Origin of the sequence: Cupriavidus taiwanensis (genome assembly GCF_900249755.1) — a bacterium.
In the GTDB taxonomy this organism is placed as follows: domain Bacteria; phylum Pseudomonadota; class Gammaproteobacteria; order Burkholderiales; family Burkholderiaceae; genus Cupriavidus; species Cupriavidus taiwanensis_D.
This window is the reverse complement of the sequence record NZ_LT976854.1, coordinates 2,139,876-2,223,108: the sequence shown is the minus strand read 5'-3', so window position 1 is coordinate 2,223,108 and position 83,233 is coordinate 2,139,876. Positions and strand designations below refer to the sequence as shown.

Genomic DNA, 83,233 nt, shown 5'->3' with positions numbered 1-83,233 from the left:
TGCCGTGGCTGCTTCGCTGCGGAAGGCCTGACTTCGTTGAGGCTCCCTGCCCTCACCCCCGGCCCCTCTCCCGCAGGCGGGAGAGGGGAGCAAACCAGTGGTAGTGGTCGCGGGGCGCCGGCACGGCACTGGCGCTGGCGCGGACACACCCGGGCGCCAAGCGAGCGCAGCGACGCGTTCCGTGCCAGAGCCCCCGACCTGAGATACTCCCTGCGCAGCAGCCGTAGGCGTCCCCGCGATAAGGCCGGCAGCAGGCTGCCTACGCCCTAGTTTGGGATCGTTCAATAGTCGGTTATCGAAGGCGTTGTCCCTAACTCACATAGCGTTAGCAGGGTCGAACGGGCACCCAAGCCAAACGGAAATCACCACCGCTGGAACCACCAACGCCGTGGAATTGATTGCCAGCCGCACAGGCGACGCGTTTTTTGGTTACTTTTTGTCGCTCGGACAAAAAGTGACCCGCCCAGCAGGGCGGAACCAGGCGGTTCAAGAGCCGACAGCATGTCACCAACAGCGACGGAACAAGACCATCAACAAGCCTTAGCCCCCCGCATCAACCCCTCCCCCACCTCCTCCATCGCCGCCACCTTCCCCACCACATGCCTGACCACATGGTCACAAAAAACCTGCCTCCCATCCGCCAGAAACAACGCATGATCCATGCACCCATGCCGCTGCACGGTGACATGCGCCAGCGGCGCCAGCGCTTCCAGCTCTCTGCCAAAGCGCAGCTGCGCCTCATCCAGCCCCATATCCTCTGACCCGTACAGCATGTCGATCTGCACCCCACGCTCGTTCAGGCTGCGCATCGCGGCCCGCGCGTAGGCCGTGGCCGAGGCCAGGTCTTCGCCGCCGCGCAGCCGGGTCAGCCGGTACGCCGCGCGCTCGGTGGCATGCCGGTACGCGTGGCGCGCCATGGCCGCGGCGAGGGGGCCGATGCGCACGTCTCCCTGCAGCACCCGTTGCCAGTTGCCGCCACGGCGCGCGGCGGCCAGCCAGCCCTGCCACGATCGCGCGCCCTTGCCCGCGCTGCGGTCGTCGGCGCGGTCCCAGCGGAACTTCACCAGGTTGGCCAGCACCAGGCCGTTCACGCCGGGGTTGGACAGCGCGGCGTGCAGGCTCAGGAAGGCGCCGGAGCACACCCCGGCCAGCACGATGCAGCGGCAACCGCGTGCGCGCATCCAGTCGACCGCGGCGCTCACGTCGGCGCGCGGCCCGGGCGAGTAGATCTCGGGAATGCTCATGCTGCGCGGTGCGCGCGGGCTGTCGCCCAGCGCCGCCACGTCGAGCCGCAGCGAAACCACGCCCAGCCGTGCCAGCCGGCGCGCCAGCGTGACGAACATGCGGCCATCGCCGACATGGTGGTTGCCGCCGGTATTCGGGAAGATCACCGCGACCGGCGCGGGCGCCGCGTCGCGCGGCATGCACAGGATGCCGAACTGGCGCCGCGCATCGAGCCAGACCGACTCCTCGACCACGCCATCGACGGCCACGCGCAGCGATGCCGCGCGCACTGCCCCGTGCAGGTGCCGAAGCGCCGCCGGCAGCGCGGCCGATGCCGGCGCCAGCCACTGCACCAGTTGCCGCCAGGCCTGCGCCGGCACCCCGGCAAACTCGGCCGATTGCATCATCTCGCCGTACTCGGGAAACGCGGCCGTATCGACTTTTGCGCCGCCGTCGGTGTAGTACTGCGCCAGCGCGCCCGCCGCGGAGGCGGTGCCGGGCCAGGGGTCGAGCACCAGCACGCGCGGTGCGGGGCAGTTCGTGCCGCGGTCCAGGCGCAGCGCCTCCAGGTCGCGCACGGTGTCGGCGGTGAAGCGGAAGGCCAGCACGTCGAGCGCGCCCGCCGGTGCCGGTGACGGGGTTTCGGACGGCCCGACGCTGTTGAGCCAGTTCAGATGCAGTGCACGCAGCTCGCGCAGGTAGGCGCGGCCATTGACCACCGGCGCCAGCAGCACCAGTGCGGCAACGCGGCCCTGCCATGCCGGGTGCGAGCGCATCGCCTCGGCGGCCTGCACCGCGAGGCTGGCGCCGGCGCGCAGCCCGCACAGCACGATGCGCTCGACTCCCGCGAGCGCGCGCAGCTGCGCCGCCGCGGCGACGATGCTCGCGGCCGCGCGCCCGACGAAATGCGGCGCATCGCAGGCCCCGGCAGAGTCGCCGGTGCAGGGATAGTCAAAGCGCAGCACCGGCATGCCGGCCGCGGCGAGGTCGTCGGCGAGATGCCGCCATGCCCGGTGCGACCACATGGCCTCGTGGCCAAGCGGCGCGCACAGGACTACCCCGGTCTTTCCATGTGCCTCGTGCAGCCAGCCGGCACAGCCTTCGAACATAAGCCGCCTCATGTCGCCTCCTGGCGAGCGGATGGTCAGCCGCCGAGCCGGTGGAACAGGACCCGCATCTGCACGCAGAAACGGGTACGCTCACCCGTTTCCGCGTCCCCCTTATTCTCTTTTTTCTTCACGGTGCAGCGCCTGCCCGATGCGCCGCGAGATCGGCGTGGTCGCCGGCATCCCGAGGTACGGGTTGACGCTGCTGAACTCGGCACGGTTGCTGCGCTTGGCGATCACGCAGTTGAGAATGCCGCCCAGCAGGCGCGCATCGGCCCGCTGCAGGCGCTTGAGCGTTTCATCGACCTGGCCGGGCAGGGTCGCGTCGGCACGCAGCACCACCAGGGTCGAGCCGGCCAGGTTCGCGACCAGGCTGGCATCGGCCACCGCCAGCACCGGCGGAGTGTCGATCAGCACCAGGTCGAAGCGCGCGGCGCACTGGCGCAGCGCTTCGGCCATGCCGGGGCGCATCAGCAGTTCCGACGGGTTCGACGGCGGCAAGCCCGCCGGCAGGATCGACAAGCCGTTGACCACCGTGGGCCGCACCGCGGCCGACAGCGGCACGTGGCCGGTCAGCAGCTCGGCCAGGCCCGATTCGGCGGGCTGGTCGAACCAGCTGGCGACGCGGCCGCGGCGCAGGTCGGCGTCGATCAGCAGCACGCGCTGGCCGGCTTCGGCGAACAGCACGGCCAGGTTCACCGACGCAAAGGTCTTGCCCGCGCCGGGCGCCGGGCTGGTGACGGCGATGACATGGTCCGGCGCGCTGCGCAGGGCAAAATGCACCGCCGCGCGGATATTGCGCAGCCCTTCCACCGCCAGCGAGTGCGGCGCGTTGCGCGCCAGCAGGAACTGGTCGTGCAGGCCCAGCCGCAGCATCCGGTCGGCGCTGTCATCCTCCAGCGCGGCCACGTCGATCACCGCGCTCGACGGCCGCGGCCGCTCCAGGCGCGCCGACGGCGGCGCGGCATAGCCCGCGGCCACGCCCAGCAGCGCCTTGGCCGAGACCATGCGCTCGAGCGCCGCCTGTTCGCGGCTGAAGGCGATGTCGCCGAGCATGGTGATGCCCAGCTTGTCTTCCGCGTCATTGGCGGTGGCCACGGTGGGCCGCACGCGCTGGCGCAGCGTCAGCGCCCCGGCCGCCAGCAGCATGCCGAGCACGCCGCCGCCCGCGGCCGGCGGCCACGGTCCCATGCCGACCGGCACGGTGGGCGTGAGCGCGTTGTCGACGATGCGCACCTGCCCGGTGCGGTCGAGCTGCGCCAGCGACAGCTGCTCGACCTTGTTGCGCAAGGTCATGTACATGTCCTCGGCCACCTTGACGTCGCGCGTCAGCGCCACCGATTCGCGTTCCGATGCCGACAGGTTCTGCATGCGTGCGTCCATCTCCTGGCGCTCGCGCGTGAGCTGCTGGATCTGGCTGTCGACCGTGCGGACCTCGTTGGCTTCGGTGGTGAAGCGCTGCAGCAGCTTGGTGCGCTCCAGGCGCAGCAGCGCGATCTGGCGCTGGTATTCCATGCTGCCGTTCAAATAGGATTGCACGTCCTGGCTCGGCGCCAGCGAACCCGAGCGCGAGCGGTAGCGCGTCAGCGCGCTCTCGGCGCGCTCCAGCTCGGCCTTCACGCGCGGCAGTTCGCCCGACAGGAAGGCCAGCGTCGCGGCGGCGTCGTCCTGGCGCTGCTCGGCCTGGCCCTTGATATAGGAATCGGCAATGCCGTTGACCAGCGCGGCCGCGGTGGCGGGGTCGCGGTTCTGCCAGCTGATGCGCAGCGTGGTAGCGTCGCTCGATTCGCCCTCGACGCGCAATTCGCGCGTGACGGCATCGACGGTCAGCGTCAGGTCGCGCCGCGTCACCAGGAAGCGCGTACCCGGGCGCGCCTCGATCCGCCCCACCAGCATCGAGATGCCGCTGGCCTCGGCGACCTGGCCCGCGCGGCCCTCGACCTGCGCGTCCGGCCCGCTCAGCCGGAAGCCGTTGTCGGGCAGGATCTCCAGCGTCAGCGGCACGTTGAGCAGCCGCGCCGGAACGTTCAGGCGCTCCACCGCCACGCGCTCGCCGCCCCACGCATAGCCCAGCTCGGCCGGCCACGGCCCGCGCAGCTTGCCGGGCTCGGCGAAGTGGTTGACCACGCTGCCCAGCAGCGGCGCGCGCAGCGGCTGGATCTCGATATCCAGGTGCAGGCGCTCGACCACCGGGCCGACCACGGCACGGCTCTTGAGCATGCCCAGGTCCAGCTGCGGCGCGGCCGCGCGGCCGGCGCTGTCGCGCGTCTGCAGCTGCACCAGCGCCTTGGCGCGGTACAGGTCAGGGGTGGACAGCCACGCCATCCAGGCGATGGCGGCGCCGGTCAGCCCGGCGGCAAGGATCCAGCCTGCGTGGTCCAGCAGCACGCGCGCGTTCGCGCCGCTGCGCGGCGACACCTGGTCGGGTACCGGTACGGCTCCGGCAAATGACATTCTGCTCACGACATCTCTCCCCGCCAAACGCTGCCTCACGCCAATCACGCAGCAACCGGTGCCTGCCCGCCGCGCCTGCCGGCGCACGGGCCCACGCACTGGCCGCCGACCCCCTACTTGCGCCCGTAGTTGTCTTCGAACCTCACGATGTCGTCTTCGCCCAGATACGCGCCCGACTGCACCTCGATGATCTCCAGCGGCGTCTTGCCCGGGTTCTCTAGCCGGTGCAGCGTGCCGATGGGGATGTAGGTCGACTGGTTCTCCGAAAGAATGCTGATGCTGTCGCCGCAGGTCACGCGCGCGGTGCCGCGCACCACCACCCAGTGCTCGGCGCGGTGGTAGTGCATCTGCAGCGACAGGCTGGCGCCCGGTTCGACCACGATGCGCTTGACCTGGAAACGGTCGCCGCGGTCGATCGAGTCATAGCAGCCCCAGGGCCTGCGCACCTTGCGGTGGTTCACCACTTCATTGCCATGCTCGGAACGGATGCGCTGGACGATGTTCTTCACGTCCTGCACGTGGGCCTTGTCGACCACCAGCACCGCATCGGCGGTCTCCACCACCACCACGTCCTGCACCCCGACGCACGCGATCAGGCGGCCTTCGGAATGCGCCAGGCACGAGCTGGCGCCGTCGAACAGCACGCGCCCGCGCCCGGCATTGCCGCTGGCGTCCTTGGGCGCGATATCCCAGATCGCCGCCCACGAGCCCACGTCGGACCAGCCGGCATCGAGCGGCACCAGCATGCCGGCGATATCGGGCAGGGTCTCGAGCTTCTCCATCACGGCATAGTCGATCGAATCGGACGGACAGGCGTGGAACGCCTCCTTGCCCAGGCACAGCACCTCGCCGGCGCAGGCGGCGTGCTCGCTCGCCGCATAGGCGGCGCGGCATTGCCGTGCCATCTCGGGCTGCAGCTCGGCCACCGCGCGCAGCCACACCGAGGCGCGCACCACGAAGATGCCGCTGTTCCACCAGAACTCGCCGGACTCGACATAGTGCTTGGCCAGTTCCAGGTGCGGCTTCTCGACGAAGCGGTCCAGCATGAAGGCGCCGCGGTCGGCGCCGCCCGCCGCGCGGATGTAGCCGAAGCCGGTTTCCGGCGCCACCGGCTTCACGCCCAGCGTGACGATGGCACCCAGGTCCGCATGCTGGATCGCGGTGGCGATGGCCTCGCGGAAGGACGCGACGTCGGCCACGCTGTGGTCGGCCGGCGTGACCACCAGCACCGCATCGCCGCCCTCGCCCGCGGCGGCGAGCGCATGCAGCGCGGCCACCGTCAGCGCCGGCGCGGTATTGCGCCCGCACGGCTCGGACAGCACGCGCGCGGGCTTGCCGGCGCGCTTCATCATGTCGGTGATCATGAAGCGGTGCTCTTCGCCGCAAACCACGATCTGCGCCGCCTCCATGCCGTCCGGGCGGCCCGCCAGCGCGGCCACGCCGGCGAGGCGGTTGGCGGTGGCTTCGAGCAGCGTGTCTTCGGCAATCAGGTTCAGCAGCTGCTTCGGGAACTGTTCGCGCGACAGCGGCCACAGGCGCGTACCGGCGCCGCCGGCAAGGATCACGGGCTGCACCACCGGCAACGCCGCGCCATGCACCGCGCTGTCGCCCAGCCCCTGCAGGGCCGCATGGATTTCGCCGTTGACCGGCGGCGGCGTCTGGTTTTCTTCCCGGGTGCGAATTCGCATCATGCCTCCTGAAGTGTCGCCTGTTCCAAGCGTCCCGCGCATGCGGCGCGTCCGGCCCGGCGCTGCGCAGCCGCGGCCTCGCAGAAACGGGTACGCCCGGCAGCGGTCCCTGACCGCCATGACGGGGATGCCAGCCAGTCTAGGCAGCCGGCCTGGCGCAATCTGTTCGATTCCGCACACGCTACTTGCGCCGCCGCGGCAGGCCGCCCGCGATCGCGCGCGCTCTGTTGGAGAACGCACCGATGGCGGCGCCCGGCGGCGTTGCAATACAGTGGGCCGTGCAGGCGCAGCGCTTGCCATCGCGGCCCGGCGGCATGCACGCACGGCGGAGGAACGACATGGAGCGGGCGGTAGCAACCAGGGCAGCAAGCACGGCAAGCGCGGCCGCCGACCGCGGCTATCACTACACGCGCCAGTCGCCCTGCCACGTGGCCAGGCCGGTGCAGCGCTGGCTGCACGACGAAGCCGCGGTCTGGCAGGAGACCAATTGCTACATGGACCTGTGGATCGAGCTGCTGTACGGCTGGGGGCTGGAGCCGCGCGCGGCGCTGGCCTTCACCGTGACGCAGGACTACGAGGGCGACCATTTCACCTTCTTCAAGTATCCGCAGGCGGACCTCGAGCTGCTGTACGGCACGGTGGTGCAGGAGATGGCGGTCTACGACACGCTGCAGGCGCATCTGCTCGAACAGGTCGGGCGCGGCCATACCGTGCTGGTGGAGATGGACAGCTACTACCTGCCCGACACGCGCGCCACCGCCTACCGCCAGGCGCATGTGAAGACCACCGTCGCGATCGACCGGATCGACCCCGCTGCGCAGCGGCTGTCCTACTATCACAGCCTCGGCTACCACACCGCCGAAGCGCAGGACTACCGCGGCCTGTTGCGCCTCGCGCCCGAACTGCGCGACGGCAACATCCTGTTCCCGTACGCCGAATGCGCCAAGCGCGTGCGCGCGCCGTTGCGCGGCGTGGCCGCGGCCGACGCCGCCGCGGCGCTGATGCGCCACCACCTGGGACGGCGCCCCGCGCTGAACCCGGTCACGCGCTGGCGCGCCGACTTCGACGAACATGTCGCGGTGATCCTGGCACGCGGCGACGCCTACTTCCATCACTACGGCTTCAACCTGCCGCGCCAGTTGGGGGCGAACTTCGAGATGCTGCATCACTGCCTCGCTTGGTTCGGCGAGCATGGTTACGATGTGCCCGCACGCGTGGCGCAGGCGGCCAACCGCATGGCTGCGGAAAGCAAGGTGCTGCAGTTCCGCCTGGCCCGGGCCATGGCACGCAGCCGACCGGACCGCTGTAGCGAGTGCCTGGACACGATGGAGTGCGCTTATGAAACGGTCATCGCCGGCCTGCTGTCGGCGTTCGGCGCCGACCCCGCGCAGCGGGCATACGCCTGACGCCAACGGCAAGCGCCGCCAGCGCCGCCAGCGTTGCCGACGCTGGCCACACCACGGGCGCACGGCCGCTGCCGTGCCGCGCGCCCGGGGCGCTTCAGGCGTGGGCCAGCGCGGGCAACAGGCGGTCGTACTCGCGCTTGACCAGCTTGTAGCATTCGCAGGAATGCTTCTCGAGCCCGCAATGATCGAGGATGGTGATATGGCCGCGGCTGTGGTGGATCAGCCCCAGGTTTTCCAGCTTGCCGGCCGCTTCGGTGACGCCCTCGCGGCGCACGCCCAGCATGTTGGCGATGACCTGCTGGGTGATGACCAGCTCGTTGGAATTCATGCGGTCGCGCGCCAGCAGCAGCCAGCGGCACAGTTGCTTGTTCAGCGAGTGATGGCGGTTGCAGGCCGCGGTCTGCGCAATTTGCGTCAGCACCGCCTGCACATACAGCAGCGTGACCCGCTGCAGCGTCGGCAGGTAGGACAGCTCGGCGCGCAGCGCGCGCGCGGGAATGCGGTAGGCAAAACCCGGGCTGCGCACTTCGACGCGGCTGGGCATGGTGTCGCCGCCGGTCACCACCGGAATGCCGACCAGGCCTTCGTTGCCGACCGCGGCAAACTCCACCGTGGCGCCGTCTTCGAGCAGCGACAGCAGCGACACCACCGAAGTGGTCGGGAAATACACATGCACGATGCGCTGGCTGGTGTCAGTCAGCAATTCGCCGGCACGCAGCCGGACCAGTTCAAAGTGGCGCGACAGCGTTTCCCATTCCTGCCGCGGCAAGGCATTGAGCAGATGATTGACATGCAGGTCCGACCGTTGCGTGATCATGCTGATTCTCCCCGTTGACCCGGGACCGGCACTGGGCCGCCGCTCGCGCACTGGTTGCGTGGTGCAAGGCCCGGCTGTACCGCTCCACCCGTGACTGACGCTTACCGACTTGTTGACACCGCGTATGACTGACAGATGACGGGCCGCAGGCCGCTTTCCGTCCCGCCGCGCAAGCCCTGCGGTGCGCTGTGTGCCTGCCGCGTCGGTTGACTGTATTAAGTGCTATGGCGCACTGAAGCGACAGTAGGCAGACGGCTGGTACTCGTTCATCCTTTGGTTGGTTGGTAGCAGGCCGGCGCGGCGCCGCGCCCGTCCTTGCGGCTGGCGGCAACGGCAAGTGCCGGCCCGCGGCAAGCCCGCGGACCGCGTGCCGCGGCAGGCGGCCAGGCGAGGCATGGCAAGGGGGCAGCGCGCCGCGAGCGGCGCTTGCGTCCTACGCGCCGTAGCTGGCGGGGCGCTCGGCGTTGATGGCGTAGATCTCGCCCGAAGGGATGGGACCGGTGGCGGCGTCGGGGCCGCTCTCATGCATCAGGCGGATGCGCCGCGTTTCACCGGGCCCGAGGTGGAACCAGTCCTGTTCCGGCAGATAGGCGTGGTCCTCGATATGCACCCAGCGCGCAAAGCGGCGCGTGCCGATGCGCAGCCACCACTGGCCCTGCACGCATTCGACGCTGCCCTGCAGCTCGGGTGCCGCCAGCGCGCCGGCGCCGCGGTCGGGCAGGTAGACCGCCTGGCTCAGCGGCACGCCGCCGCTGTCGCCTTCGGCATGCAGCGTGGCCAGCACCACGTCGTGGGCGGGCGGGCCGAAGCGGTAGGCATAGGTGAAATCGAAGAAATGGTCGAGCATCGCCGCCGCCGCGATCCGGCAGGATTCGCGCGGGCGCAGCGCCAGCTCCTGCCGCGCCTGCGCCGCCACCGCCTCGCCGTCGCGCAGGCAGCGCAGCGTCAGCAGCACCGTGCGCGGCTGCGCGGTTTCGTTGATGACATGCACATGCAGGCCATTGAGGCCCTCGTCGGTCAGCAGCACCTGCACCGGCTGCGACACCGCGCGCAAGGCATGCCAGGCCGACTTGGGTCGGCCGCACGCATCGACGATGCCCCAGCCGGCACCGGGCAGCAGGTCCTGCAGCTGCCACACCAGGGCGCCCGCGCAGGTGGAACCCACGCGCCGCCACTCGCTGAAGACGTCCGTCATGACCTCGGCCACCACCGCGCGCGACAGCGCCAGGTAGCGCGCCGGGCGCTCATAGCGCAGGCGCGGCGGGTCGACCTGGTACAGCGCGCGCAGGTAGAAGTCGCGGATATCCTCGAAGTCCCACGCCGCGCCGGCATCGCGTGGCACGCGCGCCTTCCAGCGCGGGTCGTGCAGCGGCTGGGTCAGGCCGTGTTCGCGCAGCGTGCGCGCGCACGGCACGTTGGCAAAGGCCAGGCACTCGGCGGCAAAGCGCACGCGGGCCAGGCGCGCGTCCGCGAGCGGGCGCTGGTAGGCGCCCACGCCGTAGTAATGGGTGATGCCGGTATCGGGCTGGAACGGCCACGCGCCTTCGCTGGGCGAGTTGCGCACGTACACCGCATCGGCACGGTGCCTGGCCACCAGCCCGGGGATCAGCTCGTCGAACAGCGGCTGGCGCCAGTCGCCGCGCGGCGTGCCCAGCATCGCCGCCTGCTGCTCGGCTTCGCTGCCGCCGCACAGCACCGCGATGGCCGGATGCGCGCGCGTGGACTGCAGCCACTGGCCGACTTCGCGCGCGGCATCGTCCATCAGGCCGCGCGCGGCGTGCGGGTCCGCGCCATAGTCGAAATTGGCGAACATGAAGTCCTGCCACACCATCAGGCCGAGCGCGTCGCAGCAGCGGTAGAAGGCCTCGCCGGGGTAGCAGGTGACGCCGCTGACGCGCACCATGTTCATGCCCGCGCCGCGCGCCAGCCGCAGCCAGCGCGCCACGGCCTCGTCGCTGTCGGCCAGTCCTGGCAGGTCATGGCTGGACACGCAGGCACCGCGGCAGAAGATGCGCTCGCCATTGATGCGCAGCGCAAAGGCGCCGGGCTCGCCGTCGCGGTCTTCCTCCACGGTGCGAAAGCCGACCTGCGCGCAATGCAGCGCCTGCGTGCCGAGGTGCGCCTCGACGCGGTACAGGACCGGATCGCCGTGCGTGTGCGGCCACCAGCGGCGCGCGTGCGGCACGCGCAGCGTGCCGGCCAGCACATGCGTGCCCGTGCGCGCGAGGCTGCCCCAGACTTCGTCGTCGCCCTGCGCGGCCAGCCAGCGCGCCTGTGCCGGCGCTGGTCCCGGGAAGTGCAGCGTCAGCGTGATGATGCCGTCGGTGCCGTCGGTACCGTCGAGCTGCGTGCTGACCTCGGCGCGCACGCCGTGCAGCGGATCGGCGCTGGCCGGATCCAGCAGCTCGATGCTGCGCCACGGTCCGACCGCATGGACCGGCGGGCACCAGCCCGGCATGTGGCCGAGCAGCGTGGTGCGCACCGCGCGCAGCGCGGGAGGCACGATCATGCGCGGCTTCCAGCGGACCTGCCCGCGCTGCCCGCGCAGCCACGGATGCAGCGCGCGAAAGCACAGGTGCAGCGTGTTGTCTCCGGCCAGCTGCACCGCCACCTGGTGGGCCGCGAACATATGGCGCGTGGTGAGCACCAGCACCCCGTTGAGCCACACTTCGGCCAGCGTCGCCAGGCCATTGCAGCGCAGCGTGCGCGCGCCGCTGCCGGCAAAGCGCACGCGGTACCAGTAGTCATGCCGGTGCAGCGGCGGCGGCGCGCTGTCGTCCCAGCGGCCCGCCGCGCGCATGGCCGCGGCCACCGTGCCGGGCACGGGCGCGGGCAGCCAAGCCGCATCGGGCGCCAGCTCCGCCGGCGTCTGCACAGCGCCCGCGAGCGTTTCCAGCCAGCGCCAGTCGCCTGCCAGCTCGCATGGGCCAACGGCCACGCCCGGGGCGATCGCCGGGCAGGATGCGGTAGTTGTCGTCGCGGCAGGCGTGCCCGCGGACTGGCCTTGCGCCAGTTGCGCCGCGTCGCGCGCGCTCATGCCACGCTCGCGCCGAAGTGCGAGGCCAGCGCCGGCACCGTGCCGTGGTAGGCCTGCTCGAGCTGGTCCAGGCAGTCCTGGCAGGGATCGGACTTGCGGCTGATCACCGCGCGCATCAGCCGGAACTGCATCACCATGGCTTCGGAGGCCATGGTGTAGCAGGCCTCGCCGATGCTGTCGGGCAGCGAGTGCCCGTGCAGCACCAGCCAGCGCAGGTAGCGGCCGAGCAGTTCGAAGTTGACGCCCAGCTGGCGCAAGACGCTGGTCGCATAGACCTGGAAGTTGGGCTCGCCGCGCGCCATCAGGTGTTCGAGATGGCCGGGGAACGCCATGCGGAACACGCTGATCGGGTTCTGCTGCGGACGGCGCGACAGGTGGTGGCGCAGCAGCTCCAGCGAAGTCCGCATCAGCGCGGCATCGGTCAGCGCGGCAAAGCGCCGCCGCGCCACCGACGCGTGCGGGAACGCCGCGACGTCACCGTAGCCTACCGTCGCCGGGCGGAAGATGGCGGCATAGTCGTCGCCGCTGGCGGTGTGGTAGCCGTCGCCGTGGAAATAGCCCACCGCGGCCGCCTCGGGCACCAGCACGTCGATGCCGATGCACGAGCGCATATGCTGGCGGCGGTAGGTGCCGGCCGGCTGCGGCAGCTGGTAGCTGTCGACTTCGAGCAGCACCACGTTGCCGCGCGCGGTCTGGGTGGCAACATGCGCCTCGAGCCGGTCGTACATCGACAGCTCGTGCGTGACGATGCCGTACAGGCGCTCCAGGTCGTTGGCGGGGAATGCCGAGAGCGTGAACTGGTCGCCCTCGAAGTCCTGCGCCACGGTGAACGGCAGTGCGGCAATGGGCTCGAGATCCCACCCCTGCAGCAGCTCGACCCACAGGTCGATCTGCTGGTTCGCATGGGACCAGACCGGATTGCCGCCATGCCAGGTGGAGCGGCCTGCGCGCACCCTGGCCCTGCCGTCGCCGTACATTTACTCTCCCCACAGCGTGTCGCGGACGGTTTGGGGCCAGCGTGCCGGATCCAAGCCGTGGTGGCGCAGCAGCGCCAGCGCCATGCGCTCGACGCCGATGCCGACGCAGCCCGTGTGCGCGATGGCGCCGTCCGCGGTGCGCAGGCCCCACATGTTGCCGAAGTGGTCCATGTGGTAGTTGAAGCTCATGCACGCCGAGGGCGGCGCGCCGTCGTTGATCGGGATCAGCAGCTCGAACTTGAGCCTGAGCTCGCGCTGGCTTTCGGCCACGAGCTTGCCGGCGCGCCCGAAGAACGGATCGTTGGCAACGTCGGTCTGCACCGGCAGCAGCAGCGCCTCGGCCAGCTCCGGCACGCGCGCGAGCCACTGCTCGCGGAACGCCGCGATGCGCTGCGGCGTGCCCAGGCAGACATACTCGCGCTGGCGGAACAGCTGCATGCGGGTCGGCTCCAGCGAAGACTCGTGGCGGAAGCAGTACGACATCACGTTGACCACCTTGCCGCCCTCGGGCAGCGGGCCGCGCCGCGCGATCACCGGGTAGACCGGATAGCACGCCGCCGGGGTCAGCACCACGCCGGTCGGCTGCTGCTGGTCGGTCCAGTCGTCCTTGTCCTCCAGGCGCGCCAGCAGGCGGCGGTGGCCCTTGTCGTCGCCGCAGAAGCTGTGCACGGTGCCGGCCAGCTGCGGAAAGCTCTTCATGTAGCCGCTGGCCTCGAAATCGGCCTGGCCCATGGCCGGCGGGAAGTGCAGCGTCTCGGCGCCGAGCCCGTGCCCCAGCCGCGTCATGACGGTGTTCATGCCCTCGCAGATCGATTCGAAGGTGGTGTTGCGGCCATAGAGGCCGGGCACGCCGGTCGGGATCATCAGGCCCTCGGCCACCAGTTGCTCGAGGAAGGTGGGGCCGGATGGGCCCGGCGCCGGCTTGCCGTCCGGCGCGGCGGCACTGGCGTCGGCCGCGGCGCCGCCCAGGGCGCCGGCGTCGGTCAGGGTATGGAGGTCCATGCGATCTCCCTCAGGAACGGTCGGCCAGCAACAGATTGGCCGTGTTGGTCAGGATGCGGTCGTTGTTGATCATCAGCGGCGCCGACCACAGGTCGCGCAAGTGGCGGCCCAGGCTGAATGGCGTGCCTTGCTTGTAGCCCGCCATGCCGCACACCAGCATGGCTTGCTGCACCGCGTCCAGCGCCAGCGTGGACACCGCGGTCTTGAGCCCGTTCATGCCCGCGGCCAGCGCGAATGCGCCGGACACCGACGGCTCGGCATGGCGGCGGCGCTGTTGCGCCAGCGCCAGCTCCAGCCGTCCTTCGATCAGCTGCAGCAGGCTGACCGCTTCGGCCACGCGCGCCGCCGACGGCGGCAGCGAGCCGGGCCGCGCCCGTGCCTGCCCCTGGAAGTAAGTCTTGGCGCGCGCCACCGCATCGCTGCAGATGCCGAGCCACAGCGCACTCCACAAAATGTGCGACACCGGCGTCATGGTGGCGTCGGCGATCTCGCCGAACGGCACCGGCAGCACCTGTGCCAGCGCACCCGTGGCTTCGAGCCGGAAGCCATTGCTGCAGGTGCCGCGCATGCCCAGCGTGTCCCACGCGTTCAGGCTTTGCAGCGTGTAGTCCGGCTTCAGCGCGCACACCAGGACCTGGTCCGAGGGCGCGGCATCGGCATGGCGGCGCGACGTGATCAGGATGCCGTCGGCATGCGCACCGTACGAAATAGTCGGCGCCATCTTGAGCAGGTGAAAGCGCTCGCCGTCGACGTTGAGCGCGCAGCCGCTGCTGCGCAGCGCGCCGCCGATGGCCTCTTCGGACGTCGCCGAAGCCAGCAGCAATTGCTCGGCGGCGATGCGTGCGAGCAGGGCCTGGTGCCACGGGCTGCCGGTACCGTGTTCGAGCACGCAGGCCACCTGGATCTGGTGCATGGCGTAGATCATCCCGGTCGACGCGCACGCGGCGCCGAGCACGCGGCAGATTGCCGCCACCGTGGCCAGCGAGGCACCGGCGCCGCCCTGCGCTGCCGGCACCATGGCGCCGACCAGGCCAAGCTCGCGCAGGCTGTCGAAGGCTTCCTGCGGGAAGCGCGCGTCGCGATCGACCGCGTCGGCATGCGCCTGCGCGACCGCGGCGGCGGCCTGGGCGGCGGCGAGCAGCGCCTCGGCGCTGACCCGCACGGCGTCCGGGTCCGCGCTGGAATGCGCCAGTGCCACCCGGGCCGCGGGGGTCATGCTGCCTCCTGCTGCTGCCGGATCTGTTCGACCGCGGTGGCCAGGGAATCGACGCTGCGGAACAGCTGGCGCGTCAGCATCTGGTCCGGGATCTCGATGTCGAAAGCATTCTCGAGCGCGAGCATCACGTGCACGGTGGCCAGCGACGACAAGCCGGCGGCATACAGGTCATCGCTGTCTGCCAGGTCGGCGAGCGGCACATCGAGCCGGGCAACATCGCCCAGGATGCTGCGGATGGTTGCTTTCATGGAACACCTCCGGTTTTATGGGTGCGGCCTATTGCACGCTTAACGGGCTGCGGCTTCGGTACGTTTGCGCACCAATCCGTGCGCCCCCGGGCACCACCGCAGCTGCCCTTGCAATTGCCTCAGTACGCACTGGCGCCGGTCCACCCGTGCAGCGCGGTGCGCAGGATGATCTGCAGGTCGAGCTGGAACGACCAGTGCTGGATGTAGTAGATGTCGAACTCGATACGCCGGCGCATTTTCTCGACGGTATCGGTCTGGCCGCGCAGGCCGTTGATCTGGGCCCAGCCGGTGATGCCCGGCTTCACGCGGTGGCGCAGCATGTAGCGGTCGATCAGCTCCTTGTAGAGCTCGTTGTGCTCCATGGCATGGGGGCGCGGGCCCACCACCGACATCTCGCCGCGCAGCACATTGAAGAACTGGGGCAGTTCGTCCAGGCTGGTGCGGCGCAGGAAAGCGCCCACCCGGGTCACGCGCGCATCGCCGCGTACCGCCTGCGTCACGCCCGCATCGGCGTGCAGGCGCATGGTGCGGAACTTGAAGACATCGAACGGGCGCCCGTCCATGCCCAGCCGCCGCTGGCGGAACAGCACCGGCCCGGGCGACGACAGCTTCACCAGCGCCGCCACCACCAGCAGCACCGGCGCCAGGCCGATCAGCGCGGCGAGCGCGAAGGCGCGGTCGAAGCTGGCCTTGAGCAGGCCGGTGATGCCCGACACCGGCGGGCTGTTCAGGTCGATCACGGGCAGGCCGAGGAACTCGCTGAAGCGGTGGCCCAGCAGCTCCACCGACATCACGTCGGGGATCCAGCGGATATCGATCAGCTCGTTGCGGAACTGCCGCACCACGTCGTACAGGTCGCGGCACGCCACCATCGGCAGCGTCAGCCAGATCTCCCTGACGGCCTGGCTGCGCACGAACAGGTTGACCTCCTCCATGGTGCGCAGCGAGACCACGCCGTCCGGCACCGCGATCGGCTCTTCATGGTAGATGCCGACCACGCGGTAGCCGGCGGCGCGGATCTGGTCGACGCGCAGGTACATCTCGCGGCCCAGCGGCCCGTAGCCGAAGATCACCACGCGCTTGGCGTTGATGCCCTGCTCGCGCACATTGCCCAGCATGCGGAACATGACCGCACGCACCCCCGCCAGCGCCAGCAGGCCGGAACCGAACCAGCCCAGCGACCAGACCCGCGACACCGCGGCGATCTGGTGCATCAGGAACGCCGTCATCAGCCCGACGATAAACACCGTGGCCCAGGCCGCGAGCAGGCGCAGCACCAGCGCCGCGCGGCTGCGCCCGCGCCACGACTCATAGATGCCAAACGCAGGGAACACCGCCAGCACCCCGACCGAGCACAGCGCCGCCAGAAAGCCGTGGACCGGCGCGGCGCCGCGGATGCCCTCCGGAAAGTACAGCGCACCGATCATCACCGCGCAGACACCGACCAGCACCGCGTCGGCCAGCCGGTACAACAGGTGCAGTGCCGTGTGTCGCTCTGCCGCAAAGGTCGAACTGGATGCCATGGCCGCCCACCGCGAATGCAATTCTCGATGGAGCGATGGTTGCCGAGCCGCCCTCTAGTGTCTGTTGGCGGGCGCACACAGGGGGCGGCGGGATCAGCCTGGCGCGGTCGCTCTCGGCACGCGCTGCGGGCGCGCGACGGCGTGGCCCCTGGCGTACCCGGGCACGCGCGAGAGCATGGCCCATTCGCCGCGCTGGAAGGTGCGCTCGCGCCCGGACAGCAGCATGGCAAGTTGCTGGATCAGCGCGTGCGAGGCGCCCACGGTGCCGGTCATCGGCATCACCAGCGCCGTGGCCAGCACCACGCTGGTCAGCACCATCGCCAGCGGCCCGTGCGGCGTGGTGCGCCGCAGGATGAACGGCAGGCTCACGCACAGGCCTACCGCCAGCCCGCCCGCTACCTCCGACACCGAGTGCGCATGCAGCGCCAGCCGCGACACCCCAACCAGCAGCGCCAGGCCCACGCCCGCGCCCGCCGCCAGCCAGCCCAGGCGCCGCCACGCGGCCGGCACCGCCAGGTACAGCAGCACCGGCAGCACCGACGCCGCCATCATCGCGTGGCCAGAGAAGCCGGTGAAGTCCAGCGCCGCGCTGCCGATGCCCCAGCCCAGGAACGCGAGCTTGGACGCCAGCACCAGCAGCGCGGCCGCGGCGAACGCCAGCACCCAGTGGCGCGCGCTGCCAGGCGCGCCGCGCCAGTACAGCCACAGCGACAGGAACGCGGCGCAAGGCAGCAGGTACGCGGATTCGCCGAACAGGGAAACGAGATGCCAGTGGCTCATGGGCGTGCGAGAGAGATGTGAGGGGTGGGAGTCAGGGCCTGGTGGCGCAGCGTACCACCGCGCCGCGCGCGGCGGCATCGCCCGCCTGGGCGGATCGTCAGGGCGCCGCATGCGCGCGCATCGCGGCCCCGGTCTGCGCCGGTCAGGGTGCAGACAGGTTGAGAGTGCATGACTGCATTGGCCTTCTGGTGGATAGAGAGTCTTTGCGCAATTCGATATGTTCAATCGGGATCGCTGCCCATGCATCACCGGGCAGCGTTTTCAAAGCCCGCATGGTCCCCCGGTCGGCGGGCTTCTTTTTTGCCGGCCGGGCACGCGTCGACGGAACGGTGGCGGCAAGGGCGAGGCCATGCGGCGCACCATGCAACCTGCACACTGAAGCCCGAACGCCGGGGCCCGCACGCCAAGCCCGGCACAGCAGGGCCACAAACGCACAGCGGCACCGGGCGCTCGCGCCGGGTGCCGCTGCACAACCGCTGCGCGCGCCTGCAGGTTCAGGTCACCAGTGACGGCGGCACACGGTGCCGATGCTGCGCGATGATCAGCGCCTTGAGGCTCTCCACGCGCAGCAAGGCCTCGCGCTCGCCGGCCGCGCGCGCGGCATCGGCGGCGGCCAGCTCGCAATCGAACTGGCGCCCGTGCAGTTCTCCCCGGTACAGCAGCGGCTCATCGCTGCCGGCGGCGCCATCCGCGCCGCAACCTTCGTCGCGATGGGCGGCGAGCCTGATCTCGAAGCAGCACGCCCACTTTCCCCGGCCCTCGCGCACCGCAAAGCCGCGCACGACGAGGAACTCCAGTCCGGCCTCCATACGACCCCCTTCTCCCCGGGACGGCCAGCCTGCAAATGAGGGCCAGCTTCTGCCTCCGGGCGAATCAAGCATAGGCCATTCGCAACCTTGCGCCCCTCATCCGGTGGTTGTAGGACGGGTCGCACAAAGGAGGGAGGGCGCGGACGCACGGGCACCGCCCAGCGACAGCGCCATGCGCGGGAAACACTGGCCGCCGGCCCACACCAGCGCGGTCGCCGCGCAGACCAGGTCCACCGCCGCGGGCAACGCCAGGCAGCCGCTGGCGCCGAGCAGAGCGGCATGCAGGATCAGCGCGGGATCGAGACGATCCGACAACACCAGCCAGCGCCGCGGCGCCAGGCGCGCGTGCAGCTGGTCCAGCCAGGCGCGGGGATCGCCTTCCAGGCCGCTGCAATCGATCACCGCGATATCCGCGGGATCGGGTGGCAATTGCGGGGCGCGGTGCGCGCCGGCCTGCGCCGCGGCGTGCGCAGGCGTTTGGTCGAGGACGGTCGGAGGGTCCTGCGTCGCGGCCTGCGCCGTCGCAGCGCTTGCCGCGGCAGGCGCTGAGGCTTGCAGCCATTGCGGCGTGCGGCAGGTGATCGGCCCGGGCAGGTCGAGCGTGTGCAGGCGCCGGGCCAGGACCCGGCTCATCATTTCATTGCTGGCGATCAGGTAGGTCGACATGGACGCGTTCCGGCGGCAACCCGGGCGGCCCTGGCAGTGGCCGCGCGGTCGGGTCCGGGCGGCGCTGCGGGCCCGGCGGGGCAGGCATCGCGCCAGCGCCAAGCCGCCGGCGTCGGTCTGTGCGCATGCCTTTCCTCAGAAGGTAGCAAGCCGCTGCCCTACTCGCCTCATGCTTTTGGCGGAGTGCCGCGCAGCAGAAGGATGAGGCGCCGCGCACCGTGGTGCCAGCGCCCGCATCGTTGCCAACCCGGTCAGCTCAGGCCGCCTGGCCCACCGGCGCCGGCACACGCGCCGGCGGCGCTACCGGGTCCGGCCCGGCCCAGTTCAGCGTGGCGCCCTTCTGCAGGGCCACGTAGACCGCTTCGCCCTTGTTGCGCACATGCAGGCGCTGGTACAGCGTGCAGGCATGCGTCTTGGCCGTGGCGATCGAGATGTTCAGCATGCGGCTGACGGTCTTGATCGGATAGCCCCTGGCGAGCAGTGCCAGGACCTCGTACTGGCGCTCGGTGATATTCAGCAGGTGCGAGCCGGCCGATGGCGTTTCGTACGCGTTGGCGTGCGCGGCGAACTGGCGCTGCGCGAGCGGGGCCGCGCTGTCGTGGCCGGCATCGTCCACGCCGGGACGCAGCGCCACCACCCGCGCAGCGCCGGCGGCCGTGACCGGCGCCGGATGGACCGCGGAGGCATCCGTGGCCGCGTGAGGCTGCGGCATCGGCTGGTTCCATGCCGGGAAGCATTCGCCGCCGGCCAGCACCAGCCGCACCGCCGCGTCCAGCGCATCCGCGCTGCAGTGTTTGGACACGCAGCCGCGCACCGGCTCGGGCAGCCCGGCCTCGGGCAGCGCGGGCAATGCCTGCTCGCTGAGCACCAGTACCCGCTGTGGCCGCAGCCGCTGGCACAGTTGCTCCAGCATGGACCAGCCGCTGGCCGGGTCGGCCGGCAGTCCGTAGACCATCAGGTCGGCATCGTTGAGCCAGAGGTCGGAATCGATGGGTGCCAGCGGATCGATGTCCAGCAGGTCCCCCTCGAGGTGTGCCTGGGCCAGCAGGTGGCGCAGACCCAGGCGCAGGAGGGGGTGAGGCTCGATCAAGAGGATGGTGGCCATGGCCGCTCTCTTATTATTGCGGCAAGCACGGACCCCGCGAAAATCCGTGATTGCTTGTCGGATGTGCCCCGCTATCCTGCGGTTGCACCTCCATACGATCCGCCAGGGCTCCGGGGCCGCCGTGCAGCCTACCCGTCTGGCTGCAGGTCGTTGCTTGTCCTGGAGATACCGGATCGCCCCGGTGTGCGTCTGAAACGCTTATGTTGCAAGAGCCTTAGATTCGGCTGAAATCTGATCTAAGTATTTATAACTCCTGAACTGCAGCATATGAAACACGCCCGGCGAATGCAAGGTCGTGGTGCGCTGCAGCGGGTAATCCCCAAAGGGGGCGCTCTGCGACGTCGCTGGCGCGGCTGACGCCGGTGCCTGGAGCATATGGGCCGAACCGGTAGCGGCGGGGCTGTGCATCCCACGCCATCGCGCATAAAATTATCGGCATTGCATTTTGCTATGCATTTCGGGCCGGACGATTTCTGCCTCGGTCCGGGTGCCTTATAAATCAATAAGTTAGCGATACTGCGCAATGCTTCCTGCCGCGCCCTCCGTCAGCCTGACCCGCAGCGAGTTCGCCGCCGTGCGCGCCTATGTCCAGGGCATGCCGGCCGCCATGGTGGTGCCCCGCTACCTGCCCGATGACACGGACGACGACGATGCCGGGGCGGAATCGGCGCTGCGCATCCTGCTGGCCTTGCGTGACCGCATGGTCCAGCTCGCGCACCTGCACGGGCGCGCTGATCTGGCGGATCTGCTGCTGGCCGGCCCGGGGCGCTCGAATCGGGGGATGGATCGCCGGGTGGATGCGCTCGGTGAACTGGAGCGGCTCGGCACCGCGGCGCCACAGCCCCAGCACAGCGTGGAGTTGTGGTTTGCCCCTGCACTGGCGCGGCGCCTACGGCACGCCGAGATTGTGACGCTTAAAGCTCTTTTAGATCTGGCCAACCGGCGTGGTACTGCGTGGTGGCGGTCGGTGCCGCGCATTGGCGCCCTCGCCGGCACCGCCATCAACCGCTGGCTCGGCGAGCATCGCACTGTCTTCAAGGACCCGGACGGCGCGCCGCTGCTTCACGCGCACGTCGGCAACCGCGCGCCGCTGCAGCCGGCTGCGCTGAGCCCGGCGCTGCGCCAGCCGTTGCCGCTCGAGTGGCTGCGCGAGGCGCCGGTCAATGCCGACGGCCACACCTGCCCCTACAGCCAGGGCGTGACCGTGGTCAAGGCGTGGCTGCGCGCTGCCGCCGGCAGCCGGGGCAGCACCCTTGCCGCGTATCGCAAGGAGGCGGAGCGCTTATTGTTGTGGGCGGCGCTGGAGCGGGGCAAGGGGCTGTTGCAGCTGAACCTGGACGACCGCCACGCCTACCTCGCCTTCCTCGCCAGCCCGGAACCTGCCAGCCGCTGGTGCGGGCCCCGCGCGCCGCGGCACCAGGCCGCGTGGCGGCCACTGACCGGCCCGCTGAGCCCGGCCAGCCAGCGTCACAGCCTGCGCGTGCTGGCTGCCCTGTTCCGGTGGCTGCACGATAACGGCTACCCTTGCGCGGCGCGCTGGCCGGCTCAGAGCGGCGCCGACATGGCAACGACGCTGGCAGCGCCAGCGACCGCCCCGTCCGGCGCTCCGCTGCCGCCCGACAGCGTTGCCGCCTTCCTGTCATGGCTGGCGGCGCAGGCCGAAGCCGGCGACGGGCAGCGCTACCGCGCCGCGTACGCCGCCATCCTGCTGTTGCGCGAGCAAGGGTTCAGCTTGAACCAGTTGTCATCCGCGACATTGCGGTCGCTGTCATCACATGGACCCGCAGGCGTCAGGGGTGCCGGGCCGGGCAACCTCGACAATGATCCGGAAGCGCCCCGCCCCGGGAGCGCCCTTGCGCCAGAGACACGGCTTGCGCTGGCGCGCCACTGGCAGGACCGCCAGCTGCAATGGGACAGCCCGGGTATGGAAGACGCCTGCCTGATCGGGCCGGCGGCGACGCCGCCCACCGGCCGTGCCCGCCGCAAGCGCGCGGCCGAGCCTCTGGGCGGGTATTCGGTGCGCGGCCTGCATGCCTTGCTTGCCGCCACGCTGGAGCGCTACCGCGAGCGCTGCGACCCGGCATTCGCGGCACGTTCGCCTCGCGATCTGATGGCGTGAAAACAATGGGGGGCAGTGTTGCCACTGCCCCCCGGATATTTGCTCCGCCCAGTTCGGTGCCCGCATCACCGCGAAGCCGAAGCGGTGCCCGTTTCGTTTCAGAGCAAGGTCTTGTCGAGTCCGAAGCGCGACTTCAGGGCTTCAACCAGGGCCTCGCGCGCACTGCGGTCGGTCAGTTGCACGTCCAGCATCACGCGTCCGGAGTCCCATTCCTTGATGGTGCCCAGCAGCTGGCCGCTGTCGGTGCGGATCTTGTATTGGCGGCTGATCTCCTTGACCTTGCGCGCCTTGCCTTCCTGCGCCTGCTTGCGAATCGCCTCGACTTCGCGGCTCGACAGCCCGTCGTGGATGATCCGCGCCGCCAGCTCCCGGGTACGCTCCTCGCCCGCCAGCTTGAAGTACAGCGTCAGTTCGTAGCCGGCGGCAATGCCGATCGCGCTCGGGCATTCACGCATCACGCCCAGCACCGATTCCGGCAGGCGCAGCAGCGCGAGGGTCTTGTTGACCGTGCCCGCGGAGATGCCGGTCAGTTCGCAGATCTCTTCTTCCTTCTGGACCTTGCCTTCGTCAAGCAGCTGGCGCCAGGCAATGGCATTGTCGAGCGCGGACTGGTCCGAGCGCTGCTCGTTCAGCATGAACGACAACCGGTAGAAATCCAGGTCGCTCAGGTCGTTCTCGACAAAACATTCCATTTCGAGCTTGCCGGCAGATGCCAGAGCTCGCTTGCGGTAATGGCCGTCGATCAGGATGTAATGGCCGGGGCGCGCCGGGTCCGGCGCCGCCAGGCCAGGCGTCTTCTGCCCGTGGGTGGCGATCGACGCGGCGCGTTCCTGCACCACCGCGGGGTCATAGAGGCGGCGCGCATTCAGCGGGTTGTCATGCAACTGCGCCAGCGGAATCCGGATCAACTGCCGGCCCGCGCCGACGTCGTCGAGACTTTCAGCGCTGAAACCGGGGGACGTTTCGGCAGCCCCCCTGCCCTGCAGCAAGCCGTTGGGATGCTGGGAAATGGCCGCTTCCGCGCGCGCGAAGCGGTCCATCGTATCGTTTCGGCTCTTCTCGGCCGCCATGCCGGCGAGCATGCCAGCCTTCAGGCTTTTCAATTTGGTAGCCATGCCTATTGCTCAATCAAAGACAACACTTCATCGACCATCATGTCGACTTCCTGCACCGCCTCGCGCGCGCCGGCCACGCCATGCACGGTGCAGCCGATCGCCTGGCATTCGCGGAACGCCGAACGCGACCCGATCATCGAATTCAGCAACGGGACGTCTCCATCGTCGCCAAGAATTTCAATTGCCTGGCGCGCAATCGACACCCTACGCTGGACCATATTGGCCATCACCCGGATCAGCAGGGATTCGTTCTGTACCTGGGCATGCTGGGCAAGCGTTTTGGCAGCTACTGCGGCCCACAGGTCCGGCGGCGAAGGCACGACCGGAATGATCGCAAGGTCGGAAATCAGCAACGCACTGGAGGGCGCTGCCGAATGGACGGCTGGCGGGCAGTCGACCACGATGTAGTCATAATCCTGGACAAATTTGCGGACCTCACGGTGCATCGCGCCGCCGGACGGCGCGAGGCCGATCACCGAGGCCGGGAACGGCCGCTCATCGCTGGCCTGGGCCGCCCACCGGGTCGCAGTGCCTTGTTCGTCCATGTCGACCAGCATGGAGCGCGCACCGCGCAGGCCCAGCGTGCCGGCAAGGTGCATGCTGACCGTGGTCTTGCCGCAACCGCCTTTCTGGTTAAAGACCGTAATGATTTTGGCTGGCACGCGACCTCTCTTTCAGCGCTGAAAGCGCGGTTGATTCTTAAGGCGCAACTGTAGCCAAAACCAGGTGACGTATCAACCGTTTTCCAATTTAACAAAAATTGTGTTTCCACTCGGCGAGTGCAGGACCGGCGCTTCGCGTGGCAAAAGCGCGCAAGACAGTAAAATTGCTTGAAAAGCAGGCCGCAATGTGCCTAAAGTATCTATAGTGCGCATTACGCCGCACATGACACCGTAATCCAAAGTGGTTATGATGCCGCTACAGTCGAGTCAAGTCGTGTCACCTCGTCGGCTTCCGTTCGGTATCTACGAGAACTCAACGTGCTTGAACGGTTGTTTGCGTTGTGTACAAGAACTTGCTTCGAAAAGGAAATTCCTATGGCAACCGGTACGGTCAAGTGGTTCAACGAGACCAAGGGCTTTGGCTTCATTACCCCGGACGACGGTGGTGCAGACCTGTTCGCGCACTTCTCCGAAATCCAGGGCTCGGGCTTCAAGACCCTGAAGGACGGGCAGCGCGTGACGTTTGAAGTCAAGCAAGGCCCGAAGGGCCTGCAGGCTTCGGCGATCAAGCCGGCCTGATCCAGCCTCGGCTGATCCCTCGCCCGCCGCGATGCAGTGGCGACGGGCAACAAAAAAGGCAAGCGTTTCACGCTTGCCTTTTTTGCATTCAGGGCCGGGCGCCCGCGCCGCGGTTCAGCCCAGCTTGCGCACGCTGGTGCGTGACGGCTGCAGGATCAGCGCCTTGGAAGAATCCGCGTCCACCTTGGCACCGGGGTAGACCACCAGCACGTCTTTGAGGGCCTTGCGGAACAGCGCCCGGAACTTGCGTTCGCTTTCGGTTTCCGTGCCGAACTGCATCTGCAGCGCTTCCCAGGGGATTTCGGTACGGCGCTGAATCGTAAAGAACCGGTACGTCAGCCACGAATACACGTCGAGCGCGAACGGCGACTGCTTGAGCGCCTTCAGCGCGCGCATGTCCACCGGCACGGGCCGGTTGACCAGCTCGTTGAAGAACGGCTCGGACAGCACCACGAAGCTCTCGAACATCGAGCCCTGGCCCGGCTGCATCGGATCCCACCAGGTCGACAGCTGATCGGCCAGCAGGTAGCCCACGCGATCGATCGACAGCGGTTCGTGGTTGGGATTCTGGTTCTGGCTTGGCGTCGACTTGTTCTGCACGATGGCGATGGTCGCCGAGAACAGGCGGATCATCTGCTGGCGTACCAGCGTCATGGTGCCGCGCTTGCCCCCGGTGGCCATCGGGATGCCGAGGTTGTACATGAACTCGGACAGCGAGTTGCCAAGCGAAATGCGCCGGTCTTCCACCGTGCCGGTAAACTCGCCGCGCTTTTTCTTCGCCATGATCTCCTTGCCGATCCAGGCCAGCATCAGGCGCGGATAGGAGCCGTATGGATACCCCAGCGACACCGTCTCCGATACCAGCTTCTGGCGGCCGTTGGCGGCGCGTTCGGAGCGTTGCTGCGTGAAATAGCCTGGCTGGATCATCAGCGAAATATTGCCGCTGGTGCGGGTCCAGACCGGCGGCGCGCCCTTGGGCGCGCGATAGGGCAGCGTGACCTGGACGCTGGCGCGGCTGAGGAAGCCGACTTCGCCGCTCTGCCAGGCGTCTTCGCGCTCCATCGCCTGCGCCTCGTCGAACAGGCGCTGGAATTTCTCGGACGGAACCAGGTTGTTCTCGTTGCCGGGAACAATGATGCGGGAGGGTTCGGCGTCCAGGTCGAGGACGCTTCGATCCCCCGTGGCGGCCGGGGAGCGTTTGATGGGCATAGTGGCTGGCTTCGGATTACCCGCCTTTGTACTCGAAGCCGCAAAGCTTGTCACGCAGAAACGGGTACACAAGCGACTGCACTGCTTGCGGGGTTTTTTGCCGGCCGGGAGGATCTGATGGCTGGTCGCAGGGTGGCGGACGGTGGGCAACCCGGCAGGGTTGTCCACGGTTCGCAACCCTTCAGCTACCAGTAAACGATACCGATACGGGTTAACTACTTGTAAACCGTATACGTGAAGCCAAGCCCGTTGATTCCTAAGGGAAAAGGACCCCCCGGCGAACCCGATTCTGCGGCGATCCGTACCCGATTCAGCGAAGGGGCGAACCCGTATCTGCGACCACCCGAACCCGTATCTGCGGCCGGCGCGAACCGGATTCTGCGGGGATAACCTGGGCCACCCACAGGCTTTTCCACAGGCCGCAGGCCGCCTGGCGTACCCGATTCTGCGAAATCCCTGCCTGCCTGGCGTGCCGGCGCGCAGGTACCGGCCCCAAACCGGTGGATAACCGCGCCGCCAGCCGGTTATCCACGCAGAAACTGGTTCGCTGCCGGGCTGCACAACGGGTCCACCAGGCTGTGCCGCGTACCCGTTTCTGCGAAAACCCCCGCCAAAGCGTACCTGTTTCTGCGCCGCCCTCAGATTCGCTTCGTTAGTTGCGTCGGCGTACCCGTTTCTGCGGCGTACCCAATTCTGCGAACGAAACCGGCGAGCCCGCCGGGCGCCAGACCGTACCCGTTTCTGCGTGACCGAGTGAGGATCCGCGCGCGCCCAGCGTACCCGTTTCTGCGTTGGATTCTTCGCGATATGGGGCGGTCCTCGCGCTAAGTATCCATTGTACACGCGTACTAGCGGAAAAGCTAGTACTTACACCCACCGTATACGTCGTCATGCCGGGCCTGGCGCTTCCGTACCCGTTTCTGCGTCGCTACGGCAAAGCAATGTGGCGCCCAACGCCGCACCCCTGCTCAGGCAATCTTGATGCGTACCCGATTCTGCGAGCGCGGCGGCCAGGCCACCGCCGCCAGGGCGTACCCGATTCTGCGAAGGCGCGGCGGGGGCCGGCGGCAAGGCTGAATTCCGCGGCGCAGCATGGTGCGTACCCGTTTCTGCGCTGGGGGGCCAGAGCCGCCGGTGTGGACAGGTGTGGCCGGCGCGGGCTGAAAAAGCGATACAACCGTGCGGAAAAAAATTTGTGGCGTACCCGTTTCTGCGGGTAGGAACGTGGCTTCAAACCAGCAAAGCGCGCCATGCGTACCCGTTTCTGCGAGGCGCATGTTGGTACGCGGGACCGTCAGTGAGCGGACGCGTACCCGTTTCTGCGCGCCGTAGCCAAGCCTCCGCAGTTCTGCAGAGCAACATGCCGTACCCGTTTCTGCGAAACGGGTTGTCAGGGCGAAGCGCTACCGATCCGGCTGGCTGCGGCGAGGGGAGGGAGAGAAAAGGCGGGAAAAAGCCGGAAGAAAGGCGGGAGAAAAAAGGGTGGCCCCGCAAGTCCTTGCCGCGAGCTGGCGGCAGAAAACAAAAAACCCCGCCAGGGCGGGGTTTTACGCTGTGCGGCGCACGCGAGGTGCGCCGGGCGGTCAACGCTTACAGCGGGGTGATGTTCGCGGCCTGCAGGCCCTTCGGGCCATTCTTGACTTCGAACTGCACGCGCTGGTTTTCCTGCAGCGACTTGAAGCCGTCGGCGCGGATTTCCGAGAAATGGGCGAAGAGGTCGTCACCACCCGCGTCCGGCTTGATGAAGCCGAAGCCCTTGGCGTCGTTGAACCACTTGACGATACCGGTTTGCATGATTTGCTTTCCAGATAAAGGACAAAAAAGATCGCATGACGAAAACGTCATCCGACACGGGGAACTCAAGGAAAGGACACCATGGACAACCGAAGTACCAGACGGTGGCTAACGAATGAACTGTTGCCTCGTCGCTTGAATCTAGGCGGGTTTATACGGGGGATTGCCGCCATCGTCAAGATGGGGCCGGTCCCTAGCCGCGCGGGTCTGCGGGCTGGCCCGCGGCGTGCGCGTCATGGGATCATCACGCCTTTTGCATGTCGCTTATTCGTGTACGCCGTGCCGGCGCCAGCGCGGGCGGGACCACAGTGCGTTTGCCGCGCAGCCGGCGCCGCGCCAGCCGCCGCGCACACGATAAGACACCAGGAGACCCTACATGTCGATGCCGGATCCCGCTTCCAAGCCGGGTACATCCAACCCCGCAGCGCCCCAGGCCGCGCCGTCGCTGCTCGAGCGCGTATTCAGGCTGCGCGAGCACCACACCGATGTCCGTACCGAGATCCTGGCCGGCATCACCACGTTCCTGACGATGGCGTACATCATCTTCGTCAACCCCTCGATCCTCGGCGATGCCGGCATGCCCAAGGACGCGGTGTTCGTCGCCACCTGCGTGGCCGCGGCGATCGGCACGCTGATCATGGGCTTCTACGCCAACTATCCGATTGCGATGGCGCCCGGCATGGGGCTGAACGCGTATTTCGCCTACACCGTGGTCAAGGGCATGGGCTTCCCGTGGGAAGCGGCGCTCGGCGCCGTCTTCATCTCCGGCTGCCTGTTCCTGCTGGTGACGCTGTTCCGCGTGCGCGAGATGATCGTCAATGGCATCCCGCATTCGATCCGCGTGGCCATCACCGCGGGCATCGGCCTGTTCCTGGCCATCGTCGCGCTGAAGAACGCCGGCATCGTTGCCGCGAGCCCGGCCACGCTGGTGACCATCGGTGACCTGCACCAGCCTTCGGCGGTGCTGGCGATCATCGGCTTCTTCGTGATCGTGGCGCTGGACCACCTGCGCGTGAAGGGTGCGATCCTGATCGGCATCCTGCTGACCACGCTGCTGAGCTTCGCCTTTGCCGGCAACACCTTCCACGGTGTCTTTTCCGCGCCGCCCTCGCTCGACCCGACGCTGTTCAAGCTCGATATCACCGCGGCCCTGTCGATCGGCATCATCAACGTGGTGCTGGTGTTCTTCCTGGTGGAACTGTTCGACGCGACCGGCACGCTGATGGGCGTGGCCAATCGCGCAGGCCTGCTCAAGGCCGGCAAGATGGACCGCCTGAACAAGGCGCTGATGGCCGACAGCACTGCGATCATGGCGGGCTCGTTCCTGGGCACCTCGTCCACCACCGCGTATATCGAAAGCGCCTCGGGCGTGCAGGCAGGCGGACGTACCGGGCTGACCGCGGTGACGGTGGCCGTGCTGTTTCTCGCGGCGCTGTTCATCGCGCCGCTGGCGGGCACGGTGCCCGCGTATGCGACCGCGCCGGCGCTGCTGTATGTGTCGTGCCTGATGTTGCGCGAGCTGCTGGAAATCGACTGGAACGACGTGACCGAAGTGGTGCCCGCGGTGATGACCGCGCTGGGCATGCCCTTCACGTATTCCGTCGCCAACGGCGTGGCGTTCGGCTTCATCAGCTATGCGGCGCTCAAGCTGCTGACCGGGCGCGCACGCAGCGTGCCGGTGATGGTGTGGATCATTGCCGCCGTGTTCGTCTTCAAGTTCTACTATCTCCCGGGACACTGACCGCCGCGGGCTGGATCACGTCGAGTCCCGACAGGGCGGCCGAGGGCCGCCTTTTTTATCGCCGTTGACAGCAGCCATCGCCGTTCGCACAACGCTGATGCGTACCCGTTTCTGCGCGCGGCGGATCCTGTCCGGCGCCGTGGCGCGTACCCGATTCTGCGTGCCAGGCCCGGTCCGCGAATCCATCGGTTTCCGGGTTGCAGCGCACGTCTGTCCCTGCCGCGGTGGGGTGTCGGAGCGTACCCGATTCTGCGTAGTATGGTTTCGCCACAGGCACGTGCGCGCGTGCTGCGGCATGCCGCTGCCGGCGCTCTCGCATGTGTGCGCGAGGGCTCATACCAAAGGATGAGATTGGCTGTAAGTCACCCACTCGGGGCTGGACAAACCGCCGCAAATGCACTGAACTATAGGCGTGGCAAAGAGGGGCGCGGCAAGCGCCCCTTCTTGACTCCGGGGTATGCGGCAGGATGCCCGGAGCCAGGCCGAAAGCGCGTCGGCGCAATGCGCCAGGACGGCAGTGCTTTCGGAACAGAGACCGTCAATATCGATGACGGCGCCGTCCACAAACCGGGAGCGTGCGGACAACATGCGCGCCACGCAGACAAGAAAATTCCAAGACTGAAAAAGTGGTAAACGTAGACGTGCAGTGCCGGGGGATGTTGTTCAACGGGGATAATCATGACCGCAGGAGAGATCCGGCGACCCGTCATCGGGCCTGTCAGGGAGTCCAGTAACCGATCCATCCGATCCATGCATCCGGCCTGGGCTGCCGTGGGGGAAGCCGCAGGCGAAGTGCCCGCCAAACGGGCCGTGAGCGAGGGGGTCGCCGCGGAAGTTGACGCGCTGCTTGCGCAAGACAGCGAACTCAGTGACAGCGCGCGTGCGGTCATATCCAACCTGTTGCGTCGCCACCGGCTGCTCGAAGGGGAGCTCGCGCGCCAGCGCACGCTGCTGCAGGAATGGATCCTGAGCCAGCTCACCTACAAGGCGCTCTACTATCAATACTCCGGCCAGTCGCCGCAGGCGCCGCGCGTGGAGTTGATGCGCGAGAAGGAGGCCATGCGGCGGCGCATCCGCGAGCAGCTCCAGCCAGGTGCGGACTACCTTGCCGCACCTGACGAGTCCACCCGCAGTCTGTCCAGCTCGTGACACCGACGTCGACCGCGGGCACATGCCCGCAGCCAGTTCAGCCCCACCGTCCGCCACGGACGCGCGCCGCTGCGGCGGCCACGGGAGCCGGCACCAAGAACAAGCCTAACGTCCGGGAGATCGTGATGGACCGACTGTGCAAGGCGTCACGCACTGCACAGCTCGTGGTCGTGTCGCGTCATGAAGATTTTGGTTTTGATCCGTCCGTGATCGGCACGGAATGGGAGATCCGCCGCGTGGCGCAGGTCCGCGACGCCGAGCGCGCGGTGCGTGCCTGCCCGCCCACGGCGGGCGTGATCGACCTGCAGTCCGACTACAGCGAAGCCGAGTTCGCGCAGCTGGAGCAGGCGCTGCAGTACCTGCATGTCACGTGGGTGGCGATCACCTCCGATGCAATGCTCGTCAACGAGCGCGTCCGGCGGATGATCCGCGACTACTGCGTGGACTACGTGCGCCTGCCGTTCTCGATGCCGGAACTGCTGTACACGCTGCGGCATGCGCGCGGCATGGCGTCGCTGCACGGCACGCGACCGCAGGAAAGCGCGTCGCGCGGCACCATGATCGGCGAATGCGCCGCGATGCGCGCGATGTTCCGCTCGCTCGCCAAGGTGGCGCACAACGAGGCGCCGGTGTTTATCTCGGGCGAGTCCGGCACCGGCAAGGAACTGGCCGCGCAGGCGATCCACGATGCCTCGAGCCGGCGCAAGGGCCCGTTCATTGCCATCAACTGCGGCGCCATTCCCTCGCATCTGGTGCAGTCAGAGCTGTTCGGCTATGAAAAGGGTGCATTTACCGGGGCCAACCAGCGCAAGATCGGCTGGATCGAACAGGCGCAGGGCGGCACGCTGTTCCTCGACGAAATCGGCGACCTGCCGCTCGAAAGCCAGGTGGCACTGCTGCGCTTCCTGCAGCAGGGCATGATCACGCGGCTGGGCGGGCATCAGTCGATCCCGCTGAACCTGCGCATCATCTCGGCCACGCACGTGGACCTGGTGGCGGCGCAGGCCGACGGGCGCTTCCGCTCGGACCTGTTCCACCGGCTGTGCGTGCTGACGCTGACCATCCCGGCGCTGCGCGAGCGCGGCGAGGACATCCTGCTGCTGGCCAATGCGGTGCTGGCCGAGCACGGCCACGAGGCGCACCGCCGCATCCGCGGGTTCTCCGCGTGCGCGACGCAGGCGATGATGCAATACGCCTGGCCGGGCAACGTGCGCGAACTGATCAACCGCGTGCGCCGCGCCATCGTGATGACCGACAACCGCAAGATCACCGCCGAAGACCTGCAGCTGCACGGCGGCTCGGAACTGCCGCGCAAGACCCTCGATGCGATCCGCGAAGAGGCCGAGCGCGAAGCGATCCGCACCGTGATGGCGAGCCACGGCTTTCACGTGGTGCCGGCCGCGCGCGAGCTCAATGTCTCGCGCGTGACCCTGTACCGGCTCATGCACAAGCACAACATCCGTGTGGAGAGCCACGCCTCGGCAGGGGAATAAGCGCAAGCCAACGGCGCCAGCGGCGCCATCGGCGCTAGCGGGAAAGGGGAACCGGCGACGTCCGCTCGCCGGTTCCGCCTTTCCCCGTGCCGGCCGGCACGTCAGCGCACCACCCGCGGGGGCCGCGAGGCCCCCGTCCCGCCCGCCAACCCGCCGCCGCCCGCCTGCGCGGGCGCGGTGGCGAGGTTCATGCTGATCTTGCCGCGCGTGCGCCGCGGCGGCTCGCAGGTGTCCTGCCGATGCCACGGCGCGATGTCGCGGCGGCGCTGGCTGTCGCGCGCATGCCGCGTGGGCGGCGCCTGCGCTTCGCTGCCCGACGTGTCCGGATCCAGCTGCAGTTCTCCCCAGGCCCAGCCGAAGCCGCGCACATAGATGTCGTTGCTGACCGCAGCGTGGCTGTTCGGCTCGGCGGCTGCGGGGCGGTCGAACCACGCGTAGCTGGCCGCGATCGCGCTGCCCGAGCAGACCGCCAGCGCCGTGGCGAGCATTGCGGCTTTCATGGTCGGCATCTCCCTGTGGAAAAAAAGTGCCCGCCGGGGGACGGAACACTAATCCGCGCGGTCACGCTGGCTCGCGTGCCCCCTTGTTGTATGGGCCCCTCAGGCGCGCCGCTTGCCCGCATGGCGCCGGCATGCCGGACTGGCCTGCGCCGGTCTGCGGGTCGCCACGCAAGCCGTGCCGTGCACACTGCCCGCGAGCTGTGCGCGCGCGCGCGGATAAGGCAGCAGTGGCGCCGACACCAGGTCGAGCTCTGACGGCGGCGGGCCGGCCAGGCGGTATGCGCGCCGGCGCGCCGTCATGCGGGAAGGCGGGTGACGCATGTGGTTGTTCTCCAGCGCGCAATGACGGGTTTGACGGAACCGGCGCAGGCACGCACGCGTGCGCCCTGGCGAAGCCAGAGCGACAAGTGTGCCAAGGGCCGCAAACGCTTGTGCCGCGCGGCTTTACGGGTCGTTTCGCAGCGCCTGGCCGCCGCCGTGCGGCTGTGCCGGACCAATCGGTTTCGTCACTGCAACGCGGTGCGCACATGCCGCGGCGGCGCAGACATGGCGCTGGCGCCTGCTTGCGCGCATCGGCCGGCGATTTGCCGCTCCCGCCGCACGTGGTGTAGCGGCCCCCAGCCGGTTGCACGGTTGAAACTGGCCTTACATCAGTCCTGCACGCGAGTAACCGCGGTGCATCGTGCCAACCAGATCACGGTGTGGCCACGCAGAAACGGGTACGCGCGCGCCGCGGCGGGGGGCGGTCAGCGAGGCTGTCCCGCGCTTCCCGAGGGATTGGCCGGGCTGGACGGCGTAGCAGCCGGGGCTGCCGAGGGCAGGACGCCCGATGCGGTGCCGGAGATGGGCTTGGGGCCGGGCTGGCTGCGCTCGCAGCCGCCACAGCCGAGTACGGCGATGATCGCCAGCACGGCCGCCGGACGTGCGTGGAGGTTGCAGGTCACGGGTGCCTCCTTGCGCCGGCGCGGGGGCAACGGATGCGCCGGCAGGTATGCCTGGTCTTACTGTAGCAGGTCGCCTGCGGCGCGCCGCGCCCCGGCCCGCCTTGGGCAAGCCGCGCAATGCGCAGTAAGATGAACGCAGCGCCCGCCGCGCGGGCAGGCGCCTTCCACCCGCGTGGTCCGCGCGCCGGATTGCGCCAGCACCAGGCCGTGACAGACAAGACCGAACCCTCCTCCTCATCCGGCGCCGAAGACGTGCCGTCGCCGCGGCGGCACCGCCCCCACTGGCTGCCGGACCGCCATACCGGCGCGCGCACGCTGCGCGTGGTGAGCGCCGCCGTCACCTCGTGGTTCGCGCACCGCGCCGCCAGCAAGGGCGCCGCGCTGTCGTTCTACATGCTGTTCTCGCTGGCGCCCATCCTGGTGCTGGTGATCTCGATCGCCGGCCTGTTCTTCGGCGCCGAGGCGGCACGCGGCGAAATCTTCGCGCAGCTCCAAGGCCTGGTCGGCGAGCAGGGCGCCGCCGCCATCGAGGGCATCCTGGCCGCCACGCACCGCGCCGGCGGCAGCGGCATGGCGGCGCTGATCGCGACCGGCATCCTGTTCGTCGGCGCCACCAGCGCCTTCGCCGAACTGAAAAGCAGCCTGGACGACATCTGGCATGTGCCGGTGCCGGCCAGCGCCGGCTGGCGCCAGTTGCTGCGCACGCGTCTGCTGTCGTTCAGCCTGGTGCTGGTGCTGGCCTTCATGCTGCTGGTGTCGCTGATCGTCAATGCGGCGCTGGCGGTGGTCGAGCGCGTCTGGGGCCAGCTGTGGACGCAGTCGTGGTTTGCGCCGGTGGCCGAAGTGATTTCCACGCTGTTCTCGTTCGCGGTGGTGACCGCGCTGTTCGCGGTGATCTTCAAGATGCTGCCCAACGCGCGCATCGCGTGGCGCGATGTCACCATGGGCGCGGTCATCACCGCGCTGCTGTTCTCGATCGGCAAGCGGCTGATCGGGCTGTACCTGGGCAACAGCGCCGTGGCCTCATCGTATGGCGCGGCGGGGTCGGTGGTCGCGCTGATGCTGTGGGTGTATTACTCGGCACAGATCTTCTTCTTTGGCGCCGAGCTGACGCGCCAGTACGCGCTGCAGTTCGGCAGCCTGCGCGGCAAGCCGGCGGACAAGCTGGCCGAGTAGCGGCGGTGCAGGGGGTGCGGGGGAGCGGGCAGGCGCAACGCAAATCCCGTTGCGGCGCCCAAACCGGTAAAATACCGCCCCATTCCCTTCGCGTGCCCGCGGGGCCCGGCCCTGCGGCCGCCCGCGGCGCTGCCGGCCCTGGTTCCGGCCACCGCCGGGCCATCCCATCATTTCCCAGTCAAACTCCGCTGCCGTGAGCTCGCTCGTTCCTGAAATTGCGCGTCGTCGCACCTTCGCCATCATCTCCCACCCCGACGCGGGCAAGACCACCCTGACCGAAAAGCTGCTGTGGTTCGGCGGCGCAATCCAGGTCGCGGGCGAAGTGCGGGCGCGCAAGGCCGACCGCCATGCCACCTCGGACTGGATGGAGCTGGAAAAGCAGCGCGGCATCTCGGTGACGTCGTCGGTGATGCAGTTCCCTTATCGCCGCGAAAGCGCCGACGGCAAGGCGCAGGAGAACATCGTCAACCTGCTCGACACCCCGGGCCACGAGGACTTCTCCGAAGACACCTACCGCACGCTGACCGCGGTGGACTCGGCGGTGATGGTGATCGACTCGGTCAACGGCGTGGAAGCGCAGACCATCAAGCTGCTCAACGTCTGCCGGCTGCGCGACACCCCCATCCTGACCTTCATCAACAAGCTCGACCGCGAAGGCCGCTCGCCGATCGAACTGCTCGATGAAATCGAGGACGTGCTGCAGATCCAGTGCGCGCCAATGACGTGGCCGATCGGCATGGGCAAGGCCTTCCGTGGCGTGTACCACCTGATCGACGACAAGGTGCAGCTGTTCGACCCGCACGGCGACAAGGGCACGGCCGCGATCCTGGACGGCCTGGACAACCCGGAGCTGGACCGCATCCTGGGCAGCCAGGCCGAAGATCTGCGCATCGAGATCGAGCTGGTGCGCGGGGCTTCGCATACTTTCGACAAAGAGGCCTTCCTCAACGGCAAGCAGACGCCGGTGTACTTTGGCTCGGCGATCAACAACTTCGGCGTGCAGTCGCTGCTGGACGCGCTGTGCGAACTGTCGCCGCCGCCGCTGGCGCGCAATACGGATTCGCGCGTGGTCGAGCCGCAGGAGCCGAAGTTCACCGGCTTCGTGTTCAAGATCCAGGCCAATATGGACCCCCGCCACCGCGACCGCATTGCCTTCGTGCGCGTGTGCTCGGGCCGCTTCGAGCGCGGCATGAAGCTGCTGCATGTCTCCGCGGGCAAGACCGTGGCGATCAACAACGCCATCACCTTCATGGCGCAGGACCGCAACACCACCGAAGAGGCCTACGCCGGCGACATCATCGGCGTGCCCAACCACGGCACCATCCGCCTGGGCGATGTCTTCACCGAAGGCGAGCCGCTCAAGTTCACCGGCATCCCGTCGTTCGCACCGGAGTTTTTCCGCCGCGCGCGGCTGAACAACCCGCTCAAGGTCAAGCAGCTGCAGAAGGGCCTGCAGCAGCTGGCGGAGGAGGGCGCCACGCAGATGTTCCGGCCGCTGGCGTCCAACGACCTGGTGCTCGGTGCCGTCGGTATCCTGCAGTTCGACGTGGTGGCGCACCGGCTGGAGCACGAGTACGGCGTCGACGCCATCTTCGAATCGCATGAATGCGCGACCGCGCGCTGGCTCAAGGGCGCGCCGGCGGAGATCGAGAAGCTGATCGCCAAGGCCGGGCATAACGTCGCGCTGGACGGCGCCGGCGACCATGTGTACCTGGCGCCGAGCATGGTGAATCTGCGGCTGACGCAGGAGCGGTTCCCGGAGCTGCAGTTCCTGGAGACGCGAGAGATCGTTTGATCGCGTACTCAGGCTGGAAAGCAAAACGGCTCGCAGTTGCGAGCCGTTTTGCATTTCTGCGGGTTTGCTCCCCCCGTCAGCCTGGTTTTGCCTCAATACGCCAGCGACGCCTGGATATAAAACGTCCGCGGCATCCCCACATACTTGCCCGCATTGTTGTCCGTCGAGCGCGTGAAATAGCGCTTGTCGAACACGTTCTTCACGCCCACCGCCAGCTTCAGGTTCTGCGCGGCCTTGCCGAAGTCATAGCCCAAGCGCAGGTTCATCAGCGCATAGCCCGGGATATCGCCCAGCGCGCCATTGGCGCTTTCCGCGGTCTGGTAGGTGGTGGAATTGCTCGGGTCGCCCGGCGAATGCTGCTTCGACTGCGCAAACCCGTCGACATTGAACGACCAGCGGTTGCGCGCGTAGCGCATGCCCACCGTGGCCACATGGCGCGAATAAAACGGCAGGTCGCGGCCGGCGAAGTTGCCCTGGTTGTAGGTGGCTTCGGTGTAGGTGTAGGTGGCGTAGGCGGACAGGCCCATCAGCGCCTTGTCGAGCGCGCCGAAGTCATAGCGCAGCGACGATTCCACGCCGCGGTGGGTGGTGGCGCCGAGGTTGGTCCAAGCATCCGGTGCGCCGCCGGTGCCGCCGCGCAGCTGCAGCTCGTCGTCGAAATCGATGTTGAACAGCGTCAGCTCGCCGCCCCAGCCGTTGGCGTTGAAGTGCGTGCCGATCTCGTAGGTCTTGGCCTTTTCCGGCGTCAGGCCATTGGTGGTCTGCGCGATCTGGAAATACTGCAGCGGGCCGAACGACACGCCGGCGTTGGCGAACAGCTTCCACTGGTCGCTGACGTGGTACATCAACGCCAGCGACGGCAGCGGCTCGTTGGAAGACACGTCGCGGCGCACGCCGCTGAAATTGTCGGTCACGTACGAGCGGATGAACTCGTAGCGCAGCCCGGGCGTGATGGTCCAGTTGCCGACGTTGATGGTGTCGTCGATATAGACCGCATTGGCGGTGGTGCCGCCGGTGCGCCACTGGTAGACCGGCGAGGGCAGGGTGGTCGCATCGATCGAACCCGGCACGTAGTACGCGGTGCGCGAGGCCTGCTCGTCGCTGGCTTCGCGCAGGAAGCGGTAGCCCGCGCTGACCTCGTGGCTCATGCTCTCGCCGCGGAACAGCTGCGAGTAGCGCGGCTCGATCGCGAAGGTGTGATAGTTGCGCGGCGCCGCGGTCAGGCGGCGCCTGCCAGCCTGCGCGCCGGTGCCTTCCTGCTCGATATTGCTGCCGCGGAAGCTGTCGGTGTAGTACGTCAGCACCTCGAACTTGCGGTCGGCGTCGTTGTGGCTGTATTTCAGGCTGAAGTCGTGGCGTCGTCCGCTGAAATTGTCGAAGGGCCGCACCGACTGGAACGGGTCGGCGGCGTACTGGCCCGGCGTCAGCCCGCCAGGCATGCCGGCGGTGCCTTCGTAGTAGTGGAACGCCGCGCTCAGCGAGTCGGTCTTGGAGATCCGGTAGGCGCCCTTGAGCAGCAGGTCGTCGATATTGACGTGGTCGTTGCTGGCACGATAGCCGTTGCCGTGGATGCCCGAGTACAGCAGCGCGCCGCCCAGCCCCTGCTCGTTGGTGCCGCCGATGAACGCGGTCGGGTTGGTCTTGACGTTGCCGCCGTGGCTGTAGATGTCGGTCGAAACCGAGGCATCGGCGGCGAAGGCCTGCGGGATCGGCCGCGTCACGAAGTTGATGATGCCGCCGACGTTCTGCGGGCCGTAACGCACCGAGCCCGCGCCGCGCACCACGTCGATGGTCTCGAGGTTGCCCAGCGACAGTGGCGCCATCGACAGCTGCGGCTGGCCATAGGGCGCCACCGCCAGCGGGATGCCGTCCATCAGGATGGTCGAGCGCGGCGACAGCCGCGAGGCCAGCCCGCGCACGCCGACGTTCAGCGAGACATCGCTGCCGCCGGTGCCGTTGTTCTCCTGCACCTGCACCCCCGGGATGCGGCGCAGCACCTCCCGCACATTGTTGGCGCCGGCTTCGGCGAAGGTTTCGCGGTCGACGATGGTCCGCGCGCCCGGATGCTCCAGCACCTTGGCCTCGTTAGCGTTTTCCAGCCAGTTGCCGACCACGGTGACCGTGTTCAGCGTGGCCTCGGGATTGGCGGAAGCCGGTTCGGCGGCGTGGGCCGGGATGGCGGCGAGATGGGCAAACAGCAGGGCGGCGCCGATGGCACCCCCGGTCAGGCGGAAAGCGGGCTGCAAGGTGAGATTCCTGGGAGACGGGGCGCGTCCCGTGCGCCGGAAGCGGTGGTCCGGCCGGTCGCGCCAATGGGCGGCGATTATAAATGCGAGTGATTCTCAAAGGCGAGAAGCCGGGCATTGCGCCGCAGGCGCGTGTCGCGTCAGTGCATCATTGTGCGGACAACAAGGCAGGATTCGCGCCCCATCCCGCACATTTTGCCAATGGCGTGTGCAGTCGTCGGCATCTGCATGCAGCAATTAAGCGCACGCTTTAGAATCTTGCCTTTGCGCCGGGCGAACCCGCTCCCCGTGCGCAACCCTCCGCCCCCTTCCTGCCGCATCCATGTCTTCCCCTGCCACCGTTCCGGCCGCCGAGCCGGACAGCGTTTTCCGTGATTCCGTCTTTCGCCGCTACTGGTTCGCGCGGCTGTGCACCACTATCGGCTACCAGATCTTTACCGTGGCGGTGGGCTGGCAGATGTACGACCTGACGCGCGACCCGCTGATGCTGGGCATGGTCGGGCTGGTGCAGTTCCTGCCGTCGGTGGCGCTGATCCTGATGTCCGGACACGTGGCGGACCGCTTCGACCGGCGCCGCATCGTGCGCACCTGCCAGGCGATCGAGGCGCTGCTGGCCGCAGGCATGGCCGCGGCCAGCCTGGGCGGCTGGATCGACAGCCACCACATCTTTGTCTTCGTCGCGCTGATCGGCGCCACGCGCGCGTTCGAAAACCCGACGCTGCAGGCCCTGCTGCCCAGTGTGGTCACGCCGCGCCAGCTGCCGCGCGCGGTGGCGCTGGCCAGCTCGGCGGCACAGGCCGCCATCATCATCGGCCCGGCCATCGGCGGTTTCGCCTATGTGGCGGGGCCGGGGGTGGTGTACACGCTGAGCGCGACGCTGTTCGCCATTGCGGCGCTGCTGGTTGGCGGCATCACGCTGCGCCAGGCGGCGCAGCGGCTGACCGCGCCGGTCAGCGTGCGCACCGTCTTTGCCGGGTTTGCCTATATCCGCGGCCGTCCGGTGCTGCTGGGCGCGATCTCGCTGGATATGGTCGCGGTGCTGCTGGGCGGCGCCGCCGCGCTGTTGCCGATCTATGCGCGCGACATCCTGCATACCGGCCCGTGGGGGCTGGGACTGCTGCGCTCGTCGCCGGCGATCGGCGCGCTGGCGATGGCGCTGTGGCTGGCGCGCCATCCGCTGAACCGGCGCGCCGGACGCGTCATGTTCGCCGCGGTGGCGGTGTTCGGCGTCGCCACGGTGGTGTTCGGGGTCTCGACGTGGCTGCCGCTGTCGATGGCGGCGCTGGTGGTGCTGGGCGCTTCGGACATGATCAGCGTGGTGGTGCGCTCGACGCTGGTCCAGCTGGATACGCCCGACGACATGCGCGGACGCGTCGGCGCCGTCAATTCGGTGTTTATCGGTGCGTCCAACCAGCTGGGCGAGTTCGAGTCCGGCGTCACCGCCGCGCTGTTCGGCCCGGTGGGCGCGGTGATCCTGGGCGGGGTCGGCACGCTGCTGGTGGTGGCGGTGTGGATGCGGCTGTTCCCCGCGCTGGCGGCGCGCGACAAGCTGCATGAACAGCCCGCCTGAATCGGGCACAACGCAGGCATGCCAGGTGCAAACCCGGCACGACGATGGCCGAACCGTACCCGTTTCTGCGTGTTCGGCGGGTGCGCTGACGGCGGTATAGTGATGCCTCGCGCGCCAACTTTCGTCGCTGAAAGTCGTGCGGCGCATCCCTGTCCGCCATCCACCACGCCCCGCGTCCGATGACCTTGCCGACCGATCCGCTCCAGCGCCACGCGGTGTTTGCCGCGCTCAGCGGCTCGCGCGCCTCGCTGGAGCGTGCCGCGGCGCTCGGCGACGGCCTGGGCGTGGCGCTGTGGCGCAACCGGAACGACAGCACCGGCTACGCCCGGCCCGGCCACCACACCATGTCGGTCTACCTGCAGGGCGGCCACGCCACGTTCCGGCGCGACCAGCCCGGCAACACCGGTGCCCCGGGCAGGCTGTGCCTGTTGCCGGCCGACCATGAGTCGCGCTGGCATGTCGGCGGCCCGCAGCGCTTCCTGCATCTGTACTTTCGCCCCGAAACGCTGGCCTGGCACTGCGTGCGCCTGCTCGACCGCGAGCCGCGCGCGGTCGCCTTGCGCGACCTGACCTTTGCCGACGATCCGCACTTGCATGGCCTGAGCCAGCGGCTGGCCGCGCTCGACTGGCAGTCGCCCGAAGCCCGCATGGCCGGCAATGCGCTGGCGCACGAGGCACTCAGCCACCTGGTGCTGACCCACGCCGGCCGTGCCGCCCCGACCGACTGGCGCGGCGGCTTGTCGGCGCAGGCGCGGCGGACCGTGCGCGACTGGATCGACAGCCATCCCGAAAGCAACCCGACGCTGGGCGAACTGGCGGCCCTGGCGGGGCTGTCGGAATTCCACTTCGCGCGCATGTTCCGGGTGTCGTTCGGCATGCCGCCGCATGCATGGGTGCTGCACACCCGCCTGCAACGGGCACAGCAACTGCTATCAGATCCGCGCCGCCCGCTGCATGAAGTCGCCGCCCTTGCCGGGTTTGCTTCGGCCAGCCACCTCAGCCGCCGTTTCCAGGCCGTATTCGGCGTCACCCCAGGCGCCTGGCGCGCGGGCGCGTAGCCGCTGCGGGCGTCGGCGCGCGCTCCGCCGCCAGCCGTTGTGGCGTAAGGGCTGGCGCCTACAGCGGCCAGATCCGGCGCCAGCTTGCGGGAACCCGCTCCCGCCTCGTTGGTCCCCTCTATGTGCCGTGTTTCCGGCTTTGTCGGTGATCGTCTGACATCGTGCATTCAAATTTCACGAATTTGTCAAACGACATCGCCGGCCCGGTGTCTCCGCGAAGTCCGTCCGGAAACCCGCCGCGGCACGCAGAAACGGGTACGCATCACCGCCCAAGGCCAGCACCGTCGACAACCCTGACAACAACCGCAAACGGAGCCGCTCCCATGGATCTCAATTTCATCGATGCCAACCAGCTCGAGGCGGGCTGGGCCTACCTGGTCCGGTTCGCCATCAACCAGGGCATGAACTGCCTGGCGGCCATCCTGATCCTGATCATCGGCTGGTGGCTGTCGGGCCGCGTCGCCACCGCGGCGCGCGGCGCGCTCGGCCGCACCCATGTCGACGCGACCATGCGCCCGCTGCTGGCCAACGCGCTGCAGTGGATGGTGCGGGTGCTGACCATCGTGCTGGTGCTGTCGCAGTTCGGCGTCCAGACCGCCAGCATCATCGCCATGCTGGGCGCGGCGGGCCTGGCGATCGGGCTGGCGCTGCAGGGCACGCTGCAGAACATTGCCGCCGGCATCATGCTGGTGCTGCTGCGCCCGTTCCGCGTGGGCCAGTACATCGATGCGCAGGGCGTGGCCGGCACCGTGCGCGAGACCGGGCTCTTCATGACCGAGCTGACCACCTTCGACGGCGTCTGCCTGCGCGTGCCCAACGGCAAGCTGTGGGGCAGCGCCATCACCAACTACAGCGAGAACGCGACGCGGCGCGCCGACATCGAGGCTACGGTGACCTTCGACAGCGACGTGCAGCGCAGCCTGGAAGCGCTGCGCGCGATGCTGGCGCGCGAGCCGCGGCTGCTGGCCGAGCCCGCGCCCGAAACCATGGTGGTCAACTACACGCAGCAGGGCATCACGCTGAACGTGCGCTACTGGACCTCGAACGACGATTACTGGAACGTGCGCTTCGCCTTCTACGAGCGCATCAAGCAGGTGCTGGAACAGGCCGGCAGCAAGCTAGCGGTGCCGATCCAGGAGCTGCACGTGCCGGGGGCATCTTCGGTGCCCGGCGTGGTGAAGGTGGCCGACAGCGCGCCGGCGGCCGCGCCGCGGCCGGCCGCAGCGTCGCCGCGCCAGCCGGTGCGCCAGCCGGGCTAGCTGCTTGCGGGCACGGTCGCTGCGGTGTGGCCGCTGCGCTCGTTGCGCCCGCCGTCGACCTCGCCTTCATCCGAAAACAGCGTGCAGGCTCCGCTTTCGGCCGTACTGACCTGGCAGCGGAAGGTCGCGAACAGGTCGCGGCCGACGCCGTGCCGATTCGCGCTCAGGTCCGGGCGCGCCGGCGCGCGCGCCTGCCATTCGTCGTCGGGCACCAGCACGTCGAGCGTGCCCGTGGTCGCATCGACGCGCATCATGTCGCCGCTGCGCACGCGCGCGATCGCGCCGCCGCGCAGCGCTTCCGGGCAGACGTGGATCGCGGCCGGCACCTTGCCCGATGCGCCCGACATGCGCCCGTCGGTCACCAGCGCGACATGGAAGCCGCGGTCCTGCAGCACCGTCAGCGTGGGCGTGAGCTTGTGCAGTTCCGGCATGCCGCACGACGCCGGGCCCTGCCAGGGCAGCACCGCAATGAAGTCGCGCTCGAGCTCGCCGCGCTTGAACGCGTGCAGCACATCGTCCTGATGCTCGAACACGATCGCCGGCGCCTGCACCACCCGGTGCTCGGGCTTGACCGCGGAGGTCTTGATCACCGCGCGGCCGAGCCTGCCGTCGAGCAGCTTGATGCCGCCGTCCGGGGCAAAGGGCGCGTCGGGGCCGCGCACGATGCTGTCATCGAGCGGCGCGGCCGGGCCATCGATCCAAGTCAGCTTGCCGTCGCGCAGCACCGGCTCGCGCGTGTAGTCCTGCAGGCCGCGGCCAACGATGGTGGTGACGTCGTCATGCACCAGCCCCAGCGCCAGCAGCCCGCGGATCACCACTGCCAGCCCGCCGGCGGCCTGGAACTGGTTCACGTCGGCCTTGCCGTTCGGGTACACGCGCGCCAGCAGCGGCACCACTGCCGAGAGCTCGTCGAAATCGTCCCAGCTCAGCACGATGCCGGCGACGCGCGCCATCGCGATCAGGTGCAGCGTATGGTTGGTGGAGCCGCCGGTGGCCAGCAGCCCGACGATGCCGTTGACGAAGGCGCGCTCGTCCAGCACCTCGGCCACGGGCGTATAGCGCTCGCCGCCGTGCACCAGCTTCAGCGCCTGGCGCGCGGCCTCGCGCGTGAGCGCTTCGCGCAGCGGCGTGTTGGGGTTGACGAAGGCCGTGCCCGGCAAATGCAGGCCCATCATTTCCATCAGCATCTGGTTGGAATTGGCGGTGCCGTAGAAGGTGCAGGTGCCGGGGCCGTGGTAGGAACGGGTTTCGGCCTCGAGCAGCTCCTTGCGGCCGATCTTGCCTTCGGCGTAGAGCTGCCGCGTGTGTGCTTTCTCGTCGTTGCTGATGCCGGTGGTCATCGGCCCGCCGGGCACGAACACCGCGGGCAGGTGGCCGAACGAGAGCGCGCCCATCACCAGGCCGGGCACGATCTTGTCGCACACGCCCAGGTACAGCGCAGCATCGAACATCTGGTGCGACAGCGCCACCGCCGCGGCCAGCGCGATCACGTCGCGCGAGAACAGCGACAGGTCCATGCCGTCCTGGCCCTGCGTGACGCCATCGCACATCGCCGGCGTGCCGCCGGCAAACTGCGCGGTGCCGCCGGCTTCCAGCGCGGCTTCCTTGATCCATTGCGGGAACGCCGCCAGCGGCTGGTGCGCCGACAGCATGTCGTTGTAGGCCGAGACGATCGCCAGGTTGGGCCGCTCGTCGGCCTTGAGCCGGATCTTGGCGGCGTCAGGCATGGCGGCCACCGCGTGCGCCAGGTTGGTACAGGAAAGCTGCGCGCGTTCGACCTTGTGCCCGGCCATGGCGCGGGTGCGGTCGAGATACGCCTGGCGCGAGGCGCTGCTGCGGGAGACGATGCGGGCGGTGACCCGCTCGAGCACTGGATGACGTGGCATGGGGTTCTCCTGCGGGGGAGCTTTCAGCCTAGCGCACTTTGCCGGGCGCTGCACGCCGCGGGCCACGCAGAAACGGGTACGCTTGCCTCGCCAAGCCGTGGCGAGTCACGTAAACTGGCCGCAACACGGCCGGCCATCGCGCTGGCCGCGACAACTCGAATCCTCAAGGAGCGCAGGGTGAGCATGCCTGATTTCGACATGGTGCTGTTCGGCGGCACTGGCGACCTGGCGCGGCGCAAGCTGCTGCCGTCCCTGTTCGATGCGCACCACGCGGGCCTGCTGCATCCGGCCGCACGCATCCTCGCCACCGGCAGCCAGCCGCTGTCGACCGCTGACTACGTCGCCTCGCTGGAACACTCGGTGCGGCCCGCGCTGGCGCATGCGCCGCCCGAGTCATGGGATAAGTTCTGCGCCCGCATCTTCTACGTGCAGGCCGACGCACGCGTGCCGGCGCATTTCGATGCGCTGGCCGCGCAACTGCTGTCGCGCAAGCCCGAGGTGGTGGTGTGCTATCTCGCCACCGCGCCGCACCTGTTCGTGTCGATCTGCGAGCAGCTGGCGCGTACCGGCCTGAACACGCGCCACGCGCCCAACGTCCGCATCGTGCTGGAAAAACCGCTGGGCCATGACCTGGAATCGAACGAGGCGATCAACTCCGCGGTGGCCAAGTTCTTCGCCGAAGAGCAGATCTACCGCATCGACCATTACCTCGGCAAGGAGTCGGTGCAGAACCTGATGGCGATCCGCTTCGGCAACGCGCTGTTCGAGCCGCTGTGGCGGCGCGAGTGGGTGCAGGACGTGCAGATCACCATCGCTGAAGAGCTCGGCGTGGAAACGCGCGGCGATTTCTACGACCGCACCGGCGCGCTGCGCGACATGGTGCAGAACCACCTGCTGCAGCTGCTGTGCATGGTGGCGATGGAGCCTCCGGCCAGCCTCAGCGAAGACGCGATCCGCGACGAGAAGATCAAGATCCTGAAGGCGCTCAAGCCGATCACGCCGCAGGACGTGGCCGAGAAGACCGTGCGCGGCCAGTACCGCTCCGGTGCCATCGGGGGCAAGCCGGTGCCCGGCTACCTGGAAGAGGAAGGTATCGCGGCAGACAGCCGTACCGAGACCTTCGTCGCGATCAAGGCCGAGATCGCCAACTGGCGCTGGGAAGGGGTGCCGTTCTACCTGCGCACCGGCAAGCGCATGCAGTCGCGCGTGGCCGAGATCGTGATCCACTTCCGCGATGTCCCGCATGCGATCTTCCCGCGGCCGCTGACGCTGTCGCCGCAGAACCGGCTGGTGATCCAGCTGCAGCCCGAAGAGAGCATCCGCCTGTACTGCCTGGTCAAGCAGCCCGGCGATACGCTGGAGCTGACGCCCACCTCGCTCGACCTGGACTTCGCCAACTCGTTCAAGGTGCGCCGCGCCGGCGCCTACGAACGCCTGCTGCTTGACGTGATCCGCGGCCGGCTGGGCCTGTTCGTGCGCCGCGACGAACAGGTGCAGGCGTGGCGCTGGGTCGAACCCATCATCGACACCTGGGAAGCCAGCACGGTCCCGCCCAAGCCCTATACCGCCGGCACCTGGGGGCCGGCGGCGTCGTCGGCGCTGATGTCGCGCGACGGCGGCCTGTGGCACGAGGAAGCCTGAGCCATCGGCTCGCACCATTGCAAAGGAAGCCGCCATGCGCCTGTTCGAACATCCCACGCCGATGGACCAGGCCGAGGCCCTGGCGATCTCGATCGGCAATGCGCTGGACCTTGCCGTGCGCGTCAAGGGCTGGGCCGTGCTGGCGGTCTCGGGCGGGCGCTCGCCGGTGGCCATGTTCGAACGGCTGCGCCACCGGCATGTGCGCTGGGACGCGGTAACCATCACGCTGGTCGACGAACGCGTGGTGCCGCCCGACCACGCCGACAGCAACGCCGCGCTGGTGCGCGCGCACCTGCTGCGCGAGGCCGCGGCAAGCGCCGCCTTCGTGCCGCTGATTGCCGATGCGCAGGACGCCGCGGCGCCGGCGCAGGCGGTGGCGCGCGCCAACGCCGCGTTCCGCCAGCCCGACGTGGTGGTGCTGGGCATGGGCGAGGACGGCCATACCGCCTCGCTGTTCCCGGATGCGCCCGAACTGCACAGCGCGCTGAGCGAGCCGCAGCCGGGCTACGTCATCACCCATCCGTCGGTGGCGCCGCATGCCCGCATCACGCTGAACCTGGCCGCGCTGCTGGCAGCCGAGCGCGTATTCCTGTCCGTCGCCGGCGCGGCCAAGGCCGCGGTGCTGGAGCGCGCGCTGCAGGGCCCCACGCCGTCGTTGCCGGTGAGCCTGGTGCTGTCGCGGCACCGGCACGGGTTTGACGTGTTCAAGACCTGAGCGCCGCGCGCGGCGCCAACTTTTCGAGAGGAACGCTACCCACTGCCATGGCCACTACCGCATCCTTCTCCGCTGACTTCCCCCGCCTGCTCGGCGATGTAGGCGGCACCAACGTGCGCTTTGCGCTGGAAACCGCGCCCATGCGGATCGGGCCCGTCACGGCGCTGAAGGTGGTGGATTTCCCGTCGCTGGAGGCGGCGCTGCGCCAGTACCTCGACGGCCTGGCCGGCTCGGGCCAGCCCGCGCCGCGCCACGCCGCGATCGGCCTGGCCAATCCGGTGACCGGCGACCAGGTCCGGCTGACCAACCACAACTGGACCTTCTCGATCGACGGCATGCGGCGTGCGCTGGGGCTGCAGACGCTGGTGGCGATCAATGACTTCACCGCGCTGGCGCTGGCCCTGCCGCACCTGCCCGCCGGTGGCCTGGTGCAGGTGCGCGCCGGCACTGCCGTGCGCACCGCGCCGCTGGCGCTGGTCGGCCCCGGCACCGGCCTGGGCGTCTCCGGACTGGTGCCGGCGCCGGGCGGACTGGCCGTGGCGCTGGCCGGCGAAGGCGGCCATATCGAGCTGATGCCGGACACTGACGACGAATGGATCGCCTGGCGCGCGGCCCATCGCAACGTCGGCCGCGTCTCGGCCGAGCGCCTGCTGAGCGGCAGCGGCCTGTCGCATATCCATGCCGCGCTGGCCGCAGAAATGGGTACGCTTCTGCTCGCGCCGCTGCAGCCGGCGCAGGTCACCGCGGGCGCCTTCGAGCACAACGACCCGCTGTGCCAGCGCGCCATGGCGGTGTTCTTCGGGCTGCTGGGCTCGGTCGCGGCCGATGTCGCGCTGGTGCTTGGCGCGCGCGGCGGAGTCTACCTGGGCGGCGGCATCCTGCCGCGCTTCGTGCCGGCGCTGCAGGCCTCGGTGTTCGCCGAGCGCTTCGTCGCCAAGGGCCGCATGCGCGGCTGGCTCGAGGCGGTGCCGGTCCATGTCATCACCGCCAGCCATCCGGCGCTGCCGGGGCTGGCGCAAGCGCTGGCCGAGCGCCTGGGCGGCACGGCGGGGAACGGTTAACTATGCGCGTGCTGCTGGTCGAAGACGACGCCATGATCGGCGAGAGCGTCAAGCTGGCGCTGCGCCAGGAAGGCTTTGCCGTCGATTGGGTGCGCGACGGCGATGCAGGCCTGGCCGCGGCTACCACCGCGGCGGACGGCCAGGCGTGCTACGACCTGATTCTGCTCGACCTGGGGCTGCCGCGCCGCCCCGGCCTGGAGGTGCTGCGCGCGCTGCGTGCGCGCGGCGTGCCCACGCCGGTGCTGATCCTGACCGCGCGCGACGCGGTCGCCGACCGCGTCGCCGGGCTCAATGCCGGCGCCGACGACTACCTGGTCAAGCCGTTCGACCTGCAGGAGCTGGCCGCGCGCATGCACGCGCTGGCGCGCCGCGCCGCCGGTCGCGCCGAACCGCTCGTCACCTACGGCGACATCGTGCTCAATCCCGCCACGCGCGAAGCCACCTGCCGCGGCGAGCCGGTGCGGCTGTCGGCGCGCGAGTTCGCGCTGCTGTCCGCGCTGATGGCACGCCCCGGGAAGGTGTGGTCGGTGCCGCAGCTGCAGGAGCGGTTGTACGGCTGGGACGACGAAGTCGGCAGCAATACCGTCGAGGTCTATATCCATGCGCTGCGCAAGAAGTTCGGCGCGGCGCTGATCCGCAATATCCGCGGCGTCGGCTACGTGGTGCCGCGCCTTGACGGCGAAGCGGCCGCGGATGGCAAGGGGGAGGCGGGCTGATGCGCTCGATCCAGCGAACGCTGCTGGGCTGGCTGGCGGCCGGCCTGGTGGCCGGCATCGCCATCGCCACCGCGCTGATCTACGGGCAGGCGCGGCAGGAAGCCAATGCGCTGTTCGACTACCAGATGAAGCAGATGGCCGCGGCGCTGCCGAGCCAGTTCCCCGCCCCCGTCGCGCCGCCCTTCGTCGGCGCGCCCGGCGACCTCGCGCATGCCGAAGAGGACGTGGTGATCCATATCTGGGACGGCTCCGGGCGCAGTCTCTACTTGTCGCATTCGCACCCGGCGCTGCCGGCGCGCGCCGAGCTGGGGTTCTCCAACGTGACCACGCAGCAGGGCGAGTGGCGCCTGTACAGCATGCAGCTGGGGCCCACCGTGGTGCAGATCGCGCAGCCGATGAGCGCGCGCCGCACGCTGGCCGCGCGCATGGCGCTGCGCACCGTGGCGCCGCTGCTGCTGTTGCTGCCGCTGCTGGGCTGGCTGGTGTGGATGGCGGTGGGCCGCGGCCTGCGGCCGCTGCGCGAGATTGCCACCGAGGTGCGCGCGCGCGATGCCAACACGCTCGCACCGCTGGCGGTGCGCCCCATGCCCGACGAAATCGCGCCGCTGAGCGCCGCGCTGAACCAGCTGCTGGGGCGGCTCTCGCATGCCATTGACACCCAGCGCGCCTTCGTCGCCGATGCCGCGCACGCGCTGCGCACGCCGCTGACGGCACTGCAGCTGCAGGCCCAGCTGGTCGAGCGCGCCGAAGACGGCGCCGCGCGCGATGAAGCGATCGGCAAGCTGCGCCAGGGGCTGGAGCGGCTGACCCACCTCGTCACCCAGTTGCTGACGCTGGCGCGCCAGGAACCCGGCGCGGCCGTGCCCCCGCACGAACCGGTGGAACTGCATCAGCTCGCCGCCGGCGTGGTCGCCGACATGGCGCAGGCCGCGCTCGATCGCGACATCGACCTGGGACTGGACGGCAGCGCCGACGCCGCGCCCGCCGTGGTACGCGGCGACGCCGATGCCTTGCGCATCCTGCTGACCAACCTGCTCGACAACGCGCTCGCGTACATCCCTGCCGGCGGGCGCATCGACGTGGCGGTGCGGCGCGGCGCCAACGGGCGTAGCGTGGAACTGGTGGTCAGCGACAACGGACCGGGCATCCCTGCCGAAGAACGCGCGCGCGTGTTCGACCGTTTCTATCGCGTGGCCGACGCGCCGACCGGCGGCAGCGGGCTCGGGCTCGCCATCGTCGCCGAGATTGCGCAGTCGCATGGCGCGCGGGTGGTGCTGGAGGATGCTGGGCCGGGGTTGCGGGTCAGGGTGGTGTTTCCGGGTTAGCCGATGCAGATCCGCGGCGGCGCCCGGCTTGCCAAAGACGACAGCGACCACAGTGGCGCGACGCAGAAACGGGTACGCGGTATCTGCTCCGACCGAAAGCGCGATGCGCCAGTGGCGTATACCGTTCCGGTAAATCAAGCGCTATCGCGCTGACCGGCGACGCCGGCGCCACCTCTTTGGCAACGCCGTGCATCACGCAGAAACGGGTACGCTTTTGCCGCCCAGGCCGTTTGGCGCCATGCCGGCGCGACGCCATGCGTATCATGCGTGTTCCTCCCTCACTGGTGAAAAGACAGCATGCGCGCGATCGGCAATTTCCTCTGGTTCATCCTTGGCGGCGTGGTGATGGGCCTGGCCTGGTGGCTGGCAGGGCTGCTGGCCTTTATCTCCATCATCGGTATTCCGTGGGGCAAGGCCTGCTTCGTGATCGGCAGCTTCACCTTCTTTCCGTTCGGCAAGCAGGCCGTCAGCCGGCGTGAGCTGACCGGGCGCGACGATGTCGGCACCGGCGCGCTCGGGCTGGTGGGCAATGTACTGTGGTTCGTCTTTGCCGGCGTGTGGCTGGCCATCGGCCATGTCATGGCGGCGTTGGCCAACTTCGTGACCATCATCGGCATTCCGTTCGCGATCCAGCACCTGAAGCTGGCCGGCATTGCGCTGGCGCCGATCGGCCAGACCGTGGTCAGCAACGAGGTGGCCGACGCCGCCCGCCGCGACGGCGCCCGCGCGCAGGTGGACAACCTGCGCCGCTGAGCGGCCCGGGCGTCGGCATCGTCGACGTCTTGCGCGTCCTGTTGGCCGCGAAGATCTCTGCATTGCGCCTGGCGATCACGGCGCTCGCCTGCCGGTACAGCGGCTGGCACCTGCCGCCGCCCGCGGCTGCCGATGTCGGCGCGGCGGCGCGGCCCTTCGCCTATGCTTCGCCACAGGCACACTGTTCCGCGCCAGCACCATGCCCATGCTGCCCTCCGATGCCGCGCCTCGCGCGCCCTGGCTGCCAACCCCAGGCAGCTGGCAATACCACCTGATGCTGGGCGCGGCCGGCATGCTGGTGCTGGGCCCGCTGGGCGGCGTCGCCGCGGCGTACATGAACTTCTCGCTGGGGTTCTTTGTCGGCGGGCAGGTGCTGGCGGGCATCCTGGGCTCGGTGGTGACGGCCGGCTACGGCGCATCGGGCCGCCACGGCGCCAACTACATCCAGACCGCGGCGGCGTCGGTGGCGGGCATGGGTGGCATGGCGGTGGTGCTGCAGGCGATGGCGTGGCTGGGCATGGCGCAGCCGCCGCTGTGGCAGCTGGTGCTGTACCTGCTGTGCATCGGCATGTTCGGGGTGGGCGTGGGCATGCTGTACACGCCGTTGCTGGTGGACCGCATGCAGCTGACCTTTCCGTCGGGGCTGGCGGTGGCCAACATCCTGCGCGCGCTGACCGATCCGGTGCTGCTGCGGCGCTCGGTGGCGCGGCTTGGCGGCGGCATGGCGCTGGGGCTGGCGAGCGGGCTGGGGGCCGGGCGCGTGCCGTGGCTGGCGGCGCTGGACCTGTCCGCGGCCACCTTCGGCGCGGGCATGATCGTCGGTGCGCGCGTGGGCGTCGCGGCGCTGGTGGGCGGGCTGGCCGGCTGGGCCATGACCCCATGGTTCGTCGACGCCGGCTGGCTCGCGCCGGGCGACCCGTACCGCAAGGCGACGTTCCTGGTGGCGCTGGGCATGATCATGGGGGCGGCCGTGGTCGACCTGGCGCAGTTGCTGGCACAGGCCTGCCGGCGCTGGCAGGCGCGGCGCCAGCCGCAACCGGCCGCGCCGCGGCGCGGGCCGGGCATGGGCTGGGTGGCGGCCTGGGCGCTGTTGTGGGGCGCGGCGACGGTGGCGGCGGGGATGATGTGGTTCGGGCAGCCGCTGGTATTCCAGCTGATTGCCGTGCTGCTGGCGCTGGTGTTCGCGCTGGTCAACGGCATTTCGGTCGGCATGGTCGACCAGAACCCGATTTCTTCGGCGTTCGTGCTGTCGGTGATCCTGATGGCGGCCGCCGGCCTGCGTGCGCCGCAGGTCGGCCTGATCGCGGCCACGGTGCTGCTGGTGGCCACGGCCGAAGCCAGCGACATGCAGCAGGACCGCTCCACCGGCTGGCGCCTGGGCAGCGACCGCATGGTGCAGTTCGGCTACCAGGTGGCGGGCATCGTGGTCGGCGCGCTGGTCGCGGTGGCGATGGCGCGGCTGTTCCTGCAGGCCTACCCGGTGCTGGCGCTGGACCAGACCAGCCTGCCGTCCGACCAGCAGCCGGCGCGCTGGACCTCGGCGATGACCTACAAGATCGTCGGCGTGCTCCATGGGCTGTCGCAGGACCGTGCCGGCCAGTACCTGGCGGTGGCGGCGGGGCTGGCGATCGGGCTGGCCACGGCGCTGCTGCGCCGTGCCATCCTGGGCCATCCCGCCTGGCAGCGCTTCGCGCGATCCGGCCGGGGCGGCCAGGCCGCGGATTTCATGCTGGACGCGGTGATCCTGCCCTCGCCCTATGCGTCGTCGTTCGGCGGCTTCGTCAACCTGGCGGCGGCGGCATGGATGGCCGCGGGGGGCGTGCTGGCCAGCGCGGGGGCAGCGGTTGGCGCCTCCGGCCGCCGGCAAGGCTTGCCGCGGGACATGAACACCGCGTCGCTGCTCGGCGGGGGCCTGATCGCTGGCGATGCGCTGGCGGCGCTGGGCATCGGCATGGCCGGCCTGCTGGCCGTCACCTGAGGGCGCGATGCGGCCGATTGTCAAATTTTGCTGACGCTTCTGTCCAAGATCCAATGGATTGTCAAATCTTGCGACCGGCGTACCATAGGCGGCCAGACTGACGTAGTGGCTTGACCCGGAGAATCACCATGGCCCTAGACCAAGAATCCTTTGCCCTGCTGCGCGCCTCGGTGCAGCGTTTCATCGACGAACGCCTGAAGCCCGCCGAAGACACGCTGGAGGAAACCGACGACGTGCCCGCCGATATCGTCGCCGACATGAAGGAGATGGGGCTGTTCGGCATCTCCATCCCCGAGAACTACGGCGGCATCGGCCTGTCGATGTCGCAGGAATGCGATGTGGTCTATGACCTCGGCCATACCGCGTTCGCCTTCCGCTCGGTGTTCGGCACCAATGTCGGCATCGGTTCGCAGGGCATCCTGATGGACGGCACCGAGGAACAGAAGCAGCAGTACCTGCCGCGCATCGCCAGCGGCGAGATGATCATCTCGTTCGCGCTGACCGAGCCGAACGCCGGCTCCGACGCGGCCTCGCTGCAGACCCGGGCCGAGCTGGACGGCGACCACTACGTCATCAACGGCACCAAGCGCTTCATCACCAACGCGCCGCGCGCGGGCGCCTTCACGCTGATGGCGCGTACCGGCGGCCCGGGCGCCGCGGGCATCTCGTCGTTCATCGTGCCGGCCGACACCCCCGGCATCTCGCTGGGCAAGCCCGACAAGAAGATGGGCCAGCGCGGCACCAAGACCTGCGACGTGGTGCTGGAGAACGTGCGCGTGCCGGCCGCCAACATCATCGGCGGGGTGCCGGGCGTGGGCTTCAAGACCGCGATGAAGGTGCTCGACCGCGGCCGCCTGCACCTGTCGGCACTGGCGTGCGGCATGGCGCACCGGCTGATCACCGACGCCGTGGCGTATGCCAAGGAGCGCAAGCAGTTCGGCCGCCCGATCGGCGACTTCCAGCTGATCCAGGCGATGCTCGCCGACAGCCAGGCCGAACTCTATGCCGGCCTGTCGATGGTGCGCGACTGCGCCCAGCGCTACGACGCCAAGCCCGCCGGCAAGAGCGATCCCGAGGTCAGCATGCTGGCTTCGTGCACCAAGATGTTCTGTACCGAGATGGTGGGCCGCGTTGCCGACCGCGCCGTGCAGATCCACGGCGGCGCCGGCTATATCGCCGAATACAAGGCCGAACGCTTCTACCGCGATGTGCGCCTGCTGCGCCTGTACGAAGGCACCACGCAGATCCAGCAGATGATCATCGCCAAGCATCTGCTGCGCGACTGAGCCCCCAACCGCCCGGCGTGGCAGGAGTCGACATGGACAGGATGCAATTTCGCGGGCCCGACGGTGCCCCGCAGGCAGGACATGATGACAGCGCGCCGCACCGCTTGCGCGCAGTGGTGGCGACCTATCGGCCCACGCTGCAGGCGTACACGCTGGCGGTGTCGCCGGCCGAGCTGATGGTGCTCAGTGCGCTGCCGGCGCAGATGGCCGCGAGCGTCGCCGCCGCCCCGGATCCGCGCGTGCAGGCGCACCTGGCGCGGCTGCGCGCCGAGGTGCAGGGCAGCGGCATCGCGTTGCCCGGCGCCATCGTGGTGGCGGTCAGCGGCGGGCGCATGCAGTGCGAGTGCGACCACCTGTTCACGCTCACCCTGCAGCCGCGCCATGGCGACCGCCTGATCGTGATCGATGGCTACGAGCGCCTGCTGGCGCTCGCGCATGGCGAGCGACGCCAATGCAAGACGCTGGTGTCGGCGGTGCTGTGGCGCACCGCGCTCGAAGCCGCGGCGGCGGCGCCGGCCGAGGACGTCGCCAGCGAGATCCTCGACACGCCGGTGGCGCAGTCATGCGCGGCGCGCTGGGCCCACGCGACGCGGGTCTGGCATTGACCCCGACGCGGGCTGGCGCCGCATGATCGGCGTGGTTGGCCTGATCGGCCCAACATGACGCAAGCCGCCTGCATGGCGGCTTCTTTCTTTTGGAAGATTGTGCGCAGGCCGCTTATTGCGGCCACACGCCGTCGACGTCGCGCAGCAGGTGGCCGGCGAGAATATAGTCCCCGAGCCGCGTGGCCTTGGCTTCGAGGTCGAGCAGTTCATGGTCCGCCAGCGTGCCGAGATCGAACTGGCAATAGAGATTGCGTTGACGGAATGTGGCCTTGGGTTTGGCCAGCCCTTCGATCAGGGCTTCGCGGGAACGGACGGCGATGCTTTCTTGTCCGCGATACTGCACTTTGATACCGCGCTTTTCTCCGAGCCTGCCGAGTTCGACGGCGTCCTGCCATCCGGTCTCGTAGTCCAGCTCAAGCGCCAGCACGCCTTCCGAGGCCAGAAGCCTGAGCGCTTCTGCCTTGCTGCCAGCTCGCACGATTGACATCCACACCTCTTATATCGACTTATACTGTACGAATATACAGTCAACCCGGGGTCGCGGCAAGGCCCTTGCAGCGCGCCGCGCCGGAGGCGCCGCGCCAGCGCCGCCGGGACCAGGCGTTGCCCGCGCTCACGGGTGGGACCACCGCCCGGCGAGTATGGTTTCCGATCTGTGTCAGGGGCATGTCAGAGGCATGTCAGAGGGGGGCGGGTGATGTGCCGCCCGCTTCCGTTGTGCCGGCCGGCGAACCGGTTGCCGTGCCGCCAGCGGGGCCGGTCGAAGCGCCGGCGGCCTGCCCGGCTGGAGCTGCCGGCGCTGCCTGCGCCGCCGCGCCGGCGAAGTCGCCGGCATAGGCGCGCGACAGCATGCCGGGCTGCATGTAGCAGCGGATGGCGGCGTTGACGGTCTCGGTGGTGGCGTCGCGCAGGCGTTGTTCGAGCTGCGCGGTAAAGGCCATGGTGCGGCCCAGGTAGAGCTGGCTGGCCAGCGCGCCGGCCAGCGCGGCGTCATGGCTGCGGCTGACCATGCCCTGCTGCAGCAGGCCGCTGACGGCCTCGTGCAGTTCCTGCGCGGTAATGCCCTCGCGCACCAGGCGCTCCAGTTCTTCGTTCACGGCGCGCTGCACGCGCGGCAGGCTTTGCGGCGCGTACTGCGCGCGCACGCCGAAACGGCCGGCGCGGTCGAGCGCGCCCACTTGCATCCAGCTGCTCGCGCCATAGCTGACGCCGTCGCGCTGGCGCAGCCGGTCCGCCAGCCGGCTGCGCAGGCTGGCGCCGCCCAGCACGCGGTTGGCAATCATCATCAGCGCATAGTCGGGCGCGTCATTGGTCAGGTCGATCGGGGCGGTGGCCAGGTACACGGCGTTCGCCTTGCCCGGCGTGGGCAGCGTGAACTCCGCCGGCGGGATCGGCACGAATGGCCGGTCGACGCGCGCATACGGCTGCGGCGCGGTCCAGTCGCCGAACAACTCCGCCACTTGCGCGGCGGCAGCGGCGCCGTCGAAATCGCCGACCAGGCTCAGCTGCGCATGGCTCGCGCCGTAGAAGCGGGCATGGAAGTCGCGCACCTGCGCCAGCGTGGCGGCGCGCAGGTCGGCGACGTTCTCGGCGATGGTGCGCGCATGGCGCGGGTCGCCCACGGGATAGGGGTCGCCGTGCCGGCCGAGCGCATTGGATGCCAGCACGCCGGGTTCGCGCTGCACGCTTTCGAGCTCGGCGATGCTGGTCTGGCGCAGGGTCTCGAATTCGGCCTCGGGGAAGGTCGGCGCGCGCAGCAGGCCGCGCAGCAGCGCCAGCACTTCCGGCAGATGCGCGCGGCGCGTCTCGAAGCTGACCGTCACCTGCTCCGACCCGCCCGAGATGCCGACGCGCGCGCGCAGGGCCTCGATGCGGTCGGCGATCTGCTGGCGGTCCATGCCGGCGCTGCCGCGGCGGAGCATCGCGGCGGTGAGCGCGCCTACCGTGGTCAGCCCGTGCAGGCTCTGCGCATCGCCCATGCGCAGCACCAGCACGCCGTGCACCACTTCACCGCGCGCGGGCTTGGGCAGCAGCGCCAGCTGCATGCCGTTGGCGAGCGTCTGGCGCGTGGTATGGGCCTCGATATTGGCGGGGCTGGGATCGAACGGCGCCACCGCGGCCAGCGCCGGCCGGCCCTGGTAGCCGCTGACCATTGCCGCGATGTCGGGCGCCGCCGGCACCTGCGCGCGCAGCGGCTGCTCGGCCGGCAGGAACACGCCCAGGGTGCGGTTCGACGCCTGAAAGTAGTTCTGCGCCACGCGCTGCACATCGGCCAGCGTGGTGGTCTCGATGCGGTCGCGCGCGAGGAAGAACAGGCGCCAGTCGCCCTTGGCGATGGCCTCGGACAGCGCAATCCCCAGCGCACCGGGGTCGTTCATGTACTGCTCGTAGGCGTTGCGCATGCGCACGCGCGCGCGCTCCAGCTCGGCTTCGGTCACGGGGGCTTCGGCGAAGCCCTCGACCTGCGTGATCAGCCCGGCGCGCGCGGCGGCGAGCGGCTGGTCTTTCGAGGCCTGCGCCATGAACAGCAGCGCGCCGGGGTCTTTCATCGCATAGAACGCGCTGCCGATCGACGCGGCCTGGCCGCGCTCCACCAGCGCCTTGTACAGCCGGCCGCCCGGGGTGTCAGCGAGGATGATGGTCAGCAGCGACAGCGCAGTGGTGTCGGGGTGCGCGCCGGGGCTGACATGGTATTGCGCGGCGACCAGGCGGGTGTCGCCCGGGCGCATCACCACCAGCTCGCGCGCGCCTTCCTGCGCGGGCTCGACGGTGGGCTCCGCGGGGAGCACGCGCTGCGGGCGCGGGATCGGCCCGAAATAGCGCTCGATGCGCGCCAGCGTGGCGGCGGGATCGAACTTGCCCGCCACTACCAGCACCGCGTTGTCGGGCTGGTAGTGGCGGCGGTAGAAGGCGCGCAGGTTTTCGATGCTGACGTTTTCCACGTCGCTGCGCGCGCCGATCGGGGCCTTGCCGTAGTTGTGCCAGCGATAGGCGGCGGCCATGGTCTGCTGCATCAGCATGCGCCCGGGGCTGTTCTCGCCCATTTCCATCTCGTTGCGCACCACGGTCATCTCGCTGTCCAGATCGGCGCGCGCGATCACGCTGTTGACCATGCGGTCGGCCTCCATGCGCAGCGCCCAGTCGAGGTTGTCGTCGCTGGCGGTGAAGGTTTCGAAGTAGTTGGTGCGGTCCTGCGCGGTGGTGCCGTTCACGCTCATGCCGCGCCGCGCGAATTCGCCCGGGATGGTCTTGCCCGGCAGCGACGGCGTGCCCTTGAACAGCAGGTGCTCGAGCAGGTGGGCCATGCCGGTCTCGCCGTAGTTCTCGTGGCGGCTGCCGACCAGGTAGGTGATGTTGACGGTGGTGGTGGCCTTGGCGGCATCGGGTGCCAGCACGATGCGCAGGCCGTTGGGCAGGCGGTGTTCGGTAATGCCTTCGACGGACGCCACCTGCACCGCCTGCACCGGTTGCACGGTCTGTCCGGACGCCGGCGCGGACTGCGCCAGCGCCAGGGGGCTGGCCAGCGTGGCAAGCAGTGACAGGTGCAGGGCGGTGCGGCGCATGAAGTCTCCGAGGGCAACGATGATGGGCAAGGATAAGAGCAGGGCAACTGTGCCCCAACCCTTGCCCGCGCGCCAGAGGGAAATGTCCGAAAGCAGCCGATGCGCGGCGGCGTCTGGCGGTAGCATGCCGTCATGAACCTGGATCCCGATACCTGCTACAAGGCCGTGGCCTCGCACGACCGCCGCTTCGACGGGCGCTTCTTCGTGGGCGTGTCGTCGACCGGCGTGTACTGCCGGCCGGTGTGCGCGGTACGCACCCCCAAGCGCGAGAACTGCACGTTCTACGAGAGCGCCGCCGCGGCGGAAAAACATGGCTTCCGCCCGTGCCTGCGCTGCCGCCCGGAACTGGCGCCGGGGCATGGGCTGGCCGATCTTTCCGGCCGGCTGGCGCAGGCCGCCGCCACGCTGATCGACGAAGGCTTCATGGCCGACGGCAGCGTGGCCGCGCTGGCGGCGCGCATCGGCGTGACCGAGCGCCACCTGCGGCGGCTGTTCGACGCGCAGTTCGGCGTGTCGGTGCTGGAGTACGCGCAGACCCAGCGGCTGCTGCTGGCCAAGCGGCTGCTGGCCGATACCGCGCTGCCGGTGACGGAAGTGGCACTGGCGGCGGGCTTCGGCAGCGTGCGCCGCTTCAACGATGTGCTCAAGACCCGCTACGGCCTGACGCCGCTGGCGCTGCGCCGGCGCGCCGCCGACGGCGTGGCCGACCGGCTGGTGTTCGAGCTCGGCTACCGCCCGCCCTTCGCCTGGGACGCATGGCTGCGCTTCCTGGCCACGCGCGCGGTCGACGGCATCGAGGCCATCCGCGACGGCGCCTACCTGCGCACGTTGCGGGTCGAGGCCGGCGGCAATACCCACCTCGGCTGGGTGCGCGTCGAACACGTGCCGCGCCGGCTGGTGCTGCGCGTGACGCTGTCGGCGTCGCTGGCGCGCGTGATTCCGCAAGCGCTGGGCAAGGTGCGGCGGCTGTGCGACCTGGGCTGCCGTCCCGACGTGGTGGACCGGCACCTGGGCGAACTGGCCGAGGCGATGCCTGGCGTGCGCCTGCCCGGCTGTGTCGACGGCTTCGAGATCGCGGTGCGCGCGGTGGTGGGGCAGGTGATTTCGGTGGTGCAGGCGCGGCGCATCCTGGCCGCGCTGGCGCAGCGCGCCGGGCAGGCGCTGGAGGGCGCGCCGCCGGCGGGCCTGCGCTACACCTTTCCGAGCGCCGCCGCGCTGGCCGCGTTGCCGGAGACTGCGCTGCGCGAGGCCGGGGTGTCGCCGGGCAAGGCGCGCACGCTGCAGGCCCTGGCGCGGCGCGTGGCCGACGGCACGCTGGTGCTCGATACGCAGGCAGAGCCGGAGCAGGCGGTGGCGGCGCTGCGCGAGATCGATGGGATCGGCGACTGGACCGCGCAGTATGTCGCCATGCGCGCGCTGGGCTGGCCCGATGCCTTCCCCGGCACCGACTATGCGCTGCGCAAGGTGCTGGGCGTCAGCACCGTGCGCGCGATGCACGAACGCACGGCGCAATGGGCGCCGTGGCGCGCCTACGCCGCGATCCACCTGTGGCATCGTTACGAAGCGATGAAGGACACGCCGCCGGCCGCGGCGCAACCGGAGACCCTCCCATGACCAGCTATCGCCATATCGACAGCCCGCTCGGCACCGTGCTGCTGCGCGCGCGCGACGGGCACCTGACCGGCCTCTTCTTCGCGGGGCAGAAGTACCATCCCGCCGGCATTGCCGACAGCCGCGACGTGCCCGCGGCCGATGCCGCGGTGCTGGAGCGCGCCGCCGCCGAGCTGGCCGAATATTTTGCCGGCCGCCGCGACACCTTTACCGTGCCGGTGCGCTTTGCCGGCAGTCCGTTCCAGCAACGCGTGTGGCAGGCGCTGCTGGACATCCCGTGCGGCGCCACCGCGTCGTACGGGGAACTGGCGCGCACGCTGGGGCTGCCGCCCACGCATGCGCGCGCGGTCGGGGGCGCAGTCGGCCGCAACCCGCTGTCGGTGATCGTGCCCTGCCATCGGGTGCTCGGCAGCGCGGGCGCACTCACCGGCTATGCCGGCGGCATCGAGCGCAAGCGTGCCCTGCTGCGGCGCGAGGGCATCGCCGCCGCGACGGGCTGAGGCCCGCCGCATTGCCATGGCGCGGCTGTTCATCGCGGTCGAAGTCCCACCCGCACAGGCGGCGGGGCTGCTGTCCACGCTTCCCGCCGCGCACGGCGTGCGCGCCGCGACGCCCGCGCAGGTCCACCTGACCCTGCACTTCCTCGGTGAAAGCCTGGGCGATGCCGCCCACGCTGCCGACAAGCTCGGCGCCGCGCTGGCGGCGCTGCGCACCCCCGCGTTCACGCTGCAGGCGTATGGCACCGGCCGCTTCCGCAGCGGCCCGGGGTCGGTGCTGTGGGCGGGCCTGGCGCCCGGACCGGGCCTGGACGCGCTGCGCGCCCTGCACGCCGAGGTGGGGCAGGCGCTGGCGGACGCCGCCGGCGTGCTGCCGGAGCGGCGCCGCTTCCATCCGCACGTGACGCTGGCCCGTTGCAAGCCGACCGTGCCGGAGGGCGCGCTGCGCGCCTGGCTCGATGCGCACCGCACGCTGGCCAGCGCGCCGTGGCGCGTCGCGCGGCTGGTGCTGTTCGAAAGCCAGCTGGGTCCGCAGGGCCCGCAACACCTGCTGCGTGTGGCCTGGCCGCTGGCGGCGCCGGGTCCTATGCCAGGTTGCTGAAGCCCAGCGCCACGCCCAGTCCGCACAAGGCCGAGCCGATGGCGCGGTCCAGCAGCCGCTGGCGCCGCAGCATGGCCGCGCGCAGCGCCGGCGCGGTGAAGACCCAGGCCACCACGCTGAACCACGCCAGGTGTGCGGCCGACATGAACCCGCCATAGGCCCACTGCACCGGCACCGCGGTGCGGGCATCTACCACCTGGGTGTAGGTGCTGACGACGAACAGCGTGGTCTTCGGGTTCAACGCATTGGTCAGGAAGCCCATGCGCAGCGCCGCCAACGGCGCCAGCGCGCGGCCTCCGCGCAGGTCCACCGCCAGCGCGTCGCGCCTGCGCAGCGTCTGCACGCCGATCCACACCAGGTAAGCCGCGCCCAGCGCCTTCACCACCGTCAGCACGCCATGCGCGTGGGCCAGCAGCAGCGACACCCCGAACATCGTATAGAGCACATGCACCTGCACCCCGAGCGCGATGCCCAGCGCACTGAGCAAGCCGGCGCGGCGGCCGTACAGATAGCTGTTGCGGGTGACCATGGCGAAGTCCGGGCCGGGGCTGATCACGGCCAGCACGGTCACCATGGCGACCGCCAGGGATTCGGCGAGAGGGGGCATATTGCGTCAGGTTATGTGTTGTTTTCTGGCCCTGATCGCCCTTTCAGCATCACAGCGGCGACCAAAGCGTACCCAATTCTGCGTGCCGGGAAGCGCCTCCACAACCGATATATACTCGCCCGATTCCGTGAGAAAAACTGACCGATGCACTGGCTGGGATGGATCCGATTCTTCGAGGCCGCGGCGCGCCACGAGAGCTTTGCCCGCGCCGCGCAGGAGCTGCACCTGACCCATGGCGCGGTCAGCCGGCAGATCCGGCAGCTTGAGGACACGCTTGGCGTGGCGCTGTTCGAGCGGCGCAATCGCGGCGTCTTCCTGACCGAGGCGGGACGATCGTTGTTCGCGGCAGCGACGCAGTCGATGGAGGGGCTCGCCGCCGCGGCGGCGCGCATCCGCGCGCAACCCCCGGGGCGGGCGCTGGTGCTGTCGTGCGAGCCGACCATCGCCATGCGCTGGCTGATCCCGCGGCTGCCGCGCTTTGCCGCGCGCCATCCCGACATCCCGCTGCACCTGATGGCGGCGGGCGGGCCGATCGACTTCGCGCGCAGCGGCGCGGACCTGGCGCTGCGGCGCAATGACTTTGCCTTCGATGCGCGCTGGCATGCGCGCGAGGTGGCGCAGGAGCGGGTGGGTCCGGTGTGCCGGCCGCAGGCTGCGCAGGGCGCGGCGGCGGCGCCGGTGCGCTTGCACACGCGCACCCGGCCCGATGCCTGGCAACGCTGGCAGGCCGTTTGCCCGGATGCCGCGGCGCGCTTTCGCTTCGACGGCGACGCCTGGTACGAGCATTTCTACCTGAGCCTGCAGGCCGCGGCGGCGGGCCTGGGCTGGGCCATGGCGTCGCAACTGATGGCGGCCGACGAGATCGCCGACGGCCGGCTGGCTGCGCCGTCCGGCTTCGCGGCCGACGGCTCGGCCTACCACCTGCTGTCGCCCGCGCCGTTCGAGCACGATACGCGCCGGCTGGCGCTGCTCGCCTGGCTGCGCGAATGCGCGCAGGCCACGCTCGCCCCGGCGCCGCAGGCCTGAAAGCCACGCAAGCGCTACCCCCCGGAAGTCTGTACTCAAGTTCTGCCACAGATTTGCCGAAGTGAGATCATCGGTCTTGCCGGGCAATGGTGCAGGCGCTTAACATGCGGCGCGCGGCCGGCAGGCCGGTGCCGCCGACGGGCTCCCGGCTGGTCCGCGGTTGCCCCGCGGCGGCCCCATCGCCGCCGCTCCGAGCCCCTCCAGATGTTGCGTGAACCTATGAACCAGCACGACGCCCCCGGGCCAGCCGATCACGGCGCCGAATCCGACACCGAAGCCGGGCCGGCGGACGACCGCTATCGCCTGACCCACAACTCGCAGATCGGCACGGTGCTGCGCGACCTGGCGTGGCAGAAATGCATGCTGAGCGTGCGCACCCGCACCGCGCACCAGTTCGTCACCTCGATCCTGCATGTCGACCCGGTCAACCGCACCTTCGTCTTCGACTGGTGCAATGCCGAGCCCGAACGGATGTCGCTGATGACTTCCGACGAGAACGCGTTCTCCGGGCTGTTGCGCGGCGTGCCGGTCAATTTCATGGTGGGCCGGCCGGCGGCCACGCGCTATGAAGACGGTCCCGCCTTCGTCGCCAGGTTTCCGGAAAAGCTCTATCACTTCCAGCGCCGCCGCCATTTCCGCGCGCGCACGCTGGTGACCAAGGGCTACCGCTGCGAGATGCCGCTGCCGGACAAGACCGTGCTGGGGCTCGATATTGCCGACCTGTCGCTGTCCGGGGTGGGGCTGCGATCCAAAACCGTCACCGCCGACCACCTGCCGGTCGGCACCACGGTAGCCAGGTGCCGGCTGGACTTCCGCGAGCTGGGCAAGATGGAGCTGGACATGCAGGTGGTCGGCCACTGGCTGGTGGGCCACGACGACAGCGCCATCCACCACTTCGGCTGCGCCTTCGTCAATCCGGACGGGCGCATGGAAAATTTCCTGCAGCGGCTGGTGTTCGCACTGGAACTGGCGCACCGCGGCTGACACGCCGCCCCCGGGACTGGCGCGGTGCCGGCCCGGTTTACGCTACATTGCGCGCCAGTTCGCATGACACGGGAGGCGCACGGCAATGGTCCACAGCGATCCGGCTCCGGCCGGCGGCAAGCAGTTTTCGGCTGACTACCTCGTCATCGGCGCCGGCATTGCCGGGGCCTCGGTGGCGTACTGGCTGGCGCGCGCGGGCAGCGTGATCGTGCTCGAGCGCGAGTCTCAGCCTGGCTACCATGCCACCGGCCGTTCGGCCGCGCTCTACCTGGAAAGCTACGGCACGCCGCAGGTGCGCGGCCTGACCATGGCCAGCCGCGCCTTCCTCGATGCCCCGCCCGCCGGGTTTGCCGACCATCCGGTGCTGTCGCCGCGCGGCGCCATGATGCTGGCGCGCCCGGGCGAACAGGACCAGCTCGACGCGCACTGGCAGGTGCTGGCCGGCCTGGGCGCCCGGGCGCAACGGCTCGACCGCGCCGGCGCCTGCGCGCTGGTGCCGGTGCTGCGGCCGGAACTGGTGCTGGGCGCGGTGCTGGAGCCCGATGCCGCCGACATGGACGTGCATGTGCTGCACCAGGGCTACCTGCGCGGCGTGCGCCATCACGGCGGCCTGCTCGCTTGCGGCGCCGAGGCTGCCGCGATCGAACGGCGCGACGGCCTGTGGCACGTACACGCCGGCGCCGACATCTACCGCGCGCCGGTGCTGGTCAACGCGGCGGGCGCATGGTGCGATGTGGTGGCCGGGCGCGCGGGCGTGGCGCCGGTGGGGCTGCAGCCGTGCCGGCGTTCGGCCTTCGTGTTTGCCCCGCCCGAGGGGATCGATGTTTCGCGCTGGCCGATGTTCTACGGCTTCGACGAGACCTGGTACGTCAAGCCCGATGCCGGCATGCTGCTCGGCTCGCCGGCCAATGCCGACCCGGTGCCGCCGCACGACGTGCAGCCCGAGGAACTGGACATCGCCATGGGCATCCACCAGATCGAAGCCGCGACCACGCTGACCATCCGCCGCCCGGCGCGGACCTGGGCCGGACTGCGCTCGTTCGTTGCCGACGGCGACCTGGTGGGCGGGTTCGATCCCGCGGCGGAAGGGTTCTTCTGGGTGGCCGCGCAGGGCGGCTATGGCATCCAGACCTCGGCCGCGATGGGCGAGGCCTGCGCCGCGCTGGCGCAGGGGCGGCCGCTGCCGGCGCATATCGCCGACCACGGCGTGAGCGCCGCCATGCTCAGTCCCGCGCGGCTGCGCGGGCAAGCCGGCCGGTAAGCGGGCCGGTAAGCGGGCCGGTAAGCGGGCCGGTAAGCGGGCCGGTGAGCGGGCCAGCGGCCCAGCCGGCAAGCCGCAGGATCAGGACCCGACCATGCGGCCGATCGCGGCGGCGGCTTCGCGCATCGGCGCCAGCAGCCGCGTGATCATGTCGGCTTCGGAGACGCGCGCGGCGCGCACGCTCACGCTCAGCCCCGCCAGCACGATGCCCGAAGCCGAGCGAACCGGCACCGCCATGGCGCGCAGCCCGGGCTCCAGCTCTTCGTCGACGATCACGTAGTCCACTTCGCGGGCGCGCTCGAAGCACGCTTCCAGTTCCTGCCGCGAGACCTTGGTCTGCAGCGTGCGCGGGCGCAGCTCGGCATGCTCGAAGAAGCCGTCCAGCACCGTGGCGGGCTGGTGCGCCAGCAGCAGCCGGCCGTTGGAGGTGCAGTAGGCCGGCAGCCGGCTGCCCATGCCCAGCGAATAGTTCAGCACGCGCTGCACCTCGGAGCGCACCAGGTACAGGATGTCGGTGCCGTCCAGGATCGCCAGCGTGCAGGTCTCGTGGATGCGCGCGCTCAGGTTGTCCAGGATCGGCTGCGCCAGCGACACCAGCGAGGTCGACGAGAAATACGCATGCCCCAGGTGCAGCACGCGCGGGCGCAGCGCGAATTGCCCGTCTTGCTGGCTGACGTAGCCGAGCTGCTCCAGCGTATACAGGCAGCGCCGCACCGACGCGCGCGACAGCTGGGTGCGTTGCGCCACCTGCGAAATCGTCAGCGGGCGCTTGCGTTCGGAAAAGGCTTCGAGCACGGTCAGCCCGCGCGCCAGCGACAGCATGAAGTTGGGATCGCCGGCAAAGCTGGAAAGCAGGTCGGCCTGGGGCCGGGCAACGCGGACGGTGTCGGCCTGGGCATGGCCAAGACCGATGGGGCGGAGGACATCCATGGGAGGCGGGGGTGGTCTACGGTTGTTCGATAATCGCGCAATGTTAAACCGGTCGGCCGCCGGGGGCCAGCATTCATTGCATGCTGCGCCGCATCAACGGCGCCGTCGCGCCAGTGCCTCCGCCACTTCGAACAGCGCCATGCCGGCCAGCATCGCCGCGACAAAGCCCCAGGCCTTGGCATAGCCCGCACCCAGCGCGACCAGCGCCGGGCCCGGGCAGAATCCGGCCAGGCCCCAGCCCACCCCGAACGCGGCGCTGCCCAGCAGCAGCCGCGGCGTGACCGCGGCCAGCGCCGGCCACTGCATCGGCAGCCCCAGCCACGAGCGCTGGCGCCGGCGCGCCAGCGCGAACGCCGCCACGCCGAACACGATCGCGCCGGCCATGACAAAGGCGAGCGACGGGTCCCAGGCGCCGGCGAGGTCCAGAAAGCCCAGCACCTTGGCCGGGTTGGCCATGCCCGACAGAATCAGGCCGATGCCGAACACCAGTCCGGCCAGCAACGCCAGCAGCGTGCCCATGGTTCAGCCTCCCAGTACGTGGCGCTGCACCAGCACCGTCAGGAAGCCGGCCGCCATGAAGGTCGCGGTAGCCGCGAGCGAACGCACCGATCCGCGCGACAGGCCGCACACGCCGTGGCCGCTGGTGCAGCCGCCGGCGTAGCGCGTGCCCAGGCCCACCAGCAGGCCGGCGACCAGCACCTCGGTCCAGCCCGCGTCGATGTGCGCCGCGGGCATGGCATCGAACGCGGTGGCCAGCCATGGCGACAGCAGCAGGCCGATGACGAACGCGGCGCGCCAGGCGGTGTCGCCGTGCGGCAGCCGCAGCAGCCCGCCGACGATGCCGCTGATGCCGGCAATGCGGCCCAGCCCCAGGATCATCAGCGCCGCCGCGACGCCGATGACAAGCCCGCCGGCCAGCGACAGCCAGGGCGTGAAATGGTGGAAATCGATCTGCATGAAGCGGTGCGCGCGGAACGGTGGCGCGGAGGCGGCTGCAAGTGCAGCCCGAGGCAGGGATTATAGGCGCGCCATTCGCCGGCACGCGCCCATAAAAATGTCGCCGCTGGGGAAGCGGCGACCGGGGAAGGTTGTCATTCAAGAGGGGGTCTTGGTGACAGCAAAAGTATAGACATTTGAATTAAGACATTACATACAACTTTGGTGGGGTACCGCGGGCGCACATTGATGCGCCGCCTCAGAACGGTTTGCCCAGGTACAGGTAGAAGCTGTAGACGCCTGCCGCCGCGCGGCCATAGGCCAGGTAAAGCGGCCCGAGCGGGCTGTCGAGCGCCAGGAACAGCGACCCGGACTTGAGCAGCCCGGTGGGGCTGCCCGGCACCAGCGGATCGCCCACGCGGCCCGCCTCCATCGAGAACCCGGCGTAGACGCCTTGCAGCAGCGTCTGCCGCGCCAGCTTGTTGTAGTACACCAGCCGCGCAAACTGCAGGTTGCCGCCCATCAGCTGGCCGGTGGCGTAGCCGGACTGCTGCAGGAAGCCGCCCCACTGGAACAGGTCATAGGGCGGCAGCGGGTTGCCGCCGGGATTGCCGCCAACCTTGAAGCCGAACGACACGGTGTGGTCGCCGAACGAATGTGCGTAGACGCCGTCGGCCTGCGCCTTGACATAGGCGCGGTCGGCCCCGAGCCCGGGTTGCGAGGCGTAGATCCGCAAGCCGCCGGCATAGCCGAAGCGCGGGAAGTCGACGCTGTCGAGCTGGTCGAAGAAGAGTCGGCCGGTGATGGCGCCGCGCCGGATATTGCCTGGCCCCGGCGACAGCGACGCCGGCCCGGTGCTGAGGGTGGCATGCTCCGAGCCGGTCTGCACCCCGACGCGCAGCTCGCCGTACTTGGTGAACTGGCTGCCGACGTCGAGCGCGACGTCGAAGCGGCGCACGTCGTAGGTGGCGATGCGCGTGCTGCCCTGGAACACATTGACCGGGCGCCGCTCCAGCTCGATGCGCGGCGCGATGAAGAAGTACTGGCGCGTATCCAGCGGCTGGTAGAACTCGCTGGTCAGCGCCGAGGTCTGGCCCACCTGCACGTCGGTGCGCCATTCCGCCCCCAGTGCATTGAGCCAGGTGCGCCGGTAGCTGCCGATCAGGTTGAAGTAGGCATCGCCGCGGAAGTCCGAGCTCAGCCCCAGCCCGAAACGCAGGTAGTCCGGGCCGTACGATTTTTCCACCGCATTGACGGTGAGTACGCGCCGGCCCGGCTCTTCCAGGATCCCGTAGTTCACGTGCTCGAAGTCGCCGGTGCCGAACAGCCGGCGCATGTCCTGGTCCAGCGCGGCCTGGTCGATCGGCTCGCCCGGCCGGGTCTGCATCACCGCGGTCGCATACTCCGGATTGACGCGATGCAGCGGCGCCAGCCGGATCTCGTCGACCGGGCGGGTGTCGGGCGGCTGCACCGCCTGCTGCGCCGCGCGCAATGCGGCATACTGCGCCGGCGGCAGCGCCAGCGGCGCGAGGCGGTCGGCCACCTTGCGCGCGGCGGCCTCCCCGATCGGGATGGTGGTGGGCAGGTGGTCGAAGTCGGTCGCGGAGAAATCCCCCAGCGCGGGCTCGATCAGCACGTCGGTGGGCCGCAGCGAGGCCAGCGACGCGCGCACGTTCTGCTCGGTCAGGATGTTGAGCATCTGGCCGGTCACGCCGATGACCGAGGTCAGTTCCTCGCGCTTCATCAGCGGCGTGCCCAGGTTCACGGCAATGACGATATCGGCGCCCATGGCGCGCGCCACGCCGACCGGCAGGTTGTCGGTCAGGCCGCCGTCGACCAGCAGCCGGCCCTCGTATTCCGCCGGCGCCACCGCGCCGGGCACCGACATGCTGGCGCGCATCACGTTGGCCAGCTCGCCCTGGCTGAACACCACCGGCGTGCCTGCCACCAGGTCTGTCGCCACGGCGCGGTACGGGATCGGCAGCTGGTCGAAGTCGCGGAAGCCCGGGGTCCGGGCCAGCTGGCGCAGCACCGTTTCCAGCTGCACGCCGGAGACCGCGCCCTTGGGCAGCAGCAGGCCGCTCGCCTGCAAGCCGATCTCGGGCGTGATCAGGTTGGTGAAGTCGTCCTGCTTGCGCCGCACGGTCAGGTCCTGGCGCGGCGGCCGCTCTTTGAAGAGCTTGTCCGTGCTAAGGCCGCCGACCAGCCGCTCCATCTCGGCCGGCCCCATGCCGGTGGCGTAGGCGCCGCCGACCAGCGAACCCATGCTGGTGCCGGCGATGCAGTCGACCGGGATGCGCATCGTCTCCAGCACCTTGAGCACGCCGATATGCGCCGCGCCACGCGCGCCGCCACCCGACAGCACCAGGCAGATGCGCGGACGCGCGGCCGCGGCCGGATGCGTATGGGCTGGCGTTGGAGCGGGGGCGGCAAGGCTTGCGGCAGCGTCGGCGTCAGCGTCGCGTCCGGGCCCGGGGCGGTCCGCGGCCATCGCGGTGCCGGCGGCCAGCGCGAGGGCCGCGAGCGTGCCCAGCACGCTGGCGTGGCGCAGGCAATGGTGTGGGGCTGCCTTCATGGCTCGATCGGGGTCGCAATCCGTGCAATCGGTCGCAATCCGCTGCGCGGCCGGTTGCCGTGGCGGGAGGTCCGGCTATCTTCCGGCAAAACGTGGCGTGCAGGCCCTGTGCGCGCCACCCGGCAAAACAATTCAACACGCGCTTCGGAAGTGTGCAGATCGGCTCGTGGCGCCGCCCGCAGGCACACGAAGGCACGCGGGGCACCGGCGCGCGCGCCGGAATATACTGGGGGCTTGGTCTGCCCTGGCGCCGCGCGCGCGTTCCGCAAGTGTCTCAAGTGTCTCCCGTCGTCCCCGCCGCCCCCCTAGCCGGTTCCACGATCACCCCCGACGATCCCCGCCCCGAGCCGCCGGAACGGCCCGCCGACGGCGAGTGCTGCGGCTCCGGCTGCGATCCCTGCATCTTCGATTACTACTACCAGGAGCTGGACCGCTACCGCGAGGCACTGCGGGCGTGGGAAGCGCGCCAGGCCGCGCGCCAGGCCGAGGAACCGTCCACGTGAGCACGCTGGCGATGCAGCCACCGCAGCCTTCCCCGGCAGCCGAAGCGGCGCTGTTCGATTTCGTGCAGCGCCACCCGCGCCTGTTCGTGCTGACCGGCGCCGGCATCAGCACCGATTCCGGCATTCCCGGCTACCGCGACGCGCGCGGCCAGTGGCAGCGCTCGCCGCCGATCACGCTGCAGGCCTTTCTCGGCTCGCATGCCGGACGCCAGCGCTACTGGGCGCGCAGCATGCTCGGCTGGCCGCTGGCGGGGCAGGCGCGGCCCAACGACGCGCACCATGCGCTGGCGCGGCTCGGTGAGCAGGGCCGGATGACGGCGCTGGTCACGCAGAATGTCGACGGCCTGCACCAGCGCGCCGGCAGCCAGGGCGTGATCGAGCTGCACGGCAGCCTGGCCAGCGCCATCTGCCTGGACTGCGGCGCCAGCCATGACCGCGCCGGCCTGCAGGAGTGGCTGGTGTCGCGCAACGCCGCGTTGCGCGACGTGATCGCGCCGCCCGCCGCCGATGGCGACGTGCATTTCGAATCGCCGCTGTTCGCGCAGTTCCAGGTCCCGGATTGCGGCCATTGCGGCGGCATCCTCAAGCCCGACGTGGTGTTCTTCGGCGAATCCGTGCCGCGCCCGCGTGTCGACGCCGCCCGCGCGGCGCTGGCCGCCGCCGACGCGATGCTGGTGGTGGGATCGTCGCTGATGGTCTATTCCGGCTACCGCTTCTGCGTCTGGGCGGGCCAGATGGGCAAGCCGGTGGCCGCGCTCAACCTGGGCACCACGCGTGCCGATGCCATGCTGGCGCTGAAGGTCGAGGCCGGCTGCGCACCGGCGTTGCAGGCCCTGGTGCAGCGGCTGCAGCCGGGCACTGCAGGATTGCGTTGACGCGACCGCCGCACAGGGCATAGCATCGCCACATCGCTGGTTCCACGTTTTCCTGACCTTCCCGCTTCCCACCATGACCGCAGACCGCCAACGCCCCGTCATCGCCGCGCCCCCGGGCCGCGCGCTGCCGTGCCCGCGTCGCCAGCCTGCGTTCACCTCTGTCGCGCCGCCGCCGCCGTTCCCTGGCGGTGCACACCCGCCGCCGCCACGCGGCTGACGGGCACGCGCCCCAGCCCCACTCGTCTCCGGTAGTCCCGCCTTCGTGCGCGCGCGCGCACGGCAGCCGCACGCGCGTGCGCGCTGCCGCCGTGCCGTGGCCGCCTGTCGATGCGCGTTGCCGGAGCCCGCCAAGCTGACGACAGATGACAAGCCATGACCCACCACGAAGACTGCGCGGCGCGCTGCGACGCCGCGCGCAGAACCCACACCGCGCACACCGCGCACACCGCATCCACCGCCCTCTGGGCCACGCCGCTGTTCGTGCTGCTATGGAGCAGCGGCGCCATCGCCGCCCGGCTGGCGCTCGACCATGCCACCCCGTTTGCCCTGCTGACGCTGCGCTTTGCGCTGGTGTGCGCCGTGCTGGGCGCGATCGGCCTGGCGCGCAGGCGCCTGTTGCCGCCGCGCGGCGAGCGGCTGCACACGGCCGGCGCGGGCCTGCTGCTGATCGGCGGCTACTCGGTCTTCTACTTCCTGGCCCTGGACCGCGGCATGACGCCCGGCGTGCTGGCCACGGTGCTCGGCGCGCAGCCGATGCTGACGCTGCTGCTGACCGAGCGCCGCGTCAGTGCCGCGCGCCTCGGCGGCCTGGCGCTGGCGTTCGCGGGGCTGGCCATGGTCGTCGCCGACAGCCTGCTGCTGGCCCGGCTGTCGCCGGCGGGCGTGCTGTGCGCGCTGGCCTCGCTGGCCAGCATGACAGTCGGCGCGATCCTGCAGAAGCGCAGCGTGCGCGCCCCCGCCGAAGTGCTGCCGCTGCAGTACGGCGCCAGCCTGGCGGCCTGCCTGCTGTGCCTGCCGTTCCAGCCCTTCGCCTTCGAAGCGTCGCTGGCGTTTGCCGCGCCGCTGCTGTGGCTGTCGCTCGGGATCTCGATCGGCGCGACGCTGCTGTTCTACCGCCTGATCCACGCCGGCAACCTGGTCAACGTGACCAGCCTGTTCTACCTGGTGCCGGCGGGCACGGCGGCGCTCGATTACCTGCTGCTGGGCAATCGCATGGCGCCGCTGGCGCTGGCGGGGATGGGGGCGGTGCTGGCGGGGCTGGGGTTGGTGTTTCGGGGCACCAAGGGTTGATGCCGGGACGGGGCAGGGGCAAGGGCGCTGCCGCAGGCCGCGCCTACCGCTGCTTCACCTCCACCCTGACCTCATCCTTGCCCACCGTGATCGCGCCCGGCTCCACGTCCTTGCCGCCGACGCGCAGTTCCTCCGGCTTGAAGGTATAGATCGGGTAATCCTTCAGCAACTGCTGCGCGACCACGGCGCCGATGGCGTTGAGCTGTTCGCGGTATTGCGCCATGCCGGCGACTTCGACCTGCTGCACGGTCGGGTTGTCGAGCAGCACCGCGCGCCTGGCCGGGTCGTAGCGCACGCCGCTGTTGAGCGCCAGCTTGCCGTCGACCGGTGGCGAAGGCAGCAGGCCGTTGGTCAGGCGTGCGTCGACATGGGTGGTGATGCGGTTGCTGGCTTCATCCAGCACCAGCCGCGGGTGGCTGAGCTGCACGCTGACGACTTCGGCGTAGCGCAGCGTGGCGGGGAAGCGCTTGTCCAGTTCGGTCTGCAGTTCCTGGCGGCTCAGGGAATATTCGCCGGTCCAGACGTTGTAGCCGGCAACGGCCGGGGCGGCGATGCAGGCGGCGGCAAGCAGCAGGGAGGGTGTCAGGCGCATGTGGCGGATCGGGCGCGCCATGGGGACGGCGCGGCAAATGGGATCAGCCTGTCAGACTACCCCGGCAGGGGCGGCGTTCCGTCACATCGGCAATGGGTAGGCCGGGGGCCGGGCCGTCCGGCTCAGTAGTGCGGCGGGATTTCCTGCAGGGGGTCGGCTTCGGCCGCGGTGGTGGCGGCGCTGCGCACCTGCTGGTACAGCGCGCGGAACTGTTCCTGCAGCAGGTCGATTTGCTGCTGCTGGCGGGCCACGGTGCTGTTCAGGGTATCGAGCAGGTCTTCCTGGAAGGCGAGCTTGATTTCGAGTTCGTTGATGCGATCGTCCATGGCTAGGTTTCTCCGGCGGGCGGCGCGCATTGTAAACCCATTGCCGGGCCCATCGCCCGGGACTGCGCGCCGCCGGCAGGATAACCCGCGTGCGGGGATTACTTCGGCGCCGTCAGCAGCATCCACATGATGCCGAAACGGTCGGCCACCATGCCGAACTGGTCGGCAAAGAAGGTCTTGTCCAGCGGCATCAGCACCTGGCCGCCTTCCTTCAGGCCGTTGAAGGCCTTCTCGACCCCGGCCTTGTCGGGGAACGTGATCGCCAGCCCGAAGCCCTGGAACGCGGGCTGGTTCGAGCACTGCCCGTCGGAAGCCAAAATGATGCTGTCGCCGACCTGGAATTCCAGGTGCATGACCTTGTCCCGGGCGCCGGCACCGGGCTGGCAGCCTTCGCCGCCCTTGCCGGCGTCGGGGTTGTCGGCGAAGGTCATCCGGGCGTTGACCCTGGCGCCAAGGGTCTGCTTGTAGAACTCGACCGCTTCATCGCAACGGCCTTCGAAAAACAGATAGGGCTGGACTTGCATGACAACTCCTGTGAAGGGGGGCTGCCCTGGGGCAGCCGGATATCGGCACGGCGCGCCGTCTTCAGGCCGCGAGACTGGGCCCGCGAACCGGCACGTCCGGCAATGGCACACACGTTTGTGTACGCCGTCCACAATACCTTAGCAAAGAAAATGGACGACGTCCACATTGAATCCGCGACGGCGCTGCGCGCGCGGCCGCCGGCAAGTCCGGCGCGGTGCACTAGAATGGGCCGCGACGCCGCCGGCCATCGCCACCGTTTCGACTGCCGCGGCCCCAATGGAGTTGCCTTGCGTTACGAACTGACCGACCTGCGCCTGTTCCAGGCCATTGCCGATGCGCAAAGCCTGTCCGGCGGCGCATCGGCCACGCACATCACCGCGTCGGCGGCGAGCTACCGGCTGAAGAACCTCGAGCACGCCATGGGCACGCCGCTGTTCGTGCGCAGCGCGCGCGGCATGGAGCTGACGCCGGCCGGCGAAACCCTGCTGGTCCACGTGCGCGAGCTGTTGCTTGGCGTCGAGCGCATGCATGGCGAAGTGGGGCGCTTCTCGGCCGGGCTGAAGGGCAATATCCGGCTGCTGGCCAACAGCAGCTCGCTCAACGGCTTCATCATCCCCAGCGTGAGCCGCTTCCTGCTGGCCAATCCGGACGTGAACATCGACCTGGAGGAGCGCGCCAGCCAGTCGATCCTGGCGGCGGTGGCGGCGCACGAGGCCGATGTCGGCATCCTGGCCGGAGACTTCCAAAGTGGTGGCGATGCGGCCGGCGTGCGCTCGGTGCGCTATGCGCGCGACGAGCTGATGCTGGTGATGGCGGCGGACCACCCGCTGGCGCGCGAGCCCGAGGTGCGCTTCGGCGCGGCGCTGGCGTTCGACTTTGTCTGCATGAGCCGCACCAGCAGCAACTTCCTGTTCCTGCGCGAGATGGCGCAGCGCGCGGGCAAAGGCCCCAACGTGCGCCTGCATGCGCACAGCTTCGATGCGGTGCTGTCGCTGGCCGAGGCCGGCGTGGGCGTGGCGCTGGTGCCGCGCAGCGTGGCGGCGCAGGCTTTGCGCGAGGCGCGCGTGGCGGGAGTGCGGCTGGCCGAGCCGTGGGCCTTGCGCGAGCTGAACCTGATCGTGCGCGCCGACGGCAAGCTGCCCGCGTTTGCCGAGGCGTTCGCGCAGTTCCTGCTCAACGATCCGCGCGTGGTGGCCACGCGCGAAGGCGGCGCCGTGGCTGCCACGGCGCCGTAGCTGCAGTCCGCTGCCTCAGCGCTTGCGGTTCAGGAAGGTGGCCATGTGCTGCTGCGGCTCGCCGGTGTCGAAGGCGCTGCCGAACTCGGTCACGCTGTTGTCGATCGAGACGTCGAGCGGCGCGTCTTCCCACTCGCGCAGCAGGCGCTTCTGCTGGCGCACCGCGACCGGGCCAAAGCCCGCCAGCAGCGCGGCGACGCGCTCGACTTCCTGGTCCAGCCCGTCCAGCGGCACTACGCGGCTGACCAGGCCCCACTGCAGCGCCTCGGCGGCGTCAGAGATCTCGCCCGTCAGCAGCATCCACGCGGTGCGCGCGTTGCCGATCAGGCGCGGCATCAGCGCGGCATGGATCACCGACGGGATGCCGACCTTCACCTCGGGCATGCCCAGCTGCGCGTTGTCGGCGGCGATGCGGATATCGCACGCCAGCGCCAGCTCCAGCCCGCCGCCCAGGCACCAGCCCGGCATGCGCGCGATCACCGGCACCGGCAGGTGGCGCACGGCATCGCACAGCCGGCGCAGCCCGCTGATGAAGGCCTCGGCGCTGGCGCGGTCGAGCGCGGCCATTTCCTTGATGTCGGCCCCGCCGATAAAGCCCTTGTCGCCGGTGCCGCGCAGCACCAGCACGCGCACCGCGTCATTGGCGGCGAGCGCCTCGATCGCGCGCGTGAGCGAGGCGATTACCGGCGTGCTCAGGATATTGAGCGAGCCCGCCTCGCGGATGGTGACGGTGGCAATGCCGCGCGCGTCGATCTCGACGCCGGCGTGCGGTTCCTGCTGAAGTGTGCTCATGTCGGTCCTTGTGGGTTACTGGAGCTTGCTTACTGGAGCTTGGTGAAGCGGATGTCCTCGACCACCTGCTTCCAGTGCGCGTTCTGCCCACGGATCAGGTCGCCGAAGGCCTTGCGCGAGGTCGGTGCCGGGATCGCGCCCTGCTTCTCGATGGCGGCGATCACCTCCGGCTCGGCCAGCACCTTGCGCACGGCGTCGTTGAGCTGGTCGAGGATGGCGGCGGGGGTGCCGGCCGGCGCGCCCAGGCCGAACCACGACGGGTTGTTCATCGCCGGCAGGCCGGCCTCGGCATAGGTGGGCACGTTGGGCAGCACCTTCAGGCGCTGCTTCGCGGCCACCGCCAGCGGCTTCAGGCGGCCGCCCTCGATCAGCCCCGACGACGACGGGATATTGTCGAACACCACCTGGATCTGGCCGGCCACCGCATCGTTGAGCGCCGGGCCCAGGCCCTTGTACGGCACGTGCAGCATGCGCGTGCCGGTGGCGTTCATGAACAGCTCCCCGTTCATATGGCTGAGGCCGCCGTTGCCGGACGAGCCGAACGAATACTTGCCGGGGTTGGCCTTGAGCAGCTTGATGAACGACGCCAGGTCCGTGGCCGGGAAGGACGGATTGACCACCAGCACGTTGGGCACGTCGGCCAGGTTGCTGATCGGCGCGAAGTCCTTGACCGGGTCGTAGGCGGTCTTCAGGTAGACGTTGGGGTTGACCGCGTGCGAGCTTTCCACCTCCATCACCAGCGTGTAGCCGTCGGCCGGCTGCTTGGCGGCGTAAGCGCTGCCGACCGCGCCGCCGGCGCCGGGGCGGTTCTCGATCACCACCGGCTGGCCCAGCACCGGGCCCAGGCGGGTGCCGACGATGCGGGCGATGATGTCGGTGGTGCCGCCGGCCGCGTAGGGCACGATCAGCTTGATCGGCCGCTCGGGGTAGGCGGCGTGCGCGGTGCCGGCGATGCCGAGCAGCGCCATGGCGATAAGGGCTGGTTTCATGGTGGGTGTCTCCGTGTCAGGGTTATCGGTATGGGGTGACGGGTCCGGGGCAGGTCAGCGCGGCGGGCTGTGTTCGCCCAGCAGCGGCGGCGCTGCCGGCGGGCCCTCGTGCCCGGCCAGCATCGGGTTGCGCACCATCGGCACGCGCCCCATCACCGGGTGCTGAGCCACCTGCATCAGCCGGCGGTGCTGCACCTGCGGATGGGCGAAGACTTCGTCCATGGTGTGGATCGGGCCCCAGGGCACGCCGGCGGCATCGAAGGCCTCGGTCCAGGCGGCACGGGTGCGCGTGGGGAAGAGCGCGGTCAGCCGGGCGCGCAGTGCGTCCAGGTGTTCGATGCGCGCGGAATTGGTGGCGTAGCGCGGGTCCTGCGCCAGCGCCGGGATGCCGGCCACGGCGCAGAAGCGCGCGAACTGGCTGTCGTTGCCGATCGCCAGGATCAGGTGGCCGTCGGCGCAGCGGAATACTTCATAGGGGGCGCAGTTGGGGTGGGCGTTGCCGCTGCGCTGCGGGTTCTGGCCCGACACCAGGTAGTTGGCGGCCTGGTTGGCGTTCATCGCCACCGCGACGTCGAGCAGCGCGATATCCAGATGCGCGCCCGCGCCGGTGGCCTGGCGCTGGTACAGCGCGGCCAGCACCGCCGAGGTGGCATACATGCCGGTGGACAGGTCGACCACGGCCACGCCGGTGCGCAGCGGGCCGGCGCCGGGCGTGCCGTCGGGCTGGCCGGTGTAGCTCATCAGCCCGCCCATGCCCTGGAACACGTAGTCGTAGCCGGGTTTGTCCGCCATCGGCCCGCTCTGGCCGAAGCCGGTGATCGACAGGTAGACCAGGCGCGGGTTGATTGCCTTGAGCGTGTCGTAGTCCAGCCCGTAGCGGCGCAGCGTGCCGACCTTGTAGTTCTCGACCAGCACGTCGGCCTGGCGCGCCAGCTCGCGCACCTGCGCGGCGCCCTCGGCCGTGCCGTAGTCGATCGTGACCGAGCGCTTGCCGCGGTTGCAGCAGATGAAGTAGCCGGACAGGCGCGGATCGCCTTCGGTACCGGCCGGGGCATCGAGATACGGCGGCCCCCAGCCGCGGGTATCGTCGCCGCGTTCGGGGTGTTCGACCTTGGTCACCTCGGCGCCCAGGTCGGCCAGGTTCTGGGTACACCAGGGACCGGCCAGGATGCGCGACAAATCCAGGACCCGGATTCCCTCCAGGGCGCGATGCAGCATGACGACTCCGCTTTCCGACAACAGTGCGGCGCAGTATAGGGAGGGGTATCGGCGCGAATCCAGTCGAGAGTTTTGAAAGGCGCGTTCGCCGGATTTGAACGCCCGGATGGCGTGCGGCCGGCGCGCGCGCGGGTGGCGCCGGCGCCCCCGACAGCCCCCGCGTTTGGCGCGTGGGCGCTGCCGTGTCACAATTCGCGTTTGGCACTGACTCGGCACGTGACTCGGCCGGCCGCGTCGCCGTGCTTCCCGCCGCCCCCGGCCGCTTGCGGCCGACGCAGTGGAAGCCCGTCCAAGAGCCGACAAATTCACATTGATTTCTGGCGATGACTACCATCTTGCAGCACATTCCTACCGGCCAGCGCGTCGGTATCGCCTTCTCCGGCGGCCTTGATACCAGCGCGGCACTCCTCTGGATGCGCCAGAAGGGCGCCATCCCCTACGCCTACACCGCCAACCTGGGCCAGCCCGACGAGCCCGACTACGACGACATCCCGCGCCGCGCCAAGGCCTACGGCGCCGAGGAAGCCCGCCTGGTCGACTGCCGCGCGCAACTGGTGGCCGAAGGCATCGCCGCGCTGCAGTGCGGTGCCTTCCATATCTCGACCGCCGGCATCACCTACTTCAACACCACCCCGATCGGCCGCGCCGTCACCGGCACCATGCTGGTCGCCGCGATGAAGGAAGACGGCGTCAACATCTGGGGCGACGGCAGCACCTTCAAGGGCAACGACATCGAGCGCTTCTACCGCTACGGCCTGCTGACCAACCCCGGCCTGCAGATCTACAAGCCCTGGCTGGACCAGCAGTTCATCGATGAACTGGGCGGCCGCGCCGAGATGTCCGAGTTCATGCGCCAGAACGGCTTCGACTACAAGATGTCGGCCGAAAAGGCGTACTCGACCGATTCCAACATGCTGGGCGCCACCCACGAGGCCAAGGACCTGGAGCACCTGGATTCGGGCATCCGCATCGTGCAGCCGATCATGGGCGTGCAGTTCTGGCGCGATGAGGTCGAGGTCAAGCGCGAGGAAGTCACCGTGCGCTTCGAAGAAGGCCAGCCGGTCGCGCTGAACGGCAAGACTTTCGCCAACAGCGTCGAACTGTTCGCCGAAGCCAACGCCATCGGCGGCCGCCATGGCCTGGGCATGAGCGACCAGATCGAGAACCGCATCATCGAAGCCAAGAGCCGCGGCATCTACGAAGCCCCGGGCCTGGCGCTGCTGTTCATCGCCTACGAGCGCCTGATCACCGGCATCCACAACGAAGACACCATCGAGCAGTACCGCGACAACGGCCGCCGCCTGGGCCGCCTGCTGTACCAAGGCCGCTGGTTCGACCCGCAAGCCATCATGCTGCGCGAAACCGCCCAGCGCTGGGTGGCGGGCGCCATCACCGGCGAAGTCACCATCGAACTGCGCCGCGGCAACGACTACTCGATCCTGAACACCACCTCGCCCAACCTGACCTACAAGCCGGAACGGCTGACCATGGAAAAGGGCGAGTCGATGTTCACGCCGCTGGACCGTATCGGCCAGCTGACCATGCGCACATTGGATATCGTCGACACGCGCGAGAAGCTGCAGACGTATGCCAAGAGCGGCCTGCTGTCGACCAAGGTCAGCGCCTCGCTGCCGAAGCTGGAAGACTGAGCTTCGCCGCGCCTCGCCTGACGGCGGGCCAGCCAGAACCGGCACCTACCGGCACCTTCGGGTGCCGGTTTTTTTTCGTCTCGGCGTTTTCCCCAGCTGTCCCGGAATGTCAAACGTACGTCCCGGAATATCAAACCGCGCAGTCCCGGTCGCCAGATACTGCATGCGCTCGTCGCCCTTCGGCGGCGGGCTGTGAACGCACGGCGGCGCGAAGACCGCCGGTCTGCTTCCGGAGACGCCCATGTCCAGACCCCGCCTTGGCCTTGCCGCAGAGCCGGCGACGCCGGCGACGCCGGCCCTGTCCGCTGCCGCCGGACCGCGCTATGCGTGGCTCGTCTTTGCGCTGACGTTCGCGCTGCTGCTGTCGGACTATATGTCGCGCCAGGTGCTCAACGCGGTGTTTCCGCTGCTGAAGGCCGAATGGCAGCTCGGTGACACGGAGCTGGGCGCGCTCGGCGGCGTGGTGGCGCTGATGGTGGGCGTGCTCGCGATTCCGCTGTCGCTGCTGGCCGACCGCTGGGGACGGGTGCGCAGCCTGGTGCTGATGGCGGCGCTGTGGAGCCTGGCCACGCTGGGCTGCGCGCTGGCGGACAGCTTCGGCCAGATGTTCCTGGCGCGGCTTTGCGTCGGCATCGGCGAGGCCGCCTATGGCAGCGTGGGGATCGCGGTGGTCGTGTCGGTATTCCCGCGCCATCTGCGCGCCAGCCTGAGCGCGGCATTCATCGCCGGCGGCGCGTTCGGCTCGGTGCTGGGCATGGGCCTGGGTGGCATCCTGTCCGCGCATTTTGGCTGGCGCATGGCCTTTGCCGGGATGGCAGCGTTCGGGCTGGCGATGGTGGCGTGCTACGCGCTGACGATCAGCGAGCAGCGGCTGCGCCGGCTGCAGCAGCGCGTTGGCGCCATGCACGGGGACGGCGACAACGACGCGGCCTGGGCGCACCGGCTGGCGCCGCGCCGCCTCGCGCGCGAACTGCTGGCCGTGCCCTCCATGCTGTGCGCCTGCGCCGGCAGCGCCTTGCAATTGCTGGTGATGGCCGCGTTGCTGGCGTGGCTGCCAAGCTTCCTGGCGCGCGACTACGGCATGGCTGGCGACCGTGCCGGCGTGACTGCGGCGTTGCTGGTGCTGGCATCCGGTGCCGGCATGGTCGCCTGCGGCGCATTGACCGACCGCGTGGCGCGACACGCGCCCGGCCGCAAATGGCCGATGGCCGTCGCCTATAGCGCAGCGTGCTGCGTCTTGCTGATGACGGCGTTCCGGCTGCCTGCCGGCACCTTCCAGCTGGCATTGATCGGCGCCGGCATGCTGCTGGTGGGCGGCTGCGCCGGCCCCGCCAGCGCAATGGTGGCCAACCTGACGCGGCCGGATATCCACGCCACCGCATTTGCCACGCTGACGCTGATCAACAACCTGCTGGGGCTGGCACCGGGGCCGTTCCTCACCGGCGTGCTGGCCGACCGCATCGGCCTGACCGGCGCGCTGCAGTGGATTCCGCTGGCCGGCGCCGCCGCCACGCTGCTGTTCGTTATTGGCCGCCGTCACTATGCCGCGGACCTGCGGCGCCTGCATGGTCAGCCCGTGCCGCACGCCGTTCCTGCCTGACCCTTCCGTGCCCACCATGACTGCTACCCCTTCATCCACCATCCTGCGCGACCATGCCGCCGGGGGCCCACTGGCCAGCCATGCGCGCGTCACGGAGATGGCTGCGGCATGGGGCAGCCGGCTGGCGGACCTGGGCAACGTCGGCCACCTCAACCCTGCCGCGGGCTATGGCGCGTGGCCGCGTGCCCATGACCTGCTGGCAGAACTGGGCACCCTGGTCACGCGCGATTCGTGACCTCGCCGCATCCGCGGCATCACAAAAGAATCCGGCCGCAAAGGCCGGGCAATCAAGGAGGAGATCAATGAAAACCAGAAGCACCGTGATGGCCCTGATGCTGGGCTGCCCGCTGGCGGCCGCCGCGCAATCGTCGGTCACGCTGTATGGCGTGGCGGACGTCAATGTCGAATACGTGAACCGCGTCGGCGCCGTGCCCGTTGCCGCGAATGGGTTCAACCCGGGGCCGGGCGACAAGGTGTTGCGCATGGCCTCGGGCGGGCTGTCCGGGTCGCGCTGGGGCCTGCGCGGCGCGGAAGATCTTGGTGCGGGATGGCAGGCGTCGTTCGTGCTGGAAAGCGGTTTCAGCCTGGACAACGGCACCCTGCAGCAGGGCGGCCGCCTGTTCGGCCGCCAGGCCTATGTCGCGCTGCAGCGCGCCGGCATCGGCCAGCTCAGCCTGGGCCGCCAGTACACGTCGATCTTCGAAGCGCTGGCGAACTTCTCGCCTACCGCCTACGCCACGCAATATGAACCGGTGGTGCTGCAGGCGGGCGCCAATTTCCGCGAGGACAACACGGTCAAGTACACCGGCCAGTTCGGCCCGCTGACGGCGCGCGCGCACTGGTCGTTCGGCGCCGGGCTGGCGCTGCCGCAAACGGTCGGCATTGCCACGCCTATCGGCGGCAATGGCGAAGTGCCCGGACAGTTCCGGCGCGACACCGCCTACGGGGCCTCGCTGGCGTACTCAACCGGACCGTTCGGCGCCACCCTCGGCTATGACCAGTGGAACCCCACCATCGGCACCAGCAATGGCACCGTGCGCAAGGCCGTGGTGGCGGCGAGCTACACCTTTGGTCCGGCCAAGATCATGGGCGGCTATCGCTGGGGCCAGAACAAGAATGCCGCCGACGTGGTGATCCAGCGCGACGACTATTACTGGATCGGCGCCAACTACCAGGTCACCCCCGCCCTTGGGGCTGACGCTGGAGTACAACTACGACAACGTCAGGAGCCTGTTCGGCAATACGCAGGTGGCCAACCCGTGGCAGGTTGCCTTTGTTGCCAACTATGCGTTTTCGCGGCGCACGGATGTGTACCTGTCGACGGCCTATGCCCGCAATGCCGGGCTGATGCTGGAGTCGCTGGCGACGATCTATGCCAACAGCCTGTCGCTGGGCAACAGCTATGCCGCGGCCAACGGGCAGCGCAGCATGGTTGGCGTGGCTTTGGGGATGCGGCACAAGTTCTGATCCGGTCGTAGCGACCCGCCCGATGCTCGTCTTCGCCGCCGCGCCGCTTGTGCGCCGGCGGCGTTTTTATTGGTGCGCCTGCGCCCGCCATGCCGACACGCTGCACCCGAAACGCCCGCTGAACCAGCGCGAGAACGCGCTCAGCGACGAGAACCCCAGCAATGCGGCCACTTCCGACAGCGGACGCTCGCGGTTCTCCAGGTAGCGGATCACCAGGTCGGCACGGGCCTCGGCAAGGATCTCGGAGTAGGTCGTATGTTCCTGCCCGAGCCGGCGGTGCACGGTGCGCCGGTCGATGCTTAGGTGCTGGGCCACGCGTTCGACCGAGCACAGTCCGGTGGGCAGCAATGCATAGACCAGCTTGCGCACCATGTCCGACATGGTCGCCGCGGTCGACTGCGCCAGAAGCGTGCCGAGATAGTGCTTCACCTGCTGCGCCATCACCGGGTCATACGACGGCAACGGCGCTTCCAGGTCCGAGGCCAGGCAGACGATGCCGTCGAAATCCTGGTTGAAGCCGCAGGGCATGCCGAACACGCGTGAAAACGTGGCCGCGCTGGCCGGCGCGGGGTGGGTGAAGCAGATGCTGCGCGGCCGCCAGGACTGCCCCAGGAACAGCCTCAGCATCCGGAACACCACGCCGACCGCGAGATCGGCGGCCTGCCGCAAGGTGCCCGGCGCTTCGGTGAGCACCTGCAGCCGGATCATCACCAGTTCATCGCTGTCTTCGATACGCATCGACAGGGACTCATTCTGCAGGCCCATATAGCGCACCATCGACTCCAGCGCGCGGCGCAGCGTGGGCGCTTCACGCACCACGAAGGCGAGCGGGCCGAGGTTGGAGAACTCGCGCAGCTCGGCCATGCGCAGGCCGAAATCGTCGGCTCCGGCGGCGTGTGCCGACGCATCCAGCAAGCGGCCGACCGAGGCCGCGGGGATGCGGATATCGGGATCGAGCAGCACCGAGCGGTTGATCCTTGCCGACCTCAGTTGCTGGTACGGATCCAGCCCCAGCGAACGCGCGACTTCCACGTAATTGGTCAGGCTGGCGCTGCGCAGATAGTAGGACATGGGGCGGATTCCGTGCTTTCCCTGAGTGTCCCGAAATGTAAATCGGATGTCCCGGATCGTCAAATCGCCGCGGTCCG

68 protein-coding genes and 1 pseudogene are annotated in these 83,233 nt (G+C 69.4%); 34 read left to right on the top strand and 35 right to left on the bottom strand.

Annotation, left to right across the window (positions count from 1 at the left end; all coding sequences use genetic code 11):
• Positions 1–530: 530 nt before the first annotated feature.
• The 3 genes from CBM2594_RS25530 to CBM2594_RS25520 all read right to left on the bottom strand — a co-directional run bounded on the left by CBM2594_RS25530 (position 531) and on the right by CBM2594_RS25520 (position 6,475).
• A complete protein-coding gene (locus CBM2594_RS25530) occupies positions 531–2,345 on the bottom strand; it encodes an alpha/beta hydrolase (protein ID WP_116359542.1) in 1,815 nt (604 codons plus the stop codon).
• A gap of 99 nt (positions 2,346–2,444) precedes the next feature.
• Positions 2,445–4,784, bottom strand: coding sequence for a polysaccharide biosynthesis tyrosine autokinase (locus CBM2594_RS25525; protein ID WP_116359541.1), 2,340 nt, complete (start codon positions 4,782–4,784; stop codon positions 2,445–2,447).
• A gap of 113 nt (positions 4,785–4,897) precedes the next feature.
• Positions 4,898–6,475: a mannose-1-phosphate guanylyltransferase/mannose-6-phosphate isomerase gene (locus CBM2594_RS25520; protein WP_116359540.1), complete on the bottom strand. Its 1,578-nt coding sequence runs from the start codon at positions 6,473–6,475 to the stop codon at positions 4,898–4,900.
• Positions 6,476–6,810: 335 nt separating this feature from the next.
• Here CBM2594_RS25520 and CBM2594_RS25515 point away from each other — a divergent pair, with 335 nt between their 5' ends.
• Positions 6,811–7,878, top strand: a complete 1,068-nt coding sequence (locus tag CBM2594_RS25515; protein ID WP_116359539.1) for a DUF1839 family protein — start codon at positions 6,811–6,813, stop codon at positions 7,876–7,878.
• A 94-nt stretch (positions 7,879–7,972) separates the two neighbouring features.
• Here CBM2594_RS25515 and CBM2594_RS25510 read toward each other — a convergent pair whose 3' ends face one another.
• From CBM2594_RS25510 to CBM2594_RS25460, 11 genes are all read right to left on the bottom strand, one after another.
• A complete protein-coding gene (locus CBM2594_RS25510; protein ID WP_012354880.1) occupies positions 7,973–8,695 on the bottom strand; it encodes a Crp/Fnr family transcriptional regulator in 723 nt (240 codons plus the stop codon).
• 433 nt (positions 8,696–9,128) lie between these two features.
• The gene (locus CBM2594_RS25505) at positions 9,129–11,732 is read right to left on the bottom strand and encodes a glycosyl hydrolase 2 galactose-binding domain-containing protein (RefSeq protein WP_232346753.1); all 2,604 of its coding nucleotides are present in this window, start codon (positions 11,730–11,732) and stop codon (positions 9,129–9,131) included.
• Complete coding sequence (locus CBM2594_RS25500) at positions 11,729–12,709, bottom strand: DUF1839 family protein (RefSeq protein WP_116359538.1); 981 nt, start codon at positions 12,707–12,709, stop codon at positions 11,729–11,731. The genes CBM2594_RS25505 and CBM2594_RS25500 overlap by 4 nt, the downstream gene beginning before the upstream one ends.
• Complete coding sequence (locus CBM2594_RS25495) at positions 12,710–13,711, bottom strand: amino acid--[acyl-carrier-protein] ligase (RefSeq protein ID WP_116359537.1); 1,002 nt, start codon at positions 13,709–13,711, stop codon at positions 12,710–12,712.
• Positions 13,712–13,721: 10 nt separating this feature from the next.
• On the bottom strand, positions 13,722–14,927 hold the full coding sequence (locus tag CBM2594_RS25490) for an acyl-CoA dehydrogenase family protein (protein ID WP_116359536.1): 1,206 nt from the start codon (positions 14,925–14,927) through the stop codon (positions 13,722–13,724).
• Positions 14,924–15,175 (bottom strand): acyl carrier protein, encoded by a 252-nt coding sequence (locus CBM2594_RS25485; protein ID WP_116359535.1) that lies wholly within the window; start codon positions 15,173–15,175, stop codon positions 14,924–14,926. The genes CBM2594_RS25490 and CBM2594_RS25485 overlap by 4 nt, the downstream gene beginning before the upstream one ends.
• 119 nt (positions 15,176–15,294) lie before the next feature.
• Complete coding sequence (locus tag CBM2594_RS25480; protein ID WP_116359534.1) at positions 15,295–16,698, bottom strand: undecaprenyl-phosphate glucose phosphotransferase; 1,404 nt, start codon at positions 16,696–16,698, stop codon at positions 15,295–15,297.
• Positions 16,699–16,791: 93 nt separating this feature from the next.
• Entirely contained in the window at positions 16,792–17,478 is a 687-nt protein-coding gene (locus CBM2594_RS25475; protein WP_116359533.1) for a phosphatase PAP2 family protein, read from the bottom strand.
• A 494-nt stretch (positions 17,479–17,972) separates the two neighbouring features.
• Entirely contained in the window at positions 17,973–18,287 is a 315-nt protein-coding gene (locus CBM2594_RS25470; RefSeq protein ID WP_116359532.1) for a hypothetical protein, read from the bottom strand.
• Positions 18,288–18,383: 96 nt separating this feature from the next.
• Entirely contained in the window at positions 18,384–18,953 is a 570-nt protein-coding gene (locus CBM2594_RS25465; RefSeq protein ID WP_116359531.1) for a response regulator transcription factor, read from the bottom strand.
• Between the two features lie 256 nt (positions 18,954–19,209).
• On the bottom strand, positions 19,210–20,058 hold the full coding sequence (locus CBM2594_RS25460) for a helix-turn-helix transcriptional regulator (RefSeq protein WP_116359530.1): 849 nt from the start codon (positions 20,056–20,058) through the stop codon (positions 19,210–19,212).
• Between the two features lie 523 nt (positions 20,059–20,581).
• Here CBM2594_RS25460 and CBM2594_RS25455 point away from each other — a divergent pair.
• A complete protein-coding gene (locus CBM2594_RS25455; protein ID WP_116359529.1) occupies positions 20,582–22,177 on the top strand; it encodes a phage integrase family protein in 1,596 nt (531 codons plus the stop codon).
• A 98-nt stretch (positions 22,178–22,275) separates the two neighbouring features.
• Here CBM2594_RS25455 and CBM2594_RS25450 read toward each other — a convergent pair whose 3' ends face one another.
• Positions 22,276–23,292 (bottom strand): ParB/RepB/Spo0J family partition protein, encoded by a 1,017-nt coding sequence (locus CBM2594_RS25450; RefSeq protein ID WP_116359528.1) that lies wholly within the window; start codon positions 23,290–23,292, stop codon positions 22,276–22,278.
• 2 nt (positions 23,293–23,294) lie between these two features.
• Positions 23,295–23,954, bottom strand: coding sequence for an AAA family ATPase (locus CBM2594_RS25445; protein WP_012354867.1), 660 nt, complete (start codon positions 23,952–23,954; stop codon positions 23,295–23,297).
• 375 nt (positions 23,955–24,329) lie between these two features.
• Between CBM2594_RS25445 and CBM2594_RS25440 the strand changes: the two genes are divergently transcribed.
• Positions 24,330–24,533, top strand: coding sequence for a cold-shock protein (locus tag CBM2594_RS25440; protein ID WP_006159056.1), 204 nt, complete (start codon positions 24,330–24,332; stop codon positions 24,531–24,533).
• 114 nt (positions 24,534–24,647) lie between these two features.
• Here the strand turns inward: CBM2594_RS25440 and CBM2594_RS25435 are convergent, their stop codons facing one another.
• Together CBM2594_RS25435 and CBM2594_RS25430 are read right to left on the bottom strand one after the other, a co-directional pair.
• A complete protein-coding gene (locus tag CBM2594_RS25435) occupies positions 24,648–25,742 on the bottom strand; it encodes a replication protein RepA (RefSeq protein WP_012354866.1) in 1,095 nt (364 codons plus the stop codon).
• Between the two features lie 1,590 nt (positions 25,743–27,332).
• Positions 27,333–27,536 (bottom strand): cold-shock protein, encoded by a 204-nt coding sequence (locus CBM2594_RS25430; RefSeq protein WP_010811149.1) that lies wholly within the window; start codon positions 27,534–27,536, stop codon positions 27,333–27,335.
• Between the two features lie 376 nt (positions 27,537–27,912).
• Between CBM2594_RS25430 and CBM2594_RS25425 the strand changes: the two genes are divergently transcribed.
• The 3 genes from CBM2594_RS25425 (at position 27,913) to CBM2594_RS25415 (ending at position 31,919) form a co-directional block, all read left to right on the top strand.
• Positions 27,913–29,277: an NCS2 family permease gene (locus tag CBM2594_RS25425; RefSeq protein ID WP_116359527.1), complete on the top strand. Its 1,365-nt coding sequence runs from the start codon at positions 27,913–27,915 to the stop codon at positions 29,275–29,277.
• 678 nt (positions 29,278–29,955) lie between these two features.
• The gene (locus CBM2594_RS25420; protein WP_116359526.1) at positions 29,956–30,426 is read left to right on the top strand and encodes a hypothetical protein; all 471 of its coding nucleotides are present in this window, start codon (positions 29,956–29,958) and stop codon (positions 30,424–30,426) included.
• A gap of 125 nt (positions 30,427–30,551) precedes the next feature.
• On the top strand, positions 30,552–31,919 hold the full coding sequence (locus CBM2594_RS25415) for a sigma-54 dependent transcriptional regulator (protein ID WP_116359525.1): 1,368 nt from the start codon (positions 30,552–30,554) through the stop codon (positions 31,917–31,919).
• A 101-nt stretch (positions 31,920–32,020) separates the two neighbouring features.
• On the opposite strand, the gene CBM2594_RS25410 is transcribed toward CBM2594_RS25415, so the two are convergent.
• Complete coding sequence (locus CBM2594_RS25410; RefSeq protein WP_232346752.1) at positions 32,021–32,419, bottom strand: hypothetical protein; 399 nt, start codon at positions 32,417–32,419, stop codon at positions 32,021–32,023.
• A gap of 1,061 nt (positions 32,420–33,480) precedes the next feature.
• Between CBM2594_RS25410 and CBM2594_RS25405 the strand changes: the two genes are divergently transcribed.
• A complete protein-coding gene (locus CBM2594_RS25405; protein ID WP_373457611.1) occupies positions 33,481–34,539 on the top strand; it encodes a YihY/virulence factor BrkB family protein in 1,059 nt (352 codons plus the stop codon).
• A 193-nt stretch (positions 34,540–34,732) separates the two neighbouring features.
• On the top strand, positions 34,733–36,334 hold the full coding sequence (locus CBM2594_RS25400) for a peptide chain release factor 3 (protein WP_116359521.1): 1,602 nt from the start codon (positions 34,733–34,735) through the stop codon (positions 36,332–36,334).
• A 92-nt stretch (positions 36,335–36,426) separates the two neighbouring features.
• Here the strand turns inward: CBM2594_RS25400 and CBM2594_RS25395 are convergent, their stop codons facing one another.
• The gene (locus CBM2594_RS25395) at positions 36,427–38,580 is read right to left on the bottom strand and encodes a TonB-dependent receptor family protein (RefSeq protein ID WP_116359520.1); all 2,154 of its coding nucleotides are present in this window, start codon (positions 38,578–38,580) and stop codon (positions 36,427–36,429) included.
• Between the two features lie 322 nt (positions 38,581–38,902).
• Between CBM2594_RS25395 and CBM2594_RS25390 the strand changes: the two genes are divergently transcribed.
• The 3 genes from CBM2594_RS25390 (at position 38,903) to CBM2594_RS25380 (ending at position 42,467) form a co-directional block, all read left to right on the top strand.
• Positions 38,903–40,150 (top strand): MFS transporter, encoded by a 1,248-nt coding sequence (locus CBM2594_RS25390; RefSeq protein WP_116359519.1) that lies wholly within the window; start codon positions 38,903–38,905, stop codon positions 40,148–40,150.
• A 179-nt stretch (positions 40,151–40,329) separates the two neighbouring features.
• Positions 40,330–41,208, top strand: coding sequence for a helix-turn-helix domain-containing protein (locus CBM2594_RS25385; protein WP_116359518.1), 879 nt, complete (start codon positions 40,330–40,332; stop codon positions 41,206–41,208).
• Positions 41,209–41,531: 323 nt separating this feature from the next.
• Complete coding sequence (locus CBM2594_RS25380; protein ID WP_116359517.1) at positions 41,532–42,467, top strand: mechanosensitive ion channel family protein; 936 nt, start codon at positions 41,532–41,534, stop codon at positions 42,465–42,467.
• Here the strand turns inward: CBM2594_RS25380 and edd are convergent.
• Entirely contained in the window at positions 42,464–44,353 is a 1,890-nt protein-coding gene (gene edd, locus CBM2594_RS25375; RefSeq protein ID WP_116359516.1) for a phosphogluconate dehydratase, read from the bottom strand. The two genes, CBM2594_RS25380 and edd, sit on opposite strands and share 4 nt — an antisense overlap.
• Positions 44,354–44,536: 183 nt before the next feature.
• On the opposite strand from edd, the gene zwf reads away from it, so the two are divergent.
• The 9 genes from zwf (at position 44,537) to CBM2594_RS25330 (ending at position 54,433) form a co-directional block, all read left to right on the top strand.
• Entirely contained in the window at positions 44,537–45,994 is a 1,458-nt protein-coding gene (gene zwf / locus CBM2594_RS25370; protein ID WP_116359515.1) for a glucose-6-phosphate dehydrogenase, read from the top strand.
• A 34-nt stretch (positions 45,995–46,028) separates the two neighbouring features.
• Positions 46,029–46,709, top strand: coding sequence for a 6-phosphogluconolactonase (gene pgl, locus CBM2594_RS25365; RefSeq protein WP_116359514.1), 681 nt, complete (start codon positions 46,029–46,031; stop codon positions 46,707–46,709).
• A 47-nt stretch (positions 46,710–46,756) separates the two neighbouring features.
• Positions 46,757–47,770: a glucokinase gene (glk, locus tag CBM2594_RS25360; protein ID WP_116359513.1), complete on the top strand. Its 1,014-nt coding sequence runs from the start codon at positions 46,757–46,759 to the stop codon at positions 47,768–47,770.
• 2 nt (positions 47,771–47,772) lie between these two features.
• Positions 47,773–48,486: a response regulator gene (locus CBM2594_RS25355; RefSeq protein ID WP_116359512.1), complete on the top strand. Its 714-nt coding sequence runs from the start codon at positions 47,773–47,775 to the stop codon at positions 48,484–48,486.
• The gene (locus tag CBM2594_RS25350; RefSeq protein WP_116359511.1) at positions 48,486–49,811 is read left to right on the top strand and encodes a sensor histidine kinase; all 1,326 of its coding nucleotides are present in this window, start codon (positions 48,486–48,488) and stop codon (positions 49,809–49,811) included. The genes CBM2594_RS25355 and CBM2594_RS25350 overlap by 1 nt, the downstream gene beginning before the upstream one ends.
• A gap of 297 nt (positions 49,812–50,108) precedes the next feature.
• Positions 50,109–50,564: a YccF domain-containing protein gene (locus tag CBM2594_RS25345; RefSeq protein WP_116359510.1), complete on the top strand. Its 456-nt coding sequence runs from the start codon at positions 50,109–50,111 to the stop codon at positions 50,562–50,564.
• 199 nt (positions 50,565–50,763) lie between these two features.
• Positions 50,764–52,542 (top strand): OPT/YSL family transporter, encoded by a 1,779-nt coding sequence (locus tag CBM2594_RS25340; protein WP_116359509.1) that lies wholly within the window; start codon positions 50,764–50,766, stop codon positions 52,540–52,542.
• A gap of 128 nt (positions 52,543–52,670) precedes the next feature.
• Entirely contained in the window at positions 52,671–53,828 is a 1,158-nt protein-coding gene (locus CBM2594_RS25335; RefSeq protein WP_116359508.1) for an acyl-CoA dehydrogenase family protein, read from the top strand.
• Positions 53,829–53,860: 32 nt separating this feature from the next.
• Positions 53,861–54,433 carry a hypothetical protein gene (locus tag CBM2594_RS25330; protein ID WP_116359507.1) on the top strand — a complete coding sequence of 191 codons (573 nt, stop codon included), beginning with the start codon at positions 53,861–53,863 and terminating at the stop codon, positions 54,431–54,433.
• A gap of 112 nt (positions 54,434–54,545) precedes the next feature.
• Here CBM2594_RS25330 and CBM2594_RS25325 read toward each other — a convergent pair whose 3' ends face one another.
• Both CBM2594_RS25325 and CBM2594_RS25320 read right to left on the bottom strand, forming a co-directional pair.
• On the bottom strand, positions 54,546–54,920 hold the full coding sequence (locus CBM2594_RS25325; RefSeq protein WP_010811174.1) for a hypothetical protein: 375 nt from the start codon (positions 54,918–54,920) through the stop codon (positions 54,546–54,548).
• Positions 54,921–55,113: 193 nt separating this feature from the next.
• A complete protein-coding gene (locus CBM2594_RS25320; RefSeq protein ID WP_116359506.1) occupies positions 55,114–57,996 on the bottom strand; it encodes a M16 family metallopeptidase in 2,883 nt (960 codons plus the stop codon).
• Between the two features lie 132 nt (positions 57,997–58,128).
• Between CBM2594_RS25320 and CBM2594_RS25315 the strand changes: the two genes are divergently transcribed.
• From CBM2594_RS25315 to thpR, 3 genes are read left to right on the top strand one after another with little or no spacing between them, the layout of a single operon-like run.
• Complete coding sequence (locus CBM2594_RS25315) at positions 58,129–59,610, top strand: AlkA N-terminal domain-containing protein (RefSeq protein WP_116359505.1); 1,482 nt, start codon at positions 58,129–58,131, stop codon at positions 59,608–59,610.
• Positions 59,607–60,107 (top strand): methylated-DNA--[protein]-cysteine S-methyltransferase, encoded by a 501-nt coding sequence (locus CBM2594_RS25310; RefSeq protein WP_116359504.1) that lies wholly within the window; start codon positions 59,607–59,609, stop codon positions 60,105–60,107. Before CBM2594_RS25315 ends, CBM2594_RS25310 begins: the two co-directional genes overlap by 4 nt.
• Positions 60,108–60,123: 16 nt before the next feature.
• Complete coding sequence (gene thpR / locus CBM2594_RS25305; RefSeq protein ID WP_116359503.1) at positions 60,124–60,705, top strand: RNA 2',3'-cyclic phosphodiesterase; 582 nt, start codon at positions 60,124–60,126, stop codon at positions 60,703–60,705.
• Here thpR and CBM2594_RS25300 read toward each other — a convergent pair.
• Positions 60,689–61,312 carry a LysE family transporter gene (locus CBM2594_RS25300; RefSeq protein WP_116359502.1) on the bottom strand — a complete coding sequence of 208 codons (624 nt, stop codon included), beginning with the start codon at positions 61,310–61,312 and terminating at the stop codon, positions 60,689–60,691. The genes thpR and CBM2594_RS25300 overlap by 17 nt on opposite strands.
• A gap of 144 nt (positions 61,313–61,456) precedes the next feature.
• On the opposite strand from CBM2594_RS25300, the gene CBM2594_RS25295 reads away from it, so the two are divergent.
• The 3 genes from CBM2594_RS25295 (at position 61,457) to CBM2594_RS25285 (ending at position 64,583) form a co-directional block, all read left to right on the top strand.
• Positions 61,457–62,338, top strand: a complete 882-nt coding sequence (locus CBM2594_RS25295) for a LysR family transcriptional regulator (RefSeq protein ID WP_116359501.1) — start codon at positions 61,457–61,459, stop codon at positions 62,336–62,338.
• Between the two features lie 204 nt (positions 62,339–62,542).
• Entirely contained in the window at positions 62,543–63,322 is a 780-nt protein-coding gene (locus CBM2594_RS25290; protein ID WP_116359500.1) for a flagellar brake protein, read from the top strand.
• Positions 63,323–63,407: 85 nt separating this feature from the next.
• Positions 63,408–64,583, top strand: a complete 1,176-nt coding sequence (locus CBM2594_RS25285; protein WP_116359499.1) for an NAD(P)/FAD-dependent oxidoreductase — start codon at positions 63,408–63,410, stop codon at positions 64,581–64,583.
• Positions 64,584–64,664: 81 nt separating this feature from the next.
• On the opposite strand, the gene CBM2594_RS25280 is transcribed toward CBM2594_RS25285, so the two are convergent.
• The 4 genes from CBM2594_RS25280 to CBM2594_RS25265 all read right to left on the bottom strand — a co-directional run bounded on the left by CBM2594_RS25280 (position 64,665) and on the right by CBM2594_RS25265 (position 69,024).
• Positions 64,665–65,513: an IclR family transcriptional regulator domain-containing protein gene (locus CBM2594_RS25280; RefSeq protein ID WP_116359498.1), complete on the bottom strand. Its 849-nt coding sequence runs from the start codon at positions 65,511–65,513 to the stop codon at positions 64,665–64,667.
• Positions 65,514–65,606: 93 nt separating this feature from the next.
• On the bottom strand, positions 65,607–66,032 hold the full coding sequence (locus tag CBM2594_RS25275) for a DUF6691 family protein (RefSeq protein ID WP_116359497.1): 426 nt from the start codon (positions 66,030–66,032) through the stop codon (positions 65,607–65,609).
• 3 nt (positions 66,033–66,035) lie between these two features.
• A complete protein-coding gene (locus CBM2594_RS25270) occupies positions 66,036–66,470 on the bottom strand; it encodes a YeeE/YedE family protein (RefSeq protein WP_116359496.1) in 435 nt (144 codons plus the stop codon).
• Between the two features lie 238 nt (positions 66,471–66,708).
• The gene (locus CBM2594_RS25265; RefSeq protein WP_116359495.1) at positions 66,709–69,024 is read right to left on the bottom strand and encodes a patatin-like phospholipase family protein; all 2,316 of its coding nucleotides are present in this window, start codon (positions 69,022–69,024) and stop codon (positions 66,709–66,711) included.
• Between the two features lie 278 nt (positions 69,025–69,302).
• On the opposite strand from CBM2594_RS25265, the gene CBM2594_RS25260 reads away from it, so the two are divergent.
• From CBM2594_RS25260 to CBM2594_RS25250, 3 genes are all read left to right on the top strand, one after another.
• On the top strand, positions 69,303–69,527 hold the full coding sequence (locus CBM2594_RS25260) for an oxidoreductase-like domain-containing protein (protein WP_232346750.1): 225 nt from the start codon (positions 69,303–69,305) through the stop codon (positions 69,525–69,527).
• Positions 69,528–69,538: 11 nt separating this feature from the next.
• Complete coding sequence (locus tag CBM2594_RS25255; protein ID WP_116359782.1) at positions 69,539–70,402, top strand: NAD-dependent protein deacetylase; 864 nt, start codon at positions 69,539–69,541, stop codon at positions 70,400–70,402.
• A gap of 372 nt (positions 70,403–70,774) precedes the next feature.
• Positions 70,775–71,692 (top strand): DMT family transporter, encoded by a 918-nt coding sequence (locus tag CBM2594_RS25250; RefSeq protein WP_116359494.1) that lies wholly within the window; start codon positions 70,775–70,777, stop codon positions 71,690–71,692.
• A gap of 43 nt (positions 71,693–71,735) precedes the next feature.
• Here CBM2594_RS25250 and CBM2594_RS25245 read toward each other — a convergent pair whose 3' ends face one another.
• The 3 genes from CBM2594_RS25245 to CBM2594_RS25235 form a co-directional block, all read right to left on the bottom strand.
• Positions 71,736–72,284 (bottom strand): DUF1439 domain-containing protein, encoded by a 549-nt coding sequence (locus CBM2594_RS25245; RefSeq protein ID WP_116359781.1) that lies wholly within the window; start codon positions 72,282–72,284, stop codon positions 71,736–71,738.
• A gap of 122 nt (positions 72,285–72,406) precedes the next feature.
• The gene (locus CBM2594_RS25240) at positions 72,407–72,610 is read right to left on the bottom strand and encodes a SlyX family protein (RefSeq protein WP_018005787.1); all 204 of its coding nucleotides are present in this window, start codon (positions 72,608–72,610) and stop codon (positions 72,407–72,409) included.
• Positions 72,611–72,708: 98 nt separating this feature from the next.
• Positions 72,709–73,134, bottom strand: a complete 426-nt coding sequence (locus tag CBM2594_RS25235; RefSeq protein ID WP_116359493.1) for a VOC family protein — start codon at positions 73,132–73,134, stop codon at positions 72,709–72,711.
• A gap of 288 nt (positions 73,135–73,422) precedes the next feature.
• On the opposite strand from CBM2594_RS25235, the gene CBM2594_RS25230 reads away from it, so the two are divergent.
• On the top strand, positions 73,423–74,370 hold the full coding sequence (locus CBM2594_RS25230) for a LysR family transcriptional regulator (RefSeq protein ID WP_116359780.1): 948 nt from the start codon (positions 73,423–73,425) through the stop codon (positions 74,368–74,370).
• Between the two features lie 15 nt (positions 74,371–74,385).
• On the opposite strand, the gene CBM2594_RS25225 is transcribed toward CBM2594_RS25230, so the two are convergent.
• The 3 genes from CBM2594_RS25225 to CBM2594_RS25215 are packed head-to-tail and all read right to left on the bottom strand — an operon-like array spanning position 74,386 to position 77,369.
• Positions 74,386–75,162 carry an enoyl-CoA hydratase gene (locus CBM2594_RS25225; RefSeq protein ID WP_116359492.1) on the bottom strand — a complete coding sequence of 259 codons (777 nt, stop codon included), beginning with the start codon at positions 75,160–75,162 and terminating at the stop codon, positions 74,386–74,388.
• Positions 75,163–75,191: 29 nt separating this feature from the next.
• Positions 75,192–76,151, bottom strand: coding sequence for a Bug family tripartite tricarboxylate transporter substrate binding protein (locus tag CBM2594_RS25220; RefSeq protein ID WP_116359491.1), 960 nt, complete (start codon positions 76,149–76,151; stop codon positions 75,192–75,194).
• Between the two features lie 54 nt (positions 76,152–76,205).
• Positions 76,206–77,369 carry a CaiB/BaiF CoA transferase family protein gene (locus CBM2594_RS25215; protein WP_116359490.1) on the bottom strand — a complete coding sequence of 388 codons (1,164 nt, stop codon included), beginning with the start codon at positions 77,367–77,369 and terminating at the stop codon, positions 76,206–76,208.
• A gap of 323 nt (positions 77,370–77,692) precedes the next feature.
• On the opposite strand from CBM2594_RS25215, the gene argG reads away from it, so the two are divergent.
• The 4 genes and pseudogenes from argG to CBM2594_RS25195 all read left to right on the top strand — a co-directional run bounded on the left by argG (position 77,693) and on the right by CBM2594_RS25195 (position 82,085).
• Positions 77,693–79,018, top strand: coding sequence for an argininosuccinate synthase (gene argG, locus CBM2594_RS25210; protein WP_116359489.1), 1,326 nt, complete (start codon positions 77,693–77,695; stop codon positions 79,016–79,018).
• 241 nt (positions 79,019–79,259) lie between these two features.
• On the top strand, positions 79,260–80,618 hold the full coding sequence (locus CBM2594_RS25205; protein ID WP_116359488.1) for an MFS transporter: 1,359 nt from the start codon (positions 79,260–79,262) through the stop codon (positions 80,616–80,618).
• Positions 80,619–80,634: 16 nt separating this feature from the next.
• Positions 80,635–80,853, top strand: coding sequence for an alpha/beta hydrolase (locus CBM2594_RS25200; RefSeq protein WP_373457610.1), 219 nt, complete (start codon positions 80,635–80,637; stop codon positions 80,851–80,853).
• 67 nt (positions 80,854–80,920) lie between these two features.
• Positions 80,921–82,085: pseudogene (locus tag CBM2594_RS25195) on the top strand (porin).
• 66 nt (positions 82,086–82,151) lie between these two features.
• Here CBM2594_RS25195 and CBM2594_RS25190 read toward each other — a convergent pair.
• A complete protein-coding gene (locus tag CBM2594_RS25190) occupies positions 82,152–83,156 on the bottom strand; it encodes an AraC family transcriptional regulator (protein WP_116359486.1) in 1,005 nt (334 codons plus the stop codon).
• Positions 83,157–83,233: the final 77 nt, after the last annotated feature.

Excerpts from the sequence above, each read along its gene's own strand:
- CBM2594_RS25530 (WP_116359542.1), bottom strand. The coding sequence starts at position 2,345 with ATGAGGCGGCTTATGTTCGAAGGCTGTGCCGGCTGGCTGCACGAGGCA.
- CBM2594_RS25525 (WP_116359541.1), bottom strand. The coding sequence starts at position 4,784 with ATGTCATTTGCCGGAGCCGTACCGGTACCCGACCAGGTGTCGCCGCGC.
- CBM2594_RS25520 (WP_116359540.1), bottom strand. The coding sequence starts at position 6,475 with ATGATGCGAATTCGCACCCGGGAAGAAAACCAGACGCCGCCGCCGGTC.
- CBM2594_RS25515 (WP_116359539.1), top strand. The coding sequence starts at position 6,811 with ATGGAGCGGGCGGTAGCAACCAGGGCAGCAAGCACGGCAAGCGCGGCC.
- CBM2594_RS25510 (WP_012354880.1), bottom strand. The coding sequence starts at position 8,695 with ATGATCACGCAACGGTCGGACCTGCATGTCAATCATCTGCTCAATGCC.
- CBM2594_RS25505 (WP_232346753.1), bottom strand. The coding sequence starts at position 11,732 with ATGAGCGCGCGCGACGCGGCGCAACTGGCGCAAGGCCAGTCCGCGGGC.
- CBM2594_RS25500 (WP_116359538.1), bottom strand. The coding sequence starts at position 12,709 with ATGTACGGCGACGGCAGGGCCAGGGTGCGCGCAGGCCGCTCCACCTGG.
- CBM2594_RS25495 (WP_116359537.1), bottom strand. The coding sequence starts at position 13,711 with ATGGACCTCCATACCCTGACCGACGCCGGCGCCCTGGGCGGCGCCGCG.
- CBM2594_RS25490 (WP_116359536.1), bottom strand. The coding sequence starts at position 14,927 with ATGACCCCCGCGGCCCGGGTGGCACTGGCGCATTCCAGCGCGGACCCG.
- CBM2594_RS25485 (WP_116359535.1), bottom strand. The coding sequence starts at position 15,175 with ATGAAAGCAACCATCCGCAGCATCCTGGGCGATGTTGCCCGGCTCGAT.
- CBM2594_RS25480 (WP_116359534.1), bottom strand. The coding sequence starts at position 16,698 with ATGGCATCCAGTTCGACCTTTGCGGCAGAGCGACACACGGCACTGCAC.
- CBM2594_RS25475 (WP_116359533.1), bottom strand. The coding sequence starts at position 17,478 with ATGAGCCACTGGCATCTCGTTTCCCTGTTCGGCGAATCCGCGTACCTG.
- CBM2594_RS25470 (WP_116359532.1), bottom strand. The coding sequence starts at position 18,287 with ATGGAGGCCGGACTGGAGTTCCTCGTCGTGCGCGGCTTTGCGGTGCGC.
- CBM2594_RS25465 (WP_116359531.1), bottom strand. The coding sequence starts at position 18,953 with ATGTCGACCTACCTGATCGCCAGCAATGAAATGATGAGCCGGGTCCTG.
- CBM2594_RS25460 (WP_116359530.1), bottom strand. The coding sequence starts at position 20,058 with ATGGCCACCATCCTCTTGATCGAGCCTCACCCCCTCCTGCGCCTGGGT.
- CBM2594_RS25455 (WP_116359529.1), top strand. The coding sequence starts at position 20,582 with ATGCTTCCTGCCGCGCCCTCCGTCAGCCTGACCCGCAGCGAGTTCGCC.
- CBM2594_RS25450 (WP_116359528.1), bottom strand. The coding sequence starts at position 23,292 with ATGGCTACCAAATTGAAAAGCCTGAAGGCTGGCATGCTCGCCGGCATG.
- CBM2594_RS25440 (WP_006159056.1), top strand. The coding sequence starts at position 24,330 with ATGGCAACCGGTACGGTCAAGTGGTTCAACGAGACCAAGGGCTTTGGC.
- CBM2594_RS25435 (WP_012354866.1), bottom strand. The coding sequence starts at position 25,742 with ATGCCCATCAAACGCTCCCCGGCCGCCACGGGGGATCGAAGCGTCCTC.
- CBM2594_RS25430 (WP_010811149.1), bottom strand. The coding sequence starts at position 27,536 with ATGCAAACCGGTATCGTCAAGTGGTTCAACGACGCCAAGGGCTTCGGC.
- CBM2594_RS25425 (WP_116359527.1), top strand. The coding sequence starts at position 27,913 with ATGTCGATGCCGGATCCCGCTTCCAAGCCGGGTACATCCAACCCCGCA.
- CBM2594_RS25420 (WP_116359526.1), top strand. The coding sequence starts at position 29,956 with ATGACCGCAGGAGAGATCCGGCGACCCGTCATCGGGCCTGTCAGGGAG.
- CBM2594_RS25415 (WP_116359525.1), top strand. The coding sequence starts at position 30,552 with ATGGACCGACTGTGCAAGGCGTCACGCACTGCACAGCTCGTGGTCGTG.
- CBM2594_RS25410 (WP_232346752.1), bottom strand. The coding sequence starts at position 32,419 with ATGAAAGCCGCAATGCTCGCCACGGCGCTGGCGGTCTGCTCGGGCAGC.
- CBM2594_RS25405 (WP_373457611.1), top strand. The coding sequence starts at position 33,481 with ATGCGCAGTAAGATGAACGCAGCGCCCGCCGCGCGGGCAGGCGCCTTC.
- CBM2594_RS25390 (WP_116359519.1), top strand. The coding sequence starts at position 38,903 with ATGTCTTCCCCTGCCACCGTTCCGGCCGCCGAGCCGGACAGCGTTTTC.
- CBM2594_RS25385 (WP_116359518.1), top strand. The coding sequence starts at position 40,330 with ATGACCTTGCCGACCGATCCGCTCCAGCGCCACGCGGTGTTTGCCGCG.
- CBM2594_RS25380 (WP_116359517.1), top strand. The coding sequence starts at position 41,532 with ATGGATCTCAATTTCATCGATGCCAACCAGCTCGAGGCGGGCTGGGCC.
- edd (WP_116359516.1), bottom strand. The coding sequence starts at position 44,353 with ATGCCACGTCATCCAGTGCTCGAGCGGGTCACCGCCCGCATCGTCTCC.
- zwf (WP_116359515.1), top strand. The coding sequence starts at position 44,537 with ATGCCTGATTTCGACATGGTGCTGTTCGGCGGCACTGGCGACCTGGCG.
- pgl (WP_116359514.1), top strand. The coding sequence starts at position 46,029 with ATGCGCCTGTTCGAACATCCCACGCCGATGGACCAGGCCGAGGCCCTG.
- glk (WP_116359513.1), top strand. The coding sequence starts at position 46,757 with ATGGCCACTACCGCATCCTTCTCCGCTGACTTCCCCCGCCTGCTCGGC.
- CBM2594_RS25355 (WP_116359512.1), top strand. The coding sequence starts at position 47,773 with ATGCGCGTGCTGCTGGTCGAAGACGACGCCATGATCGGCGAGAGCGTC.
- CBM2594_RS25350 (WP_116359511.1), top strand. The coding sequence starts at position 48,486 with ATGCGCTCGATCCAGCGAACGCTGCTGGGCTGGCTGGCGGCCGGCCTG.
- CBM2594_RS25345 (WP_116359510.1), top strand. The coding sequence starts at position 50,109 with ATGCGCGCGATCGGCAATTTCCTCTGGTTCATCCTTGGCGGCGTGGTG.
- CBM2594_RS25340 (WP_116359509.1), top strand. The coding sequence starts at position 50,764 with ATGCCCATGCTGCCCTCCGATGCCGCGCCTCGCGCGCCCTGGCTGCCA.
- CBM2594_RS25335 (WP_116359508.1), top strand. The coding sequence starts at position 52,671 with ATGGCCCTAGACCAAGAATCCTTTGCCCTGCTGCGCGCCTCGGTGCAG.
- CBM2594_RS25330 (WP_116359507.1), top strand. The coding sequence starts at position 53,861 with ATGGACAGGATGCAATTTCGCGGGCCCGACGGTGCCCCGCAGGCAGGA.
- CBM2594_RS25325 (WP_010811174.1), bottom strand. The coding sequence starts at position 54,920 with ATGTCAATCGTGCGAGCTGGCAGCAAGGCAGAAGCGCTCAGGCTTCTG.
- CBM2594_RS25320 (WP_116359506.1), bottom strand. The coding sequence starts at position 57,996 with ATGCGCCGCACCGCCCTGCACCTGTCACTGCTTGCCACGCTGGCCAGC.
- CBM2594_RS25315 (WP_116359505.1), top strand. The coding sequence starts at position 58,129 with ATGAACCTGGATCCCGATACCTGCTACAAGGCCGTGGCCTCGCACGAC.
- CBM2594_RS25310 (WP_116359504.1), top strand. The coding sequence starts at position 59,607 with ATGACCAGCTATCGCCATATCGACAGCCCGCTCGGCACCGTGCTGCTG.
- thpR (WP_116359503.1), top strand. The coding sequence starts at position 60,124 with ATGGCGCGGCTGTTCATCGCGGTCGAAGTCCCACCCGCACAGGCGGCG.
- CBM2594_RS25300 (WP_116359502.1), bottom strand. The coding sequence starts at position 61,312 with ATGCCCCCTCTCGCCGAATCCCTGGCGGTCGCCATGGTGACCGTGCTG.
- CBM2594_RS25295 (WP_116359501.1), top strand. The coding sequence starts at position 61,457 with ATGCACTGGCTGGGATGGATCCGATTCTTCGAGGCCGCGGCGCGCCAC.
- CBM2594_RS25290 (WP_116359500.1), top strand. The coding sequence starts at position 62,543 with ATGTTGCGTGAACCTATGAACCAGCACGACGCCCCCGGGCCAGCCGAT.
- CBM2594_RS25285 (WP_116359499.1), top strand. The coding sequence starts at position 63,408 with ATGGTCCACAGCGATCCGGCTCCGGCCGGCGGCAAGCAGTTTTCGGCT.
- CBM2594_RS25280 (WP_116359498.1), bottom strand. The coding sequence starts at position 65,513 with ATGGATGTCCTCCGCCCCATCGGTCTTGGCCATGCCCAGGCCGACACC.
- CBM2594_RS25275 (WP_116359497.1), bottom strand. The coding sequence starts at position 66,032 with ATGGGCACGCTGCTGGCGTTGCTGGCCGGACTGGTGTTCGGCATCGGC.
- CBM2594_RS25270 (WP_116359496.1), bottom strand. The coding sequence starts at position 66,470 with ATGCAGATCGATTTCCACCATTTCACGCCCTGGCTGTCGCTGGCCGGC.
- CBM2594_RS25265 (WP_116359495.1), bottom strand. The coding sequence starts at position 69,024 with ATGAAGGCAGCCCCACACCATTGCCTGCGCCACGCCAGCGTGCTGGGC.
- CBM2594_RS25255 (WP_116359782.1), top strand. The coding sequence starts at position 69,539 with ATGCAGCCACCGCAGCCTTCCCCGGCAGCCGAAGCGGCGCTGTTCGAT.
- CBM2594_RS25250 (WP_116359494.1), top strand. The coding sequence starts at position 70,775 with ATGACCCACCACGAAGACTGCGCGGCGCGCTGCGACGCCGCGCGCAGA.
- CBM2594_RS25245 (WP_116359781.1), bottom strand. The coding sequence starts at position 72,284 with ATGCGCCTGACACCCTCCCTGCTGCTTGCCGCCGCCTGCATCGCCGCC.
- CBM2594_RS25240 (WP_018005787.1), bottom strand. The coding sequence starts at position 72,610 with ATGGACGATCGCATCAACGAACTCGAAATCAAGCTCGCCTTCCAGGAA.
- CBM2594_RS25235 (WP_116359493.1), bottom strand. The coding sequence starts at position 73,134 with ATGCAAGTCCAGCCCTATCTGTTTTTCGAAGGCCGTTGCGATGAAGCG.
- CBM2594_RS25225 (WP_116359492.1), bottom strand. The coding sequence starts at position 75,162 with ATGAGCACACTTCAGCAGGAACCGCACGCCGGCGTCGAGATCGACGCG.
- CBM2594_RS25220 (WP_116359491.1), bottom strand. The coding sequence starts at position 76,151 with ATGAAACCAGCCCTTATCGCCATGGCGCTGCTCGGCATCGCCGGCACC.
- CBM2594_RS25215 (WP_116359490.1), bottom strand. The coding sequence starts at position 77,369 with ATGCTGCATCGCGCCCTGGAGGGAATCCGGGTCCTGGATTTGTCGCGC.
- argG (WP_116359489.1), top strand. The coding sequence starts at position 77,693 with ATGACTACCATCTTGCAGCACATTCCTACCGGCCAGCGCGTCGGTATC.
- CBM2594_RS25205 (WP_116359488.1), top strand. The coding sequence starts at position 79,260 with ATGTCCAGACCCCGCCTTGGCCTTGCCGCAGAGCCGGCGACGCCGGCG.
- CBM2594_RS25200 (WP_373457610.1), top strand. The coding sequence starts at position 80,635 with ATGACTGCTACCCCTTCATCCACCATCCTGCGCGACCATGCCGCCGGG.
- CBM2594_RS25190 (WP_116359486.1), bottom strand. The coding sequence starts at position 83,156 with ATGTCCTACTATCTGCGCAGCGCCAGCCTGACCAATTACGTGGAAGTC.